The organism is Rothia sp. 11254D007BW (assembly GCF_053548195.1).
In genome coordinates this window covers 915,255-1,030,597 of the sequence record NZ_JBPWPK010000001.1, presented here as the reverse complement: position 1 = coordinate 1,030,597, position 115,343 = coordinate 915,255, and the positions used below count along the sequence as shown (strand labels likewise).

Here is a 115,343-nt window from a genome sequence, read left to right as displayed (position 1 = left end):
GCGCTCGATGGCGACCTCAAATACAAGATTGTTAAAGAGAACGTCACTCCTGCTATCTACAATAAGGTAGATGCACTGGGTGCCCCCTATATCTACGGTGAGATTCTGTCTGAACGTAAATACCCTAACGGCCAGGTGGGTGGCTCGGTGGTAGGCCGCTTTAGCATCATTGAGGAAGCCGTGGACGGCACCAGCGGCGAAACGCGGCAGGTGAACAACTCGGTGGGCATCGAACGCACCATGGGGGAGCACCTAGCCGGTGTTGACGGTGAGCGTGTTTATGAAATCTCAGCTGACGGTATTCGTATACCTATCGGGGACGAACAGAACACCCCTGCCCAGGACGGTAAGAGTGTGCGGCTGACCATCAATCAGGACGTACAGTATTTTGCGCAGCAGGTGGTTAAAGCCCGTGCTGAGGAACTGAAGGCTGAGTGGGGTACGGCCATTGTGATGGACGTGCGTGACGGCTCGATTCTGGCGCTGGCAGATTCTTCGACGATGGATCCCGGTGCTGAGCGTTTTGAGCTGGCCGATATGAACCCCCGCGCTATTACCCAGGTCATTGAGCCGGGTTCTCCCGAGAAGATTTTGACCATCGCTGCCGTCTTTGAAGAGGGTATCGCTGAACCTGAGACCGTTTACGATGTGCCTGCTGAGCTTGAAATTGATCAGCAGACCATCACCGATCCTTTCGTGCACCCCGCCCAGAAGCGCACTGTTGCCGGTATTATTGCTGACTCGATGAACACCGGTACCGTCATGATGGGTAGCAAGCTCACCAAGGAGCAGCGCTACAACTGGCTTAAGAAGTTTGGCATGGGGGAGTTCACCGGTATTGAGCTAACCGGCGAATCCCAGGGCCTGGTCACCCATTGGAAGGACTGGGATATCCGCCAGCAGTACAATGTGCTTTTTGGCCAGGGCGTGGCCCAGTCAGCCTTGCAGACCTCTATGATTTTTCAAGCTATGGCCAATAAGGGGATTATGCTCAAGCCCCGCATCATTGATGCTGTGATTGATACGGACGGTACCGAAGAAGTCCGCGAGGTCGCTGAAGGTACCCGCATGGTGAGTGAAGAAACCGCCCGGAAGACCCTCCAGGTCATGGAGGCTGTCGTGTACCAGGGTCGTGGTGCGAAAGGTGCCCAGATTAACGGCTACCGGGTCGCCGGTAAGACCGGTACCGCAGAAAACGTGGACGAAGGTTCTAGCACCTATGATGGCTGGAGTACCTCTTTTGTGGGGGTCGCTCCCACCGAGGACCCCCGCTTCCTCGTATCGGTTACTATGCACCGCCCGAAAACCACGGCATCGGCTGTTGGCCTGGCAAATACCACAGCCCAGTTTGCAGAAATTATGGAGAAAACCCTGCACATCTATAATGTGCCCCGCTCCACAACGGAGCCGCAGGAGACCCCTAAATTCGCTGAGGGACATGACGAAAACGGCTAAAGTAGACCCTATTAGCACTCGCGCCACACCGCGCACCTTAACATAGACCGCCCATTGGAGGGAAAGCCCGTGACAGAAAACCGAGCACTTGAGGGCAGCGCCCAGACGCTGCGCCCCCGCCAGGTTACCGAGCGCACCTGCGCTGAGGTTGCCGACTGGCTGGCCGAGGTGGGCCTAGAGGCCCAGCTGGTGCAGGCGTCCGCCCGCTCCATCACGGGTATCACCATGGACTCCCGCGAAGTGCAGCCCGGTGACCTCTATGTTGCCCTGGGCGGAGCAAAGGCCCACGGTGCCTCCTTCCTTCCTGCTGCAATCGAGCTGGGGGCGTCCGCCCTGCTGACCGACGCAGCGGGCCTTGAGATTGTGCGCGAGCTGGGCCTTCCCGACGACCTGGGTGTAGTCACCACCGACCAGGTGCGAGCTGCTGTCGGCCCGCTCTCTGCCCGTATCTATGCCTCCCAGCCCAGTAGCGGGGGAGCGCCCCGCCTCTTTGCGGTGACCGGCACCAACGGCAAGACCACCACCACCTATATGACCAACTCGATCATGCAGGCCCTGGGTCACACTACCGGCCTGATCGGTACCATCGAGATTCTTGCCGGTGGTCAGGCTATTCCCTCTAAGCTCACTACTCCCGAGTCCCCCCACGTGCACTCCCTTATCGCTCTGATGCGTGAGCAGGGTATTACCAGCGCAGCGATGGAGGTGTCATCCCATGCCCTGGATTACCGCCGTGTCGATGGCATCCGATACGACATTGCGGGCTTTACCAACCTCACCCAGGACCACCTAGACCTGCACGGCACCATGGAAAGCTACTTTGATTCCAAGGCCGAGCTCTTCACCCCGGCCCGTACCCGTCGCGCCGTTATCACTGCCGATGACCACTGGGGTCTTGACATGGCAAAGCGCGCGGTTCAGGCTTTGGGGGCCCGCGCTGTGGTTCGCCTCTTTACCAACTTCGGTGCCGGTTACGAGCCGGGGGAGGACGCTCTCACCTCCCTTGCTGCCCAGGACTGGGCCCTGGTGCAGGTAGAGCGCTCCGGTATTGGCCACTCCTTCACTTTGCGCCGGGGCGACGGTTTTGAACTGCCCAGCGCCACCTTGCTTCCAGCTGATTTCAATGTCTCGAACGCTGCGCTGGCCGCCGTGATGGTTTTTGAGAGCGCCCGCGACGGGCTAGAGCGCGAGCGCATCACCGAAGTGCTGGCTCGCACCGAGACCCTGACCCCCGTTGTGCCCGGTCGTATGCAGCTGATTTCCACCGAGCCCACCGCCCTGGTGGACTTCGCCCACAACCCCGATGCCCTGAAACGTGCGCTTGAAGCAATCGAGCCGGCAGATGAGGACGGCAAGATCATTATTGTTTTCGGTGCAACCGGTGAGCGTGACCAGACCAAGCGCCCCTTGATGGGCGAAATCGCCGCCACCTATGCCGATATCGTGGTAGTGACCGACGACGACCCCCATGGCGAAGACCCTGCCCCTATCCGCGAGGCTGTTGAGTCTGGTGCGCTCGCGGCTCTTGAAGCCGGGGCCCGCGCCCAGCGGGTGCTCAACATTGAGCCCCGCGCCGCTGCCATCGATGAAGCTATCGCCCTGGCCGGCCCCAAGGACTCAATTCTGATTGCTGGCCGCGGCCACGAGGTAGCCCAGGACGTTGCCGGTACCGATATCGAGCTTGACGACCGTGTAGAGACCGCTCGCGCCCTGCAGGCTGCCGGTTTCAGCGTGCTCCCGGCCTATCAGAACCGCCAGAAGTAACCTAAAGGTAAACCTATGATTAAACTTTCAGCACTAGAGATTACAGAAGCTGTCAGCGGTACCCTGTTAGGGGTAGACGCTGCCGATTCTGCTGCTCTGACCTGCACTTCTGCTACTACAGACTCCCGCGAAGTTGACGCCGGCTGTCTCTTTATCGCTAAGCCCGGTGAGGTGACAGACGGCCATAACTTCCTGGCTGCAGCCTTCGAGCGGGGGGCTTCTTTGGCTCTTGTTGAACGCGAGGTTCAGGATGCTGACGGCCAGCTATACCCCTCAATTCTGGTCGACGACGTTGTGCTGGCTATGGGACGACTGGCCTCTTACATCGTGGCCCGCCTGCGTGAGCGCGGCGACGTGACGGTTGTGGGTATCACCGGTTCTGCGGGTAAGACCACTACCAAGGACCTACTGGCAGCTATCTTCGGTGCAGAGGGCAAGACCGTGGCCCCCATCGGGTCTTTCAACGGTGAGGTCGGAGTGCCGCTGACCGTCTTCCGGGCCGAGGAAGACACCCGGTACCTGGTCATTGAGATGGGCGCTGACCGGGTGGGTAACATCAAGTACCTGACCGACATGATTTCTCCGGATTTCGGCGTTGTGCTCAAGGTGGGCACCGCCCATGCCGGTGAGTTTGGCGGCGTCGATAACATCGAAGCGACCAAGGGCGAGATGGCCGAGGGCGTCCGCCTGGGACTGGGCCTGAACATCGACGACTACCGGGTGAGGCGCATGCTGAACCGGGCGTCCACCCCCGTCACCTACTTTGGCGTTGAGGGTCGCGAAGCGGAACTAACCCACACCGCTAACCCCGGTGTGGCAGAAAACCGCATGACGGCGTCCAATCTCACCACCACCGATGAAGGCAAACCCGCCTTCACCCTGACCTTCCCCGATGGGCAGGCCTATGAGATTAGCTCCCAGCTCATCGGCGAACACCACGTTTACAACCTGTTGGCGGCAGCTACCGTTGCCTATCAGGTCGGAATCGACCCGGTTCGCATCGCCCAGCAGCTCAACACCGCTGGGGCAGCCTCCAAATGGCGTATGCAGCGTACCGACCGGGCCGACGGAGTGACCGTCATTAACGATGCCTACAACGCTAATCCCGAGTCTATGACCGCTGCCCTGCAAACCCTTGCCCAGCTGGGCCGTCTGCCCTCCACCAATCGCACCTGGGCCGTACTCGGTGCCATGCTGGAACTCGGCGACCAGACCCTGACCGAACACGACCGCATCGGCCAGCTGGCAGTACGTCTCAACATTTCTAAGCTCATCGCCGTAGGCGACATCGCCAAGCCCATCTACAACACCGCCCACCTGGAAGGCTCCTGGGGTAATGAGGCAACCTGGGTTGCCACCACCGAGGAAGCCTTCGAACTCCTGCGCGGTGCCCTAGAGCCGGGTGATATCGTCCTCTTCAAGTCCTCAAACGGGGCTGGCCTGGGCCTTCTCGGTCAAAAAGTTGCTGACTATGAGGGCAAACTCACCCGAGACGAAGGCGATAGTGGGCAATCACAGCCCTGGTTAAGCGCCGGTGACTTCGTCCAGGTACTAAACTCAGACAGTGGCGCCCAGCCAGATGCTGCCGCCAAGACCACAGATAACTCATAACCGGGAAGGCACAGACACCGCATGATTTCCATCCTGTTGGCTGCCGCTTTCGGCTTGATCATCTCGATCACCGGAACCCCGCTCTACACCAAATGGTTGGTGAAGCAGCAGTTCGGCCAGTTCATTCGCGAAGACGGCCCCACCTCACACCAGACCAAGCGGGGCACCCCCACCATGGGCGGTGTCATGATGATGGCAGCAACCGTCCTCGGTTTCTTCCTAGCACTGGGTCTCTCAGCCCTGCTCACCGGTACCACCTTGGCCCCCTCAGCGTCCGTGCTACTCGCTATGTTCCTGATGCTGGGCATGGCGGGCGTTGGCTTCATTGATGACTTCCAGAAGATTTGGAAGAAGCAGAACGAGGGTCTGACTCCCAAGGGTAAGATTGTGCTCCAGGGGCTGATTGGCACCCTCTTTGCTGTGGGTGCCCTGCTGATTAAGGACGAACGCGGCTGGTCACCTGCCTCCTTCAACATCTCCTTCACCCGCGATATCTCCTGGCTCGACCTGGCCTTTGCCGGGCCTGTGCTGGGTATTATCCTCTTCATCATCTGGGCTAACCTGATTGCCACCGCTACAACGAACGCGGTGAACCTCACCGACGGTCTGGATGGCTTGGCCACCGGTGCTGCCATCATGGTCTTTAGCGGTTACCTGCTGATTTCGATGTGGCAGCAGCAGCACCTGTGTGCCCCCGGCTCTCTTGATAACGTCTGCTACGAGGTGCCCGATTCGGGGCAGATGGCGATGCTGGCTGCTTCCCTCATTGGCGCCCTGATCGGCTTCCTCTGGTGGAACACCTCACCGGCCACTATCTTCATGGGCGATACCGGCTCCCTGGGCCTGGGCGGTGCGCTGGCTGCTTTCGCTATCATCACCCGCACCCAGATGCTTCTGCCGATTATCGCAGGCCTCTTCGTGATGATTGCCCTTTCCGTCATTATTCAGGTGGGCTACTTCAAGATGAGCGGTGGTAAGCGTATCTTCCGCATGGCCCCCCTGCAGCATCACTTTGAGCTCAAGGGCTGGACCGAAGTCAACGTAGTCATCCGCTTCTGGATCCTGGCAGGCCTATTTGTAGCAGTGGCCCTGGGCATCTTCTACGGTGACTGGCTACTGAGCAATGGAGGTGTCTTCTAATGAAGGCAAGTAACGCAAATCCCGTCTACGGCTACGAGCGCCTGGAAGCGCTGACCAGCTGGGAATCCGACTGGTCTGGCCTACGCGTGGTCGTTGCAGGCCTGGGTATCTCTGGCTTCTCAGCCGCTGATACCCTGATCGAGCTGGGTGCCCGCGTAGTTGTGGTGGACGGTAACGATAACGAGGTCACCCGCGGTAAGGCTGATACCCTAAAGATCGTGGGTGCGGCCGGTTCGGTACTGGGCGCCGGTGCCATGGACGCCCTGCCCCTGGTCGAGGGGCAGCCTGCTGACCTGGTGGTCACCTCACCCGGCCTTGCTCCCACCATCGGTATTCTGGCCGATGCAGTAGCCCAGAAGATTCAGATTTGGGGCGATGTAGAGCTGGCCTGGCGTCTGCGTCAGCGCGAAGGACGCAAGGTCGCCCCCTGGCTGGCTATTACCGGCACCAACGGCAAGACCACCACCGTGGGTATGACCGAATCTATCCTGCAGACCGCAGGCTACAAGGCCATTGCGGTGGGCAACGTCGGCACCCCCATCCTTGATGCCCTGCGCGACCCCGTCGACTACGACTTTTTCGCTGTTGAGCTCTCTAGCTTCCAGCTGCACTGGACCTACTCCATGTCACCCCTAGCCTCTGTCGTGCTGAACGTGGCAGAAGATCACGTCGACTGGCATGCCGGCTATGACAACTACCTGGCCGATAAATCCCGCATCTACGAGAACACTCAGGTCGCCTGCATCTTCAACGCTAACTACCCCGAAATCGTGCAGATGGTCGAAGAGGCGGACGTCGTCGAGGGCGCTCGCGCCATCGGTTTTTGGGCTGATACTCCCGGTCTTTCCATGCTGGGTGTAATTGACGGCCTGCTCATTGACCGGGCCTTCCTTGACGACCGCCGCAACCAGGCCCTGGAAGTGGCTGAAGTAGCAGATACCGGTCAGCTGCCGACCAAGCACACCGTAGAAAATGCCCTGGTTGCCGCTGCCCTGACTCGGGCAGCCGGTATTGAACCGGAACAGGTCAAGGCAGGCCTGCAGAACTACGAACCCGGTGCCCACCGCATCCAGCTGGTGGCCAACACCCACGGGGTTCTCTGGGTCAACGACTCTAAGGCCACCAACCCCCACGCAGCGAATGCTTCCTTGGCCTCCTTCAACCCCGTGATTTGGGTAGCCGGTGGCCTGTCAAAGGGCGTGACCTACGACGAGCTGGTCGCTGAGCACAAGGATCGCTTGAAGGCCGTGGTCATGATCGGCACCGACACCGCGGCCCTGATATCAGCTTTGGCTGAGCAGGCCCCTGATGTGCCGGTCTACAAGATCAGTGAGAGCTCCCTGCTGGCCGATGCCAGTGATGGACGGGCCGTTATGAAACTGGCGGTTGCCAAGGCCCACGAGATTTCGGAACAGAATGACACCGTGCTCATGGCCCCGGCTGCAGCTTCAATGGACCAGTTCACCTCGTACGCAGAGCGCGGAAACGCCTTCATCGACGCGGTAGCCGACCTGGTCAACCAGATCAATTCCTAGAATCGATCGGTGCGGAGGGCGGGCAATCAGTAGCTACTGGTTCCCACCCTCCCTCACCTTTAACCGCACCTACGGTGGGGCGTCCTCACCCGAGAGAAGAGAAGCGAAAAGACTATGAGCCTGGCAGCAGAACCCCGGTCACAGCAGCGTCCTGGCTTGATCCGGCGTGTGTGGGAGAGGTCCCGGAGCACCTGGGAGAACGCCCAGGTACGTTTGGGGTCTATGGTGTTGACCGACGTACCGATTGTGCTGGTAGTGACCGCCACCGTGCTCACCCTCTTTGGTGTGATGATGGTGCTCTCTGCCTCAAGCGTGGAGCAGATTTCATCGGGCGCAGGTGCCTTCAGCCAGGCCCGCTCCCAGGGTATGTTCGCGGTACTGGGTCTCGTTTCAATGGTGCTCGTGGGTTATCTGGTGCCGGTCACCTGGTACCGACGGCCCTGGGCAGTGCACTCTCTGCTGGGAATCGCAGCCCTGCTGCTCATCGCCGTAATTTTTGTGGGTACCACCGTCAACGGTAACCGTAACTGGATCAACATCGCAGGTTTCTCGATCCAGCCTTCAGAGTTCGCCAAGCCCATCATGATTCTCTGGCTGGCCTCGGTCTACTCCCGTCAGGGGCGCATCGACCGCGGGACCCTGGCCCAGACTGCCTACAAGGGGCTCGTTCCTGCCTTCTTAGGCTTTGGCCTGATTGTCACCCTGATCCTGGCAGGCCACGACGTGGGCACGGTGCTCATCTACGCCCTCTTCTTCAGCGCAATCTTCCTGGCAGCCCGCCCCTCCCGCGGGCTAGTGATGATTAGCGCGGGCCTGGGCACCTTGGCCGCCATCATGATGGTAGCCATCAGCCCCAACCGCATCGAGCGTCTCTTCAACACCTTTGCCTTCTGGCGCGACTGCGTTGAGGCCACCTGCGACCAGGCCAACTCTGGCCTGGCAGCACTCGCTACCGGCGGCTTCTGGGGCGTGGGCCTGGGCCAGTCCCGCCAGAAGTACAACTACCTGCCTGAAGCCCACAACGACTATATTTTCGCGGTGGTCGGTGAAGAACTGGGTCTGATTGGTGCTATCGCTGTGCTGCTGCTCTACGTAGCCCTAATCTACTGCGCTATGCGTATCCTGCTGCGCTCCTCTGACCTCTTTATTCGCTACGCCACCATTGGCATCATCACCTGGATCGCCGGCCAGGCCCTGCTCAACATCGCTATGGTGGTAGGGCTTATGCCCGTCATCGGTGTGCCCCTGCCCTTTATTTCTGCCGGTGGTTCCGCCCTAGTCTCGTCACTGACCGGTATCGGAATTCTTATCGCCTTTGCCCGGCAGACCCCCCTCAACCCGATTGTGGGGGAGCGTACCGGCATTGCCAATAGTAAGATGCAAAAGGACGCCGCCCGCCGCCTTGCTCTGGCCCGTATCGCTGAGCGGGAGCAGGCTATCATCGCAGCTGACCCAGACGGTACCGGCTGGACTCTTGATAAGCTCACCACCCGCCTGGGTGCCCTCGTCGACGGGCGTGGCTCTGCCCAACCTGCGGCGTCCGCCCCTCAACGCGCCCAGGGGAGTGCGCGCACCGTGAGGCCCTCGGCAGCTACCGCGCGTCCGTCCGCCCAGACACTCCGCCGCTCAACCCCGCTGTCAGCTGAAGCTAGTGCTGAGGCGGCGATGGCTCGACGCTCCAGTTCGGCCAGCGGCGCCCGCCCCTCCGCCAGCGTGCAGCAGGCTCACACCCGTACCACAGCGACTCAGTCCCAGCCCCCTGCTCGCCCGGCTGCGCCCAGCACCGCAGCTAAGCCGCAGACCACCGAACCGCAAGCTCCTGCCCCCAAGGAGCAAAAACTGCCCGCTGGCCTGCGCACTATCCGCAAAGCCCGCAAGCTCCCCGAGGAGCACTAAGGGGGTAAGGTGGCTCACGACCAGGGGCCTCAAGATGTACCTGTGGCCCAATCCGCGTAAACTAAGGGTCGAAACAGAACACTAAGGGAGTGAAACCTGATGACCCACGCACCCACTGTCGTGCTGGCAGGCGGAGGCACAGCCGGGCATATCAACCCCATGCTGGCTATCGCCCGAGCCCTCCAGGAGCGCGAGCCTGACGTCACTATCATGACCGTCGGCACCGAAAATAGCATGGAGGCCCGGCTTGTACCGGCAGCGGGCTACGACATCAGCTTCATCCCGAAAGTTCCCTTCCCCCGCCGCCCCAACCTTGACGCCATCAAGTTCCCCGGCCGGTTCCGGGCCTCGCTCAAGCAGGCCGAGAAGATTCTGACCGATACCGGGGCGGACGTCCTGGTGGGCGTGGGTGGTTACGTGTGCACCCCCATGTACCTGGCAGCCCGCAAGCTGGGTGTGCCCGTAGTGATTCACGAGGCCAACGCCAAGCCCGGCCTCGCCAACAAGGTGGGCGCGAAGAAGGCTGCCCTGGTAGCTACCGCCTTCCCCGATACCCCCATCGCCGGTGCTCGCACCGTGGGTATGCCTATGCGCCAGAACATCGCCGACCTCGACCGCGCTTCTGAACAGGGTGCTGCCCGGGAGCGTCTGGGCCTTGACCCGGCCCTGCCCACCCTGGTGGTCACCGGTGGGTCTCTGGGAGCCTTGAGCCTTAACCGGGCAGTTGCCGAAATCATCGACGAGATTGGCCCGGCAGGCTACCAGCTACTGCACATCACTGGCCGTGACAAGGCGGTTAAGGACGAGTCTGGCCAGCTCCGCACAGCTCCCGGCTACCAGCAGGTTGAGTTCATTACCTCTATGGAAGATGTCTACGCAGCTGCTGACCTTATGATTGTGCGCTCTGGTGCGGCAACCGTCAGCGAGGTCGCTGCCGTGGGCCTACCGGCTATCTTTGTTCCCCTACCCATCGGCAACGGCGAACAGGCACTCAACGCCCGTTCCCTGGTGGCTGCCGGGGCAGCCCTGCTGGTTGACGACTCCGATTTCACCGCTAGCTGGTTCCGCCAGAATGTACCGGCCCTGCTAGCAGACACCGATAAACTTACCGACATGGCAGAAAAGTCCTACCGGCACGGCATCCGCGATGCTGCGCAGGTTATGGCAGACGAAGTACTGAAGGCGGCCCGCGTATGAGCACCTCACTAATGGATCTTTCAATAGACCTTCCCGCTCCTCTCAACCCTCCCTTCCCCGAGCGTCCGGCCCTGGCCGACCTGGGCCGGGTGCATTTTGTGGGTATTGGTGGGGCCGGCATGTCGGCTATCGCCCGGCTCATGCTGCGTGCTGGCATGACCGTGAGCGGGTCTGACCAGGCTGAAAGCGCCGCTGTGGATAGCCTGCGAGAGCTGGGCGCCCGGGTATCGGTGCCCCAGGCAGCTGAAAATATTGAGGGTGTCGATACCGTGGTGATATCAACCGCGATTCGCGAAGATAACCCCGAACTCGCTGCTGCCAGGGCCCGCGACCTGCGCGTGCTGCACCGCTCTGAGGCTCTGGCGGCGACCATGCGTGACTCCAAGGTGATTGCGGTTGCCGGTACCCACGGCAAGACCACCACCTCATCCATGATTTCGGTGATGCTAGACGGCCTGGGGCTGGACCCCTCTTTTGCGGTCGGCTCTACCATCGCCGGCTATAACACCAACGCCCACCTGGGGGCGTCCGGCCCGGACTCCTGGTTCGTGGCTGAAGCCGATGAATCCGACGGCTCCTTTGTTCGCTACCGCCCCGAGATTGCGGTTATTACCAACGCTGAGCCCGACCACCTGGACTTCTACGGCACCAACGAGCGGGTCTTCGAGGCCTTCAATCGCTTTATCGCCTCTATGGCGCCCGGCGGTGTCTTCGTGACCTGCTCTGACGACGCCGGTGCAGCCACCCTCGCGGCTCAGGCCGCGGACGCCGGTGTTCAGGTTGTCACTTACGGTGAGGGGGAGGGCGCTATGGTTCGCCTGACCGGTATCACCTCTGAAGGAACCGACTGCTCTTCGAACCTGGTCTGGGACTTCACCGTAGGCGGCCAGCAGTTCGCGGGGCAGATTACCCTGACCCTGCCGGTGCCCGGTATTCATAACCAGCTCAACGCTACGGCGTCCTTTGTCTGTGCCCTGCTAGCAGGTGCCAGCCCCGAAGAGGCCGTTAAGGCGCTGGCCCACTTCTCGGGTACCGACCGCCGCTTTACCCTGCGCGGTGAAGCTGCCGGGGTTAAGGTCTTTGATGACTATGCCCATCACCCCACCGAGGTACACCGTGCCCTGGAAACCGGCCGCACGGTTGCCGCCGGGCACAACCTCTACGTGATTTTCCAGCCCCACCTTTTCTCCCGCACCAAGGAGTTCGCTACCGAGTTCGCTGAGTCGCTGTCTCAGGCTGATCGTAGCTACGTGCTCGATATCTACCCCGCTCGTGAGAAGCCGATGGAGGGCGTAACCAGTCATCTCATCACTGAGGCCGGTTTCTCCGAGGTGCACTACGCTGAGAGCACCGACCAGGCGATTGACGCTGTTGTAGCCGCCGCCCTGCCCGGCGATATCATCATGACGGTTGGTGCCGGTGACGTGACTGCCCTGGGGCGGGTGCTGGTAGAGAAGCTTTCTGCCCGTGAAGGTGCTGCACTCTAGTGGCCGATGAAAAGAAGCCCCGTATTCGCCTGAACTCCGCTAAGGTGAGCCAGCTACCAGAGGCTGGCGATAACCTGGTGGATATCTCTGAAAACAGTCGTTTCGCCCAGTGGCGCCAGGCCCAGGAAGAGGAGCGTCAGAGCGGCCAGAGCGAGCCTCAGAGTCTGCCTTCTGCTCCCGTGCAGTTGCGCCCCAAGCGTCGGGCAGCCGGTAGCTGGAAGAAATGGGCCTACGGGGTAGGCGTCCTGGTGCTCGCTACCCTGATTTTTGTGGGGGTTGTTTTCTTCTCGCCCCTGCTGGCTACCCGGACGATTACGGTCGAAGGCGCTTCTTTGCTGGATGAGGCTTCCGTTCAGCAGCAGCTGAGCCAGCTCCAGGGAGTCCCCATGACCCGTATTAGCGAGTCTGAGGTTGCTTCTCTGATCGGCAACGAGAATGTGCTCTACGGGGTGACCCTGCAGGCGAATCCGCCCCACGAGCTGGTGGTGCAGTTGCATGAGCGGGTGCCCGTGGCTGTGGTGGAGAACGAGGGCAGCTTCGTGCTGGTTGATAACGAGGGAGTGCAGCTGGGCACAGCAGCGTCGGTTGAGGACGCCGGTGTTCCGCTGGTTGCCGGAGGTCTGGATATTCTGGGGTCGGCTGCTTTTAGTACCGTAACCGGTGTGCTGGCGGCTCTGCCGACCTCGATTTTGTCGCAGGTGTCTGAGGCTAAGGCTGATTCGGCATCAACCATTACTTTAGAGATGATTGATGGTACGCAGGTCGTCTGGGGTACTCCGGAAGATAGCGACCTTAAAGCTAAGGTTCTAGTTCAGCTTATGGACTCGGTGGGTAGCCAGCAGGCCGTAGAAACCTACGATGTCTCAAGCCCCCTCGTCCCCACTGTAAAATAGTTTCAACTTATACCTGAAGTTTCCTCTTGTCCTTGATATTTTCTGAGAAAAATAAGGTCATGGGTGAAACGAGGGCGACATTGCAAGGTGAAGTTGATACTCTTTCATTGATTGAAACAATAGGTTTACTCCAATCTCAACTTTCACTCTAAGGTTGAGTTGGTTTGAAACAAGGCACAAATTAGTAGGGAATCCATGGATACAGCAACTCCCCAGAACTACCTGGCAGTCATTAAGGTCGTCGGTATCGGCGGCGGTGGCGTCAACGCTGTCAACCGCATGATTGAGGTTGGTCTGCGTGGCGTTGAATTCATCGCGATCAACACCGATGCTCAGGCTCTGCTCATGTCTGATGCAGACGTCAAGCTCGACGTGGGTCGCGAACTGACCCGCGGCCTGGGTGCAGGCGCTAACCCCGACGTTGGACGCCAGGCAGCAGAAGACCACGAACAGGAAATCGAAGAGGTACTTAAGGGTGCCGACATGGTCTTCGTGACCGCAGGCGAAGGCGGCGGCACCGGTACCGGTGGCGCTCCCGTTGTTGCCCGCATTGCCCGCTCCCTGGGTGCACTGACCATCGGTGTTGTTACTCGTCCCTTCACCTTCGAAGGTCGTCGCCGCTCCAACCAGGCAGAGACCGGCATTGCCGCCCTGCGCGACGAGGTCGACACCCTGATCGTTATTCCCAACGACCGACTGCTCTCCATCTCAGATCGCAACGTCTCCATGCTCGACGCCTTCAAGTCAGCAGACCAGGTTCTGCTCTCCGGTGTCCAGGGCATCACCGACCTGATCACCACCCCCGGCCTGATCAACCTCGACTTCGCAGACGTCAAGTCCGTCATGCAGGGTGCAGGTTCAGCTCTCATGGGTATCGGCTCAGCCTCCGGTGAAGACCGCGCCGTCAAGGCAGCCGAACTGGCTATCGCCTCACCCCTGCTGGAAGCATCCATCGACGGTGCTCACGGCGTCCTGCTCTCCATCCAGGGTGGTTCAGACCTGGGCCTCTTCGAAATCAACGAAGCTGCCCGCCTGGTGCAGGAAGTTGCCCACCCCGACGCCAACATCATCTTCGGTGCCGTCATCGACGACGCTCTGGGTGACGAGGCTCGCGTGACCGTTATTGCCGCAGGCTTTGACTCGGTCAACCCCGAAACCAACTCCAACAACACCAACCCCGCCGCTAACCAGGCTGCTCGTACCCAGCAGAACTTCGGTGGCGCTTCAGCAGCTCCCGCCGCAGGCGCTGGCTTCGGTTCAGCACCCGCAGCAGGTAACAGCTGGAACAAGGGCGGCAACGACGTTCCCACCAACGCCGGCTTCGATGTTGACCTGCCCCCCGTTGTTGAGGACTCCCAGTCAGCACGTCGTGACACCCTCGATGTGCCCGACTTCCTGAAGTAAAGACTTCAGACCCACACCCTAGACGGAAACAAGCCGTCTAAAGGCCGAGAGGGGGTGAAAGCTAGACTTAGCTTTCACCCCCTTCAGCATTTCCCGCACTTTTTCGAAAGGTAGGCAAGGCCCATGGTTGACGCTCTTTTCTCCCGCCGGCTAGTAACCCTGGCGAATGGCGCCCGGGTCAATGTGGCCTTCACATCGGCTGCTGCCGGTAACCTGGGGCTGCACGTAGGCGATGACCTTGACCAGACCCTGGCCCACCGGCAGACCCTTGAAGACGCGCTGCTGGGGGAAGGGGCGTCCTGCGGCTTCACCTACCTCAACCAGGTGCACGGCACCGTGGTCTTTGATGCGGATGTCTCAGACCGGTTTGGTGCCGGAACTGAAAAGGGTCTTAGTCCCCAAGAGATTCGTGATACTGCACCGGTCGCCGATGCTGCCCTCTCTCGTGAGGGGCGGCCCCTGGCCATTATGGTGGCTGACTGTATCCCCCTGGTCTTTGTGGGGGAGGATGCCCAAACGGGCCAGCCAGTCTTGGGCGTGGCCCATGCTGGACGGCGGGGCCTGCTCGACGGTGTAATTCAACACCAGGTTGAAGCCATGGCGCAGAACGGTGCCGAGAACATTCAGGCATGGATTGGCCCCTCGATCTGCGGACGCTGCTACGAGGTTCCCGAGGCGATGCGGCAGGAATCTGCTGCGCTGATTCCGCAGGTGTATTCCAGCACCTCCTGGGGTACTCCAGGCCTTGACCTGCCAGCCGGGGCCCGTGCCGTCCTTGCCTCCCTGCCGCAGGTAACCCGCGTGCATAGCGACCTTGCGGCCTGTACCTTTGAACATGAGCACCTCTTCTCGCACCGCGGCCATACCCAGAAGCAGGAGCCCGCCGGGCGTATCGCTGGTCTGGTCTGGGTAGAAGCTGGCCCTCTGGCCGCTGAGGTGCCCAGCCCCTCCCACCTGTAACCCAGATGCCCGCTCTAAGGAATGGAAATATGACCCTGACCTACAGCCCCGAACGCCGTGCAGAACTCAGCGACCGCCTAGCTCAGGTGCAGGCCCGCATCCAGGAAGCCGCGGAAGATATGAGCGGCGCCCGATCTGCCTCGTCCCCCCTACCCGAGCTGATTGTGGTCACTAAGTTTTTCCCGGCCTCAGATGCAGCTGCCCTGTACGACGCCGGTGTGCGCGCTGTGGGTGAGAACCGCGACCAGGAGGCCGCTGGCAAGGCTCGTGAGCTGGCCGCCTACACGGGCAGCGATGACCCGCTGCGCTGGTCCTTTATCGGCCAGCTGCAGACCAACAAGGCTAAGTCTGTGGTGCAGTATGCGCACGAGGTGCAGTCGGTTGACCGCCCCCAGCTTGCCGATGCCCTCTCTAAGGCCTACAGTAACCGTCTGGCCCGATATGAGAACGGTGAGGTTGAGGCTCCGGCAGCACTGGCACACGGTGGTCTGCGCTGCCTTATCCAGGTAGGGCTCGATACCACCGTTGAAGCCACCGCCGGGCAGGCAGCCCTGGGTGCGCGCGGGGGAGCAGACCCCACCGAGATTTTGGCCCTTGCCGACCACATTAGCTCCCTGCCGGGCCTCACCCTGGGTGGGCTCATGGCGGTTGCCCCGCTGGGCCAGGACGCCGCAGCCGCCTTTGAACGGCTGCACGGCTACTCCCAGCAGCTGATGGAACACTACCCTGAGGCAACCACCATCTCAGCGGGTATGAGCCACGACCTGGTTGAGGCAATTCGCTGGGGAGCTACTTCTGTGCGGGTTGGCTCCTCCATCATGGGAGCCCGTCCGGCCCACTAAGGGCAGATGCCCATAATTCACCGGGAATACTGAGGTTTTCCTTGGGCTTGTCTGCGAGAAAGACAGGCGACTTTTTGGTACCGTAAAAGGTTGATAGGAACAGAGGTTTTAAGCCCCGTCGACCGGCGGAAAGGCTACTCAAAGGGAGGGTAAGAATGGCTCGCACACTACACCAGGCAATGGCCTACCTGGGCCTGGGCCAGGTAGAAGACGAAGCGCAGCGCACAGAGCGGCCCCAGCGCCGCCCCGAAACGATCTATGAAGAGACCGTTTTTGAGGCTGATGACCAGTACGACGCCTACCCCGATGAGCTAGCTCCCGCTGAAGGGCGTGCCCATATCTCATCCACTGCCGATCGCGACGTCCTTCTGGGTATTTCACCCGAGGCCACCGGCAGCCGTCCGGCTCCCGAAGCGACTGCCGGTAGCGTTTCTGTAGCCGAGGCAGACGACCAGCTTCTTGAGCAGGTCGAAAGTACCGGCACCGACTGGGACTTCCCCGGTACCCACCAGCAGGCATCCAACTACACCTCAACCGCCCTAACCCCCTCCTTCACCGAAGAAAGCAGCGAAGAATTGCGCCGTATCACCACCATTCACCCCCGCTCCTACAACGACGCCAAGATTATCGGTGAGTCCTTCCGCGAGAATATCCCCGTGATTATGAACGTCACCGACATGGGCGATACCGACGCCAAGCGTCTCATCGACTTTTCTGCCGGCCTGGCTTTTGCCCTGAACGGTCACATCGAGCGTGTGACCGACAAGGTATTCCTGCTGACCCCCGCTAACCTTGAGGTTCTCGGTGCTGAGGGCACCGAGGTTCCGGTAGCTCTGGACAGCGACGACGTCACCCCCTTCAACCAGGCCTAAACAGCAGTGGGTTATCTTTTTGCTCTCTTGGCTATCGTTGCCTACCTGCTGATTGTCGTTTTTATGATCCGCCTGGTACTCGACTGGGTGCAGATGTTTGCCCGCTACTGGCGCCCCAAGGGCGTAGTTTTGGTGGTTGCCTCTTTGGTATACGCAATAACTGACCCGCCCATGAATGCTGCCCGCCGCCTGATTAAACCCATTAACCTGGGTGGTATCTCCCTGGATTTGGGCTTCATGATTCTGTTGATGGCTCTCTGGTTCGCTTATTCCCTACTAACTAACCTGGCCTACAACCTCTCCGTTTAGAGCCTGGTAGGTAAAAACGCCTGCTGCACGTAGGGTGTGCAAGGTGGCTCTTGAAGCCTGTCAGTCAGCAGGCTGGGGTTTGTCCCCTCAAGTGGTGACGTGACCAGTGGCTCACACTTAACTGGGGTCATAGTGTTGCGCGGTGCCCCTTTGCCAGGTAATTTTGTGTTGTAGTAAATAGGGGACTACCCGAACTTTTAGCGCGCTGAAAGTTCGAGCTTCATGCGCCTGACTCCAGCACATACTGCGCACCGGGAACACTACGGGCCAAAGCATAAAGATTTTTAGAAAATAGAGGTGAATGATCGTGGCACTCACGCCTGAGGAAGTAATCAATAAGCGCTTCCAGCCGACTAAGTTCAAGGAAGGCTACAACCCTGAAGAGGTTGACGATTTCCTTGACGAGATTGTCATTGAACTGCGTCGTCTGAACGCCGAGAATGCTAGCCTCAAGCGCCAGCTTGAAGAGGCAGAGGCGAAGATTTCACTGGCTCCTGCCCAGCAGCAGGGCGGTGCCCTGGCCGAGGCTGAAATTGTGGTTGATTCTCAGCCCGCTGCGGCAACTCCTGCTCCGGCAGCAGCACCTGCCGCCGCTGAGCCCACTCTGTCCCCCTCTAGCGCCACCGGCCTGCTGGCTATGGCCCAGAAGGTTCACGATGACTACGTCTTCGAGGGCAAGCGCGAGCGTGAACGCCTGATTACCGAAGGTCGTGACGAAGCCGCCAAGCTTGTTTCTGAAGCTGAGCAGAAGTCGAACCAGGTGCTTGGCGATCTGGAAAAGACCAAGAGCGACCTCGAGGTTTCTGTTGCCAAGCTGCGTTCCTTCGAGAACCAGTACCGCACTTCCCTGCGCGATTACCTGAACAAGCAGCTGACCACCCTCGAAGAGACTCCCGCTCTTGAACCCAAGGCTGAGGGTGCTCCCGCCGTAGCGGCAGCACAGTCCCAGGGCTTCGGCGCGTTTGGCCAGCGTAACGGGGTTTTCAGCAACAACTCCTAGGCTTTCCTAGTGTTTAGGTGGTAGCCTCAATATGCTCAGGCGGCTCCTCGGTAAGAGGGGCCGCCTGAGATGTTTAAGATACCGCTCCGCGGTACCGGCTGGGTGCCGAACGCGATAAGCTGGTGTGTGCAGTTTTTGATGTTTGAAGGCAGGGAGTACGGTGGCTAATACCCAGCAGGAGGGCACTGTTTTAGTGCCGGTTCGTACGATTTCTGGGGTGGCTAAGGCCCTGCTAGCCCTGGCCCTCTTTGCCCTGGTATACGGGGCTGACCAGTGGGTCAAGCACCTGGTCGAGACCACCATGACCGTGGGGCAGGCTATCACCGTAATCGACGGCTTGCTCTGGTGGCGTTACTACCTGAACCCGGGGGCCGCTTTCTCTATGGGCGAGGGGTCGACCTGGCTGTTCACCCTGATTTCAACGGTGGGTGCCCTGGTGGCGCTGACCTTGGTGGTGCGGGCTAAGACCCTGCCCTGGGTTATTCTGCTGGCAACTCTGGCAGGGGGCATTGTGGGCAACCTGCATGACCGCCTCTTCCGGGAACCTGGCTTCGGCATCGGGCATGTGGTCGATTATATTTCTGTACCGAATTTTGCGATTTTTAATATTGCCGATGCCGCTATCTGTGTATCAATGGCGGCGATTGTTCTGCTGACTTTTCTTGGCTACCGCATGGACGGTCAGCGTGAAGTACGAGCCGATAAGGCAAAGAAGAACGAGGTGGGGGTCTAGTGTCTCAGAAGATTGAACTGACATTTGTGGTAGGAGCCGACCAGGCCGGTACCCGGCTTGATGCCCTGCTCGCTGAGCTGAGCGGCCAGTCGCGCACAACAGTGAGTAGCTGGGTTAAGGACGGCGAGGTTCAGCTTCTCGATGCCAAGGGCAGGGGAGTGAAGGCTAAGGCTTCGTCCAAACTGCTTGAGGGAATGACCGTGCAGGCTGCGGGCACCCCGCCGCGTGATCTAACGCAGATTGAGGCTGAGCAGGTTGATGGCTTTTCGATTGTCTACCAGGATGACGACATCGTGGTGGTTGATAAGCCCACCGGTGTTGCTGCCCACCCGTCGATGGGCTGGCACGGCCCTACGGTTGTTGGGGCGCTGAAGCACGCCGGGATTGATATTGCCACCAGCGGTGCTGCTGAGCGTCAGGGGATTGTGCACCGCTTAGACGTAGGCACCTCAGGGCTGATGGTTGTGACCAAGAACGAGCGAGCCTACTCGGTCATGAAGAAGGCCTTCAAGGACCGCACCGTCACCAAGGTCTACCACACCCTGGTGCAGGGGCTACCTGACCCGCTCAAAGGCACTATCGATGCCCCCATCGGCCGCCACCCCGGCAGCGAATGGAAGTTCGCGGTCAACGAGGACGGCAAGCCGGCCATCACCCACTATGAGGTGCTCGAAGCCTTTGGGCCAGCGTCCTTGGTTGAGGTGCACCTTGAGACCGGCCGCACCCACCAGATTCGTGTGCATTTCTCTGCCCTGCGCCACCCCTGCGCGGGCGACCTGACCTACGGGGCAGACCCCACCATGAGCGCGCATCTGGGCCTCACCCGCCAGTGGCTGCATGCCCACCGGCTGGGCTTCACCCACCCCACCAGCGGCGAGCAGGTGGAGTTCGAAAGCCCCTACACCCCTGACCTTCAGTACGCTCTCGATACCCTGCGTGAGGGCAACTTCTAGAGCCCGACGCTAAGGACGCAACCCGCATGGCTAACACCGACTTCACCCACCTGCACGTGCACACCGAGTACTCCATGCTCGATGGCGCTGCCCGTCTAACCGACCTCTTTGAGCACTCGAAGCAGCTGGGCATGAATGCCCTGGCAACCACCGACCACGGCTTCCTCTTTGGTGCCTTCGATTTCTGGAACAAGGCCAATAACGCCGGGGTCAAACCCATTATCGGTGTGGAGGCCTACCTGACCCCGGGTACTGCCCGTCAGGACCGCACCCGCGTGAAATTTGGTGAGGGCGGGCGCGATGACGTCTCCGGTGGTGGTGCTTATACCCATATGACCATGTGGGCAGAGAACACCCAGGGCATGCATAACCTGTTCCGGGCGTCCTCTCTGGCCTCGCTTGAAGGGCACTTCTACAAGCCGCGTATGGACCGGGAGCTGCTCCAGACCTACGGTAAGGGCCTAATCGCCACCACCGGCTGCCCCTCGGGCGAGGTGCAGACCCGTCTGCGCCTGGGTCAGTACAAGGAGGCCATGCAGGCGGCCAGCGACTTCCGCGATATCTTCGGCAAAGAAAACTTCTACTGCGAGCTCATGGACCACGGGCTTGATATCGAGAAGAACGTCATGGCCGACCTGCTCAAGCTGGCCAAAGAACTGAACCTCCCCCTGGTTGCCACTAACGACCTGCACTACACCCACGCAGAGGACGCCAAGGCCCACGCCGCGCTGCTGTGCGTGCAGTCAGGCTCCACCCTGCAGGACCCCAAGCGCTTCAAGTTCGACGCCGATAACTTCTACCTCAAGTCACCGGCTGAGATGCGCGAGCTCTTCCGCGACTACCCCGAGGCCTGCAACAACACCATGGAAATCGCCGAGCGCTGCTCCGTGGAGTTCAATACCAAGGCCAACTACATGCCCAACTTCCCCGTGCCCGAGGGCGAAAACGAGGAATCCTGGTTCGTCAAAGAGGTTGAGCGCGGCCTGCACTACCGCTTTCCCAAGGGCGTGCCCGATGAAGTGCGCAAACAGGCCGAGTACGAGGTGGGCATCATCTCGCAGATGGGCTTCCCCGGCTACTTCTTGGTGGTTGCTGACTTTATCAACTGGGCCAAGGAGAACGGGATCCGTGTGGGCCCGGGCCGTGGCTCGGGTGCAGGTTCCATGGTTGCCTACGCCATGCGTATTACCGACCTGAACCCGCTGGAACACGATCTGATCTTCGAACGCTTCCTCAACCCCGACCGCGTCTCTATGCCCGACTTCGACGTGGACTTCGATGATCGCCGCCGTTCTGAAGTGATTCACTATGTGACCGAGAAGTACGGCGAAGACAAGGTGGCAATGATCGTCACCTACGGCACCATCAAGGCTAAGCAGGCCCTCAAGGACTCCTCCCGTGTGCTGGGCTACCCCTTCTCCACCGGCGAGCGTCTGACCAAGGCAATGCCCGAGGACGTCATGGGCAAGAACATTGCCCTAGCGAACGTCTACAACCCCGAAGACAAGCGCTATAACGATGCCCAGGAACTGCGCGACCTCATCGAATCTGATGCCGATGCTTCGAAGGTCTTTGAGACCGCGAAGGGTATTGAAGGTCTGAAGCGCCAGTGGGGTGTGCATGCAGCGGGCGTCATCATGTCGAGCCACGACCTGATTGACGTTATCCCCATCATGCGCCGTGAGCAGGACGGCCAGGTTATCACCCAGTTCGATTACCCCACCTGTGAAGGGCTGGGGCTCATTAAGATGGACTTCTTGGGCCTGCGCAACCTGACCATCATCTCGGATGCGATTGAGAACATTAAGCTCAACCGCGGCGAAGACCTGGACCTTGAAACCCTGGAACTGGATGACGCCGAGTCCTATAAGCTCCTGGCTCGCGGTGATACTCTGGGTGTCTTCCAGCTCGATGGTGGGCCCATGCGCCAGCTACTCAAGCTCATGCAGCCTGACCACTTTGAGCACATTTCGGCGGTCTTGGCGCTCTACCGCCCCGGTCCCATGGGTGCGAACTCCCACACCAACTACGCCCTGCGTAAGAACGGTCTGCAGGAGGTCACCCCCATCCACCCGGAGCTCGAAGAGCCCCTGGCGGAGATTCTCGATACCACCTACGGCCTGATCGTGTATCAGGAGCAGGTTATGGCGATTGCCCAGAAGGTCGCTAACTACTCCCTGGGTGAGGCAGATATTTTGCGTCGCGCTATGGGTAAGAAGAAGAAGGAGGAGCTGGATAAGCAGTATGCCACCTTCCACCAGGGCATGCTCGATAACGGCTACTCCGAAGGGGCGGTGAAGGCCCTCTGGGATATTCTGCTACCCTTCTCTGACTACGCCTTTAACAAGGCCCACACGGCGGCCTACGGTCTGGTTTCCTACTGGACGGCCTACCTGAAGGCCCACTACCCCCAGGAGTACATGGCAGCGCTGCTGACCTCGGTGGGCGATGACAAGGACAAGCTCGCCCTCTACCTGAACGAGTGCCGCCACATGAAGATTACGGTGCTGCCGCCCGATGTGAACGAGTCGGCCCTGAACTTCACCCCTGTGGGCGACGATATCCGCTTCGGCATGGGCGCTATCCGTAACGTGGGTGCCAACGTGGTCTCTGCTATGGTCGATGCCCGCGAAGAAAAGGGCCGCTACGAGAACTTCAACGACTTCCTGGCCAAGGTGCCGATTGTCGTCTGTAACAAGCGCACCGTGGACTCCCTCATCAAGGCCGGTGCCTTTGACTCGCTGGGGCACGACCGGCGTCCGCTTTCCATGATCCACGAAGAGGCCATCGACGCGACCGTCTCGGTCAAACGTCAGGAGGCCGCAGGCCAGTTTGACCTCTTTGGGGGTCTGGGGATGGACGACGATAACCCGGCCAACGAGCTGGCGGTACAGATTCCGGACGTCCCCGAGTGGGAGAAGCGCGATAAGCTCAACTTTGAGCGCGAGATGCTGGGGCTCTACGTCTCTGACCACCCCCTGCGCGGTCTCGAAGATGCCCTTGATGCGCTGTCAGATTCCACGATTCAGGGGCTGGTCTCCGAGGACTCGGTCAAGCCGGATGGTGCAATTGTGACCGTTGTGGGCATGATTACCAGCGTCTCCCGCCGTATTGCGAAGAACTCGGGTAACCCCTACGCCCGTATCGAGATGGAAGACCGCACCGGTTCTATCGAGGTCATGTTCTTTGGCCGCGCCTACGAGCCGATTGCCGGTGTGCTGGCCGAAGACCTGATTTGTACCATCAAGGGCCGCCTGCAGCGCCGTGATGACGGGTCGGTGACCCTGAGCGCCCAGGAGCTGAATATCCCCGAGATTTCAGCGGACGGCACCGGCGGCCCGGTCACTATCGCCATCCCCGAGTACAAGGCGACCGAGGAGACCCTGGGCCAGCTGCGCGATATTTTGCGGAATCATAAGGGCGAATCCGAGGTGCGCATCGCGATGACTACCCGCACCAAGCGCCTGCTGATCCGGCTTGGCGCTGACCTGCGGGTCAACCCCAACCCGGCCCTCTTTGGTGACCTCAAGGTGCTGCTGGGCCCTGCCTGCCTGGATTTCTAGGAGGCTAAGACAGGCTGAACGTGCAGTCTGGTTCCGAGTGGGGGAGTAAGACCCCTGCACTCGGAACCGGGCGGCACATTCTTTTATAAAGGGTGTTCTTAGAGAGCCTGGGCGGCGTCGTAGCGCTCGCGGTTAGCCTGCACCTCTTCCAGGTGGGTTTCTGCCCAGAGGCGGACGGCGGTGAGCGGCTCAACGGTGGTCAGCCCCAGGTCGGTGAGCTGGTAGTCCACGCGCGGGGGAACACTGGCGGTAATGTGGCGGGTCAGCAGCCCGTCGCGTTCCATGGAGCGCAGGGTTTCGGTCAGCACTTTGGGGGAGACCCCCTGGATGGTGCTTTTGAGGTCCTTGAATCGTACCGGCTCACCGTCTGCCAGCACGGTGACAATCAGGGGAGTCCACCGGTCCGTGAGGTGGCGTAGCACGGTGCGCGAGGGGCAGTTCTGGTCGAGGACGTTGGCGGGCAGCTGCTCTGCTGCCGGCTGGGAGGTGGGGCGGACGTCCGCGCTGACCTGGGTCGATGATGCCACGGTGGGCCTTTCTGAAAGTTTTTTAAAAATCTTCTAATAGTTACCTTGAGGTAATTGGTTTCTAAAACATACTATAGAACTGTTTGATACAGAAAACCAACTCTTCAAGGAGAACCCTCATGAACATCTCAGTGATCGGCGCAGCAGGCATGGTTGGCTCAGCAATCGTTGCAGAAGCACAGAACCGCGGCCACCAGGTAACCAGCTACACCCGCAGCGGCTCAGCCGGCACCCTGGCCCTAGACCTGGCCAACACCGAGGCTCTCGTTGAGGTCATCAACTCATCTGAGGCAACCGTCATCTCCGTCGCCAGCCGCGACGACTACTCCGCAGCCATCGCCGCCCACCGCGCCCTCATCGCAGCAGCCCCCACCGGCCGCTTCCTCATCGTCGGCGGTGCCGGTTCCCTCAACGCGGGCGAGGGCCTGCTGCTGGAGACCCCAGACTTCCCTGAAGAATACCTGACCGAAGCCAAGACCTTCGCAGCCGTCCTTGAGGACTACCGTGCAGCGTCCGACCTGAAGTGGACCGTCCTGGCTCCCTCGCCCATGATCGCCCCCGGCGCTCGCACCGGTGACTACCGCACCGAGCTGGACGTACCCGCCGGCATGTTCGTCTCAACCCAGGACTTTGCGGTAGCCGCCATCGACGAAATCGAAAACCCTGCCCACATCGGGACCCGTTTCACTGTTGCCTCTGCTGACGAAGCTGCTGCCCAGGGTCAGTAAACAGACAGTGGTAGAAAGGCAGAACCTCTTTGGTGAAGCTGCCCTGTAAGGTCGCTGCCATCGGAAAAGTGCAAGTGCCGTTGCTTTTTGCAGCGGCACTTGCACTTTTCAGGGGGTACTAAACTGGGGTCCATGCCCCTTTCCACCTCCTGTGCCCTCTACGAGGCGGCGTCCGCGTCCGCCCTGGCCCTGACTGCAACCGAGCTCTACCGCTTCACCTCCCGCAGCGACGCCGAAGCTGCCCGCGTGGGCGGCAAGTGGTTCATGGTGCTAGCTGAGAAGGACGGCACCCAGCTGGTCAACCTCAAAGCCCACCCGGCCGACGTTGCAGCTATCATCGAAACCCACCCGGCGGCGCGCCCTGCCTGGCACATGAACAAAACCCACTGGTACAGTCTCGTACCCCACCCAGATGTGGCTGGCGAGCTGCTAGCCGAGCTTATCGCGGAGTCCTATCTCACCGTGGTTGAGTCCCTGCCTGCCCGCAAGCGTCCGCCCGGCTGGCAGGCTCTTGCAGAAAAACTTAAAGCGGCAGAATCTCACCAGCCGGAAAACCCACAGGCTTAACCCGCAGCGGCTTGACGACCGCGTTAAAATCAGAGAGTGAGCACAACAGACAACACCCAGAACTCCACTGCACCTGCAGACTTCACCCTGCGCACTATCGACCTGCGCGGCAGCAACCATTCCTACGCTGAGCTGCGCCGTATTGTCCCGCGCCAGACCACAGAGTTCGTGGGCAATGCGCTCACCACCGTGCACGAAATCCTCGAGAACGTACAGAGCCGCGGCGCTGACTACCTGCGGGAACTCTCCGCCCGTTTCGACGGAGTAGAGCAGGGTGCCCTGCGCGTACCGCAGAGCGCTATTGACCGGGCGGTCGAGAACCTCGACCCGGGCGTCCGCAAGGGCCTAGAAATCGCCATCGAGCGTACCCGCGCTTTTGCAGCCGCCCAGCGCCCCGCCGACCAGACCATCGAAGTTGCCCCCGGGGCTGTCCTTACTAACCGCTGGACCCCCGTGCGCCGCGCCGGCGTGTACGTGCCCGGCGGCCTGGCCGTCTACCCCTCATCGGTCATCATGAACACCGTACCCGCCCAGGCAGCGGGCGTCGGCTCTATAGTGCTCTGCACCCCGCCCCAGAAAGAATTCGACGGCCTGCCCCACCCCACCATCCTGGGCGCAGCCGGGCTGCTGGGCATCACCGAAGTCTGGGCCATCGGCGGCGCCGGTGCCCTGGGCGCTATGGCCTACGGGCTGGACGACGCCGGTGAGGTTCTTGAACCCGTTGACACCATCACCGGCCCCGGCAACATCTTTGTCGCCATGGCCAAGCGATCCCTGCAGGGCGTCGTGGGTGTGGACGGCGAAGCCGGAACTACCGAAATCGCCGTCATTGCCGACGACACCGCTAACCCCGACTACGTTGCCGCTGACCTGATTTCCCAGGCCGAACACGACCCCAACGCCGGGTCCGTCCTCATCACTCACAGCCCTACCCTCGCCGCCGCTGTGCAGGACGCCATCAATCAACGAGCCGCTGTGACCAAGCACAGCGAGCGCGTGGCCACTGCCCTGACCGGCCCCCAGTCCGGCGTGGTGCTCACCGACAGTCTCGAAGCCTCAATCGCGGTAGCCGACGCCTACGCTGCAGAGCACCTTGAAATCCATACCGAGAAGGCAGACGAGGTGGCCGGGCGGGTGCGCAACGCCGGTGCGATCTTTATCGGCCCCTACTCGCCGGTGCCTCTGGGTGACTATGCGGCAGGGTCCAACCACGTCCTGCCCACCGGCGGTTCAGCTGCCTACGCATCGGGGCTCAACACCACCGTCTTTATGAAGGCTGTGCAGCTGATCAACTACAGTCAGAGCGCTCTTGCCGAGATTGGTGATGCCATTGTCGCGGTTGCCCACGACGAAGACCTTCCCGCCCACGGTGAGGCCATCACCGCGCGTACCGGCTCGGCCGCCGCTAACAACAGCTAGAACCACGCTAGGAGGAACCACATGAATTGCCCCTTCTGCCGTAATTCCACCTCAAAGGTAGTTGACTCGCGAACTACCGACGACAATTCCGCAATTCGCCGCCGTCGCCAGTGCAGCAACTGCGGCAAGCGGTTCACCACCGTCGAAACTACCGCTGTTTCGGTAATCAAGAGAAGCGGCGTGACCGAACCCTTTGACCGGGCCAAGATTGTCTCTGGCGTGCGTAAGGCCTGCCAGGGGCGCCCCGTGGGGGAGGACGACCTGGCTAAGCTAGCGCAGGAAGTCGAAGAGGCGATTCGCGCGAAGGGTATCGCTGAGATTGACGCCCATGAGGTAGGGCTGTCTATCCTTGAGCCCCTGTCGAAGCTGGATACCGTCGCCTACCTGCGTTTTGCCAGCGTCTACCAGGCTTTTGAATCGCTCGATGACTTTGAGCGGGCTATCGCAGCGCTGCGCGAGGCGGGGGCGGACGAGGGGGAGCAGCCTACCCTGCTCTAGCTCCAGCTACAAGGACGCCGCCCACCCACCTTCTGCCTTGCGGCAAGAAAGGTGCGCGGGCGGCGTCCTTATTTTTAGGAGCTAGCGGCGCCTAGCCCTGGGCGGCGGCGCGGCGCTCGTGTTCGCTGGGGTGGCCAGCTGCCCACAGGGCAGCGCCCACAATGCCAGCGTTGTTCCGCAGCTGGGCCATGACCATGGGGGTGCGGATTTCATCCTCAAAGTAGGGCATGAACTTCTCGGGGTTCTTCGAGATACCACCGCCGATGATGAACAGGTCGGGGGAGAAGAGGAACTCCACATGGGAGAAGTAGCGCTGCAGACGCTTACCGTACTTCTTCCAGGACAGCTCGTGAATTTCACGGGCACGGGCTGATGCACGAGATTCGGCGTTGTGGCCGTCAATCTCAAGGTGACCCAGCTCGGTGTTCGGAATCAGTTGGCCGTTGATAATGAGGGCTGAACCGATACCGGTGCCCAGGGTAATCACGGCGATCAGGCCGTCCTTGTCCTTACCCTGGCCGTAGGTAGCCTCGGCCAGGCCGGCAGCGTCCGCGTCGTTCAGGGCGTAGACGGTACGTCCGCCCAGGGCCTCGCTCATGATGCCCTCAAGGTCAGCACCAATCCAGGACTCGTGCACATTCGCAGCAGAAAGGGTAACACCGTTCTTCACGATGGCGGGGAAGTCGATACCGATAGCCGCATCGGGCAGGGGAGCAAGCTCACGGCCCTGCAGCTCATCAACGATTTCACGAACCACAGATGCGCAGGCCTCGGGGGTGGCAGGCTGCGGGGTGGGGATGCGGAAGCGCTCGCCCACCAGCTGGCCGGTGCGGATATCAACGATACCGCCCTTCATGCCGGTGCCTCCGATATCGATACCGATAACCAGGTCAGCTGCGGTAGGTGCCGGGACCTCGGGGGTGACTGCGTCAGTCATGAGCGCTCCTTTGAGAGTGATGGTGTTTAGGGCAGGGTAAGGATGTCAACGCCGTCGGCGGTGACAACCATGGTGTGTTCAAACTGGGCGGTACGCTTGCGATCGCGGGTAACGACGGTCCAGTCGTCCTCCCACATATCCCATTCGATAGTGCCCAGGGTGAGCATGGGTTCAATAGTGAAAATCATGCCCTCTTCGATGACGGTGTTGTAGGCAGGAGCCGCATCGTAGTGGGGGATAATCAGGCCGGAGTGGAATTCACGGCCCACACCGTGACCGGTAAAGTCACGCACCACGCCGTAGCCAAAGCGGGCGGCGTACTTTTCGATGACGCGCCCGATGACGTTGATTTCACGGCCGGGGCGTACCGCCTTCATGGCGCGGTTCAGGGCCTCTTCGGTGCGCTCAACCAGCAGGCGGGACTCTTCGTCCACATCCCCAACGAGCAGGGTGCGGTTGGTGTCACCGTGCATATCGTGCAGGTAGGCGGTCACGTCGAGGTTGAGAATATCGCCGTCTTCAAGCACGGTGGAGTCGGGGATACCGTGGCAGATGACCTCGTTCAGCGAGGTGCACACGCTCTTGGTGAAGCCGCGGTAGTCAACGGTTGAGGGGTAGGCCCCGTGGTCGCAGATGTATTCGTGTACCAAGACGTCGATGTCGTTGGTGGTGGTTCCGGGAACAGCGATCTTTTCAGCTTCAACAATGGCACCGGCGGCAATTTTGCCGGCCGCCCGCACCTTTTCTACTTCTTCGGGGGTGTAGAAGTTTGAACCCTGACCCTCGTTGGCTTCGGGCTTGCCCACGTATTCGGGGCGGACGATATGCGCCGGTACCGGGCGCATGGGGGCTACGACGCCGGGCGTTAGGTTGCCCACGGGGGCTTTACCCGGCTCAGCGGGGAGGTTGTGGCTGTTAGATGATGTCGACATGCCTTCTAGCTTATCCGCTGCACACCGGCTGGCCCGCCTAGGAGCGTTGCCAAAAGCTGTATCTTTTGCCTAACCGGGCGTAAAGTGGTGCATGCAACATTCTATAAGAGAGAAGGCAACACAATGTCACTGAACGACTACACCCCCGGCCCCCACGACACCCAGTACTGGTACAACCTGAGCACTGGCCAGGTCGAAGAGGGCCAGCAGTCCAAAATCACCGAGCTCTGGGGCCCCTTCAGCACCCGCGAAGAAGCAGAGCATGCCATGGAGAAGGCGAAGAAGCGCAACGAAGAATGGGACGAGGGTAAGGACGCCTGGTAAGGAAGGAATTTTTCACTAGCGTTGAGAAAGCTGACCCGGGCTCGCAGCGAAGCTGCTGGCTCGATGGAGTGAGCGGGTGCGTCAGCACATACGAGCGAACGGAATCCGCCGCAAGGCGGGGCGTGAATCACGTGTGATGAGCACCGAGATTCCGAGTGCGCGAGGAAAATAAATCTCGGTGCGAATCTGGCGAGCTTGCGAGCCAGCTAGCGAACCCGTGAGAGGGTCGGCAGCGAGCGTGAGCCCCGGGTTAGCTACCTCCCTAACTTTTGGCAACGCAGAATTTTTAACTGTCGAATCGGTGCTCTTCTGCCGGGTAGGCGCCTGAGCGCACGTCTGCCCGGTAGGCGGCTGCTCCTTCGAACAGAGTGTCGTAGAGGTTGGCGTACTGCTTGACGAATCGGGCCATCTTGCCCTGCCGCAGCCCGAAAGCGTCCTGCCAGACGAGCACCTGCCCACTGACGTCCGCGCCCGCCCCGATACCGATGATGGGGATGCGCACTGAGGCGTCGATGTCGGCGGCAACATCGGAGCGGGTCATTTCCATGAGCAGGCAGAAGGCACCGGCTTCTTCGAGAGCCAGGGCTGTGTCTTTGAGCGCCTGACCGCCGTCGCGGCCCTGCACCCGGTAGCCGCCGAGGGCGTGTTCAGACTGGGGCGTGAAGCCGATGTGGGCCATCACGGGTATGCCCGCTGCAACCATGGCGCGCACGTGGTCTACGTGGTGGGCGGTGGCTTCCATCTTGACCGCGTGCGCTCCGCCTTCTTTCATGAAGCGCACGGCGGTTGCCACGGCCTGGGCGGGGGACTGCTCGTAGGAGCCAAAGGGCAGGTCAGCGACGACCATAGCCCGCTTGGCTGCGGTAGAAACAGCTTTGACCAGGGGAATCATCTCGTCAACGGTAATGGTGAGGGTTGATTCGTGCCCCAGCACATTGTTGCCCGCAGAGTCGCCGATGAGCAGCAGTTCGATGCCGGCCCGGTCGAAGATGGTGGCGGTTAGGGCGTCGTAGCTGGTGAGCATGGCGAACTTTTCACCGGCGTCCTTGGCCTGCTGCAGGTGCACGGTGCGCACCTTTTTGACGGCGAGGACGCTTGCCTCACCTTCCTGAGGGGTGTTGGCGGGGGTGGGGGTTGAGGACCCGTAGGGTGCTGTTTCTTCGTTGAGCATGCTTTAACTCTAGTAGCCTGCAGGCGCACCGCAACCGGAGCGGGCCCGCTTTATCTCAGTCGGTGAAAGAAATGTTTAAAACACGTTACTGTTACCGGGGTCAGAGCGTGCCAGGTGGGCACGCAAGGCGGTTACGTTCTAGAGTTGATGCTAAGGATTCGTTTGCCCGCCCACCGGGGTGCGGGCGCCACCTTTAGACATGAACGGATAGGTTACATGGATCGTCAGCAAGAATTCGTTTTGCGCACCATCGAAGAGCGCAATGTGCGTTTCGTCCGCCTCTGGTTTACCGATGTGGTGGGCCAGCTTAAGTCTGTTGCTATTGCACCGGCTGAGGTTGAGAGCGCCTTCGACGAGGGTATCGGTTTTGACGGTTCATCGATTGAGGGTCTGTCCCGCGTGTACGAGTCAGATATGCTGCTGCAGCCTGACCCCTCTACCTTCCAGGTGCTGCCCTGGCGCGGGGATGAAGAGCCGACCTCCCGTATGTTCTGCGATATTCTCACCCCCGACGGGGAGCCCAGCGCCTCAGATACCCGCGGCGTGCTCAAGAACGTTCTCTCTAAGGCAGCGGGTATGGGCTTTACCTGCTACACCTCACCCGAGATTGAGTTTTACCTGCTCAAGTCAAAGGAACTGGGCCCCAGTGGCTTCCCCGAACCGGTCGACTCCGAAAGCTACTTCGACCATACTCCCGGCGGCGTGGTGCAGGACTTCCGCCGCAAGGCAGTGACCACCCTGGAAGAAATCGGAATCTCGGTGGAGTTCTCCCACCACGAGACCGGCCCCGGCCAGAACGAAATCGACCTGCGCCACGCTGATGCCCTGCAGACCGCCGATAACATCATGAGCTTCCGCACCGTGATCAAGGAAGTCGCCCTCTCCCAGGGTATCTACGCCACCTTCATGCCCAAGCCCTTCACCGAGCACGCAGGCTCCGGCATGCACACCCACTTCTCCCTCTTCGAGGGCGACACCAACGCCTTCTTCGAGGCAGGGGCTGAGTACCAGCTCTCCCGCACCGCCAAGCACTTTATCGCCGGCGTCCTGCGCCACGCCCCCGAGTTCACCTCGGTCACCAACCAGTTCGTCAACTCCTACAAGCGACTGTGGGGCGGCGGCGAGGCCCCCTCCTACGTCTCCTGGGGGCACAACAACCGCTCCGCCCTGGTGCGGGTTCCCCTCTACAAGCCCAACAAGATGCAGTCAGCCCGCATGGAGTACCGCGGCATTGACTCAGCTGCCAACCCCTACCTGGCCTACGCCGTCATCCTGGCAGCTGGCCTCAAGGGCATCGAAAACGAGTACGAGCTGCCCAGCGCCGCCGTCACCGAAGACATCTCGGCGATGACCAGCGCAGAACGCCGCGCTATGGGCTACCACGCCCTGCCGTCCTCTCTGCATGACGCTATCCACCGCACCGAAGAATCAGAGTTCATGGCCGAAACCCTCGGCGAGCAGGTCTTTGAGCAGTTCCTGCGCAACAAGCGCCGCGACTGGAACGCCTTCCGCGCCGAAGTAACCCCCTACGAACTCAAGAACAATCTCGGTATCCTCTAGTGCCCGTATGCAGGCGCAACACCACAGGCGGTGTTGCGCCTGCTGTAATTAATACCTAAGGAGACAGCGGTGACCCAGACCCCGCAGAACGAAACCCCCGAAGAAGCCGCCCGCCGCGCCGAAGAAGAACGCAAGGCCCAGGTGCGTCTGCTGAGCGAGATGGCATCGCTGGGGTTCTACGATGCGGCTAAAAGCGCCCGCTGGCTCAACTCCCGGGAGCTAGAAGGCCTAGACCGCGCCAAACTGTTTGAGGGCCTGCGTCTAGCCCCTTCTCCCGATATCGCGCTTCCTGCCCTGGTTAGACTCATTGAACGTGCCCCCAAGGTGGCGCAGCTAGCTGCGCGGGGAGCGGACGCCGAGGCCCTCTACCGCTTACTGGGCGGCTCCGAGGCGCTGGGGGAGTTCTTGGTTCGCCACCCCGAGCACGCAGACCTGCTAGAGATTGACCCTAGGGCTTTTGACGGCCAAGATTTTCCCGTCTCGCTACTGCCCGAGACCGACGGAGAATACCTCACCCCTATCGCTCCGCTCGATACCGTCTACCGCCGCGACCTGCTAACGGCTGTGGGAGCCGACCCGGCTGCGTCCGCCCCGGTCGCCCAGCTCACCGGCAAAGAAGCCTACACTGCCCTGCGCGTTGCCTACCGCCGTCACCTGACCGAACTCGCGATCTACGACCTCACCAGCTTCGCACCGGTACAGTTCATGCCCACCGTTGGCCGTCTTCTGGCAGACCTGGCCGCAGCTGCCCTCGAAGGGGCCCTGGCAATCGCCCGCGCCGAAGTAGCCCAGAACCGCAGCGAACAGACCGTAGCTGCTGTAGAACTTGCCATTATCGGCATGGGCAAATGCGGTGCCCGCGAACTGAACTACATATCAGACGTCGATGTGGTCTACGCTGTCGCCCACAAGCCCCTGGCCGACCTGCCCGAAGATTTTGCCCCCCTCGACGAAAATACCCTGACCCAGATCGGTACCGAGCTGGTCATGGCCCTCTCCAAGGCCATCATGGCCCCGGCCCCCGAACCAGCCCTCTGGGAAGTCGACGCCAACCTGCGCCCCGAAGGTAAGGACGGCGCCCTGGTACGCACCGTGGAGTCCTACACCACCTACTACAAGCGGTGGGCCGAAAACTGGGAATTCCAGGCCCTGCTCAAAGCCCGCCCCATCGCAGGTACCCCCGAGCTGGGCGTCCGCTGGGCCCGAGCCATGCGCCCCTTCATCTGGGAATCTGCCGCCCGCGATTCCTTTGTAGAGTCAGTGCAGGCCATGCGCCAACGCGTCACCGACAACATCCCCGCCGCCGACGTCGACCGACAAATCAAGCTCGGCCCCGGAGGCCTGCGCGACGTAGAATTCACCGTTCAGCTTCTGCAGCTCGTGCACGGCCGCACCGATGAGAGCGTCCGCACCCAGAGCACCACCGACTCCATCGCGGCCCTCGCAAAAGCCAGCTACATCGGCCGCAAGGACGCCCACGACTTCGCAGATAACTACGCGACCCTGCGTGTGATGGAGCACCGCATCCAGCTGCTCTACATGCGCCGTACCCACCTGATGCCGGTCAAAGAAAACGACCGGCGCTCGCTAGCGCGCGCCATGAACTCCCCCCTGGCCCCCACCCAGCTGACCGAGCCAGAGATGCTCAAGCAGTGGGCCGGTATCAAACGTGCCGTGAAGTCCCTGCACGAGCGCCTCTTCTTCCGTCCGCTGCTAGCCGCCGTAGCCCACCTCTCCAAAGACGAAGTGGCCCTCACCCCGCAGGCAGCGCAAGACCGCCTGGCAGCCCTGGGCTACAAGGACCCCCGCCGCGCCATGGGCCACATCGAAGCCCTCACCAAGGGCCTCCGCCGCTCAGCCGAAATCCAGCGCACCCTCATGCCCGTCCTACTGGGCTGGTTTGCTAAGGGCGTGGACCCGGACGCCGGCCTGCTCGGCTTCCGCCGCATCAGCGAGTCCCTGGGCGGCACCCCCTGGTACTTGCGCATGCTCCGCGACTCCCCGGCAGCCGCCGAACGCCTCTGCACCCTGCTCTCATCCTCCCGCTTCATCACCGACCTGCTCGAAGACATTCCCGAACCCATCGCCTGGCTCGATAAGGAAGAAGACCTCAAACCCCGCGAAGCAGACGCTATTATCAGCGAGCTGCGCTCCCAGCTGACCCGCCATACCGACTCCGCCGAAGCCATCCGCGCCGTCCGCATGCTGCGCCGCCGCGAAATCCTCCGTCTTGCTATGGGTGAAGCGCTAGGCTTCAACAGCAACGCCGAAGTGGCCCACGGGCTCTCCAACATTGACCGGGGAGCCATCCAATCGGCGCTCGCTATCGCCGAACGAGAAACCTACATCGATGGCCGCACCCCGCTGACCGATGTTGCCGTCATCGCCATGGGCCGCCAGGGTGGGGCGGAAATTGGCTACGGCTCCGACTCCGACCTCATGTACGTGCACATCCCGCGCGATGGAGCCGACGAAAAGGCCGCCCAGGCAGAAGCCACCGACCTGATCAACCGCATGGTTACCCTGCTCAAACAGCCCACAACCCCGCCCATCCGTGCCGAAAAGGTGCTCGAAATTGATGCCGACCTGCGACCCGAAGGAAAATCCGGGGCCATGGTGCGCTCGCTCGAATCCTTCAGGGAGTACTACGATCGCTGGGCTGATACCTGGGAATTCCAGGCCCTGCTACGTGCCCGCCCCTTTGCTGGCTCAGAGTACGTGGGCTCCGCCTTTATTGAGCTCATCGACCCCTACCGCTACCCGGCTACCTTCCCAGCGGAGAAGGTCACCGAGATTCGCCGGATGAAGGCCCGCGTAGAAACAGAACGCATGCCCCGAGGGGCAGACAAGACCCGTCAGCTCAAGCTGGGCCGTGGCGGGCTGACGGACGTAGAGTGGCTGGTCCAGCTGCTTCAGCTCCAGCACGCCCACCGGGTCGAGGGTATGCGCACCACCTCTACCCTCAAGGCTTTGGACGCTGCCGTGCAGGCTGGGTTAGTTGATGAACGTGACGCCGCCCTGCTCACCAATGCCTGGAAGTTAGCTTCAAAGATTCGCGGTCTCAACGTGCTGCGCACAGGCAGGGCATCCGATACCCTCACCACCACACGCTCTGACCTTGAAGCCATTGCCCGCTGGTGCGGGTATGCTCCTCACTCTGCCCGTGTGCTTGAGGACGACTACCTGCGCATCACCCGCCAAGCCCGGGCAGTCTACGAGAAGCTGTTCTACCCGGGGTAGCTGTAGGTCGCCCTAGTGCTTCTCAGCCTTTGATATCTGATCTGCCAGATCTTCTGGAGACAGATCTGCATTTGAAAAGGCCTCGTTGAGGGGCAGATGTAGGCGTAGACCGGTGCCGGGGCAGATTTCTACGTGGGCGCTGCGCAGTTTGAAGTCGACTACGTGACCGCCGCGGGTGCGCTCGTCGTCGATGAAGTGGGCGTGGCAGCCGGGCACGCCGATACCCTGCTCGTAAATGGGGGTGCGGAAGCCCACGATGGTGCCGGAGACATCATCAAACTGGACGATGTCTTCGCCTTCAACGGCGTCAACCATCTTGGGGTAGGGCTTTTCCTGCTTTTTGACCGTGCGGGTGCGTACCCATTCGAAGTCGCCCACGATTTTGATGGCGTACATGTAGTTATCTGACAGGGTGAAGTTATCGAGTACCTGGCTGGCTGAGGTCCGCAGTAGGTTGGTGGGCAGATCCCGTTTGATGGCGGGTACGAAGTTGGTAATGACTGCAAAGGGAGTCTTCTGATCGAGCGAGGCCAGCGAGATAGAGCCGTCGTAGCGCATCTGGTAGCAGGTGCCATCAAGCACGATCATTTCACCGTCTAGCCCGTCAAAGGTGCCCACCCCGAAATTGCCGTGACCCAGTAGTTCGCCGATGGTCATATCCCCGTCGTAGATGCCGTCCAAAAGCTGGCTCATCAGACCGGTTTGGAAGACCTCGTTGCGGTAGATGGTGGAGCGGCCTTCGAGAATGGTGCTTTGGGGGCTCATGGTTATCTCCTTGGGGTAAGCGGTGGGTGTGCGCAAAAGCCGCGCTGCGGCGTCCTTGCGGTGCGGACGCCTAGCGCGGCTTTGTGCTTGTGAATGTCAGTTTACCGGGGCTTAGACGCCGTAGTACATCTGGTATTCGAGGGGGTGGGGGACCAACAGCAGGGGAGCGAGCTCGTTGCTGCGCTTGTAGTCAATCCAGGCTGAGATGAGGTCTTCGGTGAAGACGTCGCCTGCCAGAAGGAAATCGTGGTCCTTTTCGAGGGCGTCAAGGGCTTCTTCAAGGTTGGCGGGTGCCTTCTTGATGTCTGCTGCTTCTTCGGCGGGCAGCTCGTAGAGGTCCTTGTCGATGGGTGCCGGGGGTTCGATGCGGTTGCGGATGCCGTCCAGACCTGCCATGAGCTGGGCTGCGAAAGCCAGGTAGGGGTTGGATGAGGGGTCGGGTGCACGGAACTCGAGGCGCTTTGCCTTGGGGTTGGTACCGGTGATGGGGATGCGGATGCCGGCGGAACGGTTGCCCTGGGAGTAGACCATGTTGATGGGGGCTTCGTAACCGGGCACCAGGCGCTTGTAGGAGTTGACGGTGGGGTTGGTGAAGGCCAGAACTGATGAGGAGTGCTCAATCAGACCGCCGATGTACCAGCGGGCAACGTCTGAGAGACCCGCGTAGCCGCGCTCGTCGTAGAAGAGGGGCTCGCCGTCCTGCCAGAGTGACTGGTGGCAGTGCATGCCTGAGCCGTTGTCGCCGAAGACGGGCTTGGGCATGAAGGTGACGGTCTTGCCCCACTGGTCAGCGGTGTTCTTGATGACGTACTTGAACTTGAGCAGGTCGTCTGCTGCCTGGGTTAGGGTGGAGAACTTGTAGTTGATCTCAGCCTGGCCGGGGGCGCCTACTTCGTGGTGGGAGCGCTCTACTTCGAGGCCTACCTCGTCGAGGGCTACGCACATGGCGTCACGCAGGTCAGCCTGCTTGTCGACGGGGGAAACGGGGAAGTAGCCGCCCTTGGCGAGGGTCTTGTTACCGAGGTTGCCGCCCTCTTCCTTGCGGCCGGAGTTCCAGGGTGCCTCGTCTGAGTCGATTTTGAAGAAGACTGACTGGGGGGTAACTTCGTGCTGGACGTTTTCGAAGACGAAGAATTCTGCTTCTGATGCGAAGAAGGCGGTGTCAGCGATACCGGTTGACTTCAGGTATTCTTCGGCGCGTTCGGCGACGCCGCGGGGGTCGCGGTGGTAGGACTCGCCGGTGCGGGGGTTGACGATGGAGCCGGTAACAACCAGGGTCTTCTCAAGGCGGAAGGGGTCAACGTAGCAGCTGGAGACGTCGGGGATCAGCTGCATGTCTGATTCGGCGATGCCCTGGAAGCCGCGGATTGAGGAGCCGTCGAACATCTGGCCTACGGTGAAGAAGTCTTCGTCGATAGCCTTAGCGGGCAGGTTGAAGTGCTGCTGTACGCCGGGCAGGTCGCAGAAGCGGATGTCAACGAACTTGATGTCTTCGTTCTTGATGAAGTCGAGGACTTCCTGTGCGGTAGTGAACATGGTCGTTTGTTCTCCTTGAGTTGTTTTCGACCCATGGGTGCCCGGTTGGGTGGGCTCCCTCGCTGTTGTTTCTAGCCTAGGGTGTATTTTTTGCCCTAAAGTATCGCTTTTGTTTCGCGTGTGTAACGTACCGGCGCTTGAATTGCGTTGGTGTTACGTGGGTTTGGGTGGCTAGGTTCCCCTTTTCTAGTGTAGGTGGTTTGGGGTCAGGTTTCTCAGAGGGTAGGACGCCTGCGCCCGGTTTTCTTGGGCGGAAAGGGGGTAGGAGCCGGTAAGGTTAGTTGGGTGGTTACGAGAAGAGATTTAGGTTCTTGGATAGAGGGGGCTCCTACCGACCAGGAGTACCCCGGGCAGAATATGGGCAGGCCGCGGTCGGGGCGGGGTGCTATTGCTCGCCCGGTGCGCCGTTTGCTGGCCTTTTGGATTGACTGGCTGCTCATTGAGGGCATGTTTTTTGTGCTGGGGCAGACGGTTTTTCCGGGCGTGAATACCGCTGTGCTTGATGTTGCCCAGCTGGTTATTTTCTGGCTCTATATGGTTGCTGCCGTCGGTTTTATGGGGCATACGGTGGGGCATTTTGCCCTCGGTATGCAGGTACAGCGACTTAATGGTAAGCCCGCTGGCTGGCTGACCGCTCTGATTCGCCAGTCTATGGTCATGCTGGTGCTGCCCGTTGTCATTATGGATGCCGACCAGCGCGGCCTGCACGACCGGGCCCGCCATACTATTTTGGTGATGATTCGATAAATGAAAGACGATATGACGAACCCTACCGGCGAAGAGCCGCCGAAAGAGAACGACCCGGCGCTGCCGTCCTTTCTCACAAAGCCCGGCCCCGTCGATAAGGTGCTCCTGAGCCTACTCGCCTTCATGACCATTTTCTCGATGGTCATGATTCCCCTGCGACCTAATCTGCTGGTCAACGCACCCTGGCTGGTTTCTTTGCTGACCGGTTCGGGACTGGGGTTGCTGATCACCGCTGCCCAGAATCAGGGAGCTGCCCTCATGCTGGCAGCCCTGACCGCAGCTGCTGCCGCCAGCCACATCAAGTTCATGGCGGTCTACTTCTTTATGGGGAAGCACTGGGGGCAGGACTTCATCACCTGGCTGTTCGCTAACCACACCCCCCTGTGGTGGCGTAAGCTTGAGGGTTTCGTTGAGAAACACCTTTTTCTGAGCCTGCTTCTTGGCTTTATCCCCTTCTCACCGATTCCGGCAACGATTCTGGTGGCCATCGCCGGTATTCGTAAGCTCAAGGGCTGGATGATTGGTCTTTACATCTACCTGCTGGCTGTGGCTAACAAACTTTTTTACCTCTACCTGGGTCTGCGTTTCGGCGAGGGTATTCAACCCACTCTTGAAACCATTGACCGCTACATGATGCAGATAACCCTGGCTCTGATCGCCTACGTCTTCATCATGAACTGGTGGCGCGGTTCTAAAAAGCAGTCAGTAGAGTAATACTTTTGCAGAGATAAAAAAGGGGGCCCGCTCAACGTTGGTTGAGCGGGCCACCTATGTTTGAGGCTTAGCGCATGCCCTTGCGGTCGGGGCGCATACGCATGGGGTCAATACCCTTAGGAATAGCATTCAGCATGTTGTTGTGCTTGGACAGCGAATCAATGCGGTTGGCGACCTGGTGCATTTCCTGCTGGGTCAGCTTCTTGGGCAGCTTGTTCATGGTCTTGGTGAGCTGCTTGAGCTCAACCTGACCCTCAGCGTGGCCGGTGTTGATCACGGTCACGGGGACGGTGGGCACAATCTTGGAGTACTTGAGCTTTTCCTTCTGTACCAGGGCGTTGACGCGACCGGTGGGGCCTTCGGTGACCAGGACGATGCCGGGGCGGCCGATAGCGCGGAAGACGACGTCCTGAGACTTATTGGCAGCTACGGGCTGCTGCTCGAAAATCCAGCCGCGGCGCAGGGTTGAGAGGGCAGCGCCAGAGCGGCCTGGCTGACCCTCCAACTGGGCGAAGGCTGCTTTTTCTGCTCGGCGTGAGAGCACCATGACGGCAAACAGAATACCCAGAGGAATACCAATGAGGAGGAAAGTGATCCAGTTGTTCAGCAACAGGCCGATGAGCAGGAAGACCAGGATAGTGCCGAAGAAGACCAGGGCCATAATCCAGGGGATATTGGGGTCCTGCTCGCGGGTCATGGCATAGACCTGCTTCATCTGAGCAAACATGCCGGGGCCACGCTTGGCGCGGCGCTCTTCGCGAGCCTTCTTCTTTTCTTCGCGGGTCTGTGCGCGGGTGCTGCCACGGGATTCAGCCACTGTGTTTCCTTCGTGAGTCGATTCTGGGCGGGCGGGTGCGATACGCGCCCTAACTTACCCATTCTATACGGCAAGCGCCCACCGATGAAACCGGTGGGCGCTTGAAACCCTAGGGGGTAGCGTCCTTTAGGCCCCTGCTGCTACCAGGGAGCTAGCCTCCTGCATAGCAAAGCCTGAGTCGTCGATATGCGACAGGTGCTCAGGGATTTCGCGTCCCTGCTTCTTCATGGCACGGGCCCAGAGCTTACCGGCCCGGTAGGACGAGCGCACCATGGGACCTGCCATTACACCGGCAAAGCCAATCTCTTCGGCCATCTTTGAGAGCTCAACGAACTCGGCGGGTTTGACCCAACGCTCGATGGGGTGGAAGAGGGGGCCCGGGCGCAGGTACTGGGTGAGGGTAATCAGGTCGCAGCCGGCATCGTGCAGATCGCAGAGGGCCTCGTAGACCTCTTCGTTGGTTTCACCCATGCCCAGGATCAGGTTGGACTTGGTAATCAGACCGGCTTCCTTGCCCTGGGTGATGACGTCCAGGGAGCGCTCGTAGCGGAAGGCGGGGCGAATCTGGCGGAAGATACGAGGGACGGTTTCAAGGTTGTGGGCGAAAACCTCGGGGGCTGCGTCGATGACCTGCTGAACGTCCTCTTCCTTACCCTTAAAGTCAGGGATCAGAATTTCAACACCGGTATTGGGTGAAACGCGATGAATCTGGCGGATGGTTTCGGCATAGAGCCAGGCGCCGCCGTCCTCAAGGTCATCGCGTGCAACACCGGTGACGGTGGCGTAGCGCAGACCCATTTTCTTGACGTTGAGAGCCACCTTGAGGGGCTCGGTGCGGTCGATGGCAACGGGCTTACCGGTGTCAATCATGCAGAAGTCGCAACGGCGGGTGCACTCTGAACCGCCAATCAGGTAGGTTGCTTCGCGGTCTTCCCAACACTCGTAGATATTGGGGCAGCCGGCTTCTTCACAGACGGTGTGCAGGCCTGAGCCGCGGGCGAGGTCAACCATTTCTTTGTATTCGGGGCCAACCTTGGCCTTGGTTTTGATCCATGAGGGCTTCTTCTCGATGGGGACCTCTGCATTGCGGGCTTCAACGCGAAGTAGCTTGCGGCCTTCTGGCTGGGCGCTCATGAGGTGGGGTTCTCCTTTGGTGGTAAACCTGTGGTGGGTGTGCTGGCGGCTTCTGCCGGGAAGCGGGTTATGCGCTGGTGGTCGGTGTGAAGTCGGCGGCGAGCTGGTCGGCATAGCGAGCCAGCTCTTCTTCTATACGGTCAACAATGTCGGCAGGGGTTATATTCCGGCCCAGTTGTTCGCTAACGGTGGTGACGCCCGCATCGGTGATGCCGCAGGGGATAAAGGCGCCGAAGGGGTCGGTGGGGTTGTTGCAGTTGATGGAGAAACCGTGCATGGTGGTGTTCTTTGCAACGCGGATGCCGATAGCTGCGATTTTTTTGTCTTGCACCAGGGCGCCGTCGCCTAGCACCCAGACTCCTGAACGCCCCTCGACGCGCTGGCAGGCGATGCCCAGATCGGTCAGGACGTTGATGAGTACCTCTTCGAGTACCCGCACGTAGCGGACGACGTCGATGGGCTCGGGCAGCTGCACGATAGGGTAGCCAACCAGCTGGCCGGGGCCGTGCCAGGTGAGCTTACCACCGCGGTCGATTTTGATGACGGGCACGCGGTTATCGGTCGGGTATTCGTGGTCTTCGGTACGCTTACCGGCGGTAATGACTTCTTCGTGTTCTAGCAGTAGGACGGTATTTTGCCGGACGCCGGTGGCGACTTCTTCGTGGACGGTGCGCTGGTAGTCCAGCGCGGAGGTATATTCCACATAGTCGGGGGCAAGCCCGACCCGTTCAAACAAAAGTGCCATACCTTCTAGGGTAGCCCTTTTGGCGGTGGGGCGAAAATATTCAGGGAGACTCTGGTCGTCTGAACTCCCGGTGTGGCGCTGTGACGTTAGATGACGTTTTTATCCACAGGGCACCTTCATGCGGTTGACTAGCGTAAATGCTGGCCCTGTGGATACTCCCGGCGGTGGCGCTGCCAGGTGGTGTATAGCTAAAGCATGAGTACCCCCACAGACCTACCCCAGCCGACCCGGGCGTCCGCACCGCCTGAACAAGAAAACGACCAGGCCCTGCCGATACCCGGTAACCTGCCCGACGTAACCCCGCGCTACCGCCTTGAAAGCGGAGCCCACCACAGCACCTGGATCGTGGACTGCGGCTACCAAAGTGCCGCCCACCTCGAGCTGCAGGCAGGCCCCTACACCCTGACTCAGATCACCGGCGATGCAGAAGCTAGTGCGAAATCCGCAGAACGGCTGTGTTCCCTGACCCCGCACCCCGCAGTGCTGAGGGTCGATGCTGTGACCTCATCGCAGGACTCCTACCATATCTGGTATGAAGCGGCCGAGGCTGGCACCCTCGCCGACTATTGCCGAGCCAAGGGAAAACTGCCACTGGGTCAGGTAACCACCGTTGCCAGAGCCCTCACCCAGGCGCTGGGTTACCTCCACGAACAGGGCTTTGCCTATTCTGAGCTAGCGGCCCGCCACTGCGTTTTCACCGTGCGGGGTGAGCTGAAACTCCTTGCCCCCGATATTGATACCCGCCCACTGGCGTCCGCGGTACAGAAGAGCCGGCAGGCAGATGACATCGCAGCCTGCGCCGCCCTGCTGTGGCTCTGCCTCAGCGGGGAAGAGCCTAAGGCCATGCGTCTGAGGGCTCCCCTGAATCTGGCTGTACCCCAGGCCAGCGACGCCCTTGCCCAGACCCTTGAGGACGCTATCGACTCTCGTGCCCAGCAGCCCCAGCTTACTGACCTACTAGCACTTATTGAACTGGCGGCAGACCCCGAGCCCCTCGAACTTCACCTCAGCGCCCACCAAAGTGTGCGTCCCCGCCTTCCTGCCTACAGGCAGCCTGCGCCAGTAGAGCCCCGCCGGGCGGTGAAACAACGCCGTCAGATGTACGGGAAACTGCCCGATGTATCGCGGGGGAGTAAGGCGCCTCATCGGAGGAAGCCCCGCCTTAAGCGGAGTGCTGTGGGAACCGGGCGGATGCAGCTGGGACAGTATCTGCGGGAGCGCTGGGCCCTGAGCGGCGCTGTCCTGATAGGGGCTCTAGCCCTGGGCGGGGCCGGGTACCAGCTGCTCGCATCAGAGCCCCAGCACGATTCAGCTGCCCCGGCAGCGGTTGAGGCAGCAGGCTCTCTTCCTGCACTTACACCGTCAGAGGTAGATCACCAGCGTGCTAGCGAGAAGCCGCAGACAGAGGTCGAGCAAGACCAGGTAGTAACCCTAGAACCCAGCGATGACGACGTAGCTCTTCTCGCAGCAGAGCTCGTAGCCACCCGGAGCCGGGTACTTGCCTCTGGGGAAACTACGGAAATAGGTGATTACGCGGTTTTAGGCTCACCCCTGGCTGAAGCCGATAGCCAGCTACTGGCGCATGAAGGTGCAGCCTCTTTAGCCGATATGAGCACAGAACTGGTTGATATCAGCGAAATCACGGCAACCGAGAACGGCTACAGGCTCCTGGCTACGGTGCAAGCGACCGGCTACAGTCCCGCAGGTAGTGACCAGGAACTGGCAGTGCAGGGTATAAGCCGGCACGATGGCAGGGTGCTCCAAAGCGTGGAGCTGATTCTTCAAGCCGAGGGCGGAACCTACCTGCTGACCGAGGCACAGCCCCTACCCCTAGACCCGTCCGCCCTCTAGCACCTACAGCCCTGCCGCTATATATAGACCAGGGGCGGTGCACCAAATCGGTACACCGCCCCTGGGAGTAAGAACCTAGGTGTTCTTGCCTTGATTAGATCTGGGGGTATTGCATGAAAACAGCGATAGCGATATTGAGCAGGGCCAGGCCACCAACAGTATGGGCCAGGGCTACGTTCTTACCGTTTTCAGGGGTGCCCAGGGCACGGGCAGCCTTGTACTTCTTCTGGCCCATAAAGGCCGCTACGGCGATGACCAGGGCAATCACCATCTTGATGCCAATCATCATGTGGTTCAGAGCCATGTTCTGTGACATCTGGATGAAGTAGAGAGCAAAACCGGTGACAACCTGCAGCAGGGCCGCGTGGAACTGACCGGGCAGAACGATGCCCTGCTTAAAGGTGCCTAGCCACAGGCCGAAAACCATTGCGGCACCAACGATGTGCAAGAAAAGAAGAATTGAAAATGCGATAGCCATAATGACAAGTCTACGTAATACCTGTTTATTTAGCGACAGCTCGCCACTAAAACCGGTGTGGGGGTGACCACGCGAGCCCCTAGTAGATAGAAAAGTGCCCCGCTAACTGCTGCTAGCGGGGCACCTGAGAGCCTAGTTCAGAGAACTAAGACCTGTGGTTTAGAGACCAACCTCAGCCTCGAAAGCTGCTTCTTCAAGACGCTGCTTGAGGAAGGCCAGGAAGCGGCCAGCGTCCGCACCGTCTACAACGCGGTGGTCGTAGGTCAGTGAGAAGTAAGCCAGTGAGCGGATCGCGATAACATCGTTACCCTCGGCATCCTGGATAACAGCAGGACGCTTGTTGGTGGAGCCGATGCCCAGGATCGCTACGTTGGGCTGGTTGATGATCGGGGTGAAGAAGACACCGCCGGTCTGGCCGGTGGAGGAGATGGTGAAGGTTGAACCTGATAGCTCCTCGGGGCCGACCTGGCCGTCACGAGCGCGCTTGGCAACGTCGTTGATCTTCTTTGCGATACCTGCGATGTTGAGGTCGCCGGCGTCCTTGACAACGGGAACGAGCAGGCCCTTGGGGGTGTCAACTGCCAGGCCGATGTTCTCGGAACCGTGGTAGGTGATTTCCTTGAAGTCATCGCTCATGGATGAGTTGAACTGGGGGAACTGCTGCAGAGCTTCGGTGACTGCCTTGGTGAAGAAGGGCAGGAAGGTGAGCTTGGTGCCCTCGCGAGCCTCGAAGCCGGCCTTAGCCTTGTTGCGCAGGGCAACCAGACGGGTCAGATCGATTTCCTGGACGGTGGTCAGCTGAGCTGAAACAGCCAGTGACTCAACCATGCGCTTAGCAACGGTCTGGCGGATGCGGGGAGCCTTTTCGGTGGTGCCGCGCTTTGAGGACGCTGCAGCCTTGGGGGCTTCCTTCTTGGCAGGAGCTGCGGTTGCGGGAGCTTCAGCAGCGGGTGCTGATGCTACGGGAGCAGCGCCCTTCTTAGCTTCAGCAGCAGCCAGGACGTCCTGCTTGCGGATGCGGCCGCCAACACCGGTGCCCTTGATGGTGGACAGGTCGATGCCTTCCTGCTTGGCCAGCTTGCGGACCAGGGGAGTGACGTAGGCTTCGCCGTTTTCGCCGGAGGGCAGTTCAACAGCGGGGGCCTCTGCAGCTTCGTCGGTGGAGGAAACAGCGGGTGCTTCTTCCTTCTTTTCCTCAGCTGCGGGTGCTTCTTCCTTCTTCTCTTCTGCGGGAGCAGAAGCGGCTGAAGCGTCACCGATGATAGCCAGAACCTGGCCGACTTCGGCGTCCTCGTCTTCCTGGATGCGGATTTCGAGCAGGGTACCGGCTACGGGTGAGGGAACTTCGGTGTCGACCTTGTCGGTGGAAACCTCTACGAGGGGCTCGTCGACAGCAACTTCTTCGCCAACTTCCTTGAGCCAGCGGGTGATGGTGCCTTCGGTGACGGACTCGCCCAGAGCGGGCAGGGTAACCTCGGTGCCAGAAGCTGAGCCTGAGGACGCGGGGGCGGCAGCAGGTGCCTCTTCCTTCTTTTCCTCAGCGGCGGGAGCTTCTTCCTTCTCTTCAGCCTTGGGGGCTTCTGCAGCGGGGGCATCGTCAGATGAGCCTGCGCCGGAGCCGTCGCCAATAACGATGAGGGGAGCGCCGACCTCGACGTCCTCGTCCTCTTCAACGAGAATCTTCTCAACAACACCGGCTACGGGTGAGGGAACTTCGGTGTCGACCTTGTCGGTGGAAACCTCAACGATGGGCTGGTCAACCTCAACGGTTTCGCCAACCTCAACGAGCCAGCGGGTAACGGTACCCTCGGTTACGGATTCGCCCAGTGCGGGCAGTTCTACGGTGGTGGACATAGTCCTTCGTGCTCTCCTTGTGAGTGATAAAAATTTGTAGGGGTAGGCGCTGACCCTATAACCAGGGTCAGGGCCAGCGCCTACCGCAGGGGCTTGTCTTAGCCGTGCAGGGGTGCGCCTGCCAGAGCCATTGCAGCCTCGCCCAGGGATTCGTTCTGGGTGGGGTGGGCGTGGATGAACTGGGCGACATCCTCGGGGAAGGCTTCCCAGACAACCCACATCTGGGCCTCGCCAATCTGCTCGCCCATGCGCTTACCAACAGCGTGAACGCCGATGATGGGGCCGTTCTTCTCGCGGACGACCTTGACCAGGCCGCCGGTGCCCAGGATGGAGGACTTACCGTTGCCAGCCAGGTTGTACTCTGCAACCTCAACGTTTTCCTTGCCGAACTTCTCTTCAGCCTTAGGCTGGGAGTAGCCAATGGAGGCGATCTCAGGCTCGCAGAAGGTGACCTTGGGGATGTTGATGTCTTCAACAATCTGGGGGTTGAGGCCTGCGATTTCTTCGGCAACGAAGCGGCCCTGCTGGTAACCGCGGTGGGCCAGCTGAACACCGGGGACGATGTCGCCGATAGCGTAGATGTTGCCAACGCCGGTGTGCAGGCGCTCGTTGGTGATAACGAAGCCACGGTCCATGGTCAGGCCCTGCTCGTCGTAGCCAAAGCCCTCGGTGTTGGGGCCACGACCCACAGCCACGAGAACGATGTCAGCTTCGAATACGGTGCCGTCTTCAAGGGTGACCTTGGCGCCGTTGGCGTCCTGTTCAACGGTCTTGAAGAACTTGCCCAGTGAGGACTTGATGCCGCGCTTCTTGAATTCGCGCTCAACGACCTTGATGATGGAGGGGTCTTCGTTGGGGACCAGGTGGGGAAGGCCCTCGATGATGGTGACCTCTACGCCCATGGAGTTCCACATGGAGGCGAACTCGGAGCCGATGACGCCGCCGCCCAGAACGATAGCGCTCTTGGGCAGGTAGTCCATCTGCAGGGCTTCGGTGGAGGTGAGCACGCGGTCACGAATCTCGATGCCGAAAGTCTTGGAGACAGAACCGGATGCCAGGATGATGTGCTTGCCCTTGTATTCGGTGCCGGCGACGGTGATGGTGTCCTTGCCGGTGAGCTTGCCTTCGCCCTCGATGACGGTGACCTTCTTCATCTTGAGAAGGCCGGTCAGGCCCTTGAACTTGCCGGCGACGATGCCGTCCTTGTAGTCACGAACCTTAGCCATATCGATGGACTCGAGGGTGGTGTTTACACCGTACTTTGAAGCGTGCTGAGCCTCGGATGCGAGTTCTGCAGCGTGCAGGTAAGCCTTGGTGGGGATGCAACCGGTGTGCAGGCAGGTGCCGCCCAGGTTGCTCTTTTCGATCAGACCTACGGTGAAGCCCAGCTGTATCGCGCGCAGAGCTGCGGAGTAACCGGCGCTACCGCCACCGAGGATGAGGATATCGAATTCTGTTGTTGCCGAATCGGCCACGTTGACGCTCCCTTGCATGGGTCGCGGAGGCCTAAGCCCCCTTATGTACTGTCGTTTTCTAGCTTATCCCTTGAATGCGTCCACCTGCCACTATTGGCAGGTGTTTTATTGCTCGGGTGGGCATGATTACACCCCGTTACCTGCTAGAACACGGGCAACGGGGTGCAAATGTAAAAGTTCCCTGGAAAGCAAGATGCTTAGGCGTAGGCCTCGATGAACTTAATCAGGGTGGCGATGGAGTGGCCGGTGCCTTCCTTGGGGGTAAAACCGTAGGGGCCTTCCTCGTTGAAGGAGGGGCCTGCAAAGTCCAGGTGGGCCCAGGGAATCTTTGCGCCGTCCTTTTCGCCCACGAATTCCTCCAGGAACTGGCCTGCTACCAGCATGCCGCCGTAGCGGGAGCCGATGTTCTGCAGGTCGGCGACGGGGGACTTGAGGCTCTTGCGCAGGTGCTCGGGCATAGGCATGGGCCAGTAGTCTTCGCCGGCTTCGGTAGCTGCTTCAACAACCTGCTGGCGGACGGTATCGTCACCCATGACCGCTGCGGTGCGCACGCCCAGAGCGACGAGCTGGGCACCGGTGAGGGTTGCGATGTCGAGAAGGACGTCGGGCTCGCCCTCGGAGGCCAGGGCTAGGCCATCCGCCATGACCAGGCGACCTTCGGCGTCGGTATTCATGACTTCAACGGTGTGACCGCTGCGCATGGTCAGCACATCTTCGGGGCGAATGGAATTGCCACCGGGCATGTTCTCAGCCAGGCAGAGGTAGCCGTGTACGGCAACCGGCAGGTTGAGCTCAGAAGCTGCTGCCACGACGTTGAGGACGGTTGCGGCACCTGCCATATCGGACTTCATGGTGGTCATGGACCCGGCGGGCTTGAGCGAAATGCCACCGGTGTCGAAGGTGATGCCCTTGCCCACAATGGCAACGGTCTTTTCAGCCTTTTCGGGGGTGTACTTGACCTCTACCAGGCGGGGCTTGCGTTCTGAGCCCTGCCCAACGCCAGCGATGCCGCCGAAGCCTTCAGCAACCAGTGCATCGTAGTCCCAGACCTTGGTTTCAATCTTCTCAAGCCCTTCTACTCGAGTTAGAGCACGCTCTGCAAAAGTCTCGGGGTAGAGGTGAGACGGGGGAGTGTTGACCAGACGACGGGTGTGGTCAACGGCTTCACCCAGGATGAGAGCCCGAGTCAGGGCACCTTCTGCCTCAGCGGGGGCTACATCGGTGACAATGAGAACCTCGGCGACGGGAGCCTTGACCGAATCAGCGGTTTTAGCGCGCATCTGGGTGTCGGCAAAGGCGCCATAGGCGGCGCCCTCAGCCAGGGCAGCAACATCTTCTACAGACTCTGCGCCCAGGGCCAGAGCAACGGTTTCTACACCGGCAAGCTGGCGGACGGCTGAGCCCGCTGCGTAGCGCAGGGCAAGACGGTGGGCGGCGGCGTCCTCTTTCTGAGCACCCAGGCCGATGAGGGCAACTACATCAGCACCGGCTTCGTCAAAGCCGGGAAGTCGGACGAGCTCGTCCTGCCCACCGCTGACTCCCAAATCCTCCAAAATGGCCTCAAGGCCCTCGGCTGTTTCGGCGTCGAGGGGGTTGCTGGCCAGCGAGGGGCCTTCCTTGCCGGAATAAACGCCGAGTACCAGCACGTCGGCTTCGAGGGCCTCAAGGTCGGGGGCCGTTACAGAGAATGACAGGTCGTGAGAATCGCTCACAGGTTTCTCCCTTCACAACAGAAATAAGAGGGGCGGGCATAGATAAGTGACCGCGCTATCGTGTATAAGCGTAGGCCAAAACCGCGGCCAAATGTAACCTACACAACGTTGGGGAGCCTAAATAACCCCAGAGCGAACAGCAAAAGATGCCGGGGCTAGAGTTTAAGCCCCGCTGGGAATAGCTCTGCATATTCCCAGCGTTATACCCGCGACATTAGGCTACACTGTGCCCATACCCTGGAGTACTATAGAGACTCACAGAAGACGGGAAGAAAGAAGGGGGCTAGGAAGATGACGCAGGAAGATCGGCTGTATATTGCTCACGCCGGGGCGTTTGAAAACAATCGACTGCGAGGTTTGCCCCTCGTCATTGCTCTCTCCCACCCACAGGACGCTGGTGGAACCGCCGGGCACCTCGGTGAAGTGCTCTTGCATGAACTTGAGAATGTGCCGGTCATCGAGTTTGACGCTGACCGCCTGCACGACTACCGTTCTCGTAAACCCCGCATTACTTTCAAAAAGGACCACTACACTAATCCGGTCCTCCCTGAGCTCAAGCTGTATGCGGTAGAAGACCGCCTGGGCAAGCCTTTCTTGCTCCTTACCGGTGCTGAGCCTGATTTGTTATGGCAGCGGTTTACGGCAGATGTTGTTGATATCGCCCAGCGTCTTGAGGTCTCGGTGGCGCTGACAGTGACTGGTTTTCCCATGCCGGTACCCCATACCCGTCCTATTCCTGTCACCGCGCACGGGTCCCGGAAGGATTTGACGGTCGGTATTTCCTCTTTCCAGCCCGAGGCCCTGGTCCCCGGTTCGGTGTCGAGCCTGTTGGAGGTGCGCTTGACCGAGGCTGGTATTGGAACGGCCGGTTTCGCGGTCAATGTGCCGCAGTATCTATCGGAGTCGGAGCTACCCCAGACCGCTCTTGTCGCTATGGAGCACCTATCGCTGGCTGCCAAGCTAAGCCTGCCCTCGGATCGCCTGCGTGAGCTTTCGGAGAACGTTCAGCTACAGATTGACGAGCAAGCTAGCGCTAGTCCTGAGATTCAGATGATGATTCAGCGCCTCGAAGAGTCCTACGACGCCAATGCTGCCCAGGGCTTTGGCAGCCTGCCCCTCTCCCAGCGGGCAGCAGGCAAGGTGCCGAGCCGGGATGAAATCGGTGATGAGGTAGAGGCCTTCTTGGCTCAGCTTGATCACCGGGCCCGGGAAGCGGACGAGGACGGCCCCCGCGGCCTGGGCTCCTCAGGTTCCTAAACCGGTCCGGGTCTGACCCCGTGGTGAAGCTACCTGTGAAAACCCGCTTTAAGGGCGTCATAGATACGTCATGGGTTCACCGATTTACGGGAAGTATGCGTTCCGTGAGGGCTTGATTATTTCTTTTGACATGGGTGGACGCCGGATGACCGGTGGGTGGAGAATATCCACAGATCAGGTTGAGCTCGTCTTAGATGTTCTTCTCTATCAGCCTGGTAGTTATGACAGAGATTCACCACACCCCAGAAGAACCCGCCGTTGCCTACCTCAGCTCGGAGCGTGACGTCCTTGCCCTTGCCCTACACCTTTTAGGCTACTGGCCTGAAAAGTCCATCATGCTCTTGGCCCTGAGTGATGGGGGAATAGGGCCCCTGCTGCGTGTTGATATGCCCGATGTTTCTGAGGTAGCGCCGGATGACTTCCTGACCTATATCTTCGAGGCCTTCCCCACCCATAGCCCCACCGGGGACCCCATCACCAGTGTATTCTTGCTGCTCTTCGCCGATGGCGCAGCATCCGGAGAAGTGGATGTTCCGGTAGAAAAAACCTTCCTAGAAGCAGCCCAATGCTATGCGGAGCTCGCACCAGCCCACGCAACCCTTCACGGGCTGAATGTACTCGATGTACTTGCGGTGGGGCAGCAGGCCTACTGGGCTGTGAATCCGGCGGAAGGGCAGCTGGCTCCTGCTGGTTTTCTAGACGAGGTCTTGACCAGCCCGCTGTATAGCGAACTGGTAGCCCACGGGTCGCTTGTTGCCAGTGATTTACATGAAGCCCAGGAACTTAAGAATCGCACAGCCCTGGGAACTGATGACCCAGAGGAACAAGAACGGTGGCAGGTCAATACAGAAGCCTATAGCGCTTTCTACCTGGAAGAGAAACAAGAGCAAAACCCTCAAGAAGCCTGCCAAATTGCTGCTGAACTAGAGCTGTGGGAGCAGGCTATAGGTGCCGTTGCGTCCCTGCTTGATGGGCTGCGGGGTAACAGGGGGCTCTACGCTGGGACCTTAGCCGATACTATACGAGCTGAGGTGATTCCCGATGCAGCTGGTTTTCTGATCGCTTCTTTCGATAGCTTTGCAACCCTCCAGCTCGTGATTCTTCAGGCCTGCCGTACCCTCAAAGACTCGTTAGCAGCTCTGAGAGCTCTAGAACAGGGCAGCCAAGAACTGGGGCTGAACAGGCAAACTACGGGGGATAGGGTTCTGCCCCTGCCATCAACCCTGCACCGGTACCAGCTCGATCGTCTCAGCCAGCCTGAACAGGGTGCGCACGATCAGATAGATAGTACCGAAGACAGTCTGAAGGAAATGGCTGAAACTCTCTTTGGTGTAGATCCCACCCCGCCAGACTGGAAGCGCCTGGAAGCCTTGTGGCATTTGGCAGCCGTGCTGGAAAGCTCCGCTAGGGGGAAAGCCGAAGCTTCCCTCCTTGCTGCACAGGCGTGGGTAAGCTGGATGCGGGGCAACTCTACGGAAGCTTTCCACCTGCTGGAGGCTATCGACAGCACCTACCGCGATGGGGGCTCTCTACCCCTGCATTACCTTTTGAGCGTCAGTGCTTTCCCTACCTGGCTTACTCTGCCCGGCGGAGCCCCAGAGACCTACGTGACCAAGAACCGCAGATAAGCGGCCGTGCCTTCTTCGCTAGAAAACCTAAAACATGTCATACTTGACTATTGACCCCGCTCAAAGTGTCTTTCAAAAATACAGCTTCCTATCGGGAATAGAAGCCCCTACTCGGGCGTTATACCCACCGATAGATACCCTGGAAACTGTATTGTGCGAATCGATCACTTGACAGGGTCTTAGGTGTTTTGACCGCGAACACCGCATCACACTCGCTACGGTCAACTAGCTCAGAAAGGTTTTCTGTGTCACCAGCCGCACGCAAGAAAGCAGCCAGCGAAACCGCTGCAACCAAAGCCACCGCTAAAAAAACCTCAACTCGCGCCAAAGCAAAAAAGGCTGACGAGGCAGCAGACGCCGTAGAAGCAGACGACGAAGAAAGCGCCGCACCTCAGCGAGCCCCCAAGAAGACCGCAGCTAAGAAGGCTGCCCCCAAGAAGAGCCGCAAGGCTAAGGACGAGGACGACGATTTCGCCGACGACGATATCGATCTGGACGACGAAGACCTCGATACCGACGACATCGAAGATGTCGATGAAGACGATGACGAAGACGAGGCAGACTCTGTCACCAAGGAAGAGAAGAAAGAAGCTGAAGCTGTAGCAGCTAAGGGTTCTGGCTTCGTCTTGACCAACAACGATGAAGATGACGCCCCTGCCGTCCGCGTTGTTACCCCCGGTGCTACCGCAGACCCCGTCAAGGACTACCTCAAGCAGATCGGCAAGGTTGCCCTGCTGAATGCTGAGCAGGAAGTCGACCTGGCTATGCGTATTGAGGCCGGCCTCTACGCCGAGCACAAGCTCAAAGAGAACCCCGATATGGACCCGCAGCTCAAGAAGGAACTGCGCTGGGTAATTCACGATGGCCGTCGCGCCAAGAACCACCTGCTGGAAGCCAACCTGCGTCTGGTGGTCTCCCTGGCCAAGCGCTACACCGGCCGCGGTATGCTCTTCCTCGACCTGATTCAGGAAGGTAACCTGGGCCTGATTCGTGCTGTTGAGAAGTTCGACTACTCAAAGGGCTTCAAGTTCTCAACCTACGCAACCTGGTGGATCCGTCAGGCTATCACCCGTGCAATGGCTGACCAGGCCCGTACCATCCGCATCCCCGTGCACATGGTTGAAGTTATCAATAAGCTGGCCCGCGTCCAGCGTCAGATGCTGCAGGATCTGGGTCGCGAACCCACCCCTGAAGAGCTCGCTAAGGAACTCGATATGACCCCTGAAAAGGTCATCGAGGTTCAGAAGTACGGTCGTGAGCCGATCTCCCTGCACACCCCTCTGGGCGAGGACGGCGACTCTGAGTTTGGCGACCTGATTGAGGACTCCGAAGCAGTAGTACCTGCCGATGCTGTCTCATTCACCCTGCTCCAGGAGCAGCTGCACTCGGTGCTTGATACCCTCTCTGAGCGCGAAGCAGGTGTTGTTGCTATGCGCTTTGGTATGACCGACGGTCAGCCCAAGACCCTTGATGAAATCGGCAAGGTCTACGGCGTTACCCGCGAGCGTATCCGCCAGATTGAATCAAAGACTATGTCTAAGCTCCGTCACCCCAGCCGTTCTCAGGTTCTGCGTGACTACCTAGACTAAAAACCGAACTGCTGTAGTTGCGGTACAGGCGGGTGCCCTTGAGCCTTCTAGCTCGAGGGGCACCCGCCTTTTTTTTGATGGGGCTGGCATAAGAGAAGGTGGGAGTTGCTAGCTATCTGGGAGTTATGCGATGGCGAGGGTGGCAATTTTCCAGTTGCCCCGTTTGCGTTCTGCCCGTAGGGCTACGGCTCGGGTGCGGACGTCGTCGGTCACCAGCAAACTCATTTCATAGGCAGTCTCAGCAACTTTCTGGACGATGATACGTCGCGGGCGGATTACAGCAGGCGGCTTGCTGGGGTAAGGGGCCTGGGGGTAATGACGCTGTCGGTAGCGAATGGCGGCTTTTGCCTGTTCAAGCTGCTTTTCTAGGGCGCGGTAGCAGCCGGCTGTCATCCAGGGAGCTAGATGGTGCTGAGGCCTGCGCCCCATGAAAACTTCGATGGCAGCGGTACCAATGCGAACCCCCAGTTGCTCAAGGGCCTGCTCTTCTTGGTCGATAAAGGAGAGGCTGACGGCGGGTTCTGCTGGCTGACCCTTTTCAAAGTAGGGGGCATATTTTTCGGCGTATTCGGTAGCTTCGACGATGATGTATTTGCGGTCATCGCGTTCTGGGAAAGCTGTTTTCATGGTGTGCTCCTTTGCAAAACTTAGTGGGGTAGGGTAATCGTCTGACCTGGGAAAATCAGGGTGTCCAGGGTGGGAATGGTCTTTTGGTTGAGTTGCCAGATAGTGTGCACGAGCGCTAGCACTTCAGCGCCTGAAGCATCGGGGGCCAGGTGGTCTTCTGCGATACTCCATAGCGAGTCACCCGGGGCTACGGTATAGGTAGTAGCTGCTACGTCTTCTGAAAAGTCCGGCTGCACGCGGGTGCCACCCCCGAAGAGGGGCGAAATGGGCTGATAGCTCCTTGCCGTAACGGGAAGAACCGTAACTGTTGCTCGTTCCTGGGTTTGTTCTGGGGAAAAGAGGGGCGAAGTAGCAGAGACTAGGGTGGAGTCAGCTGATAATGCCTCGACGTCGTGGTTAATTTGAGAAGCCTGAGGGAATAGGGGCGAGCTTGTCTCGCCGTTGTGAACTCTTGCTGTTACCGAGATAGCTTGCTCAGAGGGTAGGGCATAGGCCTGGGCGGGAGCCAAAGCCCCCAGACCTAAAGAAGCTCCCGCAAGTGTTTTGAGGAGTCCCGGGGCCCATGCCGGAAGTTGTATGTGCAGGGGAGAACGTCGGGCGCGAGCTAGGGCGCTGTAGTAGAAGACTAAACCAGCTAGCCACCAGAGGGCGATACAGAGACAAAGCAAGCCAGTGATAGCGCAGACTAGCAGGCTCATCCAGGTGCCCGGGCTACGAGAAGTGAGCCCTAGGTCTTGATTCCCTTCGCTCAGAAGTGAGTGAAGTAGCATGCCTGAGGCGCCAGCTCCACTCAGCGCTAGGAGGGGGATCAGATTGGCTGTGCATAGGGCAAAAAATCGCGATGCCACTTCTTTCACCTCAAATCATGTCATTTGATGTAGTTTGATGATTTATGCATCATATTACTTCCCTTTGCGATGGATTCAAGAGGGTTGTAGCAAATTTTTCAACAAATTTTCCTTGGCGGGGTATCCTCAGTGCATGGCACACCTAGATTTGCTCTTCCGCGATTACGAAATCCAGATGGAAGCACAAAAACACCGAGATTACGAGGCAGATGCTCGCGAGCTCCGCCAGATAGAGCTTTCACGCGTCACCGTGGCCGACCGTTTGGCAGCCCAGCTTGGGCAGCTGCTGACTATTCACGGGTCTACTGGAGATATTTGGCGGGGGAGACTGGAGACTTTGGGGCTGGGGTGGCTTCAGCTAGAAACGGACGCCGGCGGCCTCATTCTTCCGCTTGCGCACCTTCTTTACTGGGAAGGTGGAAACCACCAGGCCGTGGGCGAAGCTCATGAAGTGTCTCGCAAACTCACGCTGGGATCTGCCCTACGGGCCCTCAGCGCTGCCCAACGTGATATCCATATTTATCATGCAGGAGGAACCGGTCTCACCAGTGCAGGTAAAGTGTGGGCAGTTGGTGCTGACTACTGTGAAATCGTGGGGCAGCAGGCACACAAAGAGGACGCCCGCGGAACTCGGGGAGCTCCACGCTGCGTCCTCTTCACCTCAATTGCCGCTATCAGGGTAGCGGGATAAACAGTCTGTTTTAGGAGATATCGGCTCGTTCGGCCTGCTCGGCCCGAATGGCTTCTTCGGTCATCGCATAGCGCTCGCTGATATATGCTTCGAGCATGCTCTTTTCAACCCGCCACTGGTTTCTGCCGCCAATCTGGATGGCCTTCAGTTCCCCTGAGCGTACCAGGGCGCGAGTTTGGCTGGGGGATATATTGAGAATTTCACCGACGTCGGTCAGGGTGAGAAAGCGCTGTTCAACCATGTCTGGTTCCTTCTGAAACGGGGGAGTAGGTGGGGGGATCCTTTGCTTTAGTTTAGTGCATTTTGAACTACCTTGATAGAAGAAGCAAGGCCTGTGGATAACTTGCTTGATTTTGCGTAACCTTGGTCAAAAATACGTGCAATCTTTGAAATTGATGTTCTGATTAGGGAAACTGCTGTCAACGAGGAAAACTTCCTGACTCAAAGAGGTGTCATGATGGCTCAAGAAAATCTTGCTCCCCGTTTCAGAAAGCCGGGGTTCCGCGACCCTAAGCTACTGGCGGGCGTCCTAATTATTCTTCTCTCGGTTCTGGGCGTCGTCGGCCTTATCCGAGCTACCAACCAGACTCAGCCCTACTATGTTGCCAGTAAAGATATCGGTATCGGCGAAAAAATTACCACCGATAACGTGACAACTGCCCAGGTCAAGCTAGATGAATCAGCAGGTCTCTACCTTTCGGCGGAGCAAGTAATCGCTGACGGGTCGGTAGCTACCCGTCCGCTAGCTGCGGGGGAGCTTCTCTCACCCCGGTCGCTGTCCACCGAGGTAAGCGACGGGCGCAGGCTCGTTACCCTGCTACTTGATCAGTACGCGGTAGCCGAATATGCTCCTGGCAATCGGGTAGATATTTGGGTTGCCTACAAAACAGAGGGGGCCAACTCGTACGGTGATCCCGTGGTCATCGCAGAATCAGCCGAGGTGCATTCTGTAACGGCCCAAGAATCTGTGATTGGAGGAACCGGCCGTTCGGCTGTTGAATTGTGGGTAAACCAGGACGTCCTGCCCACAGTCCTCGGTGCCACCAGCAAGGGAGCGGTCATCAGCCTGGTTCCGTCGGCCTACGCACCGGGAGGGAACTAATGCAGGTTCCTATCGTTATTGTTGGTGATGAGGGCGGACGTTTCGTTTCAGCCATTGAGTCTCAACGTGGCCAGGTGAGCGTGGTCAGGCACGTGCACGATATCGGTGAAATGCTGGGACTTGCCCAAAGCGGCCTTGCCCGCGCTGTGCTGATCGTGACCGGGGGAGAAGAACTCACCCTTTCCATGGTTAAATCTCTGCACCACCTTGAGGTGGCAGTGTGTCTTGTCAATGACCAGGGAACCCAGCCACCTATAGAAGGCATCCACCCGATTGATTCTCTAGCCGATACCGCAGAGATCGTTAGCGAGATCGAAAAGGCCGTCGATACCCTGCTGAATTCAGAGCAGACCGGTGAGCAGGCCAACCAGGCTCAGAACGAGGAGCCTGCCCTCTCCGCCCCGGCTCAAAGTCACCCCATAAGGGGTGACGAAAAGCAGGACGCTCCTGCCCCCTCACCTGCGGAAGGGAAGATAGTAGCGGTGTGGGGCCCCTACGGTTCACCGGGACGCACCACCCTGGCCATCAACCTGGCAGCAGCCTACGCAGAAACAGGGTACTCGGTTTGCTTGGTGGACGCAGATACCTACGGGGCGTCCGTGGGAGCTGCTCTAGGCCTTACTGATGACTACTCAAGCCTCGCCCAACTCTGCCACCACGCAGACCGTGGAGGCATAACCCAACAACAGCTCAAGGAACTTACCCACACCGTCTCGCACCGCTCCCACTACTTCGACATCATCACCGGCATCAACCGACCAGATCGCTGGGTAGAGGTACGCTCAAACGCTCTCGACCTCGTACTCGATACACTGGTTTCAACATACGACCTGGTGGTTATCGATACCTCTTTCTGCCTTGAGGAAGACCCAGCCCTAAGCTTTGACGGTTTGACTCCCCAACGAAACGACGCAACCTTAACCAGCCTGGCGCGAGCTGACCACCTGATAGCTCTTGGCCTAGCAGACCTTGTGGGCGTACCGCGTCTTATCAAAGCCTACGACACCCTTAGCCAGGTGCTTGGGCCAGCCCTTGATCAAAGAATCAGCATTGTCTTCAACCGCGTCCGCACCGAGGCCCTAGGCCCATCTGCCCAGGTCGCTCTCGAACACTCCTGGGAACGATTCGGGCCCAGCCTGCCCATAGCAGCCCAGCTACCAGAAGACAGCCCAAGCGCTGATAAAGCCCGCCTAGCAGGAACAACAATTCTTGAAGTAGCCCCACAGACAGAACTGGCCCGCCAGCTACAGGCGCTCGCCGACACCAGCCGAAATGCCCTAGGGATCGGAAAACCTGCCCCATCACTAGCGCCCCCTCCGAGCCCGAGCATGGTAGAAAAGAAGAAGCCCTGGGTGCGCTTTACCCGCCGCCCCCGCTCCTAACCCACCCTGCCCAGACCACCAGGAGGCCCCCTTGTCACTCACTGAAATCCTCATGCGCACCGGCGCTTACGGGCCGGGCGATATCGAGTGGCTCCACCTGCTCACTAACGAGTGGCAAATCATTGCAGATACCGGCTACTGCGACCTCATGCTCTGGGCGCCCCAAGCCGACACCATCGAGGGCTACTTCTCCCTGTCCCAGCCGCTGCCGGCGTCCGCTGGGTTCATCAACCTCGCCCAGATTCGCCCCTCCACCACCCACACGGTTTTTCACACCGACTGGGTCGGCAAAGAGCTCGACCCGGCCCTCTGCGAGCGGGCGGTTGCAAGCTGGAACAGCCAAACCCCCAAGACCCTCAATGACGAGCACAACCTCACCGATATCGTCCTTGATACCGAGTTCATTCCGCTAATACGCAATGACAGACCCGTAGCCCTCTTGTCGGTCCACCGCGAGAGCCTGGGTACCCGAAAGCGCCAGAAAGCGGAGAGGGTCTACCGCGACGTCTCCCACCATCTTCTACAGATGGTCTCGCGCGGTGCCTGGCCCGAGTTCTCCGCCCCTGTTGGAACGGCCCACGGCAACCCCCGTGTGAGCGACGGCTTGGTCATGCTTGATACGGACGGACGGGTTACCTACGCTTCACCTAATGCTCTGTCTATCTACAAGCGTCTCAACTACGCAGGTGACATGCTCGGTGCGAGCCTACTCGATATCACCCGGGCCCTGCTACCTGCCGGTGAGAAGGCGGACGAAACCCTACCCCTGGTCCTTACCGGGCGCATGCCCTGGCGCGCAGAAATCAAAGCCAATCGCAAAAACGTCACCTTCCGTGCCATCCCCCTGCGCCATTTTTCACGTCTGGGTGAAGAACGCTACGGGGCCCTGCTGCTCTGCCGCGACGTCACCGAGCTGCGTCGCCGAGAGCAAGAAATGATGTCGAAAGACGCTACTATCCGCGAAATCCACCACCGGGTTAAAAATAATCTCCAAACAGTCTCAGCCCTGCTTCGTCTGCAATCGAGACGCATGACCACCCCCGAAGCGAAGGAAGGCCTGGAACAGGCGATGCGCCGTGTCTCCACTATCGCGCTGGTGCACGATGCCCTCTCCCAGGGGCTAACTCAGGATGTAGACTTCGATGACCTCATTAGCCGACAGTTTAGGCTTGCTGCAGAGCTTGCCTCGCCAGGGCAGCACGTTGCCACCCGGATCGAGGGATCTTTCGGGAAGCTACCCAGCCAAATTGCCACCCCTCTTGCCCTCGTTATTAATGAGGTTGTGGCTAACGCGGTAGAACACGGTTTAGCTGGAGAAACCGGTACCGTAACCCTTGGTTGCCAGCATCGCTACTCAGAAGGGCAAGAGCACAGCATTATCGTGACGGTTCAAGATAGCGGCCCCGGAATCAGCGCCGAAAAAATTAGAGAGCTAGAGGGAACTGGCAGCGGAACCGGTCTAGGGACTCAAATTGTTAAAACCCTGGTAGCCAGCGAGCTCAACGGTACTATTCACTGGAGTCTTGCTCCTGAAGGCGGAACACTGGTGACAATTGAAGCTGCCATCGTGTAGCTAAAGGAAAGCCGCATAAAAAGGAGGGGCGAACCGGTACACCGGTTCGCCCCTCATCAAGAACACTTACATGAAGTTGCTACTATGAGGCCCTGCGGGCTCGGGCAGCACGTCGCTTCATAGCGCGACGCTCATCTTCACTCATACCGCCCCACACACCAGAATCCTGGCCTGTTTCGATAGCCCACTGCAGGCAGGTATCCATCACAGTGCAGCTGCGGCAGACATTCTTAGCTTCTTCAATCTGAAGAAGGGCGGGCCCGGTGTTTCCTACGGGGAAAAAGAGTTCAGGGTCTTTCTCAAGACAAGCAGCACGGCTACGCCAATCCATTAGCATGCTCTCCTATAGGGTTTACCGGATTAAAGCTGAGGCAAAAGCAGCTCAGCAACTAACAAAAAAATCTGGCCCCTTTCCTAGAAGGAGCCAAACTTGAACCTCAATAACTTTCCCACGATATGGGGCGTCATACAAGGGGGTTGTGAATGAAAATCTGCTTGCAGCCCTGAGGTAAATGTCACAGGCGGGCGCATAAAGGGGTGCCGGGGTGAGAGGTGACACTCCCGGGTGCCTATTCTAGATAGGAGACCCTTTCTTAGTACATAGAGAAATGAGATAAACGTGGCTTCTTCCAGCGTTTCAGCCCTTCCAATTCCCGTGAAAATCTTGGTCGGGCTGAGCCTCCTTCAGGCCCTGTATCTAGTGGTTACTGCTCTCATCGGGACTTTCGCTTCTGCCGATATTGGGGGAGCGTCAGTTATTGCCTCCTTTTATTTCATTATTGCCCTGGCTCTCGCCGTGGGCGCTGTTGCCGTGTGGAAGGCGCAGCGGTTTGGGCAACCTCTCGTGCTTGTTTGGCAACTCTTCGCGGTCATCATCGGCGTTCAAACTACTCTGGGCGGAGATTACCTGGTAGGGCTAGCAACGGTAGGCATAAGCGGAGCTGTCATCCTGCTACTTTTTACCCGCTCTACTCTTGAGCATCTGGCTCCTTCCTCCCGGTAACCTGTTAGTCGGGTAAGGCTGCCTGAAAAGCCGTAATAGTTGCGTGATCAATCATGACTCCCCGCCCTGCCGGGAGCTGGCCGTAAGTTTTAAGGTCAAGGGGGAGAGGTACGCCCGGGTAGAAGGACATGTCTGCGGAGCTATGCGGGGTAAGGACGATACCCGTAGAGGTACCGCTGAGGGCAGCAAGAATCGGTGAGCTACTCCACCGTGGCCAGGGTGTGTAGGTCACGACAACAGACCCAAACTTTTCTTTCTGGGCTAGTATCGTCTGCTGTATATCGTGGCTGAGCTTATCAAGGTCGTCGATGAGCAGAATGGGGCGGAGCCCCAGGCTCTCGCTCCGTGCAAGAGCTTGACTGATATCTTCTGCTGCGGTGCCGGTATCTGATGAAATAACAATGAAGAAATGCTCAGGATTAGCTTGGACGAGGGTCGTAAGTAGGCTCGTTTTTCCGGATCCTCTCGGGCCGCTGACGCTGATAAATCCACCTCGCAAAGGCGGGGTAAAGGCTACCGAGCCGTCCCTGAGTACACCGCAGGCGAGTGCGCCGGTGTGGGGCTTGGCTGCTGACGGGAGGGAGCTGACCGGGGAGTGCAAGGGGAGCGGACGCCAGGAAAGCCAGTATCTGTGGGAGTCGCTTAACAGGTGGTTAGGGCCTTGCCGAGCACCGGTCTTTGGGGCAGCTAGCGGAGCGCTGAGCTCTGTCCAAGCAAGTGTGCCTGCCTGTACTTTTCCTTCTGAGGAGTCGTAGATAACCTTTCCTTCTATCGCAAACTGCCCGCTGCCCGGCAGGGTGTAATCCCTAGTGTGGGTACGAAGAGGGTCATTCTCAACAGCTGCTCGAGTCATGAAGGTGTGCTCAAAGATATGCTGGTACTTACCTCGTACACCTGTTACTGAAGTGCAGAAAACCTGAACTGTTGGGTGATCACCCAAGTTGAGAATCTGTTGCAGGTGAGCTTCTGCAGCCGGGTACCGTTGGAGCGTATCTAGCAGTGTTTCTAGCGTATCTATGATGAGGAGCTGGCCCGGTCCTGGGGCTTCTGTGCAGCAGGCTAGAAGGTGCTGAAGATAGTTGGAATCCTGGTAGGTAAAGACGTCAAACTGTTCTGCGTATTCCTTGCCCCAGCTGCGTATCTCTCGTGCGCGCTGTTCTGACGGCGTAAGACATAATACGGCGTACCCTTGAGTGAGAGCTTGAAGGAGGGTTACCCGAAGCGCAGGTATCCACTCGTTGCTGCCTCCCTGTACTAAAATTGGGCCATCTTCCGCCGACCAGATAAAGGGGGCTTGAAACCCTAGTTCTGCTATCTCGTACTGGCCGAGCAATAAGGTAAAGGGGCCAGCAGACTCCGGCAAATCTGTATGGCAAGGAGCTGAGAGTGATGCCGGAATTGGCTGATAGGTCGGTAGCTGATGTGCATTCTGGTAGGCCTGGTAGATAGCCGTATTGGTGGTATCGAGTTCTGCATCGCTCAGAGCCTGGCAATCGGTGGGCTCCTGAGAACCAGGCAAATCGAGCACAAAACGTGCTCGGCATCGTCCTTGGTGCTCTTGCCTGTAAAGTCCCGTGATTAAAGGAGCTTGAAACTCAACCATCTCATTATCTGCACTCCGTAGAAGGCCCCGCCCCGGGAAGCTAGCAGAGATATGAGAAGCTTCTTCCGAGCCTAGAACATTGAAAGATTCCTGGGCAGAACTTACTCTAAGGCACATCACTGTTGAGATATTTGCCCTGATATCGGGAGAAATTGCTCCCTGCGGGCGCTGGGTAGCTAGGACGAGGTGGTAACCCAGCGACCTGCCAATCGTAGCTATCTTCATCATTTCGCTCATAATGTCTGGGTAATCATCGACAAGCATGCGAAACTCATCGATGCAGATAATTAGCTCCGGAAAATCAGGCGCTGTGCGGGCGTTTCTGCAGAGGTCGATATAATCGTCATAGGAACTGACGCCCAACTGCTTCCAGACCTGTTTGCGGTGGGTAAGGTCTGCCCGCAAGAACTTCATAGTGCGCATTAGCTGAGACGCGTCAAGGTCAGAGATGAGCGAAACACAATGGGGTAGAGACGCTAGAGGGCCTAAACCAGCACCACCTTTGAAATCTATGAGGACGAAGGAAAGACGCTGAGGCGGGTAGCTGAGGGCTGCAGACCATAGCAGGGAACGAAGAAGCTGGGACTTACCTGAACCTGTAGTCCCTGCACAGAGAAAATGCGGGCCATGATGCACAAGGCCGAGTTTTAGGTCATCGTTACTTTCACAGGCTAGCCCCGCATACAGAAAGATCTCTTCTGCCCATAGATTCCCCGGCTGGTTACCCTCCGGTAGCTCAGGGAGAGCATAAGCAGGTAGTTGAGAAGTATTCGTTGCTGCAACGCTAACTCTCTGGAGAAGAGAGGATGTAGTGACTCTTCCCCAACTCGCCAGGAGAGCACAGTAACGCTCTTCGCTGATTCCGTCTAAAACGACGTCATGCCAGCTCGTTGACTGAGAAAAGAGCTCTGCAGGCTCTTTATGAAGCCCTTTGTTGGCTAAGGGAAAGGGGAGAAGCTGTGGAGGTAAGGACGGCGGCAGATAGGAGCACACCAAAAAACCTGTTTCTAAACTACTGAGCTCTGCAAGAGACACCGTGCACACGTTTGCTGCTGCAAGAAGCGGGTCAATGAGACGCAAAAACCAAGTAGCCTCCTGCTCCTGAACAAGAAGGTAGACCGGCTGATTCTGAGCCAAGAGCTGGCAGAGGGCTAAACGCTGGGTCGAAAGAGGAAGCCCAGAGACTAGGGGCGCAAGTTCTTCTACGCTTATGACATAAGGGGCTCCCTGGACTTCAGGGAGGCTCCTTACCTCACGTTGCTTGCCCCTAATTCGTACTGGCCGGGTGCCTCGTCCTATCACAAGACCCGTCTCAGCATGCACTTGGTTAGCTCCGCGGTAACGGGCTATAGCTTCCTCTTCCTCCCGAGCAAGCTGCGCTATCTGACGACGCACTGAGGATCTTTCACGCCCCTGAGAAAGAGCATGAAGGCTCATTAAGAGCGAAGATCCACACGCCATGAGAAGAACAAGCCACAGCTGGGTAAACCAGGCAATCACACAGCCCAAAAGGAGCGGAAGACCCACTGTCGCTGCCAGCAGCAGCTTAGATTTAGGTGCAGGAACTTCAACCTCTTGAACAACAGGGTCACAGTAGGGAGAAGAACTGTACCCCGGCCGATCAACGACAAGGACGCTCCCACCCACTATAAATTTTTCACCTATTTCAAGCTTGTTGCGATACCCCTCACCTACGAAAGAAACACCGCTACCTGTCACCTCTAAGAAGCCCTCAACAGGTGCAAGAGCAGGGTCATCGATTGTGAGCAGGGGAGCCTGCCTACCAAGTTCCCAGCTACCTCGCGATAGTGGGAAATGAGAATGAGAATCCGGGCCGTGCACCACACGTAAGGTAAACAGGGCCTTCTCATCAGGCAAAGAAGGACTCGTCAGACCGGGTAAAGAGGGTAGAACTGTGAGCTGGGCGCCACTAACCCAAGGACTATCGCCGGGAACAAGCTCCCTGATGTCTTGGCCCTGAATACCCCAACTGAAATCAGCATTACCCCACGTACTGCAGAGTTCTTTGTGGACGTCTACCCCTGTCGTGTCAGGTGAATACTCAAACTCCACTGTTCGATAAGGCCCCGCCGGTGGTTGCTGGACATATATTAAAAGCTTCATAAGGCCAGCAAAGACCTGGAAACATGCCAATGCAAGGGCGCAAAACGAAAAAACAAACTTTGGAAGTTGTTTTGGGCCTCATTGTGGAAAAATCAAGTTTCTCTTCTTGATTTCGCTATTGATATCGAGACCGGGGAATAATCACACGATCTTTCCAGCCTGTTAGCGGGTGGTGATCGACTATATCCGGTACTTTTGTTATTAACTGTGTTTACCCTGCGAGTAAGGGACACACCGAAGTTAAGCTTCTACGCTGTAGTAGCAGAGCATGGTTGTTCAGACTCACGATAGTTGTGCAACCCCTAACAAGGAGTAAGTTAAGTGAACGCTGATCTTGTAGTTGTAGGCTCTGGCCTCTTTGGCCTCACCATTGCTGAGCAAGCTGCTACCCAGCTTGGCCTCAAGGTAGCCCTGCTCGACCGTCGCCATCACATCGGTGGCAACGCATACAGCGAAAACGAAGAGAAGACAGGAATTGAAGTTCACCGCTACGGCGCCCACCTCTTCCATACCTCCAACGAACGTGTCTGGGAATACGTCAACCGTTTTACCGGATTTACTAATTACACCCACCGTGTTTACACCAACCACAACGGTATCGTGTACCCCATGCCCATTAACCTGGGTACTATCAACCAGTTCTTCAACGCTGCCTACTCACCTGCAGAAGCCAAGGCTCTCATTCAGGAGCAGGCCGGTGAACTGGCAGGGACCGACCCCAAGAACCTGAACGACAAGGGCATCTCCCTCATTGGGCGTCCGCTCTACGAAGCTTTCATCAAGCACTACACCGCAAAGCAGTGGCAGACCGACCCCGCTGACCTGCCGGCGTCCATCATCTCCCGTCTGCCCGTGCGCTACAACTACGACAACCGCTACTTCAACGATAAGTACGAAGGCCTACCCGTCGACGGCTACACCGCCTGGCTTGAGCGCATGGCAGCCCATTCCAACATCGAGGTGCACCTCAACACCGACTTCTTCGAAGAGGGCCACGAATACTCCCGTTCCAAGGTCCTCGGCCAGGTCCCCGTTGTCTACACCGGCCCCGTAGACCGCTACTTCGACTACGCCGAAGGTGACCTCTCCTGGCGTACCATCGACCTCGAAGAAGAAGTCCTTGACATCGAAGACTTCCAGGGCTGCTCCGTCATGAACTACCCCGACGCAACCCACCCCTTCACCCGCATCCACGAGTTCCGTCACTTCCACCCCGAACGTGACTACACCAAGGATGCCACCGTCATTCACCGCGAATACTCACGCTTCGCGGAAAAGGGTGACGAACCCTACTACCCCATCAACACCGGTGCTGACCGCGAGATGCTCCTCAAGTACCGCGAACTCGCTGGCGGAGAACAGAACGTGCTCTTCGGCGGACGCCTGGGCACCTACAAGTACCTCGACATGCACATGGCTATCGGTGCTGCACTCTCCATGTTCGATAACAAGCTCCGCCCCCACTTCGAAAAGGGTGAAAAGCTGGTGTCTGGCGGAATCGAGGCATAAAGATGAGCGTAAAAAATATGTCTGAAATGAAAATCCTTCAGCGGGTCATCCTCCCCGAAGCAGTTCAAACCGATGTTATACCTTTGTACATTGACAGCGGTAGTGCTACTGGCGTGCAGCTCCCTACCCGTTTAGACGGAGACGCAGCTAAAACTATTGAGAAGGCAGCTGCACAACAAGAGCTGAAGAATGAAAATTCAATGGGGCCTGCAACGGTGAGCACCGACCTGCTTGGGCGCCGGTCAACTCATCTAGACGCGGGTAAAACTGTTTCATTTGGAACCTACTTCAATGCTTTCCCTGCCTCGTACTGGAGACGGTGGACCGAGCTGAAGTCAGTAACCCTTAGAATCACCACCGAGGGCGCAGGCATGGTTGTGGTGTATAAATCGAATGCCCGCGGTGTAATTCAACGTGTTGATGCCAAAGTGCTTGAAGGTGCAGAAACCGTAACCTTCGATTTGACGCTTGCTCCTTTTGGTGATGGCGGTTGGTACTGGTTTGACCTTACGGCAACCAAGAGTGACCTTACCCTGGTAGAAGCTGACTGGCTCGGTGATATTCAGCCGCGTCTGGGGGAGGCAGGCGGTAAAGCCACCGTACAGATTACAACTATGAATAAGGTGCAGTACTGCATCGACAACATTCGTTCTCTGGGTAATAACCTTGATGCCCTTGAGACCGTAAAAGAGATTCTGATCGTTGACCAGGGTACCGAGAAGGTCCAGGATCATCCGGACTTTGAAGAGGTTGTTGCTCCTCTCGCGGGTAAATTCCGCATCATTAACCAGGCAAATCTGGGTGGTTCTGGTGGCTTCGCTCGCGGCATGTTTGAGTCAGTAAACAATGGTTCAGATTATGTCATGCTGCTAGATGATGACGTAGTCGTTGAGCCCGAGTCAATTTTGCGTCTCATCACTTTTGCGGATTACTGTAAGAACCCCACTATTGTGGGCGGTCATATGTTCGATATGTACGATCGTTCGGTTCTGCACGCATTCGGTGAAGTTGTAAACCCCTGGCGTACCTTTTACGATAAACCGCACGAGGATATGTCGCTTGGCCATGACCTCGGTCGAAATAACCTGCGTAGCACCCACTGGATGCACCGTCGAGTAGACGTTGACTATAACGGTTGGTGGATGTGCCTTATCCCGACTGAAGTTATCAATAAGATTGGGCTATCCCTTCCCCTGTTCTTGAAGTGGGATGACGCTGAGTACGGTCTTCGCGCTAAGGAAGCAGGAGTTGCTACGGTGTCGTTCCCTGGAGCAGCTTTGTGGCACGTATCGTGGCAGGACAAGGACGATTCCGTCGGCTGGCAGGCTTACTTCCATGAGCGTAACCGACTCATTACAGCTTTGATTCATTCTCCCTTTGAAAAGGGCGGATCAGTTCTGCGTGAGTCTCTCTTCCTAGATGTTAAGCACGCTCTCTCTATGCAGTACTACACCGAAGAAGGTCGTCTCATGGCTATCGAGGACCTTCTTTCTGGTCCCGAGCACCTGCACCCTTCGCTCAGCGAACGTTTGCCCGTAATTCGCGGTAAGGTGAAGGAATTCCAGGACGCCCAGCTGAAATCGAACCTCGATGACTACCCCCAGCCTAAGACAAGTAAACCTCCCTTTAAGGGGCGTCGTAACTTCAGCTCGCCTGGCTACCAGAAGCTGATTCCGTGGACTATTTCTACGGTGGGCCGTCAGCTCTTTAAGCCGGTGGATGATCTAGCGAAAACACATCCTCAGATTCAGCTGAATTACTCAGAGAACCGTTGGTGGACTGTTTCTAAGTTCGATTCGCTTCTTGTTACTAACGCAGAAGGTACCGGTGTTTTCTGGTATCAGCGTGACCCCAAGAAGCTGCGCGAAAATTTGGCTCGTGCTTCGAAACTGCATGCACAGCTCTTTAAAAACTGGGCTGATTTGCGAAACCAGTACCGCTCTGCTGCTGCCGAAGTAGCATCCTATGATGCCTGGGCTAAAACCTTCCAGAAGCATACGGAGTCTGAGCTAACCCGATGAATAAACAAGTAACTCATCCTCTCTCCCCTCCGGGGCATGGCAGAGGGCTCCGTGATGTCTTTCAAAATCGTTACCTTCTAAAGCTGCTTGTCGACAAGGAAATTCAGGTCCGCTACCGCGGATCTGTGCTAGGTATCCTGTGGTCCTATATCAAGCCTGGTGTGCAGTTTGGCGTCTTCTATATTGCGATGGGTCTGTTCCTGGGCCTTGAACGAGGTATGCAGAACTACGCTATCTATCTGTTCTCGGGAATGATTGTTATTAATTTCTTCTCTGAAGGGTTTAGTAACGGTGCCAAGGCAATGGTCGTCAATGGGGCTCTTATTAAGAAGATTTATCTTCCGAGAGAACTTTTTTCAGTCTCTACAATTTGGGTAGCTTTAATTCACTTTGTGCCCCAGATCGCGGTGCTTTTAGTGGCTTGTCTCTTTGCAGGGTGGAGCCCGGATTTGAAGCAGCTGGGTGCTGCACTCGTGGCCATGGTAATCATTATGATTTTTTCTGCAGGGCTTGGACTCATTTTCGGCGTAGCCAATGTGTTCTTCCGAGACTCGGAAAACATTGTGGATATGCTCTTGATGGTTGCCACATGGTTTTCCCCTGTGCTGTATTCATGGACTATGGTGCGCGATACCCTGTACTCGTGGGTTATCACTGTTTATCTGATGAACCCGCTTACAGTTGCTGTTGAGCTCTTCCATTACGCATTCTGGATTCCTACCCTGCCTGAAGAGGCTTTGGCTCTACCTACCTCGCAGATTCCTCCGCATCTTCTTACCCTGTGGGTACCTGTTGCGCTGGGCGTTTCTCTCGTGACCCTGTTCCTCGGCGACTTACTTTTCCGTAAGCTAGAGGGCAACTTCGCCCAGGAGCTCTGATTTACGTGGATATCAAGAAGTTTGATTTACCACCCGTGGCAGATAATGCTCCTGTGGTTATCAAGGTTGAGTCTCTAGTGAAGCGCTTTGTGCTGCGCCATACTCGGTCGATGAAGGAGGCCTTTGTCTGGCTGATGAAGGGCCGTAAGGGAGATCTGAACGAGAAGTTCAATGCTCTTAACGGGGTTTCCCTGGACATCCGCGAAGGCGAGCGCGTTGCCCTGCTGGGCTATAACGGTTCGGGTAAATCTACCCTGCTCAAGCTGATTTCGGGTGTGATGCACCCGGATGAGGGCAGGGTATTGACCGGCGGACGCATCGCTGGGCTTATCGAGGTTGGAGCAGGTTTCCACCCCGATTTGACCGGGCGTGACAACGTATACCTGAACGCGGCCATCCTTGGTATGAGCAAGGAACAGATTGAAGCAAAATTTGATGAAATTGTTGAATTCTCTGAAATTGGCAACTTTATCGATACCGAGGTTAAGTTCTACTCGTCGGGTATGTACCTGCGACTGGCTTTTGCTGTAGCTGTTCATACTGATCCGGAGATTTTCTTAGTGGATGAGATTCTGGCTGTGGGTGATGAACCTTTCCAGAAGAAATGTATCGCTAAGATTCGAGATCTGAGTGCTGAAGGGAAAACCCTGGTTGTGGTGAGCCACGATCTTGATTTGGTGGCGAAGATCTGTGAACGCGGAGTGGTCCTGGACCATGGCTCTAAGCAGTTCGATGGTCCTATCGACGAAGCGATTGAATTCATGAGGGCAAAATCCCACTAGGGGAGCCTTCCCCAAAAATACCCACAAGCTAGATAGCTTGTGGGTATTTTTGTGCGTTGTTACTAGTCAGTAACTAGTTGTGTGTCAAAACATTACGGTTTTGAGGGCTGGGTTGAAGGTCTGTGGATGAAATGAGGGCCTCTAAATATTCTCCCTTATCAGAGAGGGATTTGTATGAAAGAGATGGGTGTGGTGGCGGTGATTGTGCGTGGGTTATCCACAGGATGCGTTGAGTATGGTTGATTGTTTTGCCTAATCATCTGTATCTTGTTTGGTAATTCAACGACCAGTCGCAACGGAGCGTAAGGGGGACAGATGCCTGAGATGCAAGCGGAGGCTTTAATTGAGGCGGACGTTCGTGATTTGATTCGTCGAAGCAGTATTGACCCGCTCGTACAGCAGGGGGAAGCCAAAGAACTGATTCAGCAGGCAATCGCGGACTATGAACGTCAGATGCTGCGTGGAGCAGTTCCACGGCTTGAGAATGCTGATGCCCTAATTAGCTCTCTATTCGATAAGGTGTGCGGTTTCGGTGAGATTCAGCAGTATCTAGATGATAGCTCTGTTGAAGAGATCTGGATCAATGCGCCGGACGAGATTTTTGTGGCTCGCGCTGGGGAATCTGAACTAACCGGGCTGACCCTCAGCGAAGAACAAATTCGTGCTCTGGTAGAGCGTATGCTCAAGACTTCGGGGCGGCGCCTTGATTTGAGTACGCCTTTTGTCGATAGTTCCTTGCCTGATGGTTCTAGGCTTCACGTCGCTATACCGGATGTTACCCGCCGTCACTGGGCTATCAATATCCGCAAGTTTATCGCTAGAGCTACTAGGCTCAGTGACCTGGTGAAGCTAGGTTCCCTGAGTGCGGATGCTGCAAAGTTTTTAGATGCAGCCGTGGCCAGCGGGTTAAATTGCCTGGTCTCTGGTGCTACTCAGGCTGGCAAAACAACCATGTTGAACTGTCTGTCAGCATCTATTGGCATGCGGGAGCGCGTTATTACCTGTGAGGAGATTTTTGAGCTCAAAATTCCCCTCCGCGATGTTGTGAATTTGCAGTGCCGTCAGCCCAACCTGGAAGGCCACGGCGAGATTCCTCTCCGGCGCCTAGTGAAAGAGGCTTTGCGCATGAGACCCGACCGCCTCATCATTGGTGAGGTGCGCGAAGCTGAGTCTCTTGATATGCTCATCGCGCTCAACTCCGGGCTCCCGGGGCTCTGTACTATCCACGCTAACTCAGCTCGTGACGCAATCACGAAGATGTGTACCCTTCCACTCTTGGCCGGCGATAACATTTCGAGTTCGTTTGTCGTCCCCACCGTGGCTTCTTGCTTTGATTTAGTGGTTCACTGCGACCGTAATCTGCGGGGCAAACGGCAGGTGCGAGAGATTCTTGCCGTTGGTAACCGGGTCGAAAACGGGGTGATTGAAACCAGCACACTGTTTAGACGAGAAGGCGATCAGCTGGTATGCGTTGCTTCTGAGGTGCCTTCGCCTGAGAAATTTACTCGTGCTGGCTACGCCCCTGAGACCCTTCTTAACTGCGAGGGGGCACTAGCATGAGTGCTTTATTCGGGCTGATGTTCGGTATCGGCGCGCTCTTAATCTATATGTCCTTTTGGGAGCTCCCCGCTAAGGAGAAAAAAGAACGAAAAGCCCCGGCGATACAACAGCTGCTGCGCCAGGCAGACCTAGAAAAGTTCACGGTAGCTATGTTTTATATGGTTTCTGCTGTAGCTGCTCTTGTTGCAATGGTGCTGACCTTCGCGTTGACCTCACTGGTTCCTCTGGCTGCCCTGGCTGCGGGCGTTGGGTTCTTTAGCCCTCGGTTAGTGGTTAAGCATCGTGCTGCTCAGCGGCAGGCCCAGTTGCGGGATTTATGGCCGGATGCGGTGGACCATCTGCGGTCAGCAATCCGTGCAGGTTTGTCGCTTCCGGACGCTCTCATGCAGCTTCAGTACCGGGGGCCGGAGCCCCTGCGTCCGGCTTTTACTAGTTTTGCTTCAGACTACCGTGCTAGCGGGGAGTTCCTTCCAGCCCTCAACCGTCTTAAAGACCGCTTGAGTGACCCCACCGCTGACAACATCATTGAGGCTCTCAAAGTTACTCGTGAGGTGGGTGGAACTGATTTAGGTCGTCTTCTGGGGACTTTGAGTACTTTCCTCCGCGAGAATAGCAGGACACGCTCTGAACTTGAGGCTCGACAGTCGTGGACGGTTAATGCTGCCCGCCTTGCCTGTGTTGCTCCCTGGGTCGTCCTGGGCCTTATGGCTACCCAGCCCAGCACTATCAGAATTTATAACAGTTTTGCGGGTTTCCTAGTGTTAGCGAGCGGCCTAGCCCTGACCGTCATCGCTTACAGGCTGATGATGCGTATCGGTGCTCTACCGGAAGAGAAGAGGGTGCTGGCATGAACTTTTCCCTTCTCCTCGGCCTTTTCCTAGCGGCAGGAATCTGGCTGGTACTTTCGAGTATCTGGACCCAGCGCCGTGAGAGCTTTGCAGACCGTATAGCGCCTCAGCTTCGTGCGGCGGAGCTTAAAAAGAACCGCCCGGACACACCGTATAGCACGCTACCTGAAGGTATTTACGGGGCGAGCGCTGCCCTCCTTGCACCGTGGGTTGAAAAGCTGTACCGGAGTCTTGGTAAGTCTAGCTTTGATACGGTGGCCCTCGAAAAACGACTTACCCAGCTAGGTGGGAATCTGACAACCGCAGAGTACCGGGTGCAGCAGGTGCTCTGGAGTCTCTTGGCAGCTACTCTCTGTATTTGTTTGGTGGCTGTGGGGCTCGCCCAAGGGACGGTAAGTTTTGTGCCGGGAGTCCTGCTGATTGTTCTGGGCGCTTGTGCTGGCTTCCTTGCACGCGACTATTGGCTGTCTCAGCAGATCGCGAAACGGGAGAAAGCCATGCTGGCTGAATTTCCTGCTTTGGCAGAGCTCATGGCCCTATCTGTTACCGCTGGGGAATCTGCCATCGGGTCGCTTGAACGGGTGGTGCGGAGTTCGCAGGGAGAGCTTTCTCGCGAGTTCCAAACTATTCTCGCGATGACTCGTTCCGGGGAGTCCCTTGTGGTCGCTCTGCAAAGTTTTTCGCAGCGTACCTCGGTAGCAGCCCTATCCCGTTTTGTGGATGGCCTGGTTGTAGCTATTGAGCGTGGCACGCCCCTGGCAGATGTTCTGCGGGCTCAGGCCCAGGACGTCCGCGATAACGCTAAACGAGAGCTCATGGAAACTGCGGGAAAGAAAGAAATCGGGATGATGGCCCCCGTCGTTTTTCTGATACTTCCGCTCACCGTATTGTTTGCGATGTTTCCTGGCCTTTCCCTACTGAATCTTAACTTCTAAACCCGCCCGCTTGGGCACCTTCTATCACACTCATATTCAAAGGAGAATCCCATGAAGAAGTTCATGACCGACACCTACCTCAAGGCCCTTCTCAATATCTTTGCGCCTCTGACAAGCCAGGACGACCCTGAGCGCGGGGACGTGCCTGGCTGGGTAATGATCACGATGATGTCGGCTATCCTCGTGGCCGCTATCTTGGTGGTTGCTCAGGACGCCCTCGTCAACATGTTCAATAACGCAATGGCAATGATTAACCGCTAGGAGAGCCACATGAGAGCTGTGCCCCCTGAGAAGGAGAGAGGTAATGCAACGGCGGAGTTCGTGATGGTATCTGCCTTAGTTGTCTTACTTTTTCTAGGCGTTTTGCAGGTTGCTTTCGCGCTGTTCACCCGTAACGTGCTGCAGGACGCTGTATCTCAGGGGGCTCGCTATGGGGCCATGCTCGATAAAACACCGGCTGACGGAGAAGAACGTGCCCGCGAGCTACTGTATTCGGTGCTACCTTCCCACTACTCGGCAACGATTAGCAGTTCTGTTACCCAGTGGCAGGGCACGGACGCCGTGCAGGTCACCGTGGTTGCCCCGGTGCCCCTCATCGGTCCCTTTGGGGTAGCTGCCCAGTGGGAGGTGAGTGGTCATGCTGTGGTTCAGCGATAAACACGGTGATAGAGCTGTAGATACGCGAGAGGCAGACAACCCTGAGCAGGGTAGCGCTCTTGTTGAGTTTATTGGACTGGGCGCCCTGTTGATGGTGCCCACGGTCTATTTTCTGTTATCAGTCTTTTCGATGCAGTCGGCTGCTTTTGCAGCTTCTAACGCTAGCGCCCATGCGTTGCAGGTGATTCAGTTTTTGCCACCGGAGCAGCGTACCCAATCTGCTGTGCAAGCGGTTGCCGCTTTGACGGCTAGCGACTTTGGTTTAGAGGCCGAAACCATTACTGCCACGCTGAGCTGCGAGGACGTCTGCGCCCAGGGCGAGCGAATGACGGTAGATGTCACTGTCGAGGTTGGGCTGCCTCTGGTGCCCTGGCCAGGGGCACCGACTCTTGCCACTATGACCTCACAGGCTGTGAGTTGGGGAGGAGACTACTCATGACACAGATTAGACAGACCCAGCTTCAGCGGAGGCCGTGCCATGAGGCCACCGAGCGCGACGCTGAGCGGGGAAGCGTCCTCCCACTCATCGTGGGGCTGTGCCTGGTGCTTCTGCTGGTCGCTTCCACCGTCGTTGGAGTAAGTTCCGTCTATCTTGAAAGACAGCGTCTACAGTCTTTAGCCGACCAAGCGGCAACGTCCGCTGCTCAGCGTATTGAAGGCATCACCGCGGTGGGGGAGACCCAGGCCCAGGTGACCCTCACCAGTGCCGGGGTGCAGGCGTCCGCTCATACCTTTCTGCAAGAAAGCGGTGCTGGCACCGACTTTTCCCACCTGACCTTAAACCCCGCAACCGGGGCGTCGGGAAACAACACTGCGGTTATCGTCCTTTCTGCCAGGGCCCACCCGCCCTTACTCTCCGTTGTGCTACCTGACGGCGTCGATATCACCGTTACCGGCCGGGCGCGCGTCATCACCACCCAAGACTAGAATAGAAGCGCTCTGCCCCGTCAGCGCAAAACAGGGGCAAAACCGGGCGCTTGCCATCGTTTTCAGCTAGGGTTAATAGTCATGGCTACTTTAGATTTTTCTGCCCAGATCAAAACCCTGCGCTCAACCTACGCCTCCATCGAAGAGGTCAGCGACGTTGAGCAGCTGCGCGCTACCATCGCAGAACTCTCTGAAGCAGCCGGCGCCCCCGACCTCTGGGACGACCCCGATGCCGCCCAAAAGGTCACCTCCCAGCTCTCCCACAAACAGGCCGAACTCGATAAGCTCGTCAAACTAAGCCAGGCCATCGACGATCTTGAGGTCATGGTAGAACTGGCTGACGAAGAGGGTGATGCCGACACCCTTGCCGAAGCAGAAACCGAACTGCAGGCTATCGAAAAACGTCTAGCAGAGCTCGAAGTAATCACCCTGCTCTCGGGTGAGTACGATCAGCGCGACGCCGTCGTGACCATCCGAGCAGGAGCCGGTGGCGTGGATGCCGCCGACTTCGCAGAGATGCTTCTGCGCATGTACCTGCGCTGGGCCGAGAAAAACGGCTTCGACACCACGGTGATGGATACCTCCTACGCCGAAGAAGCCGGCCTCAAATCAGCAACCTTTGAGGTCAAAGCCCCCTACACCTTCGGGCGCCTATCTATCGAAGCGGGAACTCACCGTCTGGTGCGCATCTCTCCCTTCAACAGCCAGGGCAAACGCATGACGTCCTTCGCTGCGGTGGAAGTCATCCCCCTCATCGAGCAGACCGACCACATCGAAATCCCCGAGTCCGAACTCAAAATCGATGTATTCCGCTCCTCAGGGCCCGGCGGTCAGTCCGTGAACACCACGGACTCCGCCGTCCGTATGACCCACATCCCCACCGGCATCGTGGTCTCCATGCAGAACGAAAAGTCCCAGCTACAAAACCGAGCCGCAGCACTGCGCGTCCTGCAATCCCGCCTTCTCCTGCTCCGCAAAGAGCAAGAGGACGCCAAAAAGAAGGAACTTGCCGGTGACGTCAAAGCCTCCTGGGGTGACCAGATGCGATCCTACGTGCTCAACCCCTACCAGATGGTCAAAGACCTGCGAACCAACTATGAAGAGGGAAACCCCAGCGCCGTATTCGACGGTGCGCTCGACGGTTTCATCGACGCCGGCGTGCGGTGGCGCGCAGCAGAACGACAGAAAAGAAAGAACGAAGAATAATCGTGGCTAAGAAAAAAGTAACGAAAGAAGACCCGAATAACCACACCATAGCGTCCAACCGCCGCGCTCGCCATAACTACAACATCGTAGAAACCTGGGAGGCAGGGCTGGTGCTCATGGGCACCGAGGTTAAATCCCTGCGCGATGGGGGAGCCTCAATTACCGACGGCTTCTGCCAGATGTACGGCAATGAGCTGTGGCTAGAGGGCATCCATATCGCTGAATACGGGCGCGGCTCCTGGACCAACCACGCAGCCCGTCGCCGCCGTAAACTGCTCATGCACCGCAGCGAAATCAATAAGATCGCTCAGAAGCTCAAGGAAAGCGGCTACACCGTCGTGCCCCTCAAGCTCTATTTCAGCAAGGGGCGAGCCAAGGTAGAAATTGCCCTGGCCACCGGTAAACGCGACTACGACAAGCGCCAGGCCCTGCGTGAGCGCCAGGACAACCTCGAAGCCCAGCGCGCTATGCGCTATAAGAACCTGGGATAAGAAACTACTCGAAGGAGAGAAATGACCACCGGAAACAACAAGGAAAACCCCTACGGCGATTACGTGCCCGGGCAGTACAGCTCAGGTGCTACAGAGCAGGGAAACGGGGACTATAGCCAGCAGGCTAACAGTGCTTCCTCACAGCCTAACTACACACAGCCCAACTACTCACAGCCCAACTACTCACAGCCCAACTACTCACAGCCCAACTACTCACAGCCTAACTACGGCCAGGCAGATTACAGCCAGCAGCCTGCCAGCTACCCGTCCTACGGGTATGACGCTTACGGCCAGCAGGTAGCCTCAGCACCTAAGGGGCTAGCCATTACGTCGCTGATTCTAGGTATCCTATCTTTCCTGAGCGGCTGGGTCATTCTGGGCGGTATTTTGGGTATCGTTGGCCTGGTGCTGGGCATCGTTGCCCTGCGTAAGACCAAGACCGGTGGCGGCGGCAAGGGGCTGGCTATCACCGGCATCGTATTTAGCTCCCTGGGCATTCTTATTTCCCTGGCAATGCTGGTGTTCTTCGGCTGGATTTTCTCGGCCTTCGGTGAGTGCATGGCCTACTCTCAGGACGAGGTTCTCATGGAACAGTGCATTAACCAGCAGCTGGGCCTTGACGTCACAGATTCAAGCAGCAACGTCTAATCAACCTGCCAGCTGGCTCTTTACAGCATGGAGAGCCAGCTGGTAGACTGGTACATCCGAGCTAATTGGGCCGGTGTCTTTCACTGATGAGTTGCGACTCGAAAGAGCACTGGAAAACGCTTAGCTTGGCGTTCTTTGATAAAAGAATATGGGGATGATCGGTTTCGACGATGTGAGTTGAGATGGATGAAGCGTGCCGAGGACGCAGGGTTATCTCGTTAACGCCCTCTGCAAAAAAATAAGTGCAGAATCTAAGCGCACTGACTTCGCACTCGCTGCCTAATAATCCCAGCGATGCAGTCTGGTAGCCTGAGCTTGCCTTTGGCTCAGCCCCTACCATCAGTTTAAAAGGCCACTGCTGCCCGTCCTTGTCGTAGGGCCGGGTGGGACTTTTATACGGCTAGGTTAGGCCTTGTAAGTGTTTGCGCAAGCAAGGTAGCCGAAAACACCGCTTTCACAAACTGCGCACGGAGAAGACCCGTTGACGCCACATCGGACCGGGGTTCGATTCCCCGCATCTCCACAGTATTGAGGCCCTTCGCCCGGGTAATCCGGGCGGAGGGCCTTTTCTGTGTCTCTACGAGTTGGCGTTACTTCTTAGGCTCTACCGTGGGGATAGATGAAGTAGCAACCTTCTCCATGAGGTCAGCATCGGCGTCACGAACCCGCTGATAGTTTTTCTGGGTGGTAAACGCCGCGGCAAGGAACGAGAGAACCGCGCACCCGATGAAAAAGTACATGGGCGAGGTTATATCGCCGGTGGCATTCACTAGGTAAGTTGCGATAAAGGGCGCGGAGCCACCGAAGACTGCAACGGGAATGTTGTAGCCCATGGAAATACCGGTGGCGCGAATGGACGTGGGAATCAGGTCGCTCATCACCGCGTAGGGGGTTGAAGAGTAGAGACCAAAGAGCACGCAAATCACCATAAAGGGCAGGAAGATTTCGGACGGCGTTGAGCCGGGGGCCGTGGTGAAGTACCAGTAGAGCGCGGGTATGGTGAGCGCAGAGGTTGCCATGAGGAACCAGCGCCGGCCGAAAACGTCGGTAATCAGGCCACCCAGGGGCATGAGGGAAGCTGCCGTTAGACCGCCGATGGTGATGAACCAGAAACGGGTGTTAGCTGAGAATCCTAGGTCCTTGACGAAGTAGGTGGAGGAGTAGGTCAAAATAAGGTAGAACATGCTTGCCAGCAGGGCAATGGAGCCTGCGACCAGGGTGATGTTGAGTTTCCACTGGAAGGTGGCGCGGATGGGGCGCTTCTCTTGATGGCCTGATTCTGAAATTGCCTCAAACTGGGCGGTGTCTTCCAGGCGGGAGCGGATGAAAGCTGCGATGAGGCCGAGCGGGCCGGCAATGATAAAGGGAATACGCCAGCCGTATTCCTGCATGGCAGCGTCGCCCAGGATTGAGGCAAGGCCGTTGGCTACGATGGAGCCCAAGATAAGGCCTGAGACTGCGATGGTCATGAGTAGCGATGTGGCTAGGCCACGACGTTCGGGGCCGCCGTATTCGGCAACGTAGGAGGTGACGGTACCGATTTCACCGCCCGCGGAGAGCCCCTGAAGGCAGCGTGCCAGAATCAGTAGAGCTGGGGCTACAAAACCGATGGTTTCGTAGGTGGGGAGCAGGCCAATCATGAAGGTGGAGCCTGACATGAGGAACATGACCAGGGCCATGGTATTTTTGCGTCCGATGCGGTCACCGAGCGGGCCGAAGACGAAGCCGCCGAGGGGCCTCATAAAGAAGGAAAGTGCAAAGGTTGCGAAGGAGGCGAGCAGGGCTACGGCCGGTGTGTTGGCTGAGAAGAAAGCAGCGCCTACGTAGATGGCGACGAAGCCGTAGACACCGTAGTCGTACCATTCGATGAGGTGCCCGGCGACAGCCCCGATAAAGGCTTTACGCTTTTGCTTTGTGGTACGTACAGGCTGCATCACCTTTTCTGCTTTGAAGATAGCTTCTGTCATCTTGGGTTCCCTTGGTGTTGTTTGTGCGGACGCCCCCGGTGCGGTAGGCGTTCCACTAACAGTAATAATGTGATTTACATCATGGCAATGTGGGTTTTTTTATTACATGTTGTGCTCGTGTGTAATTTCCTACAATGGTGATATGAGTGAGATACCTTACATTAGGCTGGATGTATTGCTGCAGTCTTTGGCTGCGGAAAAGGATGCCCTGGTGGTGGGTGCTGTAAGAGCTGTTGTTGATGAGCTCTCGGAGTACCGGGCAGTACCACGTGAAGAGCTGGTTGATAGCGTGGCAGGGGTTTTTGATGCGGCGATAATGTGCCTAGAAAGTTCTGCTCCTGTAGATGAAGTGTTGGGTAGCGGGCGTGAAGGGGTCTATGAAGTGGCTCCTCGCCGAAAGGTGCAGGGGGTTTCTCTGGCCTCTGTGTTGAGGGCGCACCGCCTTGCTCTATCTGCTACCCAGCGAAGATTTGTGCAGATGGCTGAGCGTTCTGGCTTGCCTTTTGAAAAACGCCTGGAGGCCATGGGGATTATGTGGGAGGTGGGTGAGTGGTTCATGGTTCAGGCGGCGCGCGACTATGAACCTGCCCTGTTGAGCGACACCGAGCGGAGAAAGGTTGAAAAACGCGACTTTCTAACTCGTCTTGTGCAGGGGGTTTTGGAGGCGGCGGACGAAGAGCGCCTGGCTAGTCGCCTGGGGCTGCCCGGGGAGCTGGAATATCAGGTAGTTCTGGGTTGGGAGGTCTCCCCGATTACATGGGCTGCTGAGGTTGAGAGTGCTTTTTCGGGTGCACTTGCCCCGGCTTTAGCCGATGCGGTTGAGGGGTGCCTGGTGGGGGTGCTTCCAGCCCTTGAGGGGGCGGACGCTGCTGCCTCCCGAGTGAGTAGCTGGCAGGAGCTTCGCGGTGGAGTTTTAGCTCTTGGACGTCCTGTTCATATGGGTAATCTGGCGGCATCGCTGGAAGAAGCGCGAATCGTCTTAGCTTCGTTAGAACCGGGCAGCGTAGGGTGCTTTGATGTGCGCAGTCGGGGCTGGCGCCTAGCGGTTGCCTGTACCCCCTGGCTGGGGGGTGTTGTAGAACAGGGGTTATTGGCGCCTCTGCGGGAGAATCGCGGCGGCGGTGAAGCCCTGCTGATGTATGTGTGGGCGTTTTTGGAGCATGGCCGTAGTTATCGTGATGCTGCCCAGGCTCTCTATATCCACGAGAATACTTTGCGGAATAAGGTCGCGAAATTTGAGCAGATCACCGGCCGTAGTCTGAACGAAATTGATACCTGTATCGAACTAATGTGGCTGCGGCACGATATGGCCCTAAAGGGCACTCTCAGTGTAGGTGATTCAGTCTAAATCACCTTATCAATAAGGTTATGTGGACTATTTTAAGTGAATATTAAGAGGTTTTATGTGAAGTGGAATAAGGGGGTGGTGGACGATAAAATAATACATAGTTATAAAACATTGCTGAAGATTCAGCAGTGGACAATATTCACCCACTACCTCTTGAGAGGCCTATCATGTCACGCCTTGCCGGGCTTGTATCGATTCTTGCCGCCATCGTCATGCTGATTGGAGGTGCCACCGTGTGGGTTACAGTTAGCAGCCAGCTCGCAGAAGAGCGCATTAGCGTACCTGCCGATTCTGAATTTATGGGCGGCGCCTTTGCCGGTAAGGATGTTAAAGGCCCCCTGACTGCTTACGCTCAGGCAGAAACCATTCGCCAGCATGCCACCGCAGGTGCTGAAGGTACCGTTTACGAAGGGAAAACCTATGCCGAGCTGGGTGCCATGGTGCGCGAAGCTCAAGAGACTGGCGATGAAGCACTGGCAGAAGAACTTCAGACCCGCCGCAACCTGGTGATGGACGCTTCTTTCTTGCGCGCTTCTCTCTTCACCTCGGTTGTTTCCTTTGGTGTATCAGCCCTGGTCATGGGACTGGGAGTTGTGCTTGGTTTTATCGGTGCCGCTCTGCTCAAAATTGCTCCGAAAAAGGTAGCTGTTACCGCCTAGTTCTCTGAGTAGCAGCAAGTCCCAGCCCCGTTTCTTCGCCTCTATGCGGTGAGTAGAAGCGGGGCTGTTGCCTAGATTACGAGGTGACGGTACTGGTAAGCTGACCATAGGATAAGGCCCGGTAGCGGGCCAATGGTTTTAGGAAGAAAGAGGACGCCGTGAGCACCCAGCCCCCGCTTACCCCCCAGTCGCAAGCACCCGCGGGCACGGACGTCCTTCTACCTCCTGTTCTGGACTACGAAACCCCGGGGGAGCCTGCCCAGTACCGGGTGCCAGGCACCCACCGCCGCCCCTACGGAGAAATAGCGCGGGATAAGCGAGGCCGTGGCTACTACCAGGCGGTCATGGCTCTATCGGTGGGCGTGGCGAGCTGGCTTGTAGTGCTCATGGCGGGCGTTTTTGCCCTGCTAGCTCTCATTCCTGCGGTGGCAGCTATCGTGCTGGGTATCAAAGCCTTACACGCTCGCAAGCGTAACCCGCGCACCCGCTTTCATGGGCAGACAGCCGGTATGGCCTGGGGCGGTATTGCCCTGGGCATTCTCTGCATCCCGGTGGCGGTCTTCTTCTACTTCATGGCGAGCTGGTTCCTGAACGGGGCCGAAACCGCAAACTGCGAAATCACCCACGCCGGGGACGAAGAGGCTATCACCCGCTGTATCGAGAGCAACACCAGCTACTAAAAATGAGTGGGAGCCTGCAGCGACTCTTATTCTTCCACTAAACATCGAGAGGGCCCATCGTAACCATAGGGCTGTGAGCTCCACCTCAATCACGTTATGATGGGGGAAAGCGCCCCCAGCATGCCCAGGAGCACCCCGTGACTGAATCAGAAGCACCCGCAGGCCGCTACGAGCAGGACGGCCAGGCCCCGCGTTTCACCCCGGCTGACCCAGCCCACCCCACAACCGACGAAATCCCCTTCATCTACCCGGCCCACTGGGAGGCGGACGTCGTTTTGCGCGACGGAGCCACCGCCAACCTGCGCCCCGTCGTCCCCACCGACCGGGCAGCCCTCGAAAAAATGTACGCGGGCCAGTCTGAACGCACTATCTACCTGCGTTTCTTCACCCACAAACCCACCCTGAGCGACAAAGAACTAACCCGGTTCACCACGGTGGATCACAATAACCGGGTCGCCTTCGTCATCATGCTGGGTGATGAAATGATCGGCATCGGCCGCTACGACCGCACCCACAACCCCACCGAGGCCGAAGTGGCCTTTATGATTTCCGATGCCCACCAGGGGCGCGGCATCGGGTCAATCCTGCTAGAACACCTCGCAGCAGCAGCTAACGAACGCGGTATCGACAGGTTCAGCGCCGAAGTCCTGCCCCAGAACCGCAAAATGCTCAACGTCTTTACCGACGCGGGCTACGAGATTTCCCGCGAATTTGAAGACGGTATGGTGATGGTCTACTTCAACATCGACCCCACCGACCGCTCCCGCGGCGTGATGGAAGCCCGCGAGCACCGTGCTGAAGCCAAATCTATCGCCGAGCTCCTTGCCCCCGACACCGTTGCCGTGATCGGTACAGCACCCCGCTGGGAAGCCAACGGTCACAAGGTTATTAAAACCCTGGTGGAAGGCGGATTCACCGGCACCCTCTACGGCGTTAACGAGGACCAGCTACCTGCCGGTGAGGTGCCCGTTTACCCCAGCATCGGTGAAGTGCCGGCCCGTGTAGATTTAGCTATTATCGCCGTCCCCATCGCCGATGTAGCTGCAGCCGTAGAAGCCTGCGGCGAGGCAGGCGTCCGCGGAGTCCTGATTTATACCTCCGGCTACGCGGACGACGGGGCCCGCGGCCGTGCCCGCCAAAAAGCCCTGGTCAAATCGGCACGCAGCCACGGCATGCGCGTCATCGGGCCTGCTTCCTTTGGCCTGCTGAACAATAACCCTGGCGTCCGCCTTGACGCCACTATCAGCGCCCAGGACCCCAAGCCTGGCGCCCTGGGGCTCTTTAGCCAGTCCTCAGCTATCGGCGCCATGTTCTCTAACACCGCCGTCAAGCGCAATATCGGTGTATCGTCCCTGGTCTCTGCGGGCAACCGCGCAGATGTGTCGGGTAACGACATCATGCAGTACTGGGAAGACGACGAAGCAACCCGCGTCTGCGCCCTCTACCTTGAATCTATCGGCAACCCCCGAAAGTTCTCCCGTATCGCCCGCAGGCTCTCCCGCGTCAAGCCCGTGCTCGTGGCCAAGAACGCTGTGACCGGCCAGCAGCTTCCTCCCGGGCATTCGGGGCGGACCTCCATCGCCCCCACCGAAGCCCTGGACGCCATGTTCAAGCAGGCCGGAGTTATCAGCGCCGAAACCTTCGACCAGGTGCTCGACGTTGCCCAGGTGCTGGTCTCCCAGCCCCTTCCTGCTGGGCGGCGCGTGGCTATCCTCTCCAACGCCTCAGCCCTGGGGCAGATTATCGCCGACAAATCCGAGGCCCTGAACATCGATGTGCGGGTGACCGAGTCCATGCTGAGGCTCACCGATGACGGTATCGACGGGCTAGAGGTACTTGAAGACGTGGCAACCAGCGCCCTCGAAGCATCAGATATTGATGCGGCTATCGGAGTCTTCCTCACCGGTGACTCTATCGACCCCAAGGACGTTGCCCGCGTCCTTTACCGTGCAGGCAAGCGTACCGGAAAACCCGTGGTTGCTGCCTTCCCCGGCACGCTCAGCTTTGATGCCGCCCTTCGCGGAATCTGGGAAGACCCGGATGAGCGGACGCCCGCCCCGGCAGAGGGGGACACAGCGGGGGAGAGCGCCCCCCTCCTGCAAGAAGGGCTGCCCTGCTTTGAGTCACCGGGGGCTTCTATCCTGGCTTTGGCAAGCGTCATGGACTATGTGGAGTGGCGCGAGAAAGAAACCGGGGTTCTGGCTACTCCCGAGAACGTCAGCCCCAAGGCTGCGGCCGCTGACATTGCCCAGCACCTGACCCAGGTGAGCGGTGAGAACCTGCTCGATGTACCAGCTTCTGCCACCGAAGAACTCCTTGCCCACTACGGCATTAGCCTGCTGCCCGAGTACGGTTTTGACACCGCAGAAGAAGCCGTTGAGGCCGCTGCCCGGGCAGGCGGCTACCCGGTCGTTTTGAAAACAACTGACGACTTCCTGCGCCACCGCATAGACCTGGGCGGTGTGCGCCTGGGCATCGAAAGCGACGCCGAACTCATCAGCGAAGTAGCCCAAATGCACCGCGTGCTCGAACCCTACGGCAGGTTCGACCTCACCGTGCAGAAACAGGCCCCGGCCGGCCAAACAGCGGTACTCACCGGCATCGAAGACCCCCTGATTGGCCCCGTGGTCTCCTTCGGCATGGCCGGGGACGCCACCAGTCTGCTGGAAGACTGGGCCCACCGCATCCCACCGCTGACCGAACGGGATGTCTACAAGATGGTGCGCTCGCCCAAGGCAGCAGCCAAGCTCTTTGCCGACGGCGACCTGCCCCAGGTGCGGGTTGACCTGCTCGAAGACCTCTGCGCCCGGGTAGCCCTGATGAAAGACAACCACCCCGAGATTGCCTACCTTGAGCTCAACCCCGTCCTGCTCTCACAAGAGACCCTCACGGTGGTGGGCGCCAAGATACGCCTGGGCAACCCCCAGCAGCGCACCGATTCTGCCCGCCGAACCATGAGCAGCTAAGTGTAACCTAGCCATGACCTAAGATGGAGGGTAGACCTACTGGCCAGATTCACCCTAGAAAGAGACGAGACGATGAACCTCAGCGCAGCCGAAGCCCTCACCAGGGATATTCAGCAGGCAGGCTTTTACCCCGAGCTCGTCCTCGATACGGTCGATGAAGCCCTGGCGGGGCTGGTGCCTACCTCGCACCTGGTTCAGGTAGAGACCCACTTTGACCAGAACGAGGTGCACCGCCACATTACGGTGCTGGTGCTGGCCGGTCAGATGCTCCTGGTTGCCCACCTGGATGACCAGAACCTCGACGAAAGCGGCCAGCAGGTTCTTGCCCACGTGTCGGTTGAGACCCTGCACGTGAGCCGTATTCGAACCCTGACCATCAGTTACACCTACCCGCAGCCCCAGCACTACCAGGCCGGTAGCCCCGTCTCAGAAGTCTCGATGCTGATTGCCTGGACGGGCTCCCAGCGCCTTGACGTACAACCGGCAGACTGCCCCGACCCCGCTTGCGACGCCGACCACGGCTACACCGGTATGGGCCCGAGGGAAGACATGCTCCTGCGCGTGAGCGCCCCTGCCGACGGGGAAGAGGCTACCGCCCAGGCTAGGAGCTTCGCCCGCGCACTGCGCTCTGCCCACATGGCAGCAATGAACCAGGTAGCCACCCCGGCAGGCGGCTCCGCGCAGGCAGGAGCCTAAGATGAGCGTCCTGACCGATTACTGCGGTAACGCCCTACCCACCGAACCCGGCTATGGCGGCAACAACCTAGCCGACCTCTTCGAGTCCTGTGGCACCCTGGTCGCCCAGGGGTCTATCACCCCCGACCCGCACCCCCTGCACGGGGCAGGACGTCACGACCTGCTCGGCCTGGCAGACCGCCTGCGCGCCGCCGGGGTTGACCCTACCCGCTACCGTAGCGTTTGCCTAGTCATGGTCGATGGTCTGGGGCAGAGCCTGCTGAGTGCCTATGGCTCCTACGCCCCCTTCTTGAAGAAGGCCACCCAGCTTGGCCCGATTCACTCGGCCGTCCCCTCAACCACGGTGGCTTCACTCAGCAGCCTGGGAACAGCGACCCCGCCGGGCTACCACGGCATGGCGGGGTACGAGGTGAAAAATCCGGCTACCGGGGCCGTCATGAACCAGCTCTCGGGCTGGGACAAAGCCGTCGACCCCCACCAGTGGCAGCCCCACCCCACCGTCTTTGAGCGCTACCAGAACCACCTGGATGTAGCGACAGTATCGCTGAGCAAGTATGCGGGCACCGGCCTGAGCGAGGCTGGCCTGCGGGGCGGACGCTTCGTACACGCAGCCGGGTATGCTGCCCGCACCACCCTGGCCGCTAGCCTGTTGAACTCCCGTAAGCCGTCCCTGGTCTACCTCTACTGGGGGGAAATTGACCAGGCCGGGCACAAGTTTGGTACCCGGTCCGACCAGTGGCTTGAGCAGCTTGAAGAGCTCAACCTCGCGCTGAAATCGCTGGCCCGCAGGCTGCCCCCGCACGTGCTACTGCTGGTGACGGCAGACCACGGCATGGTCGATATCGCCCCTGAGAACCGCATCGACTACTCGGGCGATACGGCTCTGCTGGATAACATTGAGCTGACGGCGGGCGAACCCCGCATGGTGCAGCTCTACCTAAAGGACGCCAGTACTTCTGCTCGCCAGGACGCCCTGGGCCGGTGGGCTGAGGCATGGGGAGAACAGGCCTGGGTCTTTGACTCAGAAGACCTGTTCGATGCCGGTTATTTTGGTCAGCCGATAACCGACGAGGCCCGCCGCCGTATCGGCGATATTATCGTGGCTGCCCGCGAACCTATCGCCCTCTACGACATGCGGCACTACAAGCCCCATGCCCTGCAGATGGTGGGTCAGCACGGATCGCTCACACTTGAGGAAACACAGGTGCCCCTGTTGATGCTACCCACCGGCTAGAACCGGTGCGGACGCCCGCCCCGCCGCGCGCGGCTAGGGGCCGGTAGTTGCCGCTAGGGTGGGGTCTACGCTACTGCCGTCCGCGGCCGGAGCGCTAGATAGGCTCGCTGCGCTAGCAGTATCGGTAGCGGCAGTTTCAACGGAACGGTCCGGTTCTTCGGCAGGTGCAGCGTCATCAGGAGCTACAACTTCGCCCGGATCAGTAGCCACCTCGGTCGGCTCTAGAACCAGGGTTTCTTCTGCTACCGGCGTCTCTTCTACGGGAGCCGGTTCGGTAGCTTCAATGACTGTCTCAGTTGCTGTAGGCTCAGCGGCCTGCTCAACTATAGGAGCTTCTTCGGTCGGCGCGTAAAGAACACTGCCGGGGGCGACCGGCTCTTCGGTACCGCCGTCTTGTTCCGTGACAGTCGGTGCCTTGGTGTTAAAACTAGGAACGGGTGCCGCCGTTGAACTTTCTGCAGCCGCTGAGCTGGTCTCTGCTACCGTGGGTGCCGGGGTCGCCTCTACCGTGGTTTGTTGAGAGCTTTCGTCGTTGAGGGGTAGTAAGAAAGCGGCGACTAGGGCGATAGCGGCTGCCGTGAGTACCGCGGAACCGATAAAAAAGACCTTTGACCCGGTCTTGCGTTCTTCCTGCTCCTCTTCCGCATGATGGGGGTTCAGCTGATCACGTTCAGCTGCTGCGGCTGCCGCTGCGGCAAGAGCCGCCTGCCTGCGGGCCTCTTCTGCCCGTTCAGCTTCTTTAGCTGCGGCCTTTTCGGCTGCCCTGTCTGCCCGTCGCTCTTCCCGGGTGAGTTTCTCAACGACGTCGCCGTTGCGCATGAGGCCAAAGGCCAGAGAGTCGTCGTCCGTATCTACAACAGTACGGGTGCTCCCGCTATCGGCAGTCACGTACTCGTAGCCGTTTGCCAGGGGAAGGGCTTCGGTCGCATCATCGGCAGTGCCCTCGGCAGCGGGGGAAGGGAAAGCTTCTGTGGTGTCGTCGGCGGTGGTGGGCTTCTGGTCTTTAGAATCTGGTGACTGGTGGGAACGGGGCGTGGTCACGTTTTCCTTATCAAGTGTTTCTAAGCCCTTTACCCGTGTGCGAAACGGTTGCGACGTGGGCTGGTGCGGTGAAAATAAGAGAGATTACTGTATCTAGTGTACGCGCTGAAAGCTTGCTGGTGCTGTGGTGCCTCTAACGAAAACACCCGTGAAATCGGCGACTTCCCTTAGCCCTTACACCAGTAAGAGCAAAGCCCCGCGTCCTTCCCCCAAAGGGGCGGACGCGGGGCTTGGGCAGGCGCTGCCAGCGACGGGTTTAGCGGCGCTGGTTGCCGAAGATGATGTCGTCCCAGCTCGGTACGCTGGTGCGCTTGGCCCGGCTAGCCTTGGGCTGCTGGGCCTTAGGCTCTTCTTCTACCTGCTCGGCCTGCGCATCAGGGGCATCTTCTGCAGCTTCGGTGAGGGGAGCATCAGCATTCTGGGTGTCGTCTTCACTCTTAGACTCCACAGCGACGGGCGAGTCCTCAGCTCCCTGGACCTGCTCATCAGGCTGGGCGCCCTGAGCATCTGAAATCTCGGCGGGCAGGGGAGCTTCCTCAAGAGCTACCGGAGCTTCGGCGCCCATCTCGGTAGCCTCCTCAGGTACCTGCTGCTCTACGGTATTTTCGCTAGTGGCATTTTCACTGGCTGTATTTTCGCTAGCGGCAGTCTGCTGCTGGGCTGCTTCTTCGGCTACCGGCGCAGCAGGTTCTTCGGTTTCAGGAGCGGATTCGGCCTGCACCTCGGCCGCGGGGGCAGGGCGGGAGCTGCGGCGGGCACGTTCGAGCAGGTCAGCTAGCTTGCGCTCGCTGGCAGGGTCAAAGGAGCGGACGCCGCGGCGGGCGGTCAGCTCATCGAGCAGCTCGTTCTGTTCCTTCTGCTCGGGGATGCTCACGCGGGCGATGCGGGGCTCAGCAACCTGAACACCAACGGTGGCGGGAGCAGCCTGCTCGGGAACGTCGCTTGCAGCCTCGTCCTGGGGTGCCGCTGCCTGCTTGGCCGGGCCCGGAATGGGGGCATCGTGGGAGTGGTCGCGGCCCATGAGGAAGTAGGCGGCTTCGTTTGAAGCGTAGATGCTCTGGTTGGCAGGGTTGAAGTTCCACCGGGCGGGGAACATGACGCCGCGGGGCAAGTTAGCCTGGGCGTCCTCGCCTAGCTCTACATCGACAGACACGGTCCACTGGCCAGATTCCTGCTGCCAGGTGCTCCATTCCATGGGGGCTTGGGAGAAGTCGAAGCGTTCAGATACGGCTTCGATGTGCTGGTTGAGGCTTTGTGCTGCTCCACCCTGGCCGGGGGCGGGGGAGATGACCACGGTGCGGGCTGTCTGGATGATGTTGGCGCGTTCAGCAATGATGGGCCACTCGTAGCGGCGCACGCGCTCCGGCTCCCACCCTGACTCTGCGGCAATCTCTTCAACCGTTGCGCCCTGGCGGAAACGGGTCTGGATGTCGCGGGGGCCAAAGGTGCCGCTAGCGCTTCCCCCGCGCAGGGGGCTGATGCGGCGGGCGCGGGCAATGCTCTGCCGTAGGTTCTGGTCGATGGGCAAGAGGTAGGTTGCACCGTCAGATGATTCGAGGACGAGGTTTTCACCGTCGTCGTGAATGCCAGCAAGTCGCAGTTCTCGCACTGCTCGGTCTCCTTAGATGGGGCCGGGCACCACCTCAGCAGAGAGGGGTGCTCACTTCAATCTTTACACTTACTTGAAAGACTACCGGCTCAAGCTGTGCTTGAAAGCTAAAGTAGCTGGGGGTGGGAGAGAAGTTTTGGAAAAACCCGGTTTTTCAAGGGTTTTTCGCTCAAGTTCAGCAAGAGCTTGAAATATTTTTCTGCTCCCGTATCAGCCCTGTCTGAGCCATTGTGACTCGCTGAGAGAGAACATGAAGTTTCCACTTGCATTATCGGGGGCAATGGTGAACAATTCTACCCGTCACCTCAACACAGTCGTAGACCCTGACGAGCGCAGAGTTGGTCGACACCAAGACCGAGGTGCAGGTACCCCAGACCAGACAGAGGGGGTATCTACCCTTCGCACACTTAATACGGAGAAAACCATGGCAACCGATTACGATGCACCTCGCAAGCAGGATGAAGAGAGCAAGGACCAGTCCTTTGAGGAGCTGCGTTCACGCCCCTCAGAAATGCAGTCAGGTGCAGTGGATGAGGACGAAAACGCAGCGGCCGAAAGTTTTGAGCTGCCCGGTGCTGACCTCTCCAATGAAGAGCTGAACGTTGTGGTGCTCCCTGCACAGGACGACGAGTTCACCTGTGCTTCTTGCTTCCTAGTGCGTCATCGTTCCCAGATTGCCCGCGAAGAGGGCGATCTCAAGTTCTGCATCGAGTGCGAGAGCTAAAGACTAAGAAACTTCAAAAGTAAGAGGGCGGGCCCGCGTTATACAACGCGGGCCCGCCCTCGTATCGCCTAGAGACTTAGGTCTGCCAGGTACTAACAGTCTTTGGGCGTCTTAGTCTTCTTCGGGCAGCCCCTCATTCAGGATGGCGGCAATTTTTTCTGGGTGGCGGGAGGACGCAATCCAGTAGGGGGTGGGGTCAGCCGGGTCAGTAATCTGAACACGAATGACCGAGGTAATCCACCCGCGGAAACACATGTAGGCGCGGCCATCGAGGGCCGGGCCGGTAGCGAGGCGGGCATCTTCACCTCGGAAGGCGTAGGCTCGACCAACATAGTCACGTTCGATACGGGCCCTACCGAAGCGTACAGTGGTCTCGGTAATTTCGATGGTGGGGGAGCTGCCGTAGAGTATTCCGCCGACCAGCAGGAACATCACGATACCGGCAACGATGCCAGCGGTGATATTAATCGGTGCGCCGACCAGGAAAGAGGCTAGGCCAACGCCCAGGCAGCCTATCCACAGGCCGATTCCGGGGGCCAGACGTTCACGGTACAGCACGGTGGGGGCGGTAGCAGGCATAGCTTCCTTCGACGAGGGACAAGTTGTGAAGTATGAGCCGGGGCAAACCCGGTGCACAGGTTCTAGTCTAAGGGGTTTTGGCGCCCGATGTGGGCGGCACCGGAGCGCTTAAGCCGGTACAGTAAAGAGGGTGATGAACCAGCTTAAGATTGATATCAAGATGCTCGATGAGGGAATTGAGCCCCCCGCCTACGCCCAGCCCGGGGACGCCGGTGCTGATTTGCGCTCTCGCGTGGACCTCACCCTGCAACCGGGTGAGCGGGCCCTGGTGCCGACCGGCGTGGCGATTGCCCTGCCTGAGGGGTATGTGGGTCTGGTGCACCCCCGTTCGGGTCTGGCTGCTAAGCACGGCATTACGATTGTGAACGCACCGGGCACCGTTGATTCCGGGTATCGGGGTGAGCTTATGGTCTGCCTGCTCAATACCGACCGGGAGCAGGCTTTTGAGATTCAGCGCGGTGACCGCATTGCCCAGCTGGTTATTCAGCGGTTTGAGTCGGCTACTTTTAATGTGGTGGAGAGTTTGAGCGAAACCGAGCGTGGAACTGCCGGGTTCGGTTCAACGGGCGTACAGTAAGAGCAGTAGATAGGCGAGGGCCGAAGGAGGCACTATGTTTGGTTTTGGTAAGAAAAAGAATGGCGCGGACGCCGCGACTGAGCGTGAGCAGGGTGTGGCAGCTGCCGCTGTAGAGAGCGACGAGAAGGAAATCGCCGCTGAAGAGGCGCCTGCTGAGGCTGCCCAGGGCGGCACCCAGCAGCCTGCCGCGCAGCAGGAGCCTGCGGCGTCCTTCGTGGAATTTACCCGTGATAACGGCCCCTTTGACATTACCGAGCAGCGCACCGGCTCTAGCTACATCGACCTGGGCGGCCTGCTGGTCAAGAGCAACCCCGGGCTGAACCTGCGCCTTGAGGCGGATCAGAAGACCCAGCAGGTTATCGCGGTGACCCTGCAGCTGGGCGAAGGCACCCTGCAGGTGCAGGCTTTTGCGGCTCCTAAGAGTCGCGGTATCTGGGATGAAATTCGTAAGGAACTGTCTGAGAGCGTGCGCCGCCAGGGTGGCCAGGTTGATATCAACGACGGCCCCTTCGGGCGTCAGCTGATCTCCCGCGTACCCGCTGAACTTCCCGACGGACGCAAGGGCTTCCGGATTGCCCGTTTCGTGGGCGTGGACGGCCCCCGCTGGTTCGTCCGCGGTGTCTTCTCGGGCAAGGCTGTGCTACCCGGTGAGAGCGCTACCGCTCTTGAAGAGGTCTTCCGCACCATCGTGGTCAACCGTGGCTCTGACCCCATGCCCCCGCGCGACCTGCTGCCCATGCGCGTACCCCAGAACATTCAGGACGCCGCAGCCGCCCAGGCCGCTGCCGCAGCGGCTGCCCAGGCTGAGAAGAAGCCCACCGTTGAGGTGCCCCGCCGCGGCCCCGAAATCACTGAAATCGGCTAGTGCCCATGCCTGAGACTGAGTCTCCCTTTACCCAGCAGCGGGCTGCCGGGCCGGTGACCCGCCTGGAAGAGTACCCCGAGCGGTTTCGCGCCAGGGCCGCCGGGCGGGTGACCCGTGTGCACATGTCGCATGTGGGGGCTAACCCCCGGTTCGAGGTGACCCTGCTGGTCGATAAGTCTAAGCCCCTGCCTCCGGCGAAGACCCACCCCATGACGGGTATGCCCATTGCAGAGACCGGTGAAGATCTTGATGACACCACTGATGTGAGCACCACCGAAGACACCTCAACCGGCCAGATTTCTGTGCTGGATGAGGAGACCGGCTTCACCACCCGGTTTAGTGTCAACCGGGCGGCTCCCCGGGTGCTCTACCCGGAGTTCCCGCCGCTGAGCCCAGGTACGGTGCTGACCCTGATTTGGCAGGGCCAGCGTCAGGTGCCGGGAATAGAGGCAGGCGGCTATCTTCGGGTCTCGGGCATGCTGAGCACCCGCGAGAAGCCCCTCATGTACAACCCGCGCTACGAGATTGTTCCGGCCCTCTAGTAGCAGGCACAAGGACGCCGGCCCCACCTTCTTCGCCGAAGGTGGGGCCGGCGTCCTTTTTACTGATAAGCACGAAGAGGGCTAGCTGAAGAGGGCGCGGATGTCGTCCTCACCGGTGGGGGTGGTGATGAAGAAGAGCTCGTCGCCGCCCTCAATCACGTCGTCGCCGCTGGGGGTAATCGGTACCCCGTCACGCAGGATAGCGGTAAGGGTGGTCTCGTAGGGCCACTGAACGTTATCGACGGTATGACCAATAATCGGGTGGTCGGTGGGTACGGTGTACTCGACCAGGGTAGCGCTGCCGGTCTTGAGGGTCAGCAGGCGCACGACGTCGCCCACCTCAACGGCCTCTTCCACCAGTGCGGTCATGAGGCGCGGGGTAGAAACCGCAACGTCCACGCCCCAGGAGTCGTCGAAGAGCCACTCGTTTTTGGGGTTGTTCACGCGGGCCACGGTGCGGGGCACCCCGAACTCGCTGCGGGCCAGCAGCGATACCACCAGGTTGGTTTTATCGTCGCCTGAGGCTGCCACGATGACGTCCGCGTTCTCGGGCTTGGCCTGGCGCAGGACGGATAGCTCGCAGGCGTCCCCAATCACCCAGTGGGCGTGCTGAATGTCGCTGCGGGAAATCGCCTCGGGCTTGATATCGATAATGGTGACCGTGTGGCCGTGGGAGAGTAGTTCGCGGGCGCTTGATGAGCCCACCGAGCCAGCGCCGATAACGATTACTTCCATTCCAGATCCCCCTCAGCGTTGCGTGCCGGGGGAGCACTCAGCACCCTGGCAATGTCGTTGATGTCTTCGGTGCGCATCATGGCGTGCACCGTATCGCCCTGCTGGTAGGAGGTTTCCTTGGTGGGGAGCATACCCTCCCCAAACCGGGTCAGGTAGGCCACGCGCACACCGGCAGCCTGCTCAATCTCGGTCAGGGCGTGCCCAGCCCAGTCCTCGTGCAGCTGCAGCTCACCGAGCATCAGGCGGCCCGAAGCCTCACGGAAATCACCGGCCATAGCCTGCTCCGGCAAAATGCGGCGCAGCACCTGGTCGGTCGACCAGCGCACCGCAGCCACCGTGGGAATACCCAGACGCTGGTAGAACTCAGCCCGGTTGGGGTCGTAGATACGGGCCACCACGTGCTGCACCCCAAAGGTCTCACGGGCTACACGAGAGGCAATAATGTTGGAGTTATCGCCAGAAGACACCGCGGCAAAAGCGTAGGCGTGCTCAATACCGGCCCGCTTGAGGGTCTCGCGGTCAAAGCCCACACCGGTCACCTTCTTACCCGCAAAATCCTTGCGCAACCTGCGGAAAGACCGGTCATCCTGATCGATTACAGCAACCGAATGACCTGCATCTTCTAGGGTATGGGCCAGCATAACGCCCACACGACCAGCACCCATAATCACAAAATGGGGCACTTAGCACCTCACGAAACCACGACGGAAACAAACATAAACCCCGCACAGCAGGGTTGCCTCTAGTCTACGCCCGGCGGCCCCACCACCCAACCGGCGCGCCATAGCCGCGCGGGGGCGTCCTGACCCACGAGCAAAATGTGCTGTGTATAGCTGTGTTTTCCCCGCTCTACCGACTACGGTTAGAGCCTGTGAGAAATATTAGGAGCGCGGCCACCCGCCTGATTTTTGGTGCCCCCGTCACCAGCAGGCACGCCAAGAAGGGCAACCTGCCCAAACGCCGTGCCCTACCCCTGTTCGGGGCGGACGGGTTCTCGTCGGTTGCCTATGCCCCCGACGAAATTTTGCTGACCCTGCTCCTGGCCGGCCACGGTGCCCTAGCCTACTCACCCCTGGTGGGGCTGGGCATTGCCCTGATTCTGCTGGTTGTGGTGGGTGCCTACCGCTATAACATCCAGCATGTGGGGGAGCACGGCGACTTCGCCCTGGTGCACCAGAACCTGGGGATAACCGCCGCTATCGTGCTGGGCGCTGCCCTGATGGTTGACTTTATGCTCACGGTTGCGGTGTCGCTGTCTTCTGCTGCCCAGTACCTTGAGTCGATTACCCCGGTACTGCTGGGGCATCAGCGGCTGATTGCCTGTTTCCTCATTGCTCTGGTGACCTTTATCTGCCTGCGCGGCCTCAAGGTGATGCTGCGGGTGTCGCACCTTCCCTCTTATGTCTTTTTGGTTCTGCTTGCGGTAACCGTGGCCTGCGGTCTCATTGCGGACGCCACCGGGCAGCTCGGGCGCGCGGTATCGGCTGAGTATACGGTGGTGGTACCTGACGGTGCTGCCGAGGTGCTGACCACGCAGCTCGGCGTGGGCCTGCTCTTGGTCAGGGCTTTTGCTTCTGGCTCTGTGGCCCTGACAGGAGTTAACACCGTCAGTAACGCGGTCAAGGCTTTCGCCCCGCCGCGTCAGCGCAATGCGGCCACCAGCCTCATGGTGATTGGCGGTCTCTCAGCGCTCTCCCTGCTGGGGGTGCTTTATCTGGCCCAGCAAACCGGGGCGGTCAGCGTCCTTGACCCGGCCCAGGGGCTACTTGTCAATGGCCAGCCGGTGGGGGAGGACTTCCACCAGGTACCCGTGCTCCTTCAAATTACCGATGCTATCTTTGGCCTGCCCTTAGCCAGCATCCTGCTAGGCGCTGCCACCATCGGAGTGTTGATGGTCGCGGCCATGACCGCCTTTACCGGCTTCCCCATGCTCGCCACCACCATTGCCGCCAAGCAGTACCTACCGGTGCATCTGTCAGCTCGAAGCTCAGCCTCCCTCTACGCCAACGGTGTGCTGGCCCTGGGCGTTAGCTCTATGCTGCTGGTCGCTATCGTCGGCCCCAACGTGCACGCCCTGGTGCAGATGTACATTGTGGGTGTCTTCACCGCCATGACCCTCACCCAGTATGCGGTGCTCCGTAACCGCTGGCGGGCCCAGCGCATCACCCTCGATACCAAAAAACGCCGCACCCTCTGGCGCGACATCGGTATCAGCGCCATTGGTACCGGCGCATCGGTTACCGTGCTCGTGGTTATTATTCTTACCAAGTTCACCCACGGTGCCTGGGTCACCGTGCTGCTCATTCTTCTTCTGACCTGGCTCATGATCAAAACCAACAAACACTACAGCAGTATCGACCGGCAGCTAGCCCTCTCAGCCGACCCCGAACAACTGGCCGCAGACCGGGCGCTGCCCTCCCGCGTCCACGCCCTCATCTACGTTGAGCGGGTGCGCAAACCCGTGCTCCGGGCCCTCGCCTACGCACGGGCCTCCCGCCCCTCGTCCATCGAAGCTCTCATGGTGAACGTGGACGAAGCCCGCACCCGCGAAAACATCGACACCTGGGAAGCCCTCGAACTGCCCGTCGACCTGACCGTGCTGGACTCGCCCTACCGCAACCCCGCCGCCAGCGTGCTCGAATACGTGCAGCAGATGCGCCAAAAATCCCCCCGCGACGTACTTGTGGTCTACCTGCCCGAATACGTGGTCTCCCACTGGTGGCAGGGCATCTTCCACCGCCGCACCGTACACAAACTCAAAGCCCGCCTGCGCCACGAACCGGGCGTCGTTGTAGCCTCCGTGCCTTGGCAAATCGAACGATAAACTAAAAAAACCCACCGAGCCACCCTCAAAGCGAGAAACACATGTCTACCACCCCCACCACGCCCGAACCCGCTATCGGTGACCTCCTCGAACTCACCCCCGAGCGTCCGGCCCACGGCGGCGCCCTTGTCGCTAGAGCGGACGACCGCGTCATCTTCGTCCGCCACGGAGTCGTGGGGGAGACCGCTACCGCCCGCATCACCGGCCGCGGCCCCAAAGGTCGCTTCTTCTTCGCAGACGTCGTCTCCGTAGAGACCCCCGCACCGCAGCGCCGCCCCCACCCCTGGGCACCGGCGGACGCGCTCGCGTCCGCCCAGCCTCTCGGCGGTATGGAATACGGCCACCTGGATCTTGCCACCCAGCGGGCCTATAAGCAGCAGATTGTGACCGAACAGCTGGTGCGCCTGGGCGGTGTGCCCACTGACCACCCGCTACTGGCTAACCTGCCGGTCCATGCCCTGCCCGGCGATAACAGAGGGCTGCACTGGCGCACCCGCGTGCATTTTGCGGTGGAGCGCGAAAGCCAGCAGATTGCCATGTTCCCGCACTCTAGCTCTACCCCCGTGCCCGTCACCGGCTTTCCCCTGGCCGATGAGCGCATTGAGGCCCTCGAACTGCACCGGCTCAAACTGACCGGTATCACCCGGGTTGATGTGGCTGTAGCCGCCACCGATATGGTGGCCGTGGTCTTTACCGTATCTGCCCGCACCACGCCTGCCGAGGTTGCCGCGGATATTGAGGCCCAGGCCCGATCCTTGTGGGGTTCTCTAGAAGAACGCATGATCACCCTGGTCTTTACCCCCGAGAAAAAGGGCGGACGCCGCCGCGGCACCAAACCCGCCGACCTCATCGCCGGGGCCGCCACCCCCAACCTGCTGGAGACAGCCACCGTCTACGCCCAGGACTTCTACTGGAACGTTGGTGCCACCGGCTTCTGGCAGATTCACCGGGCCGCCCCCGAGGTGCTGGGTAACGCTGTGCTTGAAGCTGCCCGCCTGTCGCAGGGCATGACGGTCTACGACCTCTACGCTGGTGCCGGCTTCTTCACCGCGCTCGCGGCGGACGCCGTGGGGGACAGGGGCACGGTTTTGTCGGTTGAGGGATCCCCTGTGACTAGCCGCAATGCGTCCGAGAACTTTGGTGATGAGGGGCCCTCCCGCACCCACAGATCCGAGCGGACGCGCGTGCGCGTCGAACGCGGGGACGTCGGCAAAGTGCTTGAGCAGGTTTCTGCAGAAGTCTCTGCTGGGCGCTTTGCCGCCCCGGACGTCGTCATCTGCGACCCTTCGCGTGAGGGTGCTGGCCGGGCAGTGATGGAACAGGTTTCTGCCCTGGCCCCCCAGCGGATTGTCTATGTGGCCTGCGACCCGGCTGCCCTGGGCCGCGATACCGGCTACCTGCGGGCAGCAGGCTGGCGGCTGGAGTCGGTTGAAGCGTTTGATATGTACCCCAACACCCACCACGTTGAAGCGGTGGCAGTCTTTAGCCGGTACGGGGCATAGGCAATATGCTGCGAAAGTAGCAGAATCTCTGAGGCTTATTCAGAAGAGGTTACGCAGGCTCACGCTCGCTGCCGACCCTCTCGCTGGTTCGCTAGCGCTCACAAGCGATTCACGCCAGCCCCGAGCCAGCAGCTTCGCTGTGAGCCTGCTTCACCTAATCCTTATGAATAAGCCTTCTAGATGGTTCCGTCTGAGTCTTCTTGCAGAGTTATTCCTCGTCGTAGGGCTCCCTCAATAAAGAACAGGGTGGCAATAAAGAGAACTGTTATTAGACCCTGATCGGACATAAAAGTTGGTTCCCACTCAAGTTTGCTAAGCCCAGCAGATTTTTCTATTCCGCGGGCGGTCAAATCGGTGAGTAGGGAGTACCCAAGCATTCCGACCAGCAATACAATGGGGGCGACCCGAAGGTGGTTCAGCGCCCTGAGCGTGAAATCTGCCTTGCGGTAAAAAGACTTAGCGACCTGATGAAGAAGTACAGCTACACAAAGGTACATGAGGAACTTCCAAGCAAAAGCCGACCAAGCCAGAATCTGGGTGCCTGTGCTCAGCCCCTCCGAGCTGACCCAGTAGGTACCACCCTCTAGCTCAGGGTTGTAGCGGTGAAGAGAGCTGGGAATTCCATGCTCTGGCCACTGCACAAAGGCAACATAAAGAATAAGAACTACAGCAAAAGCTGTATACATCGTCGCAACTGAGAACTGGTGTTCAGCAGGCTGAGGCTTGCTGTTGTCGGCTGCAAGACCAAAATATTTTGATAGAGCTTTCATGAGTCTTTTCCTTCGTCCTTGTAGGTAAAGATGTCACCAGGTGTGCAGTCGAGTACCCGGCAGAGGGCAGTGAGGGTGGTAAACCGGACGGCGCGGGCGCGGTTATTTTTCAGTATGGAAAGATTCGCAACAGAGATTCCAACGTGTTGTGAGAGGTCGACCAGGCTCATGTTGCGCTCTTCCAGGAGCTTATCTAAGTGGCAGATGATGCTGTGTTCTTCTTCTGAGGCCATAGGGTCCTTTGCTGCGGTAAGTCATATTGATTATCAATATGTCTCTATCGTTTCATATTGAAAATCGATATGCAAGGCTTCTTTGAGCCCATCATGAAAAAGAAAAGACCACTTAAATCAGAAAAACCCACCTAGTTCGTGGGTTTTTCTGATTTAAATGGTACCTACTCCTGTGGGGCGCGGTGGGGTGGTGACTGCTAGCTGAGGCGGTCGGTCTGGTCGTCCCATTCGACAGCTACAGCCCGCAGGGCCTCTTCCTTGGCACGAGCGTGGTGGCCGCAGAAGAGCAGGTCCAAACCCGACTCCATCACCACACGCACATAGGCCTGGGCGCCGCAGGCATCGCACCGGTCAGCAGCTGTCAGTTCGCGGCGGGTCTCAAGAGTTGCACTCACGATAGGCTCCTTTCAAAAGCTTTCTTTCTTACCCTCCATACAATCACCGACCGGGCCGCCCCGCACGTCCTTTCGCCCACAGCGCTAAACCCCAGCGGTCAACCCAAAGTTCCAGCCCAAACCGATCGCGGGCGTCCGCACCGCCACAACTCAGGCACAGCAGCGGCAAGCCCCGCCAAACCGAACACGTGTACTACACTAGATAGGCACCCCGTCCATACCTGCAGGAGAGTTTCGTGGCAGCAAACAACTACACCGCCCGCAACCTATCGGTGCTCGAAGGCCTCGAAGCCGTGCGCAAGCGCCCCGGCATGTACATCGGCTCCACCGACTCGCGCGGCCTCATGCACTGCCTCTGGGAAATCATCGACAACTCGGTCGATGAGGCCCTGGCCGGGTATGGGCAGTCCATCCAGGTCATCCTCTATAAGGACGGCTCAGTTGAGGTACAGGACGACGGCCGCGGCGTACCCACCGACATTGAACCCCGCACCGGACTCTCCGGCGTTGAGGTGGTCTACACCAAGCTGCACGCCGGCGGTAAGTTCGGCGGCGGCTCCTACAACGCCTCGGGCGGTCTGCACGGTGTGGGTGCCTCGGTCGTCAACGCGCTCTCTTCCCGCCTGGACGTGCAGGTGGACCGCGGTGGCAAGACCTACCAGATGAGCTTCCGCCACGGCGTGCCCGGCATCTTTGAGGACGCCCGCACTCCCAAGCCCGACGCCCCCTTCACCGCTTCCACCGATGCCCTGCAGGTGGTGGGTAAGGCTAAGCGCGGGGTCACCGGCACCCGCGTGCGTTACTGGGCCGATCCCATGATTTTCACTCCGGACGCCCGGTTCAGCTACGAGAACCTGGCGGCTCGTGCGCGCCAGACTGCCTTCCTCATTCCCGGCCTGCGCATTGCCGTGCGCGACGAACGCCGCCTACCCGGCACCCCCGGCGAATTTGAGACCGTTGAGGAGGTCTTCCAGCACGACGGCGGTATCTCCGAGTTCGTGGACTACCTGGCCCACGACCAGGCAGTGACCGACATCTGGCGCTTCACCGGCACCGACACCTTCACCGAGACCGTCCCCGTGCTCGATGCCGAGGGCCACTCCCAGCTCACAGAAGTTGAGCGCGAGTGTGAAGTGGATGTTGCCCTGCGCTGGGGTACCGGCTATGAAACCAAGCTGCGTACCTTCGTCAATATCATTTCCACCCCCAAGGGTGGTACCCACCAGACCGGCTTTGAACAGGGCCTGCTCAAGACCTTCCGCAAGCACATTGCCGATAATGCGCGAAAGTTCAAGGCGGGCACAGACAAGATTGAGAAGGACGACGTGCTGGCAGGGCTCACTGCTGTGCTCACCGTGCGTCTGGCTGAGCCCCAGTTTGAGGGCCAGACTAAGGAGATTCTGGGTACCCCGGCGGTGCGGCAGATTGTCTCTAAGGTGGTTGCCAAGCAGCTAGCTGCCAAGCTGACCTCCACGGCCCGGGGGGAGAAGACCCAGGCAACGGCTGTTTCTGAGAAGGTTGTTGCCGAGATGAAGTCGCGTATCTCAGCGCGAGTTCACAAGGAAACCCAGCGTCGTAAGAACGCCCTGGAAACATCCTCCATGCCCACCAAGCTAGTGGACTGCCGGTCTACCGATGTTGAGAAGTCTGAGCTCTTTATTGTGGAGGGTGACTCGGCGCTGGGCACAGCCCGCCTAGCGCGGTCCTCGACCTACCAGGCCCTTTTGCCCATTCGCGGCAAGATTCTGAACGTCCAGAAGGCATCCCTGACCGACATGCTGGCCAACGCCGAGTGCGCCGCCATTATTCAGGTCATTGGCGCCGGTTCTGGCCGCACCTTCGATCTAGAGCAGAAGCGCTACAACAAGATCATCATGATGACGGACGCGGACGTGGACGGCGCCCACATCCGCACCCTGCTGCTGACCCTCTTCTACCGCTACATGCGGCCGCTGGTAGAAGCCGGCCACGTCTACGCCGCTGTGCCGCCCCTGCACCGGGTCGAGGTGGTCAACCGGGGTAAGGCCAACGAGATGGTCTACACCTATTCCGAGAAAGAACTGCACGAGCTGCTCGACCGGCTTGAGGCTGAGGGTAAGAGCTACAAGGAACCCATCCAGCGCTACAAGGGCCTGGGTGAGATGGACGCCGACCAGCTGGCGGAGACCACCATGGACCCCCGCCACCGCATGCTCCGTCGTGTGCGGGTCGAGGACGCCGAGGCTGCCGAGCGGGCCTTTACCCTGCTGATGGGCTCAGAGGTTGCCCCGCGTAAGGATTTCATTATTCGCGGTGCGACCAAGCTGGACCACACCGCAATTGACGCCTAACAACAATTAACTGGGCTGCGATATGCAGGTGCGGCGTGCCGGAGTCTGTGCGACCTAGCAACTGGGTAAAATGTTGCCCATGACACATGCAAAGAAGCACCCTGTTACTGTCACCGTGACCGGCGCAGCCGGCCAGATTGGTTATGCCAGCCTCTTCCGCATCGCGGCGGGGGAGATGCTGGGGGCTGATACCCCCGTCCGCCTGCGTCTACTCGAAATACCCGCCGGACTCAAAGCCGCTGAAGGCACCGCCATGGAACTAGCAGACTGCGCCTTCCCCCTGCTTGAATCGGTTGACATTACCGATGACCCCACCGTCGGCTTTGAGGGTAGCAACATTGCCCTGCTGATTGGTTCCCGCCCACGCACCAAGGGTATGGAACGAGCCGACCTGCTCGAAGCTAACGGCGGTATTTTCTCTGTGCAAGGGAAAGCCATCAATGACCATGCCGCTGATGACGTCAAAGTGGCTGTCGTGGGCAACCCGGCTAACACCAACGCCCTGATTGCTGCCTCTCATGCACCGGACGTCCCCTTAGAACGCTTCACCGCTCTGACCCGCCTTGACCACCACCGCGCGGTTGCTCAGCTGGCTGCTGCAACCGGTGCGTCCGTACCCGAGATTGACGGCATTACTATCTGGGGCAACCACTCAGCCAGCCAGTACCCCGACCTTTTCCACGCCACCGTCGGCGGCCGCCCGGCCCTGGATGCTCTTGCAGAAAAGAATCTGGGTCAGGCCTGGATCGAAGAAACCTTCATCCCCACCGTCGCCCAGCGCGGAGCTGAAATTATCGCGGTGCGCGGTGGGTCTTCCGTCGCCTCCGCTGCCCACGCCGCCCTAGCCCATGTGCGCGACTGGGTCCTGGGTACGGGGGAGCGGACCACCTCAATGGCAGTGCCATCCGATGGATCCTACGGTGTGCCCGAGGGGATCATCAGCTCCTTCCCGGTCAGGTGTTCAGCAGGTGGATATGAGATTGTTCACGGTTTAGAGCACTCGGATTTTGCCCGCCAGCGCATTGCGGCCTCCGTGGCAGAGCTGGTTGAAGAGAAGGACGCCGTCGCCCAGCTTGGTCTGCTCGGCCCCCGTTAAACTTGCCGCCCCGGTGTGACTAGACAAACTGTCACTAAATGGGCACTCGGTGTAAAAACCGGCAGAGACTCCCGCAACCCTGCTGAGGGTGTGCGGGAGTCTTAGCGTTTAAGTGACCTTTAGTGAACCGTCAAATCGCCTGGTGAAGAGGTCAAAACCACCCTAAGGGCACGCTCATACAAGCCCGCTATCCTAGAGCACAACACACCCGCACCGTTGCGCCGGGCAGTCGGCAGAGCTGCCAGCCCGCAGGCGGTGCATCACTTTAACTCTCAAGGATGTCAATGGATCCCCTCGAACTAGCGCGGTGGCAATTCGGTATCACCACCGTCTACCACTTCATGATGGTTCCGCTGACCCTGGGCCTGGGTGCCGTTGTAGCTGGCTTCTACATCGCCTACGTGCGAACCAAGAAGCACGAATACAAGCGCATGACCAAGTTCTGGGGCAAGCTCTACCTCATCAACTTCATCATGGGCGTTGCAACCGGCCTTGTGCAGGAATTCCAGTTCGGTATGGCCTGGAGCGAATACTCCCGCTTTGTGGGCGACGTCTTCGGCGCCCCTCTGGCGATGGAAGGCCTACTGGCCTTCTTCGTTGAGTCCACCTTCCTAGGTCTCTTCATCTTCGGCTGGGACAAACTGGCCCCCAAGGTACACGCAGCCTGCCTGGTGATTGCTGTAGCGGCCTCCTGGCTCTCTGCCTACTTCATCATCGTGGCTAACTCCTGGATGCAGCACCCTGTTGGCGTTGAAATGATTGACGGCCGCCCCGTCATGACCGACGTCCTCGCCGTCCTCACCAACAACACCGCCCTGGTGGCCTACCCCCACGCTATCTTCGGTGCCTTGCAGGTTGCCGGTGGCTTCCTGGTCGGTATCGCCTGGTACAAGCTCTGGAAGCGCCGCCGCGACGGCATCGATACCATCGGGGAAGACGGCAAGGTTATCGTCGGCGAAACTACCGAAGGTGCCCGCGACAAGACCGACTTCAACGTCTGGTTCAAGTCCCTGCGCATCGGCGCTATCGTTGGCTTTGCAGCCTTCATCGGCACCGCCTTTACCGGGCACCACCAGGCCCAGCTCATGATTGAGCAGCAGCCCATGAAGATGGCAGCTGCCGAGGCAGCCTGCCACGACGGCACCGGCTTCTCTGTCCTTTCTCTCTCATCACCTGGTGCCCAGAACTGTGATGAGGTCCAGGCAGTGATTGAAATTCCTGGCTTGCTCTCCTTCCTGGCCTACAACAACTTCACCACCGACGTCCCCGGCATCACCACCCTGCTGCCCCAGTACGAAGAAACCTACGGCACCACCATCCCCGATAACCCCGAGCTCTACGGGGAACGCGCCGGTACCGAGGTCGAGTACCTGCCCCTGATGGAAGTGACCTACTACGGCTTCCGCGGCATGATCACCTTCGGCGGTATCAGCGCCCTCTCCTTCCTCTACGTTCTGTGGGTAACCCGCAAGAAGGGCGAAGGTACCGTACCCGAAGCCAAGTGGATTTCCTACCTGGCAATCGCTGGCATTCTGGCCCCCTTCGGTGCCAACGCCACCGGCTGGATCTTCACCGAAATGGGCCGCCAGCCTTTCGTCGTAGCCCCCAACCCTGACGGCAACCCCGCCATCATGATGTTCACTGCCGCCGCTGTCTCGCCCGGTGTCTCCGGCTACGAGATCCTTTTCTCACTGATTTCACTGGGTCTGGTCTACGGTGTGCTCATGGTCGTTGAGGTCTACCTGCTGGCCAAGTACGTTAAGGCCGGTGTGGCAGCGGCTATGCCCGAGCTGGTTGAGGACCCGCACGATACCGACGAGAAGAACGACCGCGACGTGCTCGCGTTCGCCTACTAAGAAAGGGGCTTACACACATGTTTGAGCTTTTTGCTGACCAGCCTCTTCTGCCGACCCTCTGGTTCGCCGTCATCGGCTTCTTCTGGGTGGGCTACATCATCCTCGACGGCTTCGACCTGGGCGTAGGCATGCTCATGAGCCGAATCTTTGCCAAAAACGAGAAAGAACGCCGCCTGCTGCTGAACACCATCGGCCCGGTCTGGGACGGCAACGAGGTATGGGTTGTGACCGGTGGCGCTGCCACCTTCGCCGCCTTCCCGCTGTGGTACGCCTCCCTTTTCTCGGCCCTCTACATCCCGCTGACCCTGGCCCTGCTGGCCCTGATTTTCCGTGCTGTTGCTATCGAGTACCGCGGTAAGAAGGATTCAGAGCGCTGGATTGCCGGCTGGACCTTGGCTATCTCCCTGGGCTCCTTCTTCATCGCCTTCCTGGTCGGTGCCCTGCTGGCCTTGACCTCCACCGGCCTGCCCATCAACGCAAACGGTGACCGTGTGGGCGGTGCCTTCGCCTGGCTAACTCCCGCTGTCTTTATGGGCGGCCTGGCCATGGTCGGTGTTTCCCTGGTCATGGGTCTTGCCTTCATCGCGCTGAAGACCGACGGCGAGGTGCGCCACCGTGCCGGTGCTGCCCTGGTCAAGTTCTCACCCCTGCTGGTGCTCCCGGTTGTCGTCTGGGTCGTTTACATGCAGGTGACCACCGGTAACGGCATCTCCTACGCCCTAACCGTCCTTGCCGTGCTGGCTCTTGCCGCTGCCTGGTTCTTTGCCAGCCGCAGGAGCGAGGGTAAGGCCTTCTCCGGCTTTGCGGTATTTGTGGGCTTCGGCGTCCTGGCCATCTTCCTGGCCCTATACCCCAACGTCCTGCCTTCAACCCTCGATGAGGCCTACAACCTCACTATCGCCAACGCGTCGAGCTCCGAGTACACCCTGCGCGTGATGAGCTGGGTCGGCCTCTTCGGCATCCCGATTCTGCTCGTCTACCAGAGCTGGACCTACTGGGTCTTCCGCAAGCGCCTGCGCGTTGAGAGCATCCCCGATGCCCACGACGCCACCGAGCTGGCCGCTCGCGCCACTCGTGCAAGCGCCCACAACGCCTAGCAGCTAGCACAGGCGCAGTGACGAAAGGACGCCGGGAGCAGCTCCCGGCGTCCTTTCGCCTACCTTGAGGGGCAGTGTGCTGACACCCACTGCCCAGCTATCGACATCGGGGTCTACCCCACCCAGAAGTTCCCACTAGAATAGTGAACAAACTGTTCGCGGCACCAAGGACACTATCGAGAATGACCGCTCCCACAACGAGCAAGCGGCCCCCGCTGGGGCCCCACGCCAAGAGAAACCTCACCGTTTTTGCCGTGCTCACCGCACTCAAAACCCTGGCGCTCATTGTCTTTGCCGCGGTGCTGGGCACCGCCATCACCCTGCTAGCCCGCATGACCTACGCGGTGCTCTACGAGGGGAAAACCTACGAGTCTGCCCACGCCGAGCAGCTTGCCGTCTTCGCCGGTAACGGCCAGGCCCAGCTCACCGGTATCTTCTTTGCCGCCCCCTTCATGCCGCCGGGCCTGCTCTCCCTGGCGGTCACCGGCGTCATTGCGCTTTTGGTGCGCGCAGCCGCCGACTGGTCCCTGGGCTTCTACGCCCAGCAGGCAGCGGTAGGTGCCAAAACCACTATCCGCCGCAAACTCATCCGCCGCGTCCTTGCCACCGGCGGTATCGACACCCCCGACGGCACCGGTGCCACCGCTGTCCTGCTCTCCCGCGGCCTCAACGCCCTGGATGACTACTACACCAAGACTCTTACCGCCTTTGTCTCCACGACCGTAGTGCCCACCCTGCTGCTCATCTTCATCGCCTTCTACGACTGGGTCTCAGCCCTGGTCATCATCTGTACCCTGCCGCTGATCCCCCTCTTCATGGTGCTCATCGGCCGAACCACAGCAGAAGACACCGCCCGCGCCCAGCGCGACCTGCTGCGTCTCTCTGACCACATCGTCGAACTGGTCAAGGGTCTGCCCGTGCTGGTGGGCCTGGGGCGCTCACGGGCCCAGTCCAAGGCGCTGGGCGATCTGGGGGAGCGTTACCGCAAGGCCACCATGTACACCCTGCGGTCGGCCTTCCTCTCATCGCTGGCCCTGGAACTGATTACTACCATCTCGGTAGCCCTGGTAGCGGTACTGATTGGCCTGCGCCTAGTGGAGGGGAACCTGGGGCTCGACGTCGCCCTCTTCGCCCTGCTGCTGGCCCCCGAGTGCTACCAGCCCCTGCGCGATGTGGGCACCGCCTACCACCAGTCTGAGGACGGCGTGGCAGCCCTCCGCCGTGCCGAGGCCATCATCGACCAGCCCATTCCCCACGCCACCGTCGCCCCCGGCGGCGACCGCATCTCGGTGCGCCAGCTCTCTGTCGCCTACCCGGGCCGCGACCGCACCCTTACCGGCGTGAGCTTTACCCTGCGCCACGGAACCACCACCGCAATCACCGGGCCTTCCGGCTGCGGCAAAACCACCCTGCTCTCGGTACTGGGCGGAGCCTTGCGCAACGACCTGGTACCCACCGGCACCACCGAACCGGTGCACGTCTCCGGCCTGGTATCTGGCACCGGCTCCACCGTCTGGATTAGCCAGTCACCCACCTTCATCGCCCCCACCGCCCTGGCAGAGGTCGCCCTCTACGCCACCGTAACCCGCGGCGAAGGTGCCCTCGAAGGCATCAACTACGCCTCAACCCTGCTCGATGATTCCGTTGCCTTCACCGCTGAGGACCGCGACTACTTCACCTCCTTCCTGCACTCCGTAGGGCTGGCTGACCTCGCCGACCTGCCGCCGGAAGCCCTCTCAGCTGGCCAGATGCGCCGCCTTGCTATTGCCCGCGCCCTGGCCCGCGTTGCCACACTGCAGGCCCAGGAAGAACGCGTCACCGTACTGATTGACGAACCCACTGCCCACCTTGATCCTGTTTCAGCGGCCAAGGTGAATGTCGCCCTAGCTGCCCTGCAGGAAACCGGCGCAACCCTGATTATCGTCACCCACGACACCGCCCTGGCTGCCGCCACTAACAACCTGCTCCAGGCGACCTCAAAGCCCCACGGCGTTACCTGGGAGCTCACCGCCCAGAACGCCGATGGGCTGGGCGGCTACGCTCTTGCGACCCTGGCGGACGCCGTCGCCACCGGCGAGCTCGAAGACTCGGCCCCCGTCCAGGCTGCTGCAAGCTCAACCGAACAGGCGGCAGAGCCGGCCGCGGCGGGCGTCCTAAAGACCCTGCGTCACTTGGGGGAGCTCACCGGCATCCGCAAGCGCGATATGGCCCTGCCTATCCTGCTATCGGTACTCACCGTGGTCTTTGCTGTCAGCCTTACCGCGCTTTCTGGCTGGCTCATTGTGCGCGCCGCTGAGCAGCCCGCGATGATGTACCTGCTGGTAGCCGTTACCGGTGTCCGCTTCTTCGGCCTGGGCAGGGCGACCTCCCGCTACGCCGAACGTCTTCGCACCCACAACCTGGTGCTGGGGGCGGCTAACACCCTGCGCGTGCGCGCCTGGGATGCTGCCGGACGTACCGTCCTGTCGGTGCGCTCCCTGCTGCGAGGGGATAAGATCCTTGACCGACTGGTCGGCGACATCGACGAGCTGCGCGACGCTATCCCGCGCGTCATCTTGCCGGTTGCCGCCCACCTGATCGTGATGCTGCTGGTGCTGGGCGTGACCGCCTGGGCCACCCCGCAGGCCCTGCTGCCGGTCGTCATTGCAGTTCTTATCTCTACCTTCGTGATTCCGGCAGTGGTGCTGCGTGCGGACGAGCGCGCGGACGCCGTTGCCCGCCGGGAAACCTCGGCCATGCTCCGCCTGGGCGTCTCTGCCCTGGATGCTGCTACCGACCTGCACAATAACGGCCTTGACCAGACCGTTGCCCTGGCTGTCTCCCGCCAGGATGGCTATGCCCAGGCCTCCCGACTCAAGAGCTCCCGCGCTATCGGTGTGGGCCAGGGCCTGATGGTCGTTACCTGGTGGGGTGCAGCTCTGGCTGTGATTGCCAGCGTCTGGCCTGCCGTTGAAGCTGGGGAGGTTACCGCGCCGACCGCAGCTATCGTCATTTTGATGATGACCGCCCTGTTTGAGACCACCGCAGCCCACCTGGACGCCGTTCGTGGCTGGCCCGCCTTCGCTGCCCTGGTTGCCCGTACCCGTGCTAACTTTGAGACCGTGGACGCTACTGCCGCAGTTGAGGGGCAGGACGCCGGTACGGGCGAGATCCGAGATATTCTTGGGGATCCCGGTATCGGGGCTAAGAACCGGGCAGCGCATAAGTCCATCACCCTGGAACTGAATTCGCTCGCTACCCGCTGGCCTGATATGGATTACCCGGTCTTTAGCGAACTGTCGGCATCAGTATCGTCGGGGCAGTGGCTGGGTATCACCGGCCCCTCGGGCTCGGGCAAGACAACTGCTCTGGCTACCCTGCTGGGCTTCTTGCCTGTTGAGCAGGGGCAGATTCGGGTGAACGGTCGTGCCTTTGATGCCCAGTCTTTGCGCGGGTATGCGGCTTGGTGCCCCCAGTCTGCCTATATCTTTGAGTCCACTATTGCTAATAACCTGGCGATTGCCCGTTCGGCGGACGAGCGCCCCACCGATGAAGAGATGTACGAGGTGCTTGACCGGGTAGGGCTGGGCGATTTTGTGCGCTCCCTGCCTGCTGGCCTGCAGACCCTGGTGGGGGCCGGTGGTTCCTATGTGTCGGGCGGCCAGCGTCAGCGTATTGCGATTGCCCGCACCCTGCTGGTGGATTCGCCCCTGCTGCTGATGGATGAGCCGACCGCCCACCTCGATGCCCCCGCTGCGGTAGCTCTGATTAATGAGGTTGCCCGCGGTACTAAGCGCGCCCCCGGTCAGAAGCTTAAGGGCAAGACTAAGCTGCCTGCGGTCGTCCTGGTCTCCCACCGAGCCGAGGACATCGCAGCCTGCGATACCGTGGTGAAGCTTCGGTAGCTGGCAGAAGACCCCTCCTAAGGTTCCTATCAAAGGACGCCACGGGAGGGGCTTTCTGTATCTAGAGTGGCAACGGAAATGTATCTGCTGTCTGGAAATTTACTATGGGGGGGTAAAGTGTGTTCTAGATAATAAATTTCTAGAGCTCAAGCTACAGATAGTGAGTGAATCCAATGCCTACTCTTCAAGAGTACAGCTATGTTGCGCCCCTGACTAAGAAGTTCAAACTATTCCTCTGCGGAGCAGTAGCTTTTGTACTGGTGAGTGTCACCCTGCCGATTCTGATTTTTGGCCCCGTCGACAAGGACGGCACCAACCAGGGGCTCCTCATTTCAGCGCTTGTAGGAGCTGCCGTAGCGCTGGTTATTATTCCGATGATTTTCAGCAGTACCCGCATTGACCTGCTGCATACATCGGTCAAGATCACCACCATGAAGTTCTTCTCGAAAGAGCTACCCTACAGCGAGATTGAGAAAGTGGAGGTGGGCCCAGTGACCGGGCTTGTGATGGGCGCTGGCCTACGAATCATGGGTGGAGGTAACACCGGCTACCTGACCGGCGGCCCCTCCGTCACCTTTACCCTGACGAACGGTAGCCGGGTGACGGCGTCCGCTAGCAACCCCGAGCAGGTTGTTGCTGAGGTGAACTCCCGGCTGAACTAGACGCTGAGCTAAGAGATTTAATGTGAAAAAAGGAGCGGGCGCGCCCGTAACTGATTGCAGGGGAGGGAATGTTGGTGTGCCTGCTGGCTCGGGGCTGGCGTGAACTGGGCGAGCGCCCCAGCGCGAGCCCAAGAGGGTCAGCAGGCACACCAACATCCCTTCCCCGCTAACCAGGTTTTAGGGCGAGGGTGCGCCCTCTACTTTGTCTTTTTAGAAGAGAGCATCCTCTTCAACCTGAACTTCAGCCTGGTCGGCGGGTTCTTCTGACACCGCTGATACAGGTGCAGGGGATGTCAGTGCCTGGTAGTTGGGGCCGATTGCGTCGATGCTCTGGGCTAGGAGCACGCCGGATCCGTCGCGCGGGCCGAATTCGGTGGGTAGGGTGCGGGCAACACCGGCGGATGAGACTGCCTTGGCAGGGCCGACGCCCACCCAGGCGAGGGCGAGGGCGGTTTCTCCCTTGAGGAAGCGGTGGGCTCGCATGCCGCCGGTTGCGCGTCCCTTCTGCGGGAATTCGGTGAGTTCGGTGACTTTGGCGGTGGCTCCGTCTTCGCCGCCGTCGGTGATAGTGACGACTTGGGCGTCCGCGCCGGGAGCGGTGACGCCGAAGGCGATAAGTTTGTCGTCGTCGGCTACCTTCATGCCGGCCATGCCGCCGCCGGTGCGTCCTTGGGGGCGGACCTTGGCGGCGTCGAAGGTGAGGAGTTTGGCTTGTTCGGTGATGAAGGTGAGTAGGGCGTCGTTGGAGTCGCAGACGGCTACGCTGATGACGGCGTCCTTGGGCTTGAGTTTCATGATCTCAAACTCGGTGGCGTTGAGCGGGTAGTCGGGGTTGACTCGTTTGACGACGCCGCGTTCGGTGGCCAGGGCCAGGATGGCATTGAGCGGTGCTAGGCCGACGAGCTTTTCGCCGCGGGCTAGGGTGATGGCGTCTGCGGCTTTGACGCCGCTGGCGGGCTGGGGGGTGCCGCCGGCTTCTTCGAGGACGGGTAGGTCGATGACGGGCACGCGGATCAGGCGGCCGCTTGAAGTTACCGCACCGATTTCGCCGCGGGCGCTGGTGGGCACGATGGAGAGGTAGGCGTCGTGTTTGATGCGTTTGCCCGGGTCGAGCAGGGTGGGGCGTTGGCCCTTGACGCCGCTGGTGCGCCCCAGCTGGCCGGAGGTGGAGAGCAGGACCCAGCAGGGGTCGTCCGCGATTTCGAGGGAGAGGCCGGCTTCTTTTTTGGCCTTGGAGGCGGACGCCGACAGGGCGGCAACTGCGTCGGCCAGCTCGTCCTTGGTAACGATTTTGGTGCGGCGGTCGGTGCCGTATTCGTCGGCGACCTGCTGTAGTTCTTCGGAGACCAGGGCGCGGAGCTTCATATCGGAACCGAGGATTTCTTCCAGGGAAGCAATTTCTGCTAGCAGGTCATCGCGTTCGGCCTCAAGCTCAATGCGGGAGTACTTGGTCAGCTGGCGCAGGCGCAGCTCCAGAATGTGGTTGGCCTGAACTTCGCTCAGATCGTAAATCTGCATGAGGCGTTCGCGGGCCTGGGCAGTTTCGTCTGAAGAGCGAATAATCTGGATGACCTCGTCAATATCGACAATGGCCACCAGCAGACCCTCAACCAGGTGCAGGCGGTCGCGGCGCTTGCTCAGGCGGTGGTTGGTGCGGCGGCGTACAACGTCGAGGCGGTGGTTGACGTAGACGTGAAGCAGGTCGAGTAGGCCTAGGGTCTGGGGCTGGCCGTCTACCAGGGCGACGTTATTGATACCGAAGGAATCTTCCAGCGGGGTGTGCTTGTAGAGGGCAGCCAGCACGGCCTTGGGGTTGAAGCCGTTCTTGATTTCAATGACCATGCGCAGGCCGTTTTTGCGGTCGGTCAGATCAACGACGTCAGAAATGCCCTGGAGCTTCTTGGAATTGACGCCGTCCTTGATTTTTTCGATGACCTTTTCGGGGCCAACCAGGTAGGGCAGTTCTGTGACCACAATGCCCTGCTTGCGGGCGGTGACCTGTTCGATGGAGACCTTGGCGCGGGTCTTGAAGATGCCGCGTCCCTTTTCGTAGGCGTCCTTAATGCCTGAGGTGCCCACGATGGTGCCGCCGGAGGGCAGGTCGGGGCCGGGCACGAACTTCATGATGTCTTTGAGGATGGCTTCGGGGTTATCGAGCAGATGGCGGGCTGCTGCGATGACCTCGCGCAGGTTGTGCGGGGCCATGTTGGTGGCCATGCCGACAGCGATGCCGGCTGAGCCGTTGACCAGTAGGTTGGGGTAGGCGGCGGGTAGGACGGCCGGCTGCATGAACTGGTTGTCGTAGTTGGGTACGAAGTCCACGACGTCTTCGTCGAGGTTGGCGGTCATGGCGAGGGCCGCCGGGGCCATGCGGACCTCGGTGTAGCGGGAGGCTGCCGGGCCGTCGTCCAGGGAGCCAAAGTTGCCGTGGCCGTCAACCACGGGCAGACGCATAGAGAAGGGCTGGGCTAGGCGCACCATAGCGTCGTAGATGGCGCCGTCGCCGTGGGGGTGCAGCTTACCCATGACTTCGCCGATAACGCGGGCGCTCTTGACGTGGCCCTTGTCGGGGCGTAGGCCCATCTGCTGCATCATGTAGAGGATACGGCGCTGCACGGGCTTGAGGCCGTCGCGGGCGTCGGGCAGGGCGCGGGAGTAGATGACCGAGTAGGAGTATTCCAGGAAGCTGGTTTCCATCTCGCTGGTCACGTCGATATCGACGATATTTTCGACGACGTCGGTGGGGTAGTCATCGTGCGCGGTGGTGCGGCGAGCCATGGGAACCTCAAAGCAAATAGACGGTGAAGGTATTGCCCCACCAGTTTACCGTGTTCCCCGCAAGTGCCCCAGAAAAGCCGAACCTACCAGCCTCTCACACAGAGACAGGACGAGCCGAATTCTGTTCTACGACCTTTTTCGTCCCAACCGGTATCGACTAGCCTTGGACCAGCCACGTTTAGACTCTACCTGCTTGCTGGGTACCGTAGGCCTACGCATTAGGGTTATGCCCTCAAAATCAACGGGATCCCACTGGTGCCGGTGTACTTTGAAATCTAGGCCCTGCTCTGTGTTGGTAGAGAAGACCATAAGCGCCCGACCAGACTGTACCGAAGAAACAATACGCTCCCACAAGTGCTCGCGTACTCGGGCACTGACCTTGCCAACATAGACTCCCGAACTGATTTCTAAAAGCCAACGGGTCAAATCACCGCGTAGAGCAGGCGGACAGTTTGAGAGGATAACAACAATCATGCTTCCTCCCCATAATTTCTCCTGCTTTCTATCGTTTCTTCGCGATCTCCCCAGAGGGCAAGGACGTCGGTATGCCAGTCTTCTTCAGCAATTTCCGAGCTGAGAAGTAGTTTCTGAATATCGCTAGTACAACGTTGCAAGATTTTGCCGTCCCGGAGCTTGTCTCTCACTGCACGGCGGGCTCTGGACGCCACGTCCTCCTTGCTTTCTGCAACAACCTCAAAAGCCGCAGGAATACTTACTTCTGCCTTGTAGAGGTCGGCAATATCATAGATAAAAGACCGGGAATGCCCCGTATGCACAAAGCCTAGACCAGGGGAACAGCCCAAAGAAACTACTACTGCATGAACTATCCCGTAGAGGCAGGCATTCGCTGCCGAGAGAGCCATGTTGATTGCATCTGCGTTATCAAAATCATTGGGGTCGTAGTTACGGTTATCCCAAGGCACACCGGTACGACCAGATTCCTGGCGGTAAATACGGCGTACTCTAGCGCCCTCCTTGCCCCGTAACTGTTGCATTGTTAGTTCCCTGACATCTTCATCGGGGAAGCGCATGTTATACATTTCCTTAGCAACAGCTAGGCGCTTGCGAGTATTACTGACCTTATCTGCCTGGGCCTGAAGCAGACGAGTGGTTTTAGCCAAGGAGCTACCGTGAGCATAGTAGCGTACCCCCTGCTCACCTACCCACACCGCGGTTGCACCGCAGTCGCCAAGTAACATCATGGCGTGGTGGGTAATACGGGTGCCTGGACCAAGCATAAGAGCGCCTAAAGAAGCGGCAGGTATATGCACGGTTCCCTGGCTATTAGTTGCGGTAATAGCGCTGTCTTCTCTATGGATAACGCTGTGCTCAACATAGATAAAGGAAAGCCGGTCAGAACTTCTGGTGAGTTCCTTGGTGGTGGGTGGGGTGGCACCAATCATGGGTTTCTCCTGGATCTGAGAGATATAAAAGAATCTGGGATGCACACAAGTGTGCATCCCAGATTCTTAGGAAGAATTTTTACGGATAGTAAGCAGACCACATCCATAGGCCTTTCCCTTGCCCATGCCCTTGAGTATGGACTCTCGGAAGAGGTCTACATCGGTGATAACAAGAGCCCCGTCAAATTGGGCTTGCCGGAGGGTCACAGAAGCACGTCGTCCGTCATCGTGAGGATTAGCACGGCTAAAACGCTGGTCAGATCGTGAAGTGACAGCTGCCAGGTAACTTCCTGGCTCAGAGCCTTCAGCTACCCTAAAGCCCCATTGCGGAGCCTTATGCACTAGCCAGCCAAGTTGCTGTTCAGCAGTAACATGGGGGACGACCCTACCACGCTTCCCATTTTCTACAGGAAGAGACTTAACCGGGTTTCCAGTTAGCCGGAAGGACCAGGCCTGGCCCTCCCTTAGGCTGGCTAGCAACTTACCAAGATGAGCAACTTCAGCAGGACGTGACTCCCAGCCGGCGGCCTCCTGAATATGCCGTAGATCCGGCTCTTCAGGACTTTGAACGTAGAGGGTATAGGAAGGGCCGTTAACATCGAGCCGCCACAGTACCCGGCTGTCTGCGCTCGCCTGCACATCTGGCGGGAAAGCAGAGAGGACGGCAGCATGCATGGCTTGGGGGCTGGCTATGAGCTTTCGCGCTTCACGACGCTGGGGATTGATGAGTATGCGGGAAAAGAAACTCATGCTTCAGTAACCACCTTCATGAATTCGTCCTCCGGCTCAGTTTCTCCCTCAGGATTGTTGATTTCTAAGGGCTCTGCCCGGAAAACAGACCGTAGCGAATACTGCCGGAACTCTGGATTAAAGCTTACCGGGATATCTCGTAAGGTATCTGCTGGTTCGCCTAGGCGGGCATCGCGCAGGATCGCAAGTGAGACAAGCTCTCCGGCGTTTTGCTGAGCCCACTTGGGTGCGTACCAGGTATTTTCTGCTCGCAGAACTTCTTCCGCGTTGCCCTCTCTGATACCCAGTACTAGATCAGGGTTAGCGG

General features: G+C 59.2%; 100 protein-coding genes and 1 other RNA gene (2 of these 101 cut by a window edge). 69 read left to right on the top strand and 32 right to left on the bottom strand.

Annotated features, from left to right (window positions below):
• The 18 genes from ACEE43_RS04595 to dnaE form a co-directional block, all read left to right on the top strand.
• Nucleotides 1-1,455: the 3' portion of a peptidoglycan D,D-transpeptidase FtsI family protein gene (locus ACEE43_RS04595; protein WP_449107317.1), read on the top strand. Its footprint begins 399 nt before the window's first position; the window shows 1,455 of its 1,854 coding nt (coding positions 400-1,854); its start codon lies beyond the left edge, outside the window; its stop codon occupies nt 1,453-1,455.
• 69 nt (nt 1,456-1,524) lie between these two features.
• Entirely contained in the window at nt 1,525-3,219 is a 1,695-nt protein-coding gene (locus ACEE43_RS04590; RefSeq protein ID WP_449107318.1) for a UDP-N-acetylmuramoyl-L-alanyl-D-glutamate--2,6-diaminopimelate ligase, read from the top strand.
• 15 nt (nt 3,220-3,234) lie between these two features.
• Nucleotides 3,235-4,830: a UDP-N-acetylmuramoyl-tripeptide--D-alanyl-D-alanine ligase gene (locus ACEE43_RS04585; protein ID WP_185173162.1), complete on the top strand. Its 1,596-nt coding sequence runs from the start codon at nt 3,235-3,237 to the stop codon at nt 4,828-4,830.
• 21 nt (nt 4,831-4,851) lie between these two features.
• Complete coding sequence (gene mraY / locus ACEE43_RS04580; RefSeq protein WP_449107319.1) at nt 4,852-5,970, top strand: phospho-N-acetylmuramoyl-pentapeptide-transferase; 1,119 nt, start codon at nt 4,852-4,854, stop codon at nt 5,968-5,970.
• Nucleotides 5,970-7,505: a UDP-N-acetylmuramoyl-L-alanine--D-glutamate ligase gene (gene murD, locus ACEE43_RS04575; RefSeq protein ID WP_449107320.1), complete on the top strand. Its 1,536-nt coding sequence runs from the start codon at nt 5,970-5,972 to the stop codon at nt 7,503-7,505. The genes mraY and murD overlap by 1 nt, the downstream gene beginning before the upstream one ends.
• A 114-nt stretch (nt 7,506-7,619) precedes the next feature.
• Nucleotides 7,620-9,401, top strand: a complete 1,782-nt coding sequence (locus ACEE43_RS04570) for an FtsW/RodA/SpoVE family cell cycle protein (RefSeq protein ID WP_449107321.1) — start codon at nt 7,620-7,622, stop codon at nt 9,399-9,401.
• Nucleotides 9,402-9,500: 99 nt separating this feature from the next.
• Nucleotides 9,501-10,598 carry an undecaprenyldiphospho-muramoylpentapeptide beta-N-acetylglucosaminyltransferase gene (gene murG / locus ACEE43_RS04565; RefSeq protein WP_377126342.1) on the top strand — a complete coding sequence of 366 codons (1,098 nt, stop codon included), beginning with the start codon at nt 9,501-9,503 and terminating at the stop codon, nt 10,596-10,598.
• A complete protein-coding gene (gene murC, locus ACEE43_RS04560; RefSeq protein WP_449107322.1) occupies nt 10,595-12,085 on the top strand; it encodes a UDP-N-acetylmuramate--L-alanine ligase in 1,491 nt (496 codons plus the stop codon). Before murG ends, murC begins: the two co-directional genes overlap by 4 nt.
• Complete coding sequence (locus ACEE43_RS04555) at nt 12,085-12,978, top strand: cell division protein FtsQ/DivIB (protein ID WP_449107323.1); 894 nt, start codon at nt 12,085-12,087, stop codon at nt 12,976-12,978. Before murC ends, ACEE43_RS04555 begins: the two co-directional genes overlap by 1 nt.
• A 195-nt stretch (nt 12,979-13,173) precedes the next feature.
• Nucleotides 13,174-14,382: a cell division protein FtsZ gene (gene ftsZ / locus ACEE43_RS04550; protein ID WP_237185432.1), complete on the top strand. Its 1,209-nt coding sequence runs from the start codon at nt 13,174-13,176 to the stop codon at nt 14,380-14,382.
• A gap of 123 nt (nt 14,383-14,505) precedes the next feature.
• Entirely contained in the window at nt 14,506-15,342 is an 837-nt protein-coding gene (locus ACEE43_RS04545; RefSeq protein WP_449107324.1) for a polyphenol oxidase family protein, read from the top strand.
• Nucleotides 15,343-15,371: 29 nt separating this feature from the next.
• A complete protein-coding gene (locus tag ACEE43_RS04540) occupies nt 15,372-16,184 on the top strand; it encodes a YggS family pyridoxal phosphate-dependent enzyme (protein WP_449107325.1) in 813 nt (270 codons plus the stop codon).
• A 155-nt stretch (nt 16,185-16,339) separates the two neighbouring features.
• Nucleotides 16,340-17,056 carry a cell division protein SepF gene (locus ACEE43_RS04535; protein WP_449107326.1) on the top strand — a complete coding sequence of 239 codons (717 nt, stop codon included), beginning with the start codon at nt 16,340-16,342 and terminating at the stop codon, nt 17,054-17,056.
• A gap of 6 nt (nt 17,057-17,062) precedes the next feature.
• Complete coding sequence (locus ACEE43_RS04530; protein WP_449107327.1) at nt 17,063-17,365, top strand: YggT family protein; 303 nt, start codon at nt 17,063-17,065, stop codon at nt 17,363-17,365.
• A 307-nt stretch (nt 17,366-17,672) separates the two neighbouring features.
• Nucleotides 17,673-18,365: a DivIVA domain-containing protein gene (locus tag ACEE43_RS04525; RefSeq protein WP_449107328.1), complete on the top strand. Its 693-nt coding sequence runs from the start codon at nt 17,673-17,675 to the stop codon at nt 18,363-18,365.
• Between the two features lie 160 nt (nt 18,366-18,525).
• Complete coding sequence (gene lspA, locus ACEE43_RS04520) at nt 18,526-19,098, top strand: signal peptidase II (protein ID WP_449107329.1); 573 nt, start codon at nt 18,526-18,528, stop codon at nt 19,096-19,098.
• Nucleotides 19,098-20,051, top strand: a complete 954-nt coding sequence (locus ACEE43_RS04515) for an RluA family pseudouridine synthase (protein ID WP_237185426.1) — start codon at nt 19,098-19,100, stop codon at nt 20,049-20,051. Before lspA ends, ACEE43_RS04515 begins: the two co-directional genes overlap by 1 nt.
• A gap of 26 nt (nt 20,052-20,077) precedes the next feature.
• Nucleotides 20,078-23,614: a DNA polymerase III subunit alpha gene (dnaE, locus tag ACEE43_RS04510; protein ID WP_449107330.1), complete on the top strand. Its 3,537-nt coding sequence runs from the start codon at nt 20,078-20,080 to the stop codon at nt 23,612-23,614.
• A gap of 98 nt (nt 23,615-23,712) precedes the next feature.
• Here the strand turns inward: dnaE and ACEE43_RS04505 are convergent, their stop codons facing one another.
• Nucleotides 23,713-24,141, bottom strand: a complete 429-nt coding sequence (locus tag ACEE43_RS04505) for a winged helix-turn-helix transcriptional regulator (RefSeq protein ID WP_237185424.1) — start codon at nt 24,139-24,141, stop codon at nt 23,713-23,715.
• Between the two features lie 119 nt (nt 24,142-24,260).
• Between ACEE43_RS04505 and ACEE43_RS04500 the strand changes: the two genes are divergently transcribed.
• The 4 genes from ACEE43_RS04500 (at nt 24,261) to nrdR (ending at nt 27,353) form a co-directional block, all read left to right on the top strand.
• Nucleotides 24,261-24,869 carry an NAD(P)-dependent oxidoreductase gene (locus ACEE43_RS04500; RefSeq protein WP_449107331.1) on the top strand — a complete coding sequence of 203 codons (609 nt, stop codon included), beginning with the start codon at nt 24,261-24,263 and terminating at the stop codon, nt 24,867-24,869.
• A 132-nt stretch (nt 24,870-25,001) separates the two neighbouring features.
• Nucleotides 25,002-25,436 (top strand): MmcQ/YjbR family DNA-binding protein, encoded by a 435-nt coding sequence (locus tag ACEE43_RS04495; protein WP_449107332.1) that lies wholly within the window; start codon nt 25,002-25,004, stop codon nt 25,434-25,436.
• Between the two features lie 36 nt (nt 25,437-25,472).
• Nucleotides 25,473-26,855, top strand: coding sequence for a histidinol dehydrogenase (gene hisD, locus ACEE43_RS04490; protein ID WP_449107333.1), 1,383 nt, complete (start codon nt 25,473-25,475; stop codon nt 26,853-26,855).
• 21 nt (nt 26,856-26,876) lie between these two features.
• A complete protein-coding gene (gene nrdR / locus ACEE43_RS04485; RefSeq protein WP_135011358.1) occupies nt 26,877-27,353 on the top strand; it encodes a transcriptional regulator NrdR in 477 nt (158 codons plus the stop codon).
• A 91-nt stretch (nt 27,354-27,444) separates the two neighbouring features.
• Here nrdR and ppgK read toward each other — a convergent pair whose 3' ends face one another.
• Complete coding sequence (gene ppgK, locus ACEE43_RS04480; protein ID WP_185173136.1) at nt 27,445-28,290, bottom strand: polyphosphate--glucose phosphotransferase; 846 nt, start codon at nt 28,288-28,290, stop codon at nt 27,445-27,447.
• A gap of 26 nt (nt 28,291-28,316) precedes the next feature.
• The gene (gene map / locus ACEE43_RS04475) at nt 28,317-29,222 is read right to left on the bottom strand and encodes a type I methionyl aminopeptidase (RefSeq protein ID WP_237195367.1); all 906 of its coding nucleotides are present in this window, start codon (nt 29,220-29,222) and stop codon (nt 28,317-28,319) included.
• A gap of 123 nt (nt 29,223-29,345) precedes the next feature.
• Here map and ACEE43_RS04470 point away from each other — a divergent pair, with 123 nt between their 5' ends.
• Complete coding sequence (locus tag ACEE43_RS04470) at nt 29,346-29,546, top strand: SPOR domain-containing protein (RefSeq protein WP_237205042.1); 201 nt, start codon at nt 29,346-29,348, stop codon at nt 29,544-29,546.
• A gap of 286 nt (nt 29,547-29,832) precedes the next feature.
• Here ACEE43_RS04470 and panB read toward each other — a convergent pair whose 3' ends face one another.
• Nucleotides 29,833-30,717 carry a 3-methyl-2-oxobutanoate hydroxymethyltransferase gene (gene panB, locus ACEE43_RS04465; RefSeq protein WP_449107334.1) on the bottom strand — a complete coding sequence of 295 codons (885 nt, stop codon included), beginning with the start codon at nt 30,715-30,717 and terminating at the stop codon, nt 29,833-29,835.
• 216 nt (nt 30,718-30,933) lie between these two features.
• Here panB and glnA (ACEE43_RS04460) point away from each other — a divergent pair, with 216 nt between their 5' ends.
• Together glnA (ACEE43_RS04460) and ACEE43_RS04455 are read left to right on the top strand one after the other, a co-directional pair.
• A complete protein-coding gene (gene glnA, locus ACEE43_RS04460; RefSeq protein ID WP_237185416.1) occupies nt 30,934-32,277 on the top strand; it encodes a type I glutamate--ammonia ligase in 1,344 nt (447 codons plus the stop codon).
• A gap of 69 nt (nt 32,278-32,346) precedes the next feature.
• Nucleotides 32,347-35,517, top strand: coding sequence for a bifunctional [glutamine synthetase] adenylyltransferase/[glutamine synthetase]-adenylyl-L-tyrosine phosphorylase (locus ACEE43_RS04455; protein ID WP_449107335.1), 3,171 nt, complete (start codon nt 32,347-32,349; stop codon nt 35,515-35,517).
• A 12-nt stretch (nt 35,518-35,529) separates the two neighbouring features.
• On the opposite strand, the gene budA is transcribed toward ACEE43_RS04455, so the two are convergent.
• The gene (gene budA / locus ACEE43_RS04450; protein ID WP_449107336.1) at nt 35,530-36,282 is read right to left on the bottom strand and encodes an acetolactate decarboxylase; all 753 of its coding nucleotides are present in this window, start codon (nt 36,280-36,282) and stop codon (nt 35,530-35,532) included.
• Nucleotides 36,283-36,393: 111 nt separating this feature from the next.
• Nucleotides 36,394-37,818, bottom strand: coding sequence for a type I glutamate--ammonia ligase (gene glnA / locus ACEE43_RS04445; RefSeq protein WP_449107337.1), 1,425 nt, complete (start codon nt 37,816-37,818; stop codon nt 36,394-36,396).
• Between the two features lie 357 nt (nt 37,819-38,175).
• Between glnA (ACEE43_RS04445) and ACEE43_RS04440 the strand changes: the two genes are divergently transcribed.
• Both ACEE43_RS04440 and ACEE43_RS04435 read left to right on the top strand, forming a co-directional pair.
• Entirely contained in the window at nt 38,176-38,565 is a 390-nt protein-coding gene (locus ACEE43_RS04440; protein ID WP_449107338.1) for an RDD family protein, read from the top strand.
• 12 nt (nt 38,566-38,577) lie between these two features.
• Nucleotides 38,578-39,279: a hypothetical protein gene (locus ACEE43_RS04435; protein ID WP_449107339.1), complete on the top strand. Its 702-nt coding sequence runs from the start codon at nt 38,578-38,580 to the stop codon at nt 39,277-39,279.
• A 67-nt stretch (nt 39,280-39,346) separates the two neighbouring features.
• On the opposite strand, the gene ACEE43_RS04430 is transcribed toward ACEE43_RS04435, so the two are convergent.
• The 3 genes from ACEE43_RS04430 to lipB form a co-directional block, all read right to left on the bottom strand.
• Nucleotides 39,347-40,096, bottom strand: a complete 750-nt coding sequence (locus ACEE43_RS04430; RefSeq protein ID WP_346874347.1) for a DUF4191 domain-containing protein — start codon at nt 40,094-40,096, stop codon at nt 39,347-39,349.
• A gap of 126 nt (nt 40,097-40,222) precedes the next feature.
• A complete protein-coding gene (lipA, locus tag ACEE43_RS04425) occupies nt 40,223-41,230 on the bottom strand; it encodes a lipoyl synthase (RefSeq protein ID WP_185173127.1) in 1,008 nt (335 codons plus the stop codon).
• A 67-nt stretch (nt 41,231-41,297) separates the two neighbouring features.
• On the bottom strand, nt 41,298-41,975 hold the full coding sequence (gene lipB, locus ACEE43_RS04420) for a lipoyl(octanoyl) transferase LipB (protein ID WP_449107340.1): 678 nt from the start codon (nt 41,973-41,975) through the stop codon (nt 41,298-41,300).
• 195 nt (nt 41,976-42,170) lie between these two features.
• Between lipB and ACEE43_RS04415 the strand changes: the two genes are divergently transcribed.
• Nucleotides 42,171-43,826 carry a protein kinase gene (locus tag ACEE43_RS04415; protein ID WP_449107341.1) on the top strand — a complete coding sequence of 552 codons (1,656 nt, stop codon included), beginning with the start codon at nt 42,171-42,173 and terminating at the stop codon, nt 43,824-43,826.
• Between the two features lie 94 nt (nt 43,827-43,920).
• Here ACEE43_RS04415 and ACEE43_RS04410 read toward each other — a convergent pair whose 3' ends face one another.
• The 4 genes from ACEE43_RS04410 to ACEE43_RS04395 all read right to left on the bottom strand — a co-directional run bounded on the left by ACEE43_RS04410 (nt 43,921) and on the right by ACEE43_RS04395 (nt 49,345).
• Nucleotides 43,921-44,304: a hypothetical protein gene (locus ACEE43_RS04410; protein ID WP_449107342.1), complete on the bottom strand. Its 384-nt coding sequence runs from the start codon at nt 44,302-44,304 to the stop codon at nt 43,921-43,923.
• A gap of 159 nt (nt 44,305-44,463) precedes the next feature.
• Nucleotides 44,464-46,158 (bottom strand): 2-oxoglutarate dehydrogenase, E2 component, dihydrolipoamide succinyltransferase, encoded by a 1,695-nt coding sequence (gene sucB / locus ACEE43_RS04405; protein WP_449107343.1) that lies wholly within the window; start codon nt 46,156-46,158, stop codon nt 44,464-44,466.
• A 98-nt stretch (nt 46,159-46,256) separates the two neighbouring features.
• A complete protein-coding gene (gene lpdA, locus ACEE43_RS04400) occupies nt 46,257-47,651 on the bottom strand; it encodes a dihydrolipoyl dehydrogenase (protein ID WP_449107344.1) in 1,395 nt (464 codons plus the stop codon).
• Between the two features lie 179 nt (nt 47,652-47,830).
• The gene (locus tag ACEE43_RS04395; protein ID WP_449107345.1) at nt 47,831-49,345 is read right to left on the bottom strand and encodes a leucyl aminopeptidase; all 1,515 of its coding nucleotides are present in this window, start codon (nt 49,343-49,345) and stop codon (nt 47,831-47,833) included.
• 291 nt (nt 49,346-49,636) lie between these two features.
• Here ACEE43_RS04395 and ACEE43_RS04390 point away from each other — a divergent pair, with 291 nt between their 5' ends.
• From ACEE43_RS04390 to ACEE43_RS04380, 3 genes are all read left to right on the top strand, one after another.
• Entirely contained in the window at nt 49,637-50,602 is a 966-nt protein-coding gene (locus ACEE43_RS04390) for a proteasome assembly chaperone family protein (protein ID WP_449107346.1), read from the top strand.
• Between the two features lie 221 nt (nt 50,603-50,823).
• The gene (locus ACEE43_RS04385) at nt 50,824-52,230 is read left to right on the top strand and encodes a DUF4192 family protein (RefSeq protein WP_449107347.1); all 1,407 of its coding nucleotides are present in this window, start codon (nt 50,824-50,826) and stop codon (nt 52,228-52,230) included.
• Between the two features lie 188 nt (nt 52,231-52,418).
• Nucleotides 52,419-53,819: an RNA polymerase sigma factor gene (locus tag ACEE43_RS04380; protein ID WP_272878678.1), complete on the top strand. Its 1,401-nt coding sequence runs from the start codon at nt 52,419-52,421 to the stop codon at nt 53,817-53,819.
• 123 nt (nt 53,820-53,942) lie between these two features.
• Here ACEE43_RS04380 and ACEE43_RS04375 read toward each other — a convergent pair whose 3' ends face one another.
• Complete coding sequence (locus ACEE43_RS04375) at nt 53,943-54,446, bottom strand: Rv3235 family protein (RefSeq protein WP_449107348.1); 504 nt, start codon at nt 54,444-54,446, stop codon at nt 53,943-53,945.
• A 20-nt stretch (nt 54,447-54,466) separates the two neighbouring features.
• A complete protein-coding gene (locus ACEE43_RS04370) occupies nt 54,467-54,682 on the bottom strand; it encodes a LysM peptidoglycan-binding domain-containing protein (RefSeq protein ID WP_449107349.1) in 216 nt (71 codons plus the stop codon).
• Between the two features lie 745 nt (nt 54,683-55,427).
• Between ACEE43_RS04370 and ACEE43_RS04365 the strand changes: the two genes are divergently transcribed.
• Entirely contained in the window at nt 55,428-55,985 is a 558-nt protein-coding gene (locus ACEE43_RS04365) for a hypothetical protein (RefSeq protein ID WP_237207165.1), read from the top strand.
• 10 nt (nt 55,986-55,995) lie between these two features.
• On the opposite strand, the gene ACEE43_RS04360 is transcribed toward ACEE43_RS04365, so the two are convergent.
• On the bottom strand, nt 55,996-56,226 hold the full coding sequence (locus tag ACEE43_RS04360; RefSeq protein WP_135011335.1) for a helix-turn-helix domain-containing protein: 231 nt from the start codon (nt 56,224-56,226) through the stop codon (nt 55,996-55,998).
• 213 nt (nt 56,227-56,439) lie between these two features.
• On the opposite strand from ACEE43_RS04360, the gene ACEE43_RS04355 reads away from it, so the two are divergent.
• Genes ACEE43_RS04355 through ACEE43_RS04345 form a run of 3 tightly spaced genes read left to right on the top strand, consistent with a single transcriptional unit; the run spans nt 56,440 to nt 60,042 of the window.
• Nucleotides 56,440-57,087 (top strand): SAF domain-containing protein, encoded by a 648-nt coding sequence (locus ACEE43_RS04355; protein ID WP_449107350.1) that lies wholly within the window; start codon nt 56,440-56,442, stop codon nt 57,085-57,087.
• Entirely contained in the window at nt 57,087-58,469 is a 1,383-nt protein-coding gene (locus tag ACEE43_RS04350) for an AAA family ATPase (RefSeq protein WP_449107351.1), read from the top strand. The genes ACEE43_RS04355 and ACEE43_RS04350 overlap by 1 nt, the downstream gene beginning before the upstream one ends.
• Before the next feature lie 31 nt (nt 58,470-58,500).
• Nucleotides 58,501-60,042 carry a sensor histidine kinase gene (locus tag ACEE43_RS04345; RefSeq protein WP_272878829.1) on the top strand — a complete coding sequence of 514 codons (1,542 nt, stop codon included), beginning with the start codon at nt 58,501-58,503 and terminating at the stop codon, nt 60,040-60,042.
• A gap of 82 nt (nt 60,043-60,124) precedes the next feature.
• On the opposite strand, the gene ACEE43_RS04340 is transcribed toward ACEE43_RS04345, so the two are convergent.
• Entirely contained in the window at nt 60,125-60,373 is a 249-nt protein-coding gene (locus tag ACEE43_RS04340) for a WhiB family transcriptional regulator (protein WP_135013289.1), read from the bottom strand.
• 288 nt (nt 60,374-60,661) lie between these two features.
• On the opposite strand from ACEE43_RS04340, the gene ACEE43_RS04335 reads away from it, so the two are divergent.
• Entirely contained in the window at nt 60,662-61,045 is a 384-nt protein-coding gene (locus tag ACEE43_RS04335; RefSeq protein ID WP_237185398.1) for a hypothetical protein, read from the top strand.
• 4 nt (nt 61,046-61,049) lie between these two features.
• Here ACEE43_RS04335 and ACEE43_RS04330 read toward each other — a convergent pair whose 3' ends face one another.
• Nucleotides 61,050-64,526 (bottom strand): FtsK/SpoIIIE domain-containing protein, encoded by a 3,477-nt coding sequence (locus ACEE43_RS04330; protein ID WP_449107352.1) that lies wholly within the window; start codon nt 64,524-64,526, stop codon nt 61,050-61,052.
• 567 nt (nt 64,527-65,093) lie between these two features.
• Here ACEE43_RS04330 and glf point away from each other — a divergent pair.
• The 15 genes from glf to ssrA all read left to right on the top strand — a co-directional run bounded on the left by glf (nt 65,094) and on the right by ssrA (nt 77,760).
• Nucleotides 65,094-66,281 carry a UDP-galactopyranose mutase gene (gene glf, locus ACEE43_RS04325; protein WP_449107353.1) on the top strand — a complete coding sequence of 396 codons (1,188 nt, stop codon included), beginning with the start codon at nt 65,094-65,096 and terminating at the stop codon, nt 66,279-66,281.
• A gap of 2 nt (nt 66,282-66,283) precedes the next feature.
• Nucleotides 66,284-68,302 carry a glycosyltransferase gene (locus ACEE43_RS04320; protein WP_449122298.1) on the top strand — a complete coding sequence of 673 codons (2,019 nt, stop codon included), beginning with the start codon at nt 66,284-66,286 and terminating at the stop codon, nt 68,300-68,302.
• The gene (locus tag ACEE43_RS04315; RefSeq protein WP_449107355.1) at nt 68,299-69,180 is read left to right on the top strand and encodes an ABC transporter permease; all 882 of its coding nucleotides are present in this window, start codon (nt 68,299-68,301) and stop codon (nt 69,178-69,180) included. The genes ACEE43_RS04320 and ACEE43_RS04315 overlap by 4 nt, the downstream gene beginning before the upstream one ends.
• A 5-nt stretch (nt 69,181-69,185) precedes the next feature.
• Nucleotides 69,186-69,962, top strand: coding sequence for an ABC transporter ATP-binding protein (locus tag ACEE43_RS04310; protein ID WP_237185394.1), 777 nt, complete (start codon nt 69,186-69,188; stop codon nt 69,960-69,962).
• A 324-nt stretch (nt 69,963-70,286) separates the two neighbouring features.
• The gene (locus ACEE43_RS04305; protein WP_449107405.1) at nt 70,287-71,522 is read left to right on the top strand and encodes a CpaF family protein; all 1,236 of its coding nucleotides are present in this window, start codon (nt 70,287-70,289) and stop codon (nt 71,520-71,522) included.
• Nucleotides 71,519-72,373 carry a type II secretion system F family protein gene (locus tag ACEE43_RS04300; RefSeq protein ID WP_237199760.1) on the top strand — a complete coding sequence of 285 codons (855 nt, stop codon included), beginning with the start codon at nt 71,519-71,521 and terminating at the stop codon, nt 72,371-72,373. The genes ACEE43_RS04305 and ACEE43_RS04300 overlap by 4 nt, the downstream gene beginning before the upstream one ends.
• A complete protein-coding gene (locus ACEE43_RS04295) occupies nt 72,370-73,305 on the top strand; it encodes a type II secretion system F family protein (protein ID WP_237199759.1) in 936 nt (311 codons plus the stop codon). Before ACEE43_RS04300 ends, ACEE43_RS04295 begins: the two co-directional genes overlap by 4 nt.
• Before the next feature lie 63 nt (nt 73,306-73,368).
• On the top strand, nt 73,369-73,566 hold the full coding sequence (locus tag ACEE43_RS04290) for a hypothetical protein (RefSeq protein WP_237205084.1): 198 nt from the start codon (nt 73,369-73,371) through the stop codon (nt 73,564-73,566).
• 9 nt (nt 73,567-73,575) lie between these two features.
• The gene (locus tag ACEE43_RS04285) at nt 73,576-73,962 is read left to right on the top strand and encodes a TadE/TadG family type IV pilus assembly protein (protein WP_237205061.1); all 387 of its coding nucleotides are present in this window, start codon (nt 73,576-73,578) and stop codon (nt 73,960-73,962) included.
• Nucleotides 73,943-74,401 (top strand): pilus assembly protein TadE, encoded by a 459-nt coding sequence (locus ACEE43_RS04280; RefSeq protein WP_449107356.1) that lies wholly within the window; start codon nt 73,943-73,945, stop codon nt 74,399-74,401. Before ACEE43_RS04285 ends, ACEE43_RS04280 begins: the two co-directional genes overlap by 20 nt.
• Complete coding sequence (locus tag ACEE43_RS04275) at nt 74,398-74,889, top strand: pilus assembly protein TadG-related protein (protein WP_237185389.1); 492 nt, start codon at nt 74,398-74,400, stop codon at nt 74,887-74,889. Before ACEE43_RS04280 ends, ACEE43_RS04275 begins: the two co-directional genes overlap by 4 nt.
• A gap of 81 nt (nt 74,890-74,970) precedes the next feature.
• A complete protein-coding gene (prfB, locus tag ACEE43_RS04270) occupies nt 74,971-76,095 on the top strand; it encodes a peptide chain release factor 2 (protein WP_449107357.1) in 1,125 nt (374 codons plus the stop codon).
• Nucleotides 76,092-76,586, top strand: a complete 495-nt coding sequence (gene smpB / locus ACEE43_RS04265) for an SsrA-binding protein SmpB (protein ID WP_135012007.1) — start codon at nt 76,092-76,094, stop codon at nt 76,584-76,586. Before prfB ends, smpB begins: the two co-directional genes overlap by 4 nt.
• A 21-nt stretch (nt 76,587-76,607) precedes the next feature.
• Nucleotides 76,608-77,234, top strand: coding sequence for a DUF4190 domain-containing protein (locus ACEE43_RS04260; protein ID WP_449107358.1), 627 nt, complete (start codon nt 76,608-76,610; stop codon nt 77,232-77,234).
• A gap of 150 nt (nt 77,235-77,384) precedes the next feature.
• Nucleotides 77,385-77,760, top strand: a transfer-messenger RNA (tmRNA) gene (ssrA, locus tag ACEE43_RS04255).
• 64 nt (nt 77,761-77,824) lie between these two features.
• Here the strand turns inward: ssrA and ACEE43_RS04250 are convergent.
• On the bottom strand, nt 77,825-79,201 hold the full coding sequence (locus tag ACEE43_RS04250; RefSeq protein WP_449107359.1) for an MFS transporter: 1,377 nt from the start codon (nt 79,199-79,201) through the stop codon (nt 77,825-77,827).
• A gap of 478 nt (nt 79,202-79,679) precedes the next feature.
• Between ACEE43_RS04250 and ACEE43_RS04245 the strand changes: the two genes are divergently transcribed.
• The 6 genes from ACEE43_RS04245 to ACEE43_RS04220 all read left to right on the top strand — a co-directional run bounded on the left by ACEE43_RS04245 (nt 79,680) and on the right by ACEE43_RS04220 (nt 86,784).
• A complete protein-coding gene (locus ACEE43_RS04245; RefSeq protein WP_449122297.1) occupies nt 79,680-80,549 on the top strand; it encodes a PucR family transcriptional regulator in 870 nt (289 codons plus the stop codon).
• A gap of 167 nt (nt 80,550-80,716) precedes the next feature.
• On the top strand, nt 80,717-81,208 hold the full coding sequence (locus tag ACEE43_RS04240; protein WP_449107361.1) for an aromatic ring-opening dioxygenase LigA: 492 nt from the start codon (nt 80,717-80,719) through the stop codon (nt 81,206-81,208).
• 158 nt (nt 81,209-81,366) lie between these two features.
• Nucleotides 81,367-81,888: a DUF4190 domain-containing protein gene (locus ACEE43_RS04235; protein WP_449107362.1), complete on the top strand. Its 522-nt coding sequence runs from the start codon at nt 81,367-81,369 to the stop codon at nt 81,886-81,888.
• 137 nt (nt 81,889-82,025) lie between these two features.
• Nucleotides 82,026-84,854: a bifunctional acetate--CoA ligase family protein/GNAT family N-acetyltransferase gene (locus ACEE43_RS04230; protein ID WP_449107363.1), complete on the top strand. Its 2,829-nt coding sequence runs from the start codon at nt 82,026-82,028 to the stop codon at nt 84,852-84,854.
• Between the two features lie 72 nt (nt 84,855-84,926).
• Nucleotides 84,927-85,550 (top strand): DUF5998 family protein, encoded by a 624-nt coding sequence (locus ACEE43_RS04225; protein ID WP_449107364.1) that lies wholly within the window; start codon nt 84,927-84,929, stop codon nt 85,548-85,550.
• A 1-nt stretch (nt 85,551) separates the two neighbouring features.
• A complete protein-coding gene (locus ACEE43_RS04220; protein ID WP_449107365.1) occupies nt 85,552-86,784 on the top strand; it encodes an alkaline phosphatase family protein in 1,233 nt (410 codons plus the stop codon).
• Between the two features lie 33 nt (nt 86,785-86,817).
• On the opposite strand, the gene ACEE43_RS04215 is transcribed toward ACEE43_RS04220, so the two are convergent.
• Complete coding sequence (locus tag ACEE43_RS04215; RefSeq protein ID WP_449107366.1) at nt 86,818-87,825, bottom strand: hypothetical protein; 1,008 nt, start codon at nt 87,823-87,825, stop codon at nt 86,818-86,820.
• A 256-nt stretch (nt 87,826-88,081) separates the two neighbouring features.
• Nucleotides 88,082-89,434: a septation protein SepH gene (sepH, locus tag ACEE43_RS04210; RefSeq protein WP_449107367.1), complete on the bottom strand. Its 1,353-nt coding sequence runs from the start codon at nt 89,432-89,434 to the stop codon at nt 88,082-88,084.
• Between the two features lie 424 nt (nt 89,435-89,858).
• On the opposite strand from sepH, the gene ACEE43_RS04205 reads away from it, so the two are divergent.
• Entirely contained in the window at nt 89,859-90,158 is a 300-nt protein-coding gene (locus ACEE43_RS04205) for a DUF4193 domain-containing protein (RefSeq protein ID WP_083091691.1), read from the top strand.
• A 111-nt stretch (nt 90,159-90,269) separates the two neighbouring features.
• Here the strand turns inward: ACEE43_RS04205 and ACEE43_RS04200 are convergent, their stop codons facing one another.
• Nucleotides 90,270-90,737 carry a DUF3093 domain-containing protein gene (locus tag ACEE43_RS04200; RefSeq protein WP_431463749.1) on the bottom strand — a complete coding sequence of 156 codons (468 nt, stop codon included), beginning with the start codon at nt 90,735-90,737 and terminating at the stop codon, nt 90,270-90,272.
• Between the two features lie 133 nt (nt 90,738-90,870).
• Here ACEE43_RS04200 and dut point away from each other — a divergent pair, with 133 nt between their 5' ends.
• From dut to ACEE43_RS04185, 3 genes are read left to right on the top strand one after another with little or no spacing between them, the layout of a single operon-like run.
• Nucleotides 90,871-91,314 (top strand): dUTP diphosphatase, encoded by a 444-nt coding sequence (dut, locus tag ACEE43_RS04195; RefSeq protein ID WP_237199541.1) that lies wholly within the window; start codon nt 90,871-90,873, stop codon nt 91,312-91,314.
• A gap of 34 nt (nt 91,315-91,348) precedes the next feature.
• Nucleotides 91,349-92,179, top strand: coding sequence for a DUF3710 domain-containing protein (locus ACEE43_RS04190; RefSeq protein ID WP_449107368.1), 831 nt, complete (start codon nt 91,349-91,351; stop codon nt 92,177-92,179).
• A 5-nt stretch (nt 92,180-92,184) separates the two neighbouring features.
• Nucleotides 92,185-92,721: an asparaginase gene (locus ACEE43_RS04185; protein WP_237211986.1), complete on the top strand. Its 537-nt coding sequence runs from the start codon at nt 92,185-92,187 to the stop codon at nt 92,719-92,721.
• An 81-nt stretch (nt 92,722-92,802) separates the two neighbouring features.
• On the opposite strand, the gene ACEE43_RS04180 is transcribed toward ACEE43_RS04185, so the two are convergent.
• Both ACEE43_RS04180 and ACEE43_RS04175 read right to left on the bottom strand, forming a co-directional pair.
• Entirely contained in the window at nt 92,803-93,456 is a 654-nt protein-coding gene (locus ACEE43_RS04180) for a potassium channel family protein (RefSeq protein WP_135011890.1), read from the bottom strand.
• On the bottom strand, nt 93,447-94,139 hold the full coding sequence (locus tag ACEE43_RS04175; RefSeq protein ID WP_237195506.1) for a potassium channel family protein: 693 nt from the start codon (nt 94,137-94,139) through the stop codon (nt 93,447-93,449). Before ACEE43_RS04175 ends, ACEE43_RS04180 begins: the two co-directional genes overlap by 10 nt.
• 188 nt (nt 94,140-94,327) lie before the next feature.
• Between ACEE43_RS04175 and ACEE43_RS04170 the strand changes: the two genes are divergently transcribed.
• Both ACEE43_RS04170 and ACEE43_RS04165 read left to right on the top strand, forming a co-directional pair.
• Nucleotides 94,328-96,280 carry an APC family permease gene (locus ACEE43_RS04170; protein WP_449107369.1) on the top strand — a complete coding sequence of 651 codons (1,953 nt, stop codon included), beginning with the start codon at nt 94,328-94,330 and terminating at the stop codon, nt 96,278-96,280.
• Nucleotides 96,281-96,321: 41 nt separating this feature from the next.
• Nucleotides 96,322-97,782 (top strand): class I SAM-dependent RNA methyltransferase, encoded by a 1,461-nt coding sequence (locus ACEE43_RS04165; RefSeq protein ID WP_449107370.1) that lies wholly within the window; start codon nt 96,322-96,324, stop codon nt 97,780-97,782.
• 176 nt (nt 97,783-97,958) lie between these two features.
• Here ACEE43_RS04165 and ACEE43_RS04160 read toward each other — a convergent pair whose 3' ends face one another.
• The 3 genes from ACEE43_RS04160 to ACEE43_RS04150 form a co-directional block, all read right to left on the bottom strand.
• Nucleotides 97,959-98,552, bottom strand: a complete 594-nt coding sequence (locus ACEE43_RS04160; protein WP_449107371.1) for a hypothetical protein — start codon at nt 98,550-98,552, stop codon at nt 97,959-97,961.
• A complete protein-coding gene (locus ACEE43_RS04155) occupies nt 98,549-98,785 on the bottom strand; it encodes a helix-turn-helix domain-containing protein (protein WP_449107372.1) in 237 nt (78 codons plus the stop codon). Before ACEE43_RS04155 ends, ACEE43_RS04160 begins: the two co-directional genes overlap by 4 nt.
• 197 nt (nt 98,786-98,982) lie before the next feature.
• Nucleotides 98,983-99,180, bottom strand: coding sequence for a DUF7455 domain-containing protein (locus ACEE43_RS04150; protein ID WP_237189203.1), 198 nt, complete (start codon nt 99,178-99,180; stop codon nt 98,983-98,985).
• A 236-nt stretch (nt 99,181-99,416) separates the two neighbouring features.
• Here ACEE43_RS04150 and ACEE43_RS04145 point away from each other — a divergent pair, with 236 nt between their 5' ends.
• The 6 genes from ACEE43_RS04145 (at nt 99,417) to ACEE43_RS04120 (ending at nt 110,105) form a co-directional block, all read left to right on the top strand.
• Nucleotides 99,417-101,510, top strand: a complete 2,094-nt coding sequence (locus ACEE43_RS04145; protein WP_449107373.1) for a DNA gyrase/topoisomerase IV subunit B — start codon at nt 99,417-99,419, stop codon at nt 101,508-101,510.
• 79 nt (nt 101,511-101,589) lie between these two features.
• Nucleotides 101,590-102,606, top strand: coding sequence for a malate dehydrogenase (locus ACEE43_RS04140; RefSeq protein WP_431463737.1), 1,017 nt, complete (start codon nt 101,590-101,592; stop codon nt 102,604-102,606).
• A gap of 284 nt (nt 102,607-102,890) precedes the next feature.
• Complete coding sequence (locus tag ACEE43_RS04135) at nt 102,891-104,462, top strand: cytochrome ubiquinol oxidase subunit I (RefSeq protein ID WP_449107374.1); 1,572 nt, start codon at nt 102,891-102,893, stop codon at nt 104,460-104,462.
• A 17-nt stretch (nt 104,463-104,479) separates the two neighbouring features.
• Nucleotides 104,480-105,559 (top strand): cytochrome d ubiquinol oxidase subunit II, encoded by a 1,080-nt coding sequence (cydB, locus tag ACEE43_RS04130; protein WP_449107375.1) that lies wholly within the window; start codon nt 104,480-104,482, stop codon nt 105,557-105,559.
• Nucleotides 105,560-105,741: 182 nt separating this feature from the next.
• A complete protein-coding gene (gene cydC / locus ACEE43_RS04125) occupies nt 105,742-109,443 on the top strand; it encodes a thiol reductant ABC exporter subunit CydC (protein WP_449107376.1) in 3,702 nt (1,233 codons plus the stop codon).
• A 173-nt stretch (nt 109,444-109,616) separates the two neighbouring features.
• Nucleotides 109,617-110,105 carry a hypothetical protein gene (locus ACEE43_RS04120; protein WP_449107377.1) on the top strand — a complete coding sequence of 163 codons (489 nt, stop codon included), beginning with the start codon at nt 109,617-109,619 and terminating at the stop codon, nt 110,103-110,105.
• Nucleotides 110,106-110,315: 210 nt separating this feature from the next.
• Here ACEE43_RS04120 and ACEE43_RS04115 read toward each other — a convergent pair whose 3' ends face one another.
• From ACEE43_RS04115 to cas5e, 5 genes are all read right to left on the bottom strand, one after another.
• Complete coding sequence (locus ACEE43_RS04115) at nt 110,316-112,883, bottom strand: DNA gyrase/topoisomerase IV subunit A (protein ID WP_449107378.1); 2,568 nt, start codon at nt 112,881-112,883, stop codon at nt 110,316-110,318.
• Nucleotides 112,884-113,009: 126 nt separating this feature from the next.
• Entirely contained in the window at nt 113,010-113,357 is a 348-nt protein-coding gene (cas2e, locus tag ACEE43_RS04110; RefSeq protein WP_237185357.1) for a type I-E CRISPR-associated endoribonuclease Cas2e, read from the bottom strand.
• Nucleotides 113,354-114,286, bottom strand: a complete 933-nt coding sequence (cas1e, locus tag ACEE43_RS04105) for a type I-E CRISPR-associated endonuclease Cas1e (RefSeq protein ID WP_185173076.1) — start codon at nt 114,284-114,286, stop codon at nt 113,354-113,356. Before cas1e ends, cas2e begins: the two co-directional genes overlap by 4 nt.
• A 66-nt stretch (nt 114,287-114,352) precedes the next feature.
• Nucleotides 114,353-115,036, bottom strand: a complete 684-nt coding sequence (gene cas6e / locus ACEE43_RS04100) for a type I-E CRISPR-associated protein Cas6/Cse3/CasE (RefSeq protein WP_449107379.1) — start codon at nt 115,034-115,036, stop codon at nt 114,353-114,355.
• A protein-coding gene (gene cas5e, locus ACEE43_RS04095; protein WP_185173074.1) for a type I-E CRISPR-associated protein Cas5/CasD crosses the window boundary here: on the bottom strand, nt 115,033-115,343 show its final stretch. Its footprint extends 397 nt past the window's final position; 311 of the gene's 708 nt are visible here — the last part of the coding sequence; its start codon lies beyond the right edge, outside the window; the stop codon is at nt 115,033-115,035. The genes cas6e and cas5e overlap by 4 nt, the downstream gene beginning before the upstream one ends.

What these genes read in the sequence shown, in the direction of transcription:
- ACEE43_RS04585 (WP_185173162.1), top strand. Translation starts at nt 3,235, where the DNA reads ATGATTAAACTTTCAGCACTAGAGATTACAGAAGCTGTCAGCGGTACC.
- mraY (WP_449107319.1), top strand. Translation starts at nt 4,852, where the DNA reads ATGATTTCCATCCTGTTGGCTGCCGCTTTCGGCTTGATCATCTCGATC.
- murD (WP_449107320.1), top strand. Translation starts at nt 5,970, where the DNA reads ATGAAGGCAAGTAACGCAAATCCCGTCTACGGCTACGAGCGCCTGGAA.
- ACEE43_RS04570 (WP_449107321.1), top strand. Translation starts at nt 7,620, where the DNA reads ATGAGCCTGGCAGCAGAACCCCGGTCACAGCAGCGTCCTGGCTTGATC.
- murG (WP_377126342.1), top strand. Translation starts at nt 9,501, where the DNA reads ATGACCCACGCACCCACTGTCGTGCTGGCAGGCGGAGGCACAGCCGGG.
- murC (WP_449107322.1), top strand. Translation starts at nt 10,595, where the DNA reads ATGAGCACCTCACTAATGGATCTTTCAATAGACCTTCCCGCTCCTCTC.
- ftsZ (WP_237185432.1), top strand. Translation starts at nt 13,174, where the DNA reads ATGGATACAGCAACTCCCCAGAACTACCTGGCAGTCATTAAGGTCGTC.
- ACEE43_RS04545 (WP_449107324.1), top strand. Translation starts at nt 14,506, where the DNA reads ATGGTTGACGCTCTTTTCTCCCGCCGGCTAGTAACCCTGGCGAATGGC.
- ACEE43_RS04540 (WP_449107325.1), top strand. Translation starts at nt 15,372, where the DNA reads ATGACCCTGACCTACAGCCCCGAACGCCGTGCAGAACTCAGCGACCGC.
- ACEE43_RS04535 (WP_449107326.1), top strand. Translation starts at nt 16,340, where the DNA reads ATGGCTCGCACACTACACCAGGCAATGGCCTACCTGGGCCTGGGCCAG.
- dnaE (WP_449107330.1), top strand. Translation starts at nt 20,078, where the DNA reads ATGGCTAACACCGACTTCACCCACCTGCACGTGCACACCGAGTACTCC.
- ACEE43_RS04500 (WP_449107331.1), top strand. Translation starts at nt 24,261, where the DNA reads ATGAACATCTCAGTGATCGGCGCAGCAGGCATGGTTGGCTCAGCAATC.
- ACEE43_RS04495 (WP_449107332.1), top strand. Translation starts at nt 25,002, where the DNA reads ATGCCCCTTTCCACCTCCTGTGCCCTCTACGAGGCGGCGTCCGCGTCC.
- nrdR (WP_135011358.1), top strand. Translation starts at nt 26,877, where the DNA reads ATGAATTGCCCCTTCTGCCGTAATTCCACCTCAAAGGTAGTTGACTCG.
- ppgK (WP_185173136.1), bottom strand. Translation starts at nt 28,290, where the DNA reads ATGACTGACGCAGTCACCCCCGAGGTCCCGGCACCTACCGCAGCTGAC.
- map (WP_237195367.1), bottom strand. Translation starts at nt 29,222, where the DNA reads ATGTCGACATCATCTAACAGCCACAACCTCCCCGCTGAGCCGGGTAAA.
- ACEE43_RS04470 (WP_237205042.1), top strand. Translation starts at nt 29,346, where the DNA reads ATGTCACTGAACGACTACACCCCCGGCCCCCACGACACCCAGTACTGG.
- panB (WP_449107334.1), bottom strand. Translation starts at nt 30,717, where the DNA reads ATGCTCAACGAAGAAACAGCACCCTACGGGTCCTCAACCCCCACCCCC.
- glnA (WP_237185416.1), top strand. Translation starts at nt 30,934, where the DNA reads ATGGATCGTCAGCAAGAATTCGTTTTGCGCACCATCGAAGAGCGCAAT.
- budA (WP_449107336.1), bottom strand. Translation starts at nt 36,282, where the DNA reads ATGAGCCCCCAAAGCACCATTCTCGAAGGCCGCTCCACCATCTACCGC.
- glnA (WP_449107337.1), bottom strand. Translation starts at nt 37,818, where the DNA reads ATGTTCACTACCGCACAGGAAGTCCTCGACTTCATCAAGAACGAAGAC.
- ACEE43_RS04440 (WP_449107338.1), top strand. Translation starts at nt 38,176, where the DNA reads ATGGGCAGGCCGCGGTCGGGGCGGGGTGCTATTGCTCGCCCGGTGCGC.
- ACEE43_RS04435 (WP_449107339.1), top strand. Translation starts at nt 38,578, where the DNA reads ATGACGAACCCTACCGGCGAAGAGCCGCCGAAAGAGAACGACCCGGCG.
- lipA (WP_185173127.1), bottom strand. Translation starts at nt 41,230, where the DNA reads ATGAGCGCCCAGCCAGAAGGCCGCAAGCTACTTCGCGTTGAAGCCCGC.
- lipB (WP_449107340.1), bottom strand. Translation starts at nt 41,975, where the DNA reads ATGGCACTTTTGTTTGAACGGGTCGGGCTTGCCCCCGACTATGTGGAA.
- ACEE43_RS04415 (WP_449107341.1), top strand. Translation starts at nt 42,171, where the DNA reads ATGAGTACCCCCACAGACCTACCCCAGCCGACCCGGGCGTCCGCACCG.
- ACEE43_RS04410 (WP_449107342.1), bottom strand. Translation starts at nt 44,304, where the DNA reads ATGGCTATCGCATTTTCAATTCTTCTTTTCTTGCACATCGTTGGTGCC.
- sucB (WP_449107343.1), bottom strand. Translation starts at nt 46,158, where the DNA reads ATGTCCACCACCGTAGAACTGCCCGCACTGGGCGAATCCGTAACCGAG.
- lpdA (WP_449107344.1), bottom strand. Translation starts at nt 47,651, where the DNA reads ATGCAAGGGAGCGTCAACGTGGCCGATTCGGCAACAACAGAATTCGAT.
- ACEE43_RS04390 (WP_449107346.1), top strand. Translation starts at nt 49,637, where the DNA reads ATGACGCAGGAAGATCGGCTGTATATTGCTCACGCCGGGGCGTTTGAA.
- ACEE43_RS04385 (WP_449107347.1), top strand. Translation starts at nt 50,824, where the DNA reads ATGACAGAGATTCACCACACCCCAGAAGAACCCGCCGTTGCCTACCTC.
- ACEE43_RS04375 (WP_449107348.1), bottom strand. Translation starts at nt 54,446, where the DNA reads ATGAAAACAGCTTTCCCAGAACGCGATGACCGCAAATACATCATCGTC.
- ACEE43_RS04365 (WP_237207165.1), top strand. Translation starts at nt 55,428, where the DNA reads ATGGCACACCTAGATTTGCTCTTCCGCGATTACGAAATCCAGATGGAA.
- ACEE43_RS04360 (WP_135011335.1), bottom strand. Translation starts at nt 56,226, where the DNA reads ATGGTTGAACAGCGCTTTCTCACCCTGACCGACGTCGGTGAAATTCTC.
- ACEE43_RS04355 (WP_449107350.1), top strand. Translation starts at nt 56,440, where the DNA reads ATGATGGCTCAAGAAAATCTTGCTCCCCGTTTCAGAAAGCCGGGGTTC.
- ACEE43_RS04350 (WP_449107351.1), top strand. Translation starts at nt 57,087, where the DNA reads ATGCAGGTTCCTATCGTTATTGTTGGTGATGAGGGCGGACGTTTCGTT.
- ACEE43_RS04340 (WP_135013289.1), bottom strand. Translation starts at nt 60,373, where the DNA reads ATGGATTGGCGTAGCCGTGCTGCTTGTCTTGAGAAAGACCCTGAACTC.
- ACEE43_RS04320 (WP_449122298.1), top strand. Translation starts at nt 66,284, where the DNA reads ATGAGCGTAAAAAATATGTCTGAAATGAAAATCCTTCAGCGGGTCATC.
- ACEE43_RS04315 (WP_449107355.1), top strand. Translation starts at nt 68,299, where the DNA reads ATGAATAAACAAGTAACTCATCCTCTCTCCCCTCCGGGGCATGGCAGA.
- ACEE43_RS04305 (WP_449107405.1), top strand. Translation starts at nt 70,287, where the DNA reads ATGCAAGCGGAGGCTTTAATTGAGGCGGACGTTCGTGATTTGATTCGT.
- ACEE43_RS04300 (WP_237199760.1), top strand. Translation starts at nt 71,519, where the DNA reads ATGAGTGCTTTATTCGGGCTGATGTTCGGTATCGGCGCGCTCTTAATC.
- ACEE43_RS04295 (WP_237199759.1), top strand. Translation starts at nt 72,370, where the DNA reads ATGAACTTTTCCCTTCTCCTCGGCCTTTTCCTAGCGGCAGGAATCTGG.
- ACEE43_RS04290 (WP_237205084.1), top strand. Translation starts at nt 73,369, where the DNA reads ATGACCGACACCTACCTCAAGGCCCTTCTCAATATCTTTGCGCCTCTG.
- ACEE43_RS04285 (WP_237205061.1), top strand. Translation starts at nt 73,576, where the DNA reads ATGAGAGCTGTGCCCCCTGAGAAGGAGAGAGGTAATGCAACGGCGGAG.
- ACEE43_RS04280 (WP_449107356.1), top strand. Translation starts at nt 73,943, where the DNA reads ATGCTGTGGTTCAGCGATAAACACGGTGATAGAGCTGTAGATACGCGA.
- ACEE43_RS04275 (WP_237185389.1), top strand. Translation starts at nt 74,398, where the DNA reads ATGACACAGATTAGACAGACCCAGCTTCAGCGGAGGCCGTGCCATGAG.
- prfB (WP_449107357.1), top strand. Translation starts at nt 74,971, where the DNA reads ATGGCTACTTTAGATTTTTCTGCCCAGATCAAAACCCTGCGCTCAACC.
- ACEE43_RS04260 (WP_449107358.1), top strand. Translation starts at nt 76,608, where the DNA reads ATGACCACCGGAAACAACAAGGAAAACCCCTACGGCGATTACGTGCCC.
- ACEE43_RS04250 (WP_449107359.1), bottom strand. Translation starts at nt 79,201, where the DNA reads ATGACAGAAGCTATCTTCAAAGCAGAAAAGGTGATGCAGCCTGTACGT.
- ACEE43_RS04245 (WP_449122297.1), top strand. Translation starts at nt 79,680, where the DNA reads ATGGCTGAGCGTTCTGGCTTGCCTTTTGAAAAACGCCTGGAGGCCATG.
- ACEE43_RS04240 (WP_449107361.1), top strand. Translation starts at nt 80,717, where the DNA reads ATGTCACGCCTTGCCGGGCTTGTATCGATTCTTGCCGCCATCGTCATG.
- ACEE43_RS04225 (WP_449107364.1), top strand. Translation starts at nt 84,927, where the DNA reads ATGAACCTCAGCGCAGCCGAAGCCCTCACCAGGGATATTCAGCAGGCA.
- ACEE43_RS04220 (WP_449107365.1), top strand. Translation starts at nt 85,552, where the DNA reads ATGAGCGTCCTGACCGATTACTGCGGTAACGCCCTACCCACCGAACCC.
- ACEE43_RS04205 (WP_083091691.1), top strand. Translation starts at nt 89,859, where the DNA reads ATGGCAACCGATTACGATGCACCTCGCAAGCAGGATGAAGAGAGCAAG.
- ACEE43_RS04200 (WP_431463749.1), bottom strand. Translation starts at nt 90,737, where the DNA reads ATGCCTGCTACCGCCCCCACCGTGCTGTACCGTGAACGTCTGGCCCCC.
- dut (WP_237199541.1), top strand. Translation starts at nt 90,871, where the DNA reads ATGAACCAGCTTAAGATTGATATCAAGATGCTCGATGAGGGAATTGAG.
- ACEE43_RS04190 (WP_449107368.1), top strand. Translation starts at nt 91,349, where the DNA reads ATGTTTGGTTTTGGTAAGAAAAAGAATGGCGCGGACGCCGCGACTGAG.
- ACEE43_RS04185 (WP_237211986.1), top strand. Translation starts at nt 92,185, where the DNA reads ATGCCTGAGACTGAGTCTCCCTTTACCCAGCAGCGGGCTGCCGGGCCG.
- ACEE43_RS04180 (WP_135011890.1), bottom strand. Translation starts at nt 93,456, where the DNA reads ATGGAAGTAATCGTTATCGGCGCTGGCTCGGTGGGCTCATCAAGCGCC.
- ACEE43_RS04165 (WP_449107370.1), top strand. Translation starts at nt 96,322, where the DNA reads ATGTCTACCACCCCCACCACGCCCGAACCCGCTATCGGTGACCTCCTC.
- ACEE43_RS04160 (WP_449107371.1), bottom strand. Translation starts at nt 98,552, where the DNA reads ATGAAAGCTCTATCAAAATATTTTGGTCTTGCAGCCGACAACAGCAAG.
- ACEE43_RS04155 (WP_449107372.1), bottom strand. Translation starts at nt 98,785, where the DNA reads ATGGCCTCAGAAGAAGAACACAGCATCATCTGCCACTTAGATAAGCTC.
- ACEE43_RS04140 (WP_431463737.1), top strand. Translation starts at nt 101,590, where the DNA reads ATGACACATGCAAAGAAGCACCCTGTTACTGTCACCGTGACCGGCGCA.
- ACEE43_RS04135 (WP_449107374.1), top strand. Translation starts at nt 102,891, where the DNA reads ATGGATCCCCTCGAACTAGCGCGGTGGCAATTCGGTATCACCACCGTC.
- cydB (WP_449107375.1), top strand. Translation starts at nt 104,480, where the DNA reads ATGTTTGAGCTTTTTGCTGACCAGCCTCTTCTGCCGACCCTCTGGTTC.
- cydC (WP_449107376.1), top strand. Translation starts at nt 105,742, where the DNA reads ATGACCGCTCCCACAACGAGCAAGCGGCCCCCGCTGGGGCCCCACGCC.
- ACEE43_RS04120 (WP_449107377.1), top strand. Translation starts at nt 109,617, where the DNA reads ATGCCTACTCTTCAAGAGTACAGCTATGTTGCGCCCCTGACTAAGAAG.
- ACEE43_RS04115 (WP_449107378.1), bottom strand. Translation starts at nt 112,883, where the DNA reads ATGGCTCGCCGCACCACCGCGCACGATGACTACCCCACCGACGTCGTC.
- cas2e (WP_237185357.1), bottom strand. Translation starts at nt 113,357, where the DNA reads ATGATTGTTGTTATCCTCTCAAACTGTCCGCCTGCTCTACGCGGTGAT.
- cas1e (WP_185173076.1), bottom strand. Translation starts at nt 114,286, where the DNA reads ATGATTGGTGCCACCCCACCCACCACCAAGGAACTCACCAGAAGTTCT.
- cas6e (WP_449107379.1), bottom strand. Translation starts at nt 115,036, where the DNA reads ATGAGTTTCTTTTCCCGCATACTCATCAATCCCCAGCGTCGTGAAGCG.